103 protein-coding genes (2 of these 103 only partly in view) are annotated in these 113633 nt (G+C 61.3%); 51 read left to right on the top strand and 52 right to left on the bottom strand.

Annotated elements, in window-relative coordinates; all coding sequences use genetic code 11:
* Nucleotides 1-1338: the 3' portion of a catalase gene (locus tag PSH90_RS23625; protein WP_305381627.1), read on the top strand. 117 nt of this gene lie to the left of the window's left edge; the window shows 1338 of its 1455 coding nt (coding positions 118-1455); its start codon lies off the left edge, out of view; it ends in the stop codon at nt 1336-1338.
* A 149-nt stretch (nt 1339-1487) separates the two neighbouring features.
* Nucleotides 1488-1955 (top strand): bacterioferritin, encoded by a 468-nt coding sequence (bfr, locus tag PSH90_RS23620; protein WP_016772947.1) that lies wholly within the window; start codon nt 1488-1490, stop codon nt 1953-1955.
* Between the two features lie 65 nt (nt 1956-2020).
* On the opposite strand, the gene uvrA is transcribed toward bfr, so the two are convergent.
* Nucleotides 2021-4855, bottom strand: coding sequence for an excinuclease ABC subunit UvrA (gene uvrA, locus PSH90_RS23615; RefSeq protein ID WP_041477664.1), 2835 nt, complete (start codon nt 4853-4855; stop codon nt 2021-2023).
* Between the two features lie 191 nt (nt 4856-5046).
* Between uvrA and PSH90_RS23610 the strand changes: the two genes are divergently transcribed.
* On the top strand, nt 5047-6444 hold the full coding sequence (locus PSH90_RS23610) for an MFS transporter (RefSeq protein WP_041477665.1): 1398 nt from the start codon (nt 5047-5049) through the stop codon (nt 6442-6444).
* A gap of 9 nt (nt 6445-6453) precedes the next feature.
* Nucleotides 6454-6975: a single-stranded DNA-binding protein gene (locus PSH90_RS23605; RefSeq protein ID WP_041477666.1), complete on the top strand. Its 522-nt coding sequence runs from the start codon at nt 6454-6456 to the stop codon at nt 6973-6975.
* A 198-nt stretch (nt 6976-7173) separates the two neighbouring features.
* Here PSH90_RS23605 and PSH90_RS23600 read toward each other — a convergent pair whose 3' ends face one another.
* The 7 genes from PSH90_RS23600 to PSH90_RS23570 all read right to left on the bottom strand — a co-directional run bounded on the left by PSH90_RS23600 (nt 7174) and on the right by PSH90_RS23570 (nt 12435).
* The gene (locus tag PSH90_RS23600; RefSeq protein WP_305381626.1) at nt 7174-8331 is read right to left on the bottom strand and encodes a glutathionylspermidine synthase family protein; all 1158 of its coding nucleotides are present in this window, start codon (nt 8329-8331) and stop codon (nt 7174-7176) included.
* Between the two features lies 1 nt (nt 8332).
* Nucleotides 8333-9034, bottom strand: coding sequence for a DUF1190 domain-containing protein (locus PSH90_RS23595; protein WP_305381624.1), 702 nt, complete (start codon nt 9032-9034; stop codon nt 8333-8335).
* 18 nt (nt 9035-9052) lie between these two features.
* Nucleotides 9053-9478: a DUF350 domain-containing protein gene (locus PSH90_RS23590; RefSeq protein ID WP_016772952.1), complete on the bottom strand. Its 426-nt coding sequence runs from the start codon at nt 9476-9478 to the stop codon at nt 9053-9055.
* A gap of 15 nt (nt 9479-9493) precedes the next feature.
* Nucleotides 9494-10144: a DUF2491 family protein gene (locus PSH90_RS23585; RefSeq protein ID WP_125925897.1), complete on the bottom strand. Its 651-nt coding sequence runs from the start codon at nt 10142-10144 to the stop codon at nt 9494-9496.
* A gap of 208 nt (nt 10145-10352) precedes the next feature.
* Nucleotides 10353-11051 (bottom strand): PspA/IM30 family protein, encoded by a 699-nt coding sequence (locus PSH90_RS23580; RefSeq protein ID WP_041477670.1) that lies wholly within the window; start codon nt 11049-11051, stop codon nt 10353-10355.
* A 17-nt stretch (nt 11052-11068) separates the two neighbouring features.
* Nucleotides 11069-11650 (bottom strand): YjfI family protein, encoded by a 582-nt coding sequence (locus tag PSH90_RS23575; RefSeq protein WP_225914461.1) that lies wholly within the window; start codon nt 11648-11650, stop codon nt 11069-11071.
* Nucleotides 11651-11880: 230 nt separating this feature from the next.
* Nucleotides 11881-12435, bottom strand: a complete 555-nt coding sequence (locus PSH90_RS23570; protein ID WP_305381622.1) for a cysteine hydrolase family protein — start codon at nt 12433-12435, stop codon at nt 11881-11883.
* Nucleotides 12436-12536: 101 nt separating this feature from the next.
* On the opposite strand from PSH90_RS23570, the gene PSH90_RS23565 reads away from it, so the two are divergent.
* From PSH90_RS23565 to PSH90_RS23555, 3 genes are all read left to right on the top strand, one after another.
* Nucleotides 12537-13538 carry a GlxA family transcriptional regulator gene (locus PSH90_RS23565; RefSeq protein ID WP_252876984.1) on the top strand — a complete coding sequence of 334 codons (1002 nt, stop codon included), beginning with the start codon at nt 12537-12539 and terminating at the stop codon, nt 13536-13538.
* Between the two features lie 279 nt (nt 13539-13817).
* The gene (locus PSH90_RS23560; protein WP_256810169.1) at nt 13818-14927 is read left to right on the top strand and encodes a DUF3182 family protein; all 1110 of its coding nucleotides are present in this window, start codon (nt 13818-13820) and stop codon (nt 14925-14927) included.
* Nucleotides 14917-15675: a S9 family peptidase gene (locus tag PSH90_RS23555; RefSeq protein WP_042610641.1), complete on the top strand. Its 759-nt coding sequence runs from the start codon at nt 14917-14919 to the stop codon at nt 15673-15675. Before PSH90_RS23560 ends, PSH90_RS23555 begins: the two co-directional genes overlap by 11 nt.
* Nucleotides 15676-15779: 104 nt before the next feature.
* Here PSH90_RS23555 and PSH90_RS23550 read toward each other — a convergent pair whose 3' ends face one another.
* Genes PSH90_RS23550 through PSH90_RS23535 form a run of 4 tightly spaced genes read right to left on the bottom strand, consistent with a single transcriptional unit; the run spans nt 15780 to nt 19757 of the window.
* Nucleotides 15780-16769, bottom strand: coding sequence for a lysylphosphatidylglycerol synthase domain-containing protein (locus PSH90_RS23550; protein ID WP_041477676.1), 990 nt, complete (start codon nt 16767-16769; stop codon nt 15780-15782).
* Nucleotides 16766-18040: a cardiolipin synthase ClsB gene (clsB, locus tag PSH90_RS23545; protein WP_016772961.1), complete on the bottom strand. Its 1275-nt coding sequence runs from the start codon at nt 18038-18040 to the stop codon at nt 16766-16768. Before clsB ends, PSH90_RS23550 begins: the two co-directional genes overlap by 4 nt.
* Nucleotides 18037-18834 (bottom strand): endonuclease/exonuclease/phosphatase family protein, encoded by a 798-nt coding sequence (locus PSH90_RS23540; RefSeq protein WP_056790768.1) that lies wholly within the window; start codon nt 18832-18834, stop codon nt 18037-18039. The genes clsB and PSH90_RS23540 overlap by 4 nt, the downstream gene beginning before the upstream one ends.
* A complete protein-coding gene (locus PSH90_RS23535) occupies nt 18831-19757 on the bottom strand; it encodes a DUF72 domain-containing protein (protein ID WP_252876981.1) in 927 nt (308 codons plus the stop codon). The genes PSH90_RS23540 and PSH90_RS23535 overlap by 4 nt, the downstream gene beginning before the upstream one ends.
* A 387-nt stretch (nt 19758-20144) precedes the next feature.
* Between PSH90_RS23535 and PSH90_RS23530 the strand changes: the two genes are divergently transcribed.
* Nucleotides 20145-22247, top strand: a complete 2103-nt coding sequence (locus PSH90_RS23530; RefSeq protein ID WP_095181940.1) for a mechanosensitive ion channel family protein — start codon at nt 20145-20147, stop codon at nt 22245-22247.
* 116 nt (nt 22248-22363) lie between these two features.
* Here PSH90_RS23530 and PSH90_RS23525 read toward each other — a convergent pair whose 3' ends face one another.
* On the bottom strand, nt 22364-26650 hold the full coding sequence (locus PSH90_RS23525; RefSeq protein WP_305381621.1) for a DEAD/DEAH box helicase: 4287 nt from the start codon (nt 26648-26650) through the stop codon (nt 22364-22366).
* Nucleotides 26651-26926: 276 nt separating this feature from the next.
* Here PSH90_RS23525 and PSH90_RS23520 point away from each other — a divergent pair, with 276 nt between their 5' ends.
* Together PSH90_RS23520 and PSH90_RS23515 are read left to right on the top strand one after the other, a co-directional pair.
* Nucleotides 26927-27811, top strand: coding sequence for a sugar nucleotide-binding protein (locus tag PSH90_RS23520; protein WP_041477681.1), 885 nt, complete (start codon nt 26927-26929; stop codon nt 27809-27811).
* Nucleotides 27804-28736: an NAD-dependent epimerase/dehydratase family protein gene (locus PSH90_RS23515; RefSeq protein WP_095181937.1), complete on the top strand. Its 933-nt coding sequence runs from the start codon at nt 27804-27806 to the stop codon at nt 28734-28736. The genes PSH90_RS23520 and PSH90_RS23515 overlap by 8 nt, the downstream gene beginning before the upstream one ends.
* 358 nt (nt 28737-29094) lie before the next feature.
* Here PSH90_RS23515 and PSH90_RS23510 read toward each other — a convergent pair whose 3' ends face one another.
* The 8 genes from PSH90_RS23510 to PSH90_RS23475 form a co-directional block, all read right to left on the bottom strand.
* Nucleotides 29095-29793, bottom strand: a complete 699-nt coding sequence (locus PSH90_RS23510) for an OmpW family protein (protein ID WP_150638354.1) — start codon at nt 29791-29793, stop codon at nt 29095-29097.
* A 246-nt stretch (nt 29794-30039) separates the two neighbouring features.
* Complete coding sequence (locus PSH90_RS23505; RefSeq protein WP_024014502.1) at nt 30040-30558, bottom strand: DUF3299 domain-containing protein; 519 nt, start codon at nt 30556-30558, stop codon at nt 30040-30042.
* A gap of 11 nt (nt 30559-30569) precedes the next feature.
* The gene (locus tag PSH90_RS23500; protein ID WP_305381620.1) at nt 30570-31835 is read right to left on the bottom strand and encodes an ABC transporter permease; all 1266 of its coding nucleotides are present in this window, start codon (nt 31833-31835) and stop codon (nt 30570-30572) included.
* A gap of 1 nt (nt 31836) precedes the next feature.
* Nucleotides 31837-32547 carry an ABC transporter ATP-binding protein gene (locus PSH90_RS23495; RefSeq protein WP_076567723.1) on the bottom strand — a complete coding sequence of 237 codons (711 nt, stop codon included), beginning with the start codon at nt 32545-32547 and terminating at the stop codon, nt 31837-31839.
* 139 nt (nt 32548-32686) lie between these two features.
* A complete protein-coding gene (locus tag PSH90_RS23490) occupies nt 32687-33280 on the bottom strand; it encodes a DUF2796 domain-containing protein (RefSeq protein WP_056790744.1) in 594 nt (197 codons plus the stop codon).
* Between the two features lie 155 nt (nt 33281-33435).
* Nucleotides 33436-34002: a hypothetical protein gene (locus PSH90_RS23485; RefSeq protein WP_305381619.1), complete on the bottom strand. Its 567-nt coding sequence runs from the start codon at nt 34000-34002 to the stop codon at nt 33436-33438.
* The gene (locus tag PSH90_RS23480; RefSeq protein ID WP_056790741.1) at nt 33999-34946 is read right to left on the bottom strand and encodes a CHAP domain-containing protein; all 948 of its coding nucleotides are present in this window, start codon (nt 34944-34946) and stop codon (nt 33999-34001) included. The genes PSH90_RS23485 and PSH90_RS23480 overlap by 4 nt, the downstream gene beginning before the upstream one ends.
* Nucleotides 34943-35524, bottom strand: a complete 582-nt coding sequence (locus PSH90_RS23475; RefSeq protein WP_225930982.1) for a PAAR domain-containing protein — start codon at nt 35522-35524, stop codon at nt 34943-34945. The genes PSH90_RS23480 and PSH90_RS23475 overlap by 4 nt, the downstream gene beginning before the upstream one ends.
* A 135-nt stretch (nt 35525-35659) precedes the next feature.
* On the opposite strand from PSH90_RS23475, the gene PSH90_RS23470 reads away from it, so the two are divergent.
* On the top strand, nt 35660-36019 hold the full coding sequence (locus PSH90_RS23470) for a hypothetical protein (protein WP_056790738.1): 360 nt from the start codon (nt 35660-35662) through the stop codon (nt 36017-36019).
* Nucleotides 36020-36023: 4 nt separating this feature from the next.
* Here the strand turns inward: PSH90_RS23470 and trxA are convergent, their stop codons facing one another.
* From trxA to PSH90_RS23455, 3 genes are all read right to left on the bottom strand, one after another.
* A complete protein-coding gene (trxA, locus tag PSH90_RS23465; RefSeq protein ID WP_056790736.1) occupies nt 36024-36896 on the bottom strand; it encodes a thioredoxin in 873 nt (290 codons plus the stop codon).
* A gap of 182 nt (nt 36897-37078) precedes the next feature.
* Complete coding sequence (locus tag PSH90_RS23460; protein ID WP_305381617.1) at nt 37079-37732, bottom strand: methyltransferase; 654 nt, start codon at nt 37730-37732, stop codon at nt 37079-37081.
* Entirely contained in the window at nt 37729-38193 is a 465-nt protein-coding gene (locus PSH90_RS23455) for a YbaY family lipoprotein (protein ID WP_024014493.1), read from the bottom strand. Before PSH90_RS23455 ends, PSH90_RS23460 begins: the two co-directional genes overlap by 4 nt.
* Before the next feature lie 128 nt (nt 38194-38321).
* On the opposite strand from PSH90_RS23455, the gene nrdR reads away from it, so the two are divergent.
* From nrdR to PSH90_RS23395, 12 genes are all read left to right on the top strand, one after another.
* Nucleotides 38322-38786, top strand: coding sequence for a transcriptional regulator NrdR (nrdR, locus tag PSH90_RS23450; protein ID WP_007910946.1), 465 nt, complete (start codon nt 38322-38324; stop codon nt 38784-38786).
* On the top strand, nt 38783-39916 hold the full coding sequence (ribD, locus tag PSH90_RS23445; protein ID WP_252868362.1) for a bifunctional diaminohydroxyphosphoribosylaminopyrimidine deaminase/5-amino-6-(5-phosphoribosylamino)uracil reductase RibD: 1134 nt from the start codon (nt 38783-38785) through the stop codon (nt 39914-39916). Before nrdR ends, ribD begins: the two co-directional genes overlap by 4 nt.
* Nucleotides 39917-39963: 47 nt before the next feature.
* Entirely contained in the window at nt 39964-40626 is a 663-nt protein-coding gene (locus PSH90_RS23440; protein WP_095181928.1) for a riboflavin synthase, read from the top strand.
* A 21-nt stretch (nt 40627-40647) separates the two neighbouring features.
* On the top strand, nt 40648-41739 hold the full coding sequence (ribBA, locus tag PSH90_RS23435; protein ID WP_039761895.1) for a bifunctional 3,4-dihydroxy-2-butanone-4-phosphate synthase/GTP cyclohydrolase II: 1092 nt from the start codon (nt 40648-40650) through the stop codon (nt 41737-41739).
* Between the two features lie 90 nt (nt 41740-41829).
* Nucleotides 41830-42306, top strand: coding sequence for a 6,7-dimethyl-8-ribityllumazine synthase (ribE, locus tag PSH90_RS23430; protein ID WP_003228649.1), 477 nt, complete (start codon nt 41830-41832; stop codon nt 42304-42306).
* Complete coding sequence (gene nusB / locus PSH90_RS23425) at nt 42303-42803, top strand: transcription antitermination factor NusB (protein ID WP_024014489.1); 501 nt, start codon at nt 42303-42305, stop codon at nt 42801-42803. The genes ribE and nusB overlap by 4 nt, the downstream gene beginning before the upstream one ends.
* A gap of 27 nt (nt 42804-42830) precedes the next feature.
* Nucleotides 42831-43796, top strand: a complete 966-nt coding sequence (gene thiL / locus PSH90_RS23420; RefSeq protein ID WP_305381616.1) for a thiamine-phosphate kinase — start codon at nt 42831-42833, stop codon at nt 43794-43796.
* The gene (locus PSH90_RS23415; RefSeq protein ID WP_039761886.1) at nt 43793-44296 is read left to right on the top strand and encodes a phosphatidylglycerophosphatase A; all 504 of its coding nucleotides are present in this window, start codon (nt 43793-43795) and stop codon (nt 44294-44296) included. Before thiL ends, PSH90_RS23415 begins: the two co-directional genes overlap by 4 nt.
* Before the next feature lie 25 nt (nt 44297-44321).
* Nucleotides 44322-45059: an ABC transporter substrate-binding protein gene (locus tag PSH90_RS23410; protein WP_305381614.1), complete on the top strand. Its 738-nt coding sequence runs from the start codon at nt 44322-44324 to the stop codon at nt 45057-45059.
* A gap of 245 nt (nt 45060-45304) precedes the next feature.
* Nucleotides 45305-45922 (top strand): GTP cyclohydrolase II, encoded by a 618-nt coding sequence (gene ribA, locus PSH90_RS23405; RefSeq protein WP_041477692.1) that lies wholly within the window; start codon nt 45305-45307, stop codon nt 45920-45922.
* Nucleotides 45919-46338: an MFS transporter gene (locus tag PSH90_RS23400; protein WP_258603821.1), complete on the top strand. Its 420-nt coding sequence runs from the start codon at nt 45919-45921 to the stop codon at nt 46336-46338. Before ribA ends, PSH90_RS23400 begins: the two co-directional genes overlap by 4 nt.
* Nucleotides 46338-47138 (top strand): cobalamin-binding protein, encoded by an 801-nt coding sequence (locus tag PSH90_RS23395; protein ID WP_305381613.1) that lies wholly within the window; start codon nt 46338-46340, stop codon nt 47136-47138. Before PSH90_RS23400 ends, PSH90_RS23395 begins: the two co-directional genes overlap by 1 nt.
* Before the next feature lie 137 nt (nt 47139-47275).
* On the opposite strand, the gene PSH90_RS23390 is transcribed toward PSH90_RS23395, so the two are convergent.
* The 4 genes from PSH90_RS23390 to PSH90_RS23375 form a co-directional block, all read right to left on the bottom strand.
* Nucleotides 47276-49159 carry a TonB-dependent receptor domain-containing protein gene (locus tag PSH90_RS23390; protein ID WP_305381612.1) on the bottom strand — a complete coding sequence of 628 codons (1884 nt, stop codon included), beginning with the start codon at nt 49157-49159 and terminating at the stop codon, nt 47276-47278.
* Nucleotides 49160-49299: 140 nt separating this feature from the next.
* A complete protein-coding gene (gene dxs / locus PSH90_RS23385; RefSeq protein ID WP_150638375.1) occupies nt 49300-51198 on the bottom strand; it encodes a 1-deoxy-D-xylulose-5-phosphate synthase in 1899 nt (632 codons plus the stop codon).
* Nucleotides 51199-51289: 91 nt separating this feature from the next.
* On the bottom strand, nt 51290-52177 hold the full coding sequence (gene ispA, locus PSH90_RS23380) for a (2E,6E)-farnesyl diphosphate synthase (RefSeq protein WP_252886863.1): 888 nt from the start codon (nt 52175-52177) through the stop codon (nt 51290-51292).
* The gene (locus PSH90_RS23375) at nt 52174-52416 is read right to left on the bottom strand and encodes an exodeoxyribonuclease VII small subunit (RefSeq protein WP_016772991.1); all 243 of its coding nucleotides are present in this window, start codon (nt 52414-52416) and stop codon (nt 52174-52176) included. The genes ispA and PSH90_RS23375 overlap by 4 nt, the downstream gene beginning before the upstream one ends.
* A 498-nt stretch (nt 52417-52914) precedes the next feature.
* Between PSH90_RS23375 and PSH90_RS23370 the strand changes: the two genes are divergently transcribed.
* From PSH90_RS23370 to PSH90_RS23345, 6 genes are read left to right on the top strand one after another with little or no spacing between them, the layout of a single operon-like run.
* Nucleotides 52915-53706: a YfaP family protein gene (locus PSH90_RS23370; protein ID WP_252878968.1), complete on the top strand. Its 792-nt coding sequence runs from the start codon at nt 52915-52917 to the stop codon at nt 53704-53706.
* A gap of 35 nt (nt 53707-53741) precedes the next feature.
* The gene (locus PSH90_RS23365; protein WP_305381611.1) at nt 53742-55454 is read left to right on the top strand and encodes a DUF2138 domain-containing protein; all 1713 of its coding nucleotides are present in this window, start codon (nt 53742-53744) and stop codon (nt 55452-55454) included.
* Complete coding sequence (locus tag PSH90_RS23360) at nt 55439-56089, top strand: DUF1175 domain-containing protein (RefSeq protein ID WP_305383149.1); 651 nt, start codon at nt 55439-55441, stop codon at nt 56087-56089. Before PSH90_RS23365 ends, PSH90_RS23360 begins: the two co-directional genes overlap by 16 nt.
* Nucleotides 56086-60660 (top strand): alpha-2-macroglobulin, encoded by a 4575-nt coding sequence (locus tag PSH90_RS23355; RefSeq protein ID WP_305381610.1) that lies wholly within the window; start codon nt 56086-56088, stop codon nt 60658-60660. Before PSH90_RS23360 ends, PSH90_RS23355 begins: the two co-directional genes overlap by 4 nt.
* 1 nt (nt 60661) lies before the next feature.
* The gene (locus tag PSH90_RS23350) at nt 60662-62281 is read left to right on the top strand and encodes a DUF2300 domain-containing protein (RefSeq protein WP_305381608.1); all 1620 of its coding nucleotides are present in this window, start codon (nt 60662-60664) and stop codon (nt 62279-62281) included.
* Nucleotides 62282-62284: 3 nt separating this feature from the next.
* A complete protein-coding gene (locus PSH90_RS23345; protein ID WP_095181917.1) occupies nt 62285-63097 on the top strand; it encodes a YfaP family protein in 813 nt (270 codons plus the stop codon).
* A 62-nt stretch (nt 63098-63159) separates the two neighbouring features.
* Here the strand turns inward: PSH90_RS23345 and PSH90_RS23340 are convergent, their stop codons facing one another.
* From PSH90_RS23340 to PSH90_RS23295, 10 genes are all read right to left on the bottom strand, one after another.
* Complete coding sequence (locus PSH90_RS23340; protein WP_016772997.1) at nt 63160-63330, bottom strand: hypothetical protein; 171 nt, start codon at nt 63328-63330, stop codon at nt 63160-63162.
* Nucleotides 63331-63748: 418 nt separating this feature from the next.
* A complete protein-coding gene (locus PSH90_RS23335; RefSeq protein ID WP_041477707.1) occupies nt 63749-64495 on the bottom strand; it encodes a S24 family peptidase in 747 nt (248 codons plus the stop codon).
* Between the two features lie 320 nt (nt 64496-64815).
* Complete coding sequence (gene ppa / locus PSH90_RS23330) at nt 64816-65343, bottom strand: inorganic diphosphatase (protein WP_003205933.1); 528 nt, start codon at nt 65341-65343, stop codon at nt 64816-64818.
* 112 nt (nt 65344-65455) lie between these two features.
* The gene (locus PSH90_RS23325) at nt 65456-66268 is read right to left on the bottom strand and encodes a zinc-dependent peptidase (RefSeq protein WP_056790687.1); all 813 of its coding nucleotides are present in this window, start codon (nt 66266-66268) and stop codon (nt 65456-65458) included.
* Between the two features lie 4 nt (nt 66269-66272).
* Nucleotides 66273-66923: a DedA family protein gene (locus tag PSH90_RS23320; protein WP_095181915.1), complete on the bottom strand. Its 651-nt coding sequence runs from the start codon at nt 66921-66923 to the stop codon at nt 66273-66275.
* A 228-nt stretch (nt 66924-67151) separates the two neighbouring features.
* Nucleotides 67152-67613: an N-acetyltransferase gene (locus PSH90_RS23315; protein ID WP_016773002.1), complete on the bottom strand. Its 462-nt coding sequence runs from the start codon at nt 67611-67613 to the stop codon at nt 67152-67154.
* A gap of 115 nt (nt 67614-67728) precedes the next feature.
* Complete coding sequence (eutC, locus tag PSH90_RS23310) at nt 67729-68553, bottom strand: ethanolamine ammonia-lyase subunit EutC (protein ID WP_305381606.1); 825 nt, start codon at nt 68551-68553, stop codon at nt 67729-67731.
* Nucleotides 68554-68558: 5 nt separating this feature from the next.
* Nucleotides 68559-69953 (bottom strand): ethanolamine ammonia-lyase subunit EutB, encoded by a 1395-nt coding sequence (locus PSH90_RS23305; RefSeq protein ID WP_252886857.1) that lies wholly within the window; start codon nt 69951-69953, stop codon nt 68559-68561.
* A 52-nt stretch (nt 69954-70005) separates the two neighbouring features.
* On the bottom strand, nt 70006-71457 hold the full coding sequence (eat, locus tag PSH90_RS23300; RefSeq protein WP_305381604.1) for an ethanolamine permease: 1452 nt from the start codon (nt 71455-71457) through the stop codon (nt 70006-70008).
* A 192-nt stretch (nt 71458-71649) separates the two neighbouring features.
* A complete protein-coding gene (locus PSH90_RS23295) occupies nt 71650-73170 on the bottom strand; it encodes an aldehyde dehydrogenase family protein (protein ID WP_024014465.1) in 1521 nt (506 codons plus the stop codon).
* A 383-nt stretch (nt 73171-73553) separates the two neighbouring features.
* Between PSH90_RS23295 and PSH90_RS23290 the strand changes: the two genes are divergently transcribed.
* From PSH90_RS23290 to PSH90_RS23275, 4 genes are all read left to right on the top strand, one after another.
* Entirely contained in the window at nt 73554-75467 is a 1914-nt protein-coding gene (locus PSH90_RS23290) for a sigma-54-dependent Fis family transcriptional regulator (protein WP_305381602.1), read from the top strand.
* A 266-nt stretch (nt 75468-75733) separates the two neighbouring features.
* Nucleotides 75734-77083, top strand: coding sequence for a UDP-N-acetylmuramate:L-alanyl-gamma-D-glutamyl-meso-diaminopimelate ligase (mpl, locus tag PSH90_RS23285; RefSeq protein ID WP_056790674.1), 1350 nt, complete (start codon nt 75734-75736; stop codon nt 77081-77083).
* Nucleotides 77080-77727, top strand: a complete 648-nt coding sequence (gene ubiX / locus PSH90_RS23280) for a flavin prenyltransferase UbiX (RefSeq protein WP_024014462.1) — start codon at nt 77080-77082, stop codon at nt 77725-77727. The genes mpl and ubiX overlap by 4 nt, the downstream gene beginning before the upstream one ends.
* Nucleotides 77720-78004 carry a YceK/YidQ family lipoprotein gene (locus PSH90_RS23275; RefSeq protein ID WP_095181909.1) on the top strand — a complete coding sequence of 95 codons (285 nt, stop codon included), beginning with the start codon at nt 77720-77722 and terminating at the stop codon, nt 78002-78004. The genes ubiX and PSH90_RS23275 overlap by 8 nt, the downstream gene beginning before the upstream one ends.
* Before the next feature lie 130 nt (nt 78005-78134).
* Here PSH90_RS23275 and PSH90_RS23270 read toward each other — a convergent pair whose 3' ends face one another.
* From PSH90_RS23270 to PSH90_RS23260, 3 genes are all read right to left on the bottom strand, one after another.
* Nucleotides 78135-78776, bottom strand: a complete 642-nt coding sequence (locus PSH90_RS23270) for an oxidoreductase (RefSeq protein ID WP_016773010.1) — start codon at nt 78774-78776, stop codon at nt 78135-78137.
* Between the two features lie 27 nt (nt 78777-78803).
* Nucleotides 78804-80531: a C13 family peptidase gene (locus tag PSH90_RS23265; protein ID WP_305381600.1), complete on the bottom strand. Its 1728-nt coding sequence runs from the start codon at nt 80529-80531 to the stop codon at nt 78804-78806.
* Between the two features lie 102 nt (nt 80532-80633).
* Nucleotides 80634-81089: a MaoC family dehydratase gene (locus tag PSH90_RS23260; protein ID WP_016773011.1), complete on the bottom strand. Its 456-nt coding sequence runs from the start codon at nt 81087-81089 to the stop codon at nt 80634-80636.
* Between the two features lie 193 nt (nt 81090-81282).
* Here PSH90_RS23260 and PSH90_RS23255 point away from each other — a divergent pair, with 193 nt between their 5' ends.
* Genes PSH90_RS23255 through PSH90_RS23245 form a run of 3 tightly spaced genes read left to right on the top strand, consistent with a single transcriptional unit; the run spans nt 81283 to nt 82962 of the window.
* Entirely contained in the window at nt 81283-81645 is a 363-nt protein-coding gene (locus PSH90_RS23255; RefSeq protein WP_016773012.1) for a CidA/LrgA family protein, read from the top strand.
* Nucleotides 81645-82361: an LrgB family protein gene (locus PSH90_RS23250; protein WP_016773013.1), complete on the top strand. Its 717-nt coding sequence runs from the start codon at nt 81645-81647 to the stop codon at nt 82359-82361. The genes PSH90_RS23255 and PSH90_RS23250 overlap by 1 nt, the downstream gene beginning before the upstream one ends.
* 10 nt (nt 82362-82371) lie before the next feature.
* Nucleotides 82372-82962, top strand: a complete 591-nt coding sequence (locus PSH90_RS23245; RefSeq protein WP_041477716.1) for an LON peptidase substrate-binding domain-containing protein — start codon at nt 82372-82374, stop codon at nt 82960-82962.
* 87 nt (nt 82963-83049) lie between these two features.
* Here PSH90_RS23245 and PSH90_RS23240 read toward each other — a convergent pair whose 3' ends face one another.
* The 4 genes from PSH90_RS23240 to PSH90_RS23225 form a co-directional block, all read right to left on the bottom strand.
* Nucleotides 83050-86526, bottom strand: a complete 3477-nt coding sequence (locus PSH90_RS23240; RefSeq protein WP_305381599.1) for a calcium-binding protein — start codon at nt 86524-86526, stop codon at nt 83050-83052.
* A 69-nt stretch (nt 86527-86595) separates the two neighbouring features.
* Nucleotides 86596-88548, bottom strand: coding sequence for a hypothetical protein (locus PSH90_RS23235; RefSeq protein WP_305381597.1), 1953 nt, complete (start codon nt 88546-88548; stop codon nt 86596-86598).
* Between the two features lie 321 nt (nt 88549-88869).
* On the bottom strand, nt 88870-90186 hold the full coding sequence (locus PSH90_RS23230; RefSeq protein ID WP_056790660.1) for a bifunctional DedA family/phosphatase PAP2 family protein: 1317 nt from the start codon (nt 90184-90186) through the stop codon (nt 88870-88872).
* A gap of 153 nt (nt 90187-90339) precedes the next feature.
* On the bottom strand, nt 90340-91065 hold the full coding sequence (locus PSH90_RS23225) for a DNA-3-methyladenine glycosylase (RefSeq protein ID WP_305383148.1): 726 nt from the start codon (nt 91063-91065) through the stop codon (nt 90340-90342).
* Nucleotides 91066-91242: 177 nt separating this feature from the next.
* On the opposite strand from PSH90_RS23225, the gene PSH90_RS23220 reads away from it, so the two are divergent.
* The 13 genes from PSH90_RS23220 (at nt 91243) to PSH90_RS23160 (ending at nt 103786) form a co-directional block, all read left to right on the top strand.
* Nucleotides 91243-92514: a glutamate-5-semialdehyde dehydrogenase gene (locus tag PSH90_RS23220; protein WP_305381595.1), complete on the top strand. Its 1272-nt coding sequence runs from the start codon at nt 91243-91245 to the stop codon at nt 92512-92514.
* Nucleotides 92483-93205, top strand: a complete 723-nt coding sequence (gene nadD / locus PSH90_RS23215; RefSeq protein WP_370695109.1) for a nicotinate-nucleotide adenylyltransferase — start codon at nt 92483-92485, stop codon at nt 93203-93205. The genes PSH90_RS23220 and nadD overlap by 32 nt, the downstream gene beginning before the upstream one ends.
* 72 nt (nt 93206-93277) lie before the next feature.
* Nucleotides 93278-93772, top strand: a complete 495-nt coding sequence (rsfS, locus tag PSH90_RS23210) for a ribosome silencing factor (RefSeq protein ID WP_016773024.1) — start codon at nt 93278-93280, stop codon at nt 93770-93772.
* Nucleotides 93773-93781: 9 nt separating this feature from the next.
* Entirely contained in the window at nt 93782-94249 is a 468-nt protein-coding gene (rlmH, locus tag PSH90_RS23205; protein WP_011063671.1) for a 23S rRNA (pseudouridine(1915)-N(3))-methyltransferase RlmH, read from the top strand.
* Nucleotides 94250-94259: 10 nt separating this feature from the next.
* On the top strand, nt 94260-96155 hold the full coding sequence (mrdA, locus tag PSH90_RS23200) for a penicillin-binding protein 2 (protein WP_041477721.1): 1896 nt from the start codon (nt 94260-94262) through the stop codon (nt 96153-96155).
* A 31-nt stretch (nt 96156-96186) separates the two neighbouring features.
* Complete coding sequence (gene rodA, locus PSH90_RS23195) at nt 96187-97290, top strand: rod shape-determining protein RodA (RefSeq protein WP_050977864.1); 1104 nt, start codon at nt 96187-96189, stop codon at nt 97288-97290.
* 17 nt (nt 97291-97307) lie between these two features.
* Complete coding sequence (mltB, locus tag PSH90_RS23190; protein WP_041477722.1) at nt 97308-98318, top strand: lytic murein transglycosylase B; 1011 nt, start codon at nt 97308-97310, stop codon at nt 98316-98318.
* Nucleotides 98318-99328, top strand: coding sequence for a septal ring lytic transglycosylase RlpA family protein (locus PSH90_RS23185; RefSeq protein ID WP_016773027.1), 1011 nt, complete (start codon nt 98318-98320; stop codon nt 99326-99328). Before mltB ends, PSH90_RS23185 begins: the two co-directional genes overlap by 1 nt.
* Before the next feature lie 187 nt (nt 99329-99515).
* Entirely contained in the window at nt 99516-100673 is a 1158-nt protein-coding gene (locus PSH90_RS23180; RefSeq protein WP_016773028.1) for a D-alanyl-D-alanine carboxypeptidase family protein, read from the top strand.
* 86 nt (nt 100674-100759) lie between these two features.
* Nucleotides 100760-101035, top strand: a complete 276-nt coding sequence (locus PSH90_RS23175; RefSeq protein WP_024014446.1) for a DUF493 domain-containing protein — start codon at nt 100760-100762, stop codon at nt 101033-101035.
* The gene (gene lipB / locus PSH90_RS23170; RefSeq protein ID WP_095181901.1) at nt 101035-101682 is read left to right on the top strand and encodes a lipoyl(octanoyl) transferase LipB; all 648 of its coding nucleotides are present in this window, start codon (nt 101035-101037) and stop codon (nt 101680-101682) included. The genes PSH90_RS23175 and lipB overlap by 1 nt, the downstream gene beginning before the upstream one ends.
* 25 nt (nt 101683-101707) lie before the next feature.
* Nucleotides 101708-102706: a lipoyl synthase gene (gene lipA / locus PSH90_RS23165; RefSeq protein ID WP_160768663.1), complete on the top strand. Its 999-nt coding sequence runs from the start codon at nt 101708-101710 to the stop codon at nt 102704-102706.
* 132 nt (nt 102707-102838) lie between these two features.
* On the top strand, nt 102839-103786 hold the full coding sequence (locus tag PSH90_RS23160) for an LD-carboxypeptidase (protein ID WP_256810269.1): 948 nt from the start codon (nt 102839-102841) through the stop codon (nt 103784-103786).
* A 96-nt stretch (nt 103787-103882) separates the two neighbouring features.
* Here the strand turns inward: PSH90_RS23160 and PSH90_RS23155 are convergent, their stop codons facing one another.
* The 5 genes from PSH90_RS23155 to leuS all read right to left on the bottom strand — a co-directional run bounded on the left by PSH90_RS23155 (nt 103883) and on the right by leuS (nt 109990).
* Complete coding sequence (locus PSH90_RS23155) at nt 103883-105205, bottom strand: lytic murein transglycosylase (protein WP_095181899.1); 1323 nt, start codon at nt 105203-105205, stop codon at nt 103883-103885.
* A 61-nt stretch (nt 105206-105266) separates the two neighbouring features.
* Nucleotides 105267-105431, bottom strand: coding sequence for an alternative ribosome rescue factor ArfA (arfA, locus tag PSH90_RS23150; protein ID WP_095181898.1), 165 nt, complete (start codon nt 105429-105431; stop codon nt 105267-105269).
* 181 nt (nt 105432-105612) lie between these two features.
* Nucleotides 105613-106650 (bottom strand): DNA polymerase III subunit delta, encoded by a 1038-nt coding sequence (holA, locus tag PSH90_RS23145; RefSeq protein ID WP_041477726.1) that lies wholly within the window; start codon nt 106648-106650, stop codon nt 105613-105615.
* 39 nt (nt 106651-106689) lie between these two features.
* Entirely contained in the window at nt 106690-107295 is a 606-nt protein-coding gene (gene lptE, locus PSH90_RS23140; protein ID WP_073475660.1) for an LPS assembly lipoprotein LptE, read from the bottom strand.
* An 88-nt stretch (nt 107296-107383) separates the two neighbouring features.
* A complete protein-coding gene (gene leuS, locus PSH90_RS23135; protein WP_305381592.1) occupies nt 107384-109990 on the bottom strand; it encodes a leucine--tRNA ligase in 2607 nt (868 codons plus the stop codon).
* Nucleotides 109991-110245: 255 nt separating this feature from the next.
* On the opposite strand from leuS, the gene PSH90_RS23130 reads away from it, so the two are divergent.
* Nucleotides 110246-110569: a hypothetical protein gene (locus PSH90_RS23130; protein WP_024014441.1), complete on the top strand. Its 324-nt coding sequence runs from the start codon at nt 110246-110248 to the stop codon at nt 110567-110569.
* 104 nt (nt 110570-110673) lie between these two features.
* Complete coding sequence (locus PSH90_RS23125) at nt 110674-111435, top strand: YdcF family protein (RefSeq protein ID WP_150742306.1); 762 nt, start codon at nt 110674-110676, stop codon at nt 111433-111435.
* A 116-nt stretch (nt 111436-111551) separates the two neighbouring features.
* Here PSH90_RS23125 and lnt read toward each other — a convergent pair whose 3' ends face one another.
* Both lnt and PSH90_RS23115 read right to left on the bottom strand, forming a co-directional pair.
* Nucleotides 111552-113075 carry an apolipoprotein N-acyltransferase gene (gene lnt, locus PSH90_RS23120; protein WP_150742305.1) on the bottom strand — a complete coding sequence of 508 codons (1524 nt, stop codon included), beginning with the start codon at nt 113073-113075 and terminating at the stop codon, nt 111552-111554.
* A gap of 14 nt (nt 113076-113089) precedes the next feature.
* Nucleotides 113090-113633 carry the 3' portion of an HlyC/CorC family transporter gene (locus tag PSH90_RS23115; RefSeq protein ID WP_024014438.1) on the bottom strand. The gene runs 296 nt beyond the window's last position, so the window shows 544 of its 840 coding nt (coding positions 297-840); its start codon lies beyond the right edge, outside the window — the gene reads right to left on this strand; the stop codon is at nt 113090-113092.

Here is a 113633-nt window from a genome sequence, read left to right as displayed (position 1 = left end):
AAACTCGCGCACTTCAACCGTGAAAACATTCCTGAGCGCCGTGTCCACGCTAAAGGTTCGGGCGCTTACGGTACGTTCACTGTCACCCGTGACATCACTGAATACACCAGTGCGAAGTTGTTCGAGTCGGTAGGCAAACAAACGCCAGCCTTTCTGCGCTTTTCTACCGTAGGTGGCGAGCGTGGTTCGGCCGACACTGAGCGCGATCCGCGCGGCTTCGCCTTGAAGTTCTACACCGAGGAAGGCAATTGGGACATCGTTGGCAACAACACGCCAGTGTTCTTCATCCGCGATCCGCTGAAGTTTCCGGACTTTATCCATACGCAAAAACGTCTGCCGCAAAGCAACCTGAAAAGCGCGCAGATGATGTGGGATTTCTGGTCGCATTCGCCTGAAGCGTTGCACCAGGTCACCATCCTGTTTTCTGATCGTGGCATCCCTGACGGCTATCGCCATATGCACGGCTTCGGCAGTCACACTTACAGCCTGATCAACGCCAAAGGCGAGCGTCACTGGGTAAAGTGGCACTACAAGACTCAGCAGGGCATCAAGAACCTGACGCCGGCCGACGCCGCCCGTTTGGCGGGTACCGACCCGGACTATGCGCAGCGTGATCTGTTCGAAGCGATCGAGCGCGGTGAATTTCCGAAATGGCGCGTGTGCATTCAGATCATGACCGAAGCGCAGGCGGCGGCTCATTATGAGAATCCGTTTGATGTGACCAAGACCTGGTCGCAGAAAGAGTTTCCGCTGATCGAAGTTGGTGAGCTGGAGTTGAATCGCAACCCGTTGAACTACTTCGCTGAAGTCGAGCAGGCTGCATTTGGCCCGAGCAACATGGTGCCAGGCGTGGGTCTGTCGCCAGACCGCATGCTGCAAGGTCGTGTATTCGCCTACGCTGACGCGCACCGCTACCGTGTGGGCACCAACCACCAGCAATTGCCGGTGAACGCTCCGCGCTGCCCTGTGAATACTTATCAGCGTGACGGCTCTATGGCGTTCGGCAGCAACGGCGGCGCGACGCCTAACTATGAACCGAACAGCTACGTTGAATCGCCGAAGCAAGCGCCGCATTACGCGGAGCCAGCGCTGGCCTTGAGCGGTGCCGCTGATCGTTATGATCATCGCGAAGACACCGACTACTACAGCCATGCCGGTGCCTTGTTCCGCTTGATGAGCGACGAGCAAAAAGCGCTGCTGGTTAGCAACATTGCCGGTGCGATGGCGGGTGTTTCCAGCGACGTCGTCGATCGTCAGTTGCAGCATTTCTACAAAGCCGATCCAGCGTATGGAGAAGCAATCGCAAAGCTGCTCAGCCTACAGCTTAACGAAGTCTAAACGAGAAGCAGAACCGCCCTCATTTGGGCGGTTTTTGCGTTATTTGGCCTGCTTTTCTCAGAATATCTTCGCTTTTATTGCGTGCGGTGAGTGACCTTCCAGTCAGGTTGGTTCAAACTACAGACTTTCAGGAAGGGAGATGTAGGGCGATGCAAGGCCACCCAGATGTAATCGATTACCTCAATACGTTGCTGACCGGCGAACTGGCCGCGCGTGACCAATATTTCGTTCATTCGCGGATGTATGAGGACTGGGGGTTCACCAAGCTCTACGAGCGAATCAACCACGAGATGGAAGAAGAAGCCGGCCACGCCGATGCATTGATGCGGCGGATTCTGATGCTCGAAGGCACGCCGCGCATGCGTCCGGATGATCTGGACGTCGGCACCACGGTGCCTACGATGCTCGAAGCTGATCTGCGCCTCGAGTACAAAGTCCGCGCTGCGCTGTGCAAAGGCATCGAACTTTGCGAGCAACACAAGGACTACGTCAGTCGCGAAATTCTGCGGGTTCAGCTCAACGACACCGAAGAAGATCACACCTACTGGCTGGAAAAGCAGTTGGGCCTGATCAAGCTGATCGGTCTCGAGAACTACCTGCAATCCCACGCGTCCTGATTGCACCAGCTACAAAAAAGCCCCTGGCACCTCAACGGTGACAGGGGCTTTTTCATGCCTGGCAGTTAAGCCCGATCGCGGATCAGCAGTGGCTTGAGGTAATGGCCGGTGTGAGACTGCTTCATCTCGGCGACTTCCTCCGGCGTACCGGTGGCAATGATCTGCCCGCCTTTGGAACCGCCTTCAGGACCGAGGTCCACCAGCCAGTCAGCGGTCTTGATCACATCGAGGTTGTGCTCGATGACCACCACAGTGTTGCCGTGGTCGCGCAGGCGATGCAGGACGTCGAGCAGCTGCTGGATATCCGCAAAGTGCAAACCGGTGGTTGGCTCATCGAGGATATACAGGGTTTTGCCCGTATCGCGTTTGGACAGCTCGCGCGACAACTTGACCCGCTGTGCTTCACCGCCGGACAGGGTCGTCGCCGACTGCCCGAGCTTGATGTAGGACAGGCCGACATCCATCAGCGTTTGCAGCTTGCGCGCCAGTGCCGGCACTGCATCGAAGAACTCCCGAGCTTCCTCGATGGTCATTTCGAGGGTTTCGTGGATGCTCTTGCCCTTGTATTTGATCTCAAGGGTTTCGCGGTTGTAGCGCTTGCTCTTGCACACATCGCAGGGCACGTAGATGTCCGGCAGGAAGTGCATCTCCACCTTGATCAGGCCATCGCCCTGGCACGCTTCGCAGCGACCGCCCTTGACGTTGAACGAGAAACGCCCCGGGCCGTAACCCCGGGAGCGCGACTCGGGCACGCCGGCAAACAGTTCGCGGATCGGCGTGAACAGCCCGGTATAGGTCGCGGGGTTGGAACGCGGCGTACGACCGATCGGGCTCTGGTCGATGTCGACGACTTTGTCGAGATGTTCCAGACCTTTGATGCTGTCATGTGCGGCCGCTTCCAGCGTGGTCGCACCATTGAGCGCCGTGGCGCTCAGCGGGAACAGCGTGTTGTTGATCAGTGTCGATTTGCCCGAACCGGATACGCCAGTCACGCAAGTCAGCAAGCCGATCGGGATGTCCAGATCGACATTGCGCAGATTGTTGCCGCGCGCACCTTTGAGCGACAGGTTGAGCTTCTTGTTGCGCGGCGTGCGTTTGGCCGGCACTTCGATCTTCACCCGGCCGGACAGGTATTTGCCGGTCAGCGAATCAGGGTGTGCCATGACTTCGTCCGGCGTGCCCTCGGCAACGATCTGCCCGCCGTGCACACCGGCGCCCGGGCCGATATCGACGACATAGTCAGCCAGACGAATCGCGTCTTCATCATGCTCGACCACGATCACCGTGTTGCCGATATCGCGCAAATGCTTGAGCGTACCGAGCAGCCGGTCGTTGTCGCGCTGATGCAAGCCAATGGATGGTTCATCGAGGATATACAGAACGCCGACCAGACCGGCGCCAATCTGGCTTGCCAGACGAATCCGTTGCGCCTCGCCACCGGACAATGTGTCGGCACTGCGATCCAGCGACAGATAGTCGAGGCCGACGTTGACCAGAAATTGCAGACGCTCGCGGATTTCCTTGAGGATCTTGTCGGCGATCTCGCCGCGTCGCCCTGTCATCTTCAGCGCACCGAAGTATTCACAGGCATCGCCGATCGGCAGATTAGTCACTGCCGGCAGGGTTTTCTCGCCGACCCAGACGTGCCGGGCTTCGCGGCGCAGACGCGTGCCACGGCAATCCGGGCAGGCCTGATGGCTGAGGAACTTGGCCAGCTCTTCGCGCACGCTCGCCGATTCGGTTTCGCGATAGCGGCGCTCAAGATTCGGCACGATGCCTTCGAACGGGTGCGAGCGTTTGACGATGTCGCCACGGTCGTTCAGGTATTTGAAGTCGACGTTCTGCGAGCCGCTGCCATGCAGGATGAACTTCTGCTGCTCGGCGCTCAGCTCGTTGAAGGGCTTGTCCAGACTGAATTTGTAGTGCGAGGCGAGCGAGCCAAGCATCTGGAAGTAATAGACGTTGCGCCGGTCCCAGCCACGGATCGCGCCCTCGGCCAGGGTCAGCTCGCCATTGACCAGACGCTTGATGTCGAAGAACTGCTTCACACCCAGGCCATCACAGGTCGGGCAGGCGCCGGCCGGGTTGTTGAAGGAAAACAGCTTGGGTTCCAGCTCGCTGATCGCATGGCCGCAGATCGGGCAGGCGAAGCGTGCGGAGAAGATCATTTCTTCGCCGGGCTCGTCGTCCATCGGCGCGACCAGGGCAATGCCGTCGGCGAGTTTCAGCGCAGTCTCGAAAGACTCGGCGAGGCGCTGCTGCAGATCGGCGCGGACCTTGAAGCGGTCAACGATCACATCGATCGAATGCTTCTTCTGTTTATCCAGCTTCGGCAGCTCGTCGAGCTCGCAAATGCGTCCGTTGACCCGAGCGCGGACGAAACCTTGCGCACGCAATTCTTCGAAGACCGACAGGTGTTCGCCTTTGCGTTCGCGGATCACCGGCGCCAGCAGCATGAGTTTGCTGCCTTCCGGCTGCGCCAGCACCAGATCGACCATCTGGCTGACGGTCTGCGCCTCCAGCGGAATGTCGTGATCCGGGCAACGCGGCGTACCCACGCGGGCATAGAGCAAGCGCAGGTAGTCGTAGATTTCGGTGATGGTGCCGACCGTCGAACGCGGGTTGTGCGAGGTCGACTTTTGTTCGATGGAGATCGCCGGCGACAGGCCTTCGATGGTGTCGACGTCGGGTTTTTCCATCATCGACAGGAACTGCCGGGCATAGGCCGACAGCGATTCGACATAGCGGCGCTGACCTTCGGCATACAGCGTGTCGAACGCCAGGGACGACTTGCCGGATCCGGACAGGCCGGTGATGACGATCAGTTTGTCCCGTGGCAGGGTCAGGTCGATGTTCTTCAGGTTGTGGGTACGGGCCCCACGTATCAGGATCTTGTCCAAAGTGGCCTCGCTTGGCGGGCGTCGAAAACGTAGGAGTATACGGGCAAATACTGGATGGATGCACACTATCAAACGAAGGGCGTTTTGCCGTTCATGAAGAGAGTTTCATCTATACGCGTCATAGCGTCGCGATATACCCCGTCTTCCGATGGGACTGGTAGAATCGCCGCCGGTTCACACGAGGTTTTTCCATGCACGATCCCCACAGCGAACGCATGAGTGGCAGCGAGACCCGCGCGGCGAGCGGTCTGGCCCTGGTGTTCGCCTTCCGTATGCTTGGCATGTTCATGGTGTTGCCGGTGCTGGCGACCTATGGCATGGATCTGGCGGGAGCGACCCCGGCCCTGATCGGGCTGGCGATTGGCGCTTACGGTCTGACCCAGGCAATTTTCCAGATTCCGTTCGGGATCATTTCCGACCGCATCGGTCGCCGGCCGGTGATCTACCTCGGCCTGATCGTCTTCGCTCTCGGCAGTGTTCTGGCTTCCCAGGCCGATTCGATCTGGGGCGTGATCGCCGGGCGAATCCTGCAGGGCGCCGGGGCGATTTCCGCAGCGGTGATGGCGCTGCTTTCCGACCTGACCCGCGAGCAGCATCGGACCAAAGCCATGGCGATGATCGGCATGACCATCGGCCTGTCGTTCGCCGTGGCCATGGTGGTCGGGCCGTTACTGACCAGTGCGTTCGGGCTGTCCGGGCTGTTCCTCGCCACTGGCGCCATGGCGCTGGTCGGCATCCTGATCATCATGTTCATGGTGCCGCAATCCACCGGGCCGTTGCAGCACCGTGAGTCCGGCGTCGCCCGGCAGGCACTGATGCCGACGCTCAAGCACCCGGACCTGCTGCGCCTGGATCTGGGCATCTTTGTGTTACATGCCATGTTGATGTCGAGCTTCGTCGCCTTGCCGCTGGCACTGGTGGAAAAAGCCGGTTTGCCCAAGGAACAGCACTGGTGGGTCTACCTCACCGCGCTGCTGATTTCGTTCTTCGCCATGATCCCGTTCATTATCTACGGCGAGAAGAAACGCAAAATGAAACGAGTTTTGCTCGGCGCCGTCATGACATTGATGCTGACTGAACTATTCTTCTGGCAGTTCGGCGACAGCCTGCGTGCTCTGGTGATCGGTACGGTGGTGTTTTTCACCGCGTTCAATCTGCTCGAGGCATCGTTGCCGTCGCTGATCAGCAAGGTTTCACCGGCAGGCGGCAAGGGCACGGCCATGGGCGTGTACTCCACCAGCCAGTTCCTCGGTTCGGCACTCGGCGGGATACTCGGCGGCTGGTTGTTCCAGCATGGCGGTCTGTCGGTTGTGTTCCTCGGATGCGCCGCGCTGGCTGCACTTTGGCTGGCCTTTGCTGTTACCATGCGCGAACCTCCCTACGTGACGAGCCTGCGCTTGCCGTTGTCGCCCGAAGCGATCCGCGAAGCGGGTCTGGTCGAGCGCCTCAAGGCCCTGGTAGGGGTAACAGATGCAGTGATAGTCGCCGAAGAGGCGGCTGTTTACATCAAACTGGACAAAGAATTAGTGGATCGCACCACCCTCGAACGCCTGGTCAACAACCCGGCCGGGGCTGCGTGCGACGCTTAGGAGAACGTTATGGCCCGTGGGGTTAACAAAGTCATATTGGTCGGCACTTGCGGCCAGGATCCCGAAGTTCGCTACCTGCCTAACGGTAATGCCGTGACCAACCTGAGTCTGGCCACCAGCGAACAATGGACCGACAAGCAGACCGGTCAGAAGGTCGAGAAGACCGAATGGCACCGCGTATCGATGTTCGGCAAGGTTGCCGAGATCGCCGGTGAATACCTGCGCAAGGGTTCGCAGGTCTACATCGAAGGCAAGCTGCAGACCCGCGAGTGGGAAAAGGACGGCATCAAGCGTTACACCACTGAAATCGTGGTCGACATGCAAGGCACCATGCAACTGCTCGGCGGCCGTCCACAACAGGGCGACCAGCAAGGCGGCGGCAACAACTACCAGCAGCAGGCGCCACGTCAGCAGGCACCGCGCCCGCAGCAGTCGGCTCCACAGCAGCGTTCGGCTCCGCAAGCACCGCAGCAGGCCGCACCGCAACCGGCTCCGGATTTCGACAGCTTCGATGACGATATTCCGTTCTGATTTGCCGCTGTAACCGTCTTGAATGAAAAAGGCCCGTCGCTTAAACGACGGGCCTTTTTTGTGAGGCTATTTCAGCGCGACCCCTATCACCTGTAGGAGCTGACGAGTGCAACGAGGCTGCGATCTTTTGACGTTGCTTCTGAAGATCAAAAGATCGCAGCCTCGTTGCACTCGTCAGCTCCTACATGAGGAATTGTTTCAGTCGAGGATCAGGTGCGGCAAAAATCGACTTGAATCCTTGGTGATCAGACTATTGTCTTCACGCACACCAATCCCTGCCGCCTCATCACCAATCACCCACGAGCCAATCAGCGTGTAGCTGTCGCCAAAATTCGGCAGCGGTGCGAACTCCTGCAGGATGAACGGCGCATCGGTGTAAGGCCCGTCCTCTTTGACGATCAGACCTTCCGTCGTTTGCAGCTCGATGTTGGCGCCTTCGCGGGAAAAGTACGGCTTGCGCACCCAGCCCTTCGGCACCGCGCTCTGCGGATTCGGATCAAGGTGCGCAGCGAGCAGATTCGGATGGCCTTGGTGCAACTCCCACAGCAAAGGCAGCGCACCTTTGTTCGACAGAATCGCCTTCCACGCCGGTTCGAAAAACTGCGTATCGCATTCGGCGATCACTGCGCCGAACGGCTCGTGGAAGATGAATTCCCAGGCGTGCAGCTTGAACAGGTGCGGGATCCAGCGATCCTGCAGATCGACGAAACGACCTTCAGCCGTCAGGCCAATGTCTTCGATATCGATGTGGCGTGATTCGATGCCGACCTTTTCCGCGATCAGCCGCAGGTAATCGGTGGTGCCTTTGTCCTCGACCGAATCCTTCATCGACGCAAAGTAGAACGGCCGCTTCAACTGCAACTCGGCGAAGGCCTGATGCAGCTTGGTGTCGATGCTGTTGAACTGGTCAGCATGTGGCGGCAGCGTGCCACGCTCGATGCACTGTTCCAGCCAGCCCCATTGAAACGCCGCCGCCTCATAGAGGCTGGTCGGCGTGTCGTAGTTGAGCTCCAACAGTTTCGCCGGCCCGTTGCCGCTGTAGGAAAAGTCCATGCGACCGTACAGATGCGGATGACCCTCGCGCCAGGAGGTGCGGATCATGTCGTAGTACGCCGCCGGGATACTCAGGCGATCGAGCAACTCCTCGCTGTTGACCACGCGATCAACCAGATCCATGCACATCTCGTGCAGTTCGGTAGTCGGGTCTTCCAGATCGTTTTCGATCTGCGCGAGGCTGAACTGGTAGTAGGCGCTTTCGTCCCAGTACGGTTCGTCGTCGATGGTGTGGAACAGGAAACCGAGGCTTTCGGCGGTGTGTTTCCAGTCGGGGCGCTCGGCGCAGTGGATCTTTTTCATGTCAGCTGCTCGAGCGTCCGGAACTGCTGCCCCAGCCACCCCAACCGCTGCGGGCACTCGACTGGCTGCCGAAACCGCCGCGCGAAGTCGACGACGCAACGTTCACCGGTTTGCTCTTGCTGCTCTCGTAATCCGACTGGCTGCGCGAGGTTGTGTCAGCTCGGCGGTACTGCGTTGAGGTGTTGTACGGCTGGCGCGTTTCGCGATCACGGTAAACGGTGCGCTCGGCGTTGTTGCTCATTGCGTTGCCGATCAGCCAGCCGGTCAGCCAGCCATTGCCGCCGCCACCTGAACCACCGGAATAGTGCGAGCCGCCGTGGCTGGCACTGCTGCTGGTGGTGGTGTCGCCCGCCGGCATTTGCGAATTGGCGATGGCATCGAGATCCTGCGGCGTCTCGGCATTGCCCGGCACTTTGAAGCCGCCGAGTTTCGGCACGAAACGGCCATCGGAATTTTTCTGACACCAGCCAGCGGCAAAGTCTGCGTCGCACTTGGCCTTGTCGGTGTAAGCCGGGGCGATGCGCCGGTGCTCGTTCAGGGCGGCGACGTAGGCGCTGGAGCAGAGATCGGCGGCCAATTCGGCGTCGACACACTGTTCAACGCTCTGGAAATTGCGCGGCTGATCCAGCGCCGCTGCTTCACCGGAAATCGCGATCGCCACCGATGCGGCGAGGGACAATTGCACGTATTTGCTGCGTTTCATCGAGAGGCTTCCTGCCGGTCAGTGGGACGGGGTCATGCACGCGGCATTGAGCATGCCGACGCTGATCGCCACGGCAGCCACATAGATGCCGGCCGCCACTTCGCCGTTGGCGATGCGCTGGGAAGTGCCCTTGAGCACCAGCCCGGTAGCGACAAACGCCAGCAATTGCACAACGGCGGCGATGACCGCCCAGAGGACAAAGTCGAGCACGTTGACCGAGTAGGCGATCACGTTGCTCGCCGGAATCGCGAAACCGATGATTGCCCCGGACAGGGCAATGGCGGCGGCAGTGTTGCCGGCGCGGATCAGCTCGAATTCCTTGTGCGCGGTGATGCGCGTGTAGACGAATTGAAACAGCATGAACAGCAACACGGCGCCGATCAGGTAGACGACAAAACCGACCAGCGCGGTTTTGTTCAGAGAAACGGCCAAGACTTCCAGCATGAAAAACTTCCTTTTTTAAATGGCGCTCAAATCAGTCGTGTACAGCGAGATGCCCAGCGAGGTGCTCAGGCTGACGGTGCCTTCTTCGTCCTGTTCGACGGAGAACAGCAGCAGTTCGCGGCGATCGGTCAGGCCGGTGTCGCGGGCATACAGCATGGCGTGGTGCTTGATGGTGTAGGACTCGTCCGGATTGACCACGTGTTCGGTCATTGGCACCAGTTCAGTCTGATGCAGTTCGGTGCCCCATTCGCGGGTGTATTCAACACCGTCGTGGTGGTAGGTCGGCAGACCGATCAGGCTGTTGGGGCCGGCCAGACGCTGCAGTTCGGCGTCACTGTTGACCGTCACATAGCTGATGTAATTGAACAGGGTGACCGACTCGACCTGATCATCGCCGGTGACGTGGATCTGCACCCAGAAATCCTCGTCGTTCATGTAATAGCGGTGCAATTTGTTGGACTGGCCGAGATCGACCCAGCCGGCGCTCCACACCGCTTGATCGAATGGCACCCGCACCGACGTCGAGCCTTCCAGCAGCAACGCCAGGGTCGTGTCGAAGCGCACGCCTTTGCCTTGAGCCATGCCCAGTGGGCCGCTGGCGGCGGTGGTCGTTGGCGCAGCGGTCTGCCAATTGCTGGTGCCGAGCAAGTCTTTAAACCATCCCATGGGTACGTTCCTTGAAGCGGGTGGAGGTGTTCGGGTGAAAAAGTGGCGGTAGTGTAACGGGCGAAGCGGTGAACGAGCAGGGGCAATTACGCCGCAAAACCATGTGGGAGCGAGCCTGCTCGCGAATGGGTTGTGTCAGTCACTCGATTATTTGACTGTCACGACGCTTTCGCGAGCAGGCTCGCTCCCACAAGTTACCGTTCAGTCATTACTGCGCGGACTTCTGCTTCAGGCGCTCAAGGATCGCATTGGCGCTGCCTTCGTTCGGCGTGATGCCGGCGTCGCGCAGTTTGCGTTCCAGGTCGTTGCCGGTGGAGGCATCGGCCAGTTCGTCCGCTGCGCTCAGCTCGGCAGCGCGTTGCTGCTGCTTGGCTTGCAGGCGGTTCAGGGTGCCGACCGCGGTTTCCAGTTTGCCGTTGGCGCCGCCGCTGGCAATCGAGGCGCTGACCTGGGCTTTCTGCACGCTATCGCGGGCCTTGGCCATGTCCACTTGCTGGCGCAGGCTCTTGATCCGCGATTCGGCTTTGCTGATGTCTTTGCGCATGTTGTCGGCGTAGGCGCCGAATTCATCGCTGAGTTTCTTCTCGGCAGCGAGGTCGTTGGTCAGGGTCGAAATCGCTTCGGCCACTTCCAGCGCCAGGTCTTCGCGGCCGGCATTCAACGCGGCCACAGCCTTGGCTTCGAGGTCCTTGATCTTGGCGTCGTATTCGCTGACGCGGTCGGCGGCCAGTTTGTGCTTGGCCATGATCGTCACCAGTTCGCGGCGAGCATTGGACAGCGCGGTGTCGGCGTCGCGAATTTCCTGATCGAGGATGCGCAGGGCCTGCTGGTCGGCGATGGCTTCGCCAACTTCATTGGCGCCGCCGCGCAGTGCGGTGAACAACTTGCTCCAGATGGACTGAGTCATTGGATATTCCCTGTTGATTACTTGAAGAAGTGTTCGAAGGCTTCGCTGGCGCGCTGCACGTTGTCGACCAGGGTTTTCACCTCGGTGACTACGTTGGTCAGGCTCGAATCAGCACTGAGCGCGCCGAACATGTTGTAGACGGTCTGCCCGTTCGGCATCGATTCGATCCCGATCGAAGACAGCGGGAACATCTCGCGGCTGCGCAGCACGGCATCGTTGAACGCCTGGACATTGCTGATCGAATCGATGTCCACCAGCACGGTGTCGACGATGATCTGCTGGCCGGCCAGGGCGATGTGAATCGGCAGGCCGCCGAATTCGTTCATTTCCAGCTTGATGCTCGGCTCGGAGCTCTGGATCAGGGACAGCGAAATCTCTTGGGAAGCCACCTCGTCCAGCGCCTTGAGGGCATTGAAGAGGCTGTCGATGGTCCAGTTGTTGCCTGCGCTCATGTATTTCTCCGACATGAAAGAGCCAGCCAGAATCGGTTGGCGTAGCTGTTGCTCCATTTGCTTGAGCAAGCTTCGGTTTTCCGGAAGCACCCAAGTTTCGTGTTTCACATAACCGGCGGCGGCCAGGCCTGCGCGCATCTGCTTCATGTAGAAGCTCGACGGTTTTTTTGCCGACGCCTTGCCACGCTCGCCCTTGGGGCTGGCTGCGGCAGGCGTCGGAGTGCGGCTTGTCATGGCTGGAATCCGGTTATGAGCGTCTCACGCGTGGGCCACACTACAACCAATGCAAAGTGCCATCAATGACTCACGCGTGAGATTTTCATGACAGACGCAAAAAGGCCCGCAACGCGGCGGGCCAGGGGATTGCGCAGTTGTTGCTAGGCGTTGCTGCTCAGGAACTCTTCAGTGGATACCACGCTGGCATAGGCGAAACCCAGCGCGGCCATGAATGCTGCGTGCACATGGGCGGCCGGCACCGTCAGGCCGTTGAATTCAAGGTCACGGCTGGCGCAGGCATCGTGAATCACGGTCACGCTGTAACCCATGTCCGCCGCCGCGCGGGTGATGCCATCGACGCACATATGGCTCATGCTGCCGACCACCACAAGGTCGGTGATGCCGTGTTCGTCGAGCACCGCTTTCAGTTCGGTTTCGCGGAACGAGTTGACGAAGTGCTTGAGCACCACCGGCTCGTCGGCGCGGTTGAGCACTTTCGGATGCAGTTTCGCGCCTTCGGAGCCGGGAGTGAAAAACGGCGCATCGTCGGAGGTGAATTCATGACGAATGTGTACGACCGAATCGCCCGCCTCGCGAAAAGCTGCGATCAGCCGTCCGGCGTTGTCGGCAGCGGCGTCGGCGCCGACCAGCGGCCACTTGCCTTGGGGGAAGTAGTCGTTCTGGATATCGACTACGATGAGCGCTTGCTTGGCCATGGGATTGTCCTCGAGACGGTGATTGGGTGTGGCCTCAGTATTGACGCTGGCCGAGGATTCGAGGATTGGCCGCACCGACAATAGACGGGGGAAAACTGACAATGGCTGCACAAAGAGCCGCCACCGCTGAACTGGGCGTGCTGATTTACCCCGGCGCGCAACTGGCGGCGGTGCACGGTCTGACCGATCTGTTCGCCGTGGCCAATCGCATCGCTGCCGAGTATCGGGCTGTGCAATTGCCCGTGCTGCGGGTCAGTCACTGGCAGGTCGATGGCGAGCAGTTGCCGGCGCGGGTCTATGACAGTCATCCCGGTGCCGAAGGCGCTTTGCTCGCCGTGCTGATTCCGCCGTCCCTCGGCGGGTTCGATGCGGCGCAGATGACCGTGAGTCTTGCGCAATGGCTGCGCGATCAGCATGCGCGCGGCGCAACCCTTGGTGGTGTTTGTGTGGGCTCGTTGATGCTCGCCGAAAGCGGCTTGCTCGACGGTCGCAGCGCCACCACGCACTGGACCTCGGCCCAGGCTTTTGCCGAGCGTTACCCGAAGATCAAACTCAAGGCCGACACGCCGATTGTCGACGACGGTGACCTGATCACCACGGCCGGGCTGATGGCATGGTCGGAATTGGGGTTGCGCCTGGTCGATCGCTTGCTCGGCCCGAGCATCGCCACCGCGACCGCGCGTTTTCTGGTGATGGAACACAGCGACAGCGCCAGTGAATGCGGAAGCAATTTCGCACCGATCCTCAGCCATGGCGACGCGGCGATTCTCAAGGTCCAGCACTGGCTGCAAAGCACCGGGGCGACGGATGTTTCGCTGACGGCAATGGCCGAGCGTGCGGGACTTGAAGAGCGTACTTTCCTGCGCCGATTCCGCGCCGCGACAGGCTTGAAACCGACCGAGTATTGCCAGCACTTGCGGGTCGGCAAGGCGCGGGAAATGCTCGAGTTCACCAATGGCACGATCGACCACATTGCCTGGACGGTGGGCTATCAGGATCCGGGCGCGTTTCGTGCGATCTTCAAGAAGATTACCGGGCTTGGGCCGAGTGAGTACCGGGGGCGGTTTGGTGTGAATCCCGCTCCCAGAACGACGATGAACTAATGTGGGAGCGAGCCTGCTCGCGAAGGCGCTGGATCTACAGAATTGTAGTCGGCTGACACTACGCTTTCGAGAGCAGGCTCGCTCCCACAATGATCGCGGCGAGGGTGAGAGATCGTGCAATTTGCCGGAGTTTTGCGCGGTGTCGTGCAGTTTGAAACAGGCGTGATGCCAGCACAGTCACGGCAAGCTCCCGATTATCGGGCGGTTCGTGGGGATCGTTGATTGGCCTGATCTCTGCAATTTCCTTTGAGAACCCATCGACTGATAAAAGGGGAACGCATGACCCCGACACCCAGCAACAAAATCGTCGTGGCCCATTCGGTGCGTGCCGAGGCGCCGCAACATGAAGTCGAGACCAACAAGGCCCTGGCGCGTTGGCTGGCGCAGATTCTCGGCTGCAAATTCGGCGGCAGTTTCGATCCGGCCAAACATCAGGGCCGCGAGCTGTATCTGCTGCCAACGCAAACCATCGTCGGCGCCGCCCACGCGCAAGCGCTGGGCATCAAAGGCCCCGATGACTTGTGGGGCGGTTACGTCGAATACGATTTCATCTGCACCAAAGCCATCAGCCACGGTTTGCGCAGTCATCTGGCGCACGCGCCGCAGGGCTGGTCGCCGCTGTTTTCGGAGCGGGTGCGCAACGTTGTGCTCGACGGTCTCAGCGTATTCGCCCTGGAAGATGCGCGGCCCGCCGCCGAGCATCTGTTGTACGCCGGGCCGATTCGCTTGAAGCCGATTCACGCTTGCGCCGGTCGCGGTCAGGAAGTGATCAAAAGCCTCGATGCGTTCGATGAAATCCTCGCTCGTCCCGAAGCGCAAAGCCTGTTCAGCGACGGCGTAGTGCTGGAGCAGGACTTGAGCAACGTCGTCACCCACAGCGTCGGCCAGTCGTTCATCGGCGGCAAAGTGTTGAGCTATTGCGGTGATCAATACTTGACCGAGGACGGTCAGGGCGAAGAGGTCTACGGCGGCTCGAATCTGCTGGTGGTGCAGGGCGGCTATGACCAATTGCTCGCGCTGGATCTGCCTGATGATGTGCGTCTGGCCATCGAGCAGGCGCAGGTCTTCGACAGTGCCGCCAACGAAGCTTACCCGCGCTTCTTCGCCTCGCGGCGCAATTACGATATCGCCCAAGGCCTCGACGCCAGCGGCAACCCGCGCAGCGGCGTGCTCGAACAATCCTGGCGCATGGGCGGTGCCAGCAGCGCCGAAGTGGCGGCGCTGCAAAGCTTCGTCAACGATCCACAGATGCGCGCGATTCGCGTGTCGTCGGTGGAAACCTATACCGATCAGGCGCTGCCGGCGGACGCCATCGAGGTCTATCGCGGTCCGGCTGAAAACAGCGCGTTTCTTCTCAAATATGTGACGGTCCAATCCTATGACGGCTAGAAGCGAAAGCATTCAAATCGACATTGATGATGAACAGATGAGCGGGACCTTTCTCAGTCCCAAATCGAAAGTCCCAGGGGTGTTGTTCGTGCACGGTTGGGGCGGCAGTCAGGAGCGTGATCTCGAGCGGGCCAAAGGCATCGCGGGCCTGGGTTGCGTATGCCTGACCTTCGACCTGCGCGGGCATACCGGCGGCACCGGAATTCCGCTGACCCGGGTGACCCGTGAAGACAATCTGCGTGATTTGCTGGCGGCCTACGATCGCCTGCTGGCGCACCCGGCCCTCGACACTTCGGCGATCGCCGTGGTCGGCACCAGTTATGGCGGTTATCTGGCCTCGATCCTGACGTCACTGCGCCCGGTGCGCTGGCTGGCGCTGCGCGTGCCGGCGCTGTACCGCGACGAGCAATGGCACACGCCCAAACGCGATCTGGACAAGGCCGACCTGCGCGATTATCGCAATACGCTAGTGCGCGCCGACAGCAATCGCGCCCTGCATGCCTGTTCGCAATTCACGGGCGACGTGCTGTTGGTGGAATCGGAAACCGACGACTTCGTGCCCCACGCGACGATCATGAGTTACCGCGCCGCCTGTCAGCAGACTCACTCATTGACCCATCGGATTATTGATGGCGCCGATCATGCATTGAGTGATCCGGTGTCGCAGCAGGCCTACACCTCGATCCTGGTGGACTGGATTACCGAGATGGTGGTGGGGGAGCGGTTGAGCATTATCCAATCCAGATGATTCTGTCGCATGTACCGGCCCCTTCGCGAGCAGGCTCGCTCCCACAGGTTGAACGCATTTCAAATGTAGGAGCTGCCGAAGGCTGCGATCTTTTGATGTTGATTCTAATGTGTGGGTTTCTTCTCGATCCGCAGCGCCTTGGCCTTGGCCTCCACCACCAGATACATCACCACCGTGATCAACAGCGGCAGCAGAAAATAAATCGCCCGATACGCCAGCAATCCCGCGACCAGACTGCCGCGCGATGCCTCATGCTGCAGCAACGCCACGAACACCGCCTCCAGCACACCCAGCCCCGCCGGAATGTGCGTAATGACCCCGGCAATCGCGCTGATCAACAGCACCCCAAGCACCAGCGGATAATCCAGTTTGCTCGGCAGCAGAGTGAAGATCACCGCCGCCATCAGCGACCAGTTCAACGCGCCCAAGAGCAATTGCAGCACCGCCATGCGCAGCGACGGCAGGTTGATTTCCACGCCGCGTATCGACCACTCGCGGCGCTTGGAGAACTGACACGCCGCCAGATAGCCGGCACTGACCAACAGCAATAACACCCCGACCAGTTGCAAGGCCGAACTGCTGAGTTTCCAGCCCGGCGGCATAGTCACCAGACCGCTGCTGAATACTACGCCAGCGATGGTCATGTAGCCGAACCAGTTGGTTGCCAGGCTCAGGCCGAGAATCTTGGCAATGTTGCCTTTGCTCACGCCCAGCCGCGAATACAGGCGATAGCGCATGGCGATGCCGCCGACCCAGGCGCTAAGGTTGAGATTGAAGGCGTAGCTGATGATGCCCACCGGCAGGATCTGCTTCCAGGTCAGGTCTTGCCGAATGTAAGTGCGGCCGATCAGGTCGAAACTGGCGTACACCAGAAAGCTCAGCAACGTCAGGCTGGCGGCGATGATCAGCGTGCGCACCTTGAAATCGGCGAGGGTCTCCAGCACCTCGGCCCATTCGATGCGGGTGGCGAACATCGTCAGGAGGACGATCAGCGCGAGGAAAAACAGGATGGTCAGCGGACGTTTCCAGCGGCTCCATTTCGACGGCGCCGCTTGTGTCGAATGGCTATCGGAGTGCACTTCGGAATGACTCATGGACGCGCACCTCGGAAAGGCTTCAGACGCGGTTTATGCGCCGGCAGCCAACCGGCCATGGCCGGGAAGTGCCGCAGGAAGTGGAACACCAGAAAGCCCACGGTCATGTGCCAGATGCGCCCGCGCGGCAACAGCTTGGCGTCCATGGCTTTGCAGTGGTTCTGGCTGAGATCTTCGAGGCGTTCGTACAGGTGCTGATTGAACGCGCGGTCGCGGATCAGTACGTTGGCTTCCAGATTCAGCGACAGGCTCAGCGGGTCGAGATTGCTTGAGCCCACGGTGCTCCAGTCATCGTCGACCAGCGCGACTTTGCCGTGCAGCGGGCGTTGGCAGTATTCGTGAATCTGCACGCCGGCACGCAGCAGATAATCGTAGGTCATGCGCGCCGCCAGTTTCGCCACGAGCATGTCCGGCTGGCCTTGCAGGATCAGCCGCACCTCGACGCCACGGCGGGCGGCGTTGCGGATTTCACGCAGCAGCCGGTAACCGGGAAAGAAGTAGGCGTTGGCGATGATCACCCGGCGCTTGGCCTTGCGCAGTACTTGCAGATACACGTCTTCGATATCGGTGTTGTGTTGATCGTTATCGCGGAACACCAGGCGCACCTGGCCGTCGTGATCGGTGAAGGCCATTTCCTCCAGGCGCTGGCGCCGGCGCTGCCACCAGAACCGCGCGCGCCCGGGACGACCGCTTTGCAGCAGGGCGAAGTGATGGATATCGGCGACCACCGGGCCTTGGATCTCCACCGAGTAATCCTGCTTGGCTTCAGGGCCGAAGTCGGCCAGGTGATCGCCGGAAAAGTTGATCCCGCCAATGAACGCGATCAAGCCGTCGACCACCACGATCTTGCGGTGCAAGCGGCGGAACCAGTTGGTGCGGATGCCCAAATGCTTCGGCGCCGGATCGAAGATTTGCAGATGCACGCCGGCATCGCTCAAGGCCGACAGATAGCCGGTGCTCAGCTCGCCACAGCCGAAGCCGTCGAGGCTGACCGTGGTGCGCACGCCGCGCTGGGCGGCTTCGATGAGGATTTGCTGCAACTCGGCGCCGACCTTGTCTTCGAAGACGATGAAGGTCTCCAGCAGGATCTCGCTCTTGGCTGCGCGCATCGCTTCGAATACCCGGGGGAAATATTCCTCGCCGTTCTCCAGCAGCTCTACGCGGTTATTGCTGTGCCATTGATACTCGACGTCCACGTGGCCGGGCTCGCGCACCGGCGGGTTCAGCGGGACCGGGTCGACGGCGGATTTTTCCAGTGGCGCACTGTTCATAGTTCAATCTCCACCGATAACGGTGCGTGGTCGGAAAGGTGGGACCAGGGCCGGTTGGTCAAAACTTTCGGCCGGCTGGCCTTGAGGTTGCGTACGTAGATGCGGTCGAGTCGTAGCGCTGGCAGCCGCGCGGGAAAGCTGCGCGCCGGCTTGCCGTACTGCTCGGCGAACACTTCGCGCAGGCCACAGGGCTTGAGCTGCGCGTCGGCGCGCTGGCGCCAGTCATTGAAATCGCCAGCGACGATCACCGGGGCATCAGCGGGCAGTTCGGCGAGACGTTGCATCAGCAGATCCAGTTGCGCATTGCGGTGGCTCTCGCGCAGGCCCAGATGCACGCAGATCGCGTGCACTTCGGTGCCGTCGCCAGGCAGGCGCAGCACGCAATGCAGCAGGCCACGGTTTTCATGGCCGCTGATCGACACGTCGAGGTTGTCGTGGCGGATGATCTGGAATTTCGACAGCAGCGCATTGCCGTGGTCGCCCGCCGGGTACACGGCATTGCGCCCGTAGGCGAATTGCGGCCAGAGGCTGTCGGCGAGGAATTCGTATTGCGGCATCGTCGGCCAGTTGTCGTAGCGTTTCGGATGCTGCTCGTGCGTGCCGTGGACTTCCTGCAGAAACACCACGTCGGCGGCGACGCTGCGCACTGCTTCACGCAGCTCCGGCAGAATGAAACGCCGGTTCAGCGCGGTGAAGCCCTTGTGGGTGTTGACAGTCAGTACGGTGAAGGTGCGCACCGAGGGCGCAACCACGGAGCCTTCGTCGGTGAAACCGACCGGTTCGGGAATGCTCATGACAGAACTCCTTCTGCGGCGACTTGCCCGGGAGTTGTGGCGAGGTCTTTGTCGAGGTCCAAGCGCTGCAACAAGTTGCGTGCGTCGTAGGGCGCGCGGACTTTGATGTCGTTGTCGAAGTAGCAGAACACTTCGCGGGATTTGCGCGCGCGGGGTTTCAGGCGTGGGGCTATCAGGTGGGCGTCCTCTGGCTGTTTACCGTGATGCCAGGCGTCGATGCGCTCTGCCCAGCGCTTGAGCGCTTGTTCGGAATAACCGCTGGCGTAGAGCTCTTCGGCGCCGTGCAGGCGCAGATAGACGAAGTCGCTGGTGAGGTCTTCGCGGTACGGCCATTTGCCGGCGGTGTCGGCAATGACCAGCGCGGTGTTATGGCGCTTGAGCAGGCGCACGAACTCCGGGTCGATAAAGCTCTCGTGACGGATTTCCACGGCATGGCGCAGCGGTTTCTTGCGCCAGGCTTTGACGCTGGCGTTGCCGGGCAGATGCGAGTCGTGCTGGCGGGCGAGGGCGGCTGCGGCTTGGGTATCGTGGGGCAGTTGCGCGAGAAAGTGATCGAAGCGCTCGGCGTCGAATTTGAAATTCGGCGGAAACTGCCAAAGGATCGGCCCGAGTTTTTCCTTCAGTTCCAGAACGCCCGAGGCGAAGAAATTCGCCAGCGGTTTTTCGATTTCGCGCAAGCGGCGCACGTGGGTGATGAAGCGCGGCGCCTTGACGCTGAAGACGAAGTCATCGGGGGTTTCGGCGTACCACTGGGCGTAACGTTCGGGTCGTTGCAGGGCGTAGAACGATCCATTGATTTCAATGCTGTTGACCGCGCGGGAGGCGAACTGCAATTCGCGCTTCTGCGCCAGTCCCTTCGGGTAGAAATCCCCGCGCCACGGGGCGTAGCGCCAGCCTGAAATACCGATGTGAATCGTCGCCATCCCATCCTCCCGTAGAAAGTCCTCGTGTTGCCGATGTTCTGTGATGACTGCGGCGGGGGCGGGAAAGTTTCGGTGGCGTTACGGACGGTCGCGGGTGAAGCGAAGATCAAGAGCTTACCCCCTCACCCCAACCCTCTCCCCCAAGGGGGCGAGGGGGAAGGGAGCAGATCTTCATGCCTCCTGAAATCGCGTACGACTGTGAAGGGAGCAGATTTTCATGGTTTTCAGGACTTGAGTTCGACTCAAGACGTGCAGTTGGTGATTTTGGTCATGCAACTCGGTCGGCTCCCTCTCCTGGGGGAGAGGGCTGGGGTGAGGGGGCTCTTGAACTTGCCGCGCAATTACCGATCAGTTCCTTACCAGGGTCAGCCACGGGAGATCGGAGCTTTGCGCAATTTCAGGATCGCCATTCTGCTGGGAGCGCTGCTGTGCTTGGGCGTCAACACATCGCAAGCCGTCGCGCTACCGGGCGTTCCGGCTGCCGCCGACACGGCAGAGAAACCCGCCGAACCGGAACCGCTGGTGCAGGGTGGTCTGCTCGGGGCGATCAGTACGAGCATCGACGATGTGCAGGAAAAACTCGATCTCAACGAACACCTGGTCGATGCCTGGCGGCTGCGCGCCGACCGCGCGGCGGATGAGGTCGATCGGCTGGTCAAGCAACCGTCGAATCGCTCGGGCTGGAGCGTGGCAGGGGATTTCCTCACGCTGTCGGGAGTCTGGCTGGGCAGTTTCGCCCTGCTCACCGTGCTCGGCAGTCTGTTGGCCAAGCGTCTGCGTGAGGGCCGCTGGTTGCGCACCCGCCAGCGCAGTCAGGATCTGCTCGGCTACGTGCTGCCGTACACCGTGCCGGCGCTGATCTGCCTGCCTTTGACGCTGTATGTCAGCCATTTTCTGCAAGCTTCGGTGGGCCGTGCGCTGGCGCTGTGTCTGGCCTATGCCACCAGCAGCGGTATCTTCTCCACATCGATGTTGTTGTGCGTGGTGGTGATGTTCAACGTCGGGCACAAGCGCGCCGCCGCGCGAATCATCCGTGAATACTGCCCGCGCCCGCTGTTCCTCATCGGCTTTCTCGCCGCGCTCAGCGATGCCCTGACCAGCCCGCAGATCGCCCGGCAACTGGGCGGCAATATCACCAGCAGCATCGCCGTGTTCACCGGGCTGATCGCCTCGGTGATTTTCGGTTTGCTGGTGATTCGCCTGCGCCGGCCCGTGGCGCATCTGATCCGCAATCGCCCGCTCAGTCAGCGTTTGAAACAACCGTCGCTGCAGGAGTCGCTGCGGATATTTTCCGGGCTGTGGTATTGGCCGATCGTGCTGATGGTGCTGGTCTCGGCAGTCAGCCTGATCGGCATCGGCGAGGACAATCAGAAAGCCCTGCGCTGTGCCTTGTTCACCACCGTGCTGCTGATCGCCACGGTGTTTCTCAGCACGGTGTTGCAGCACCTGTTCAAGTCGCGCAAAGCCGAAGCGATCCAGCGCAGCAGTGCCTACAAGGAACGCTTTCTCAGCCTGTTGCATGCGTTGCTGCGCATCGTCATGGCGATTGTGTTCATCGATATTCTCGGGCGGATCTGGGGCGTGTCGTTGCTCGATTTCGCCCAGAGCAGCACCGTCGGTCGAGCGATCAGCAACGCCTTGAGCAGCATCGGCCTGATCTTCCTGGTGACGTGGCTGCTGTGGGTGGTGCTCGACACGGCGATTCAGGAAGCGCTGAAACCGCCGCTGAGCAAACGCGCGGCACGCCAGCCGAGCACGCGGGTGAAAACCATCCTGCCGCTGCTGCGCAACGCGATCAAAATCATCCTCGTGGTGATCTGCGCGATTACCACCATGGCCAACCTCGGCATCAACGTCGCGCCGCTACTAGCCGGTGCGGGCGTGGTCGGTCTGGCGATCGGTTTCGGTTCGCAGCAACTGGTGCAGGACGTCATCACCGGGTTGTTCATCATCATCGAAGACACCCTGTCGATCGGCGACTGGGTGGTGCTCGATTCCGGCCACGCCGGCACCGTGGAAGGTTTGACCATCCGCACCTTGCGCCTGCGGGACGGCAAGGGTTTTGTGCACTCGGTGCCGTTCGGCCAGATCAAGGCTGTGACCAACCAATCACGCCAGTTCGCCTTCGCATTTTTCTCGGTGCAGTTCACCTACGACACCGATGTCGACAAAGCCATTGAGCTGATTCGCGAGGCCGGTGATTCGATCCGCGAAGACCCGTTCCTCAAGTACAACCTGCAAGGGCCGCTGGATGTGTTTGGCGTGGACAAAATGGACTTGAACGGCGTGGTGTTGACGGCGCAATTTCGCACGGTGTCAGGTGGGCAATATGCGGTGAGCCGCGCGTTCAACCAGCGCTTGAAGAAGCTTGTGGATAACACACCCAATGTGCATTTTGCGCAGACTTATCCACAGCAGGTTCTGTTGCCAAAGCGACAGGAGGAGGGGGCGGTGGTTGCGGGTGAGGTGCCGCAGGAGTCGCGGACCTGACGCCTGTTTGTGTAGAGACAGGGCCGGCGCTTTCGCGAGCAGGCTCGCTCCCACAGGGGCAATGGGATTGGACTGTGGGAGCGAGCCTGCTCGCGAAGACGCCGGTGCGAACACTCTCAATGCCGGATCAGCTTGGCATGCAGTTGTCCCATGGCTATCGGATCCAGCTCTACCCAAACCTGCTGCTTGCCGGCAATCACCGCGGCCACCGGCACCCCATCGCGATACACCAGCCGATTGCTCACCAGCGCCGGCACTTTCACCCCGGGCAACAACGTTCCGGCCAGATTCAATGGATCAACCCCACACACCGCCACCAGGCTGCCGTCCTGCGGGCGGCGGCGTACTTCGCGCAGCAAGGGAATGGCTTCGGGCAAGGCAAACTGCTCGCCAGCCAGACCACTGACAAACCGCCCGCCACGAATCTCGCCCCGCGCCTCCAGACGATGAAAGGTGCGCAGCAATTCCCGCCAGCTCGGCAACCAGTCCGCTTCGCGTTCCAGCAGACGCCAGAACACCACGCCGTAGCGGCGCAGCAGGGTCATGGCGACATGTTCGAGTGTCTCGGCGGCATCGGCTGACGAACCCCGTCGCAGCAATGCCCAGCGCCCGGCATCGTCCATGCCACCGATAAAAGCGCCGCGCCCGCGTCGGCTACTGCGCTGCTGGCGCTTGCTTGCAGGAGTGATCAACGCGCGCAGGCCGGCGAAGCTGTCGGCGTTCACCAAACCTGCGGCGACCAGTTCCTGCAGGGCGATTTCCAGTTCGCTGCGCAGCAGGCGCGCTTCATGAATCAACTCATCGAAAAACAGCGCGCCATGCTGACTCAGCGCCTCGAAGACTTTCTGCGTTTTCGGCGATAACTCACTCACTGGCGTCTGCTCAGCCAACGCACTCCACAAACCCACTTGGCTACGCGGCAGCAGCACAATCGGTGTACTGCGCAATGCCGAGCCGCTGACCTTCTGCCGCGCGCTGATGCGCGTCCACACCAGTTTGCCGTTGCGGCACAGTTCATCCAGCCAGCTCGGCGAATAGTCCTTGAGGCGGGCCGGCAGGATGTCGCTGTCCCACGCCGAAGCTGCCGCCGGGTAGCCTTCGAACTGGCCGACAATCGCCGGCAACACCGCACTGCCCTGGCCTTGGGTGGCCGGCGTCAGATGCTGCCAGTCGAACAGAAAACGCATGAAATCCTGCAATGCCACCGGTTCGATTTCCCGGCGCAGGCGCTTGACCGTGTAGCGATGGATACGCGCCAGCAGATGGCGTTCGCACCATTCTTCAATCGTGCTTTTCGGCGTGAACTGGCCGCGCAAGACGTAGCCTTCACGCTCCAGTCGGGCGAGGGCCTGACTCACTTGCGCGGCGGGCAGGGCGAGCGGCTCGGCAATGGCGGGCAACGGGATTGGCCCAAAGGCGCCGAGGCGGGCGCGGATCACTTCGACCAGCGCCTCATCGAATGCCCACGTGTCGTCGAAGCCGGGCAGCACCACCGCCTCAGTCAGCAACGTGGCCTGTGGATAAAGTGCTTGCAGGCAACTCAACCGTTCGCGGGCCAGCCATAACTGATGCTCGGCGTCGATCTGCAACCGGCAGGCGCGGCCGCTGGCCATCAGCGTTTGCAGCCAGTCCGGCCAACCCGCGTTGGCGCGCGCTTCGGCGTCACTGATGCAGGCGAGGCTCATCAGCGCTTCATGCATCTCATCCAGGGAGTTGGGCGACGGCCAGGCTTCTTCGCGCACCGCCGTGATCGCGTCGGCGTCCAGCGCGCCGAGATCATCGGTCGACTGCGGATCGCTCCAGCGTCGATTGATCACCGCTTGCGTGCGGCGTTCCTCCAGCGGCGCATCGTCGAGAAACGTGTACGGCCGGGCGCTGAGGATTTCTGCCGCCAGCGGCGACGGCGCCGGCAAATCCCGGGCGATCAGGCGCACCTCGCCACGCTCCATGCGCCGCAGCAGGGTCAGCCAGCCTTCGCTGTCCATCGCTTCGTGCAGGCAATCGTCGAGGGTCTGTTCCACTAACGGATGTTCGGGGACTTCGCGCTCGCCGGCGAGGTTTTCCAGGCAGGCGATCTGGTCGGGAAACACACTGGCGATGAGGTCTTCGCTTTTCATCCGTTGCAGTTGCGGAGCGACTTTGCGCCCGCCGGTAAAACGCGGCAACGCCAGCGCCACCCCGGCATTCCAGCGCCAGCGCACGCCAAACAAGGGCGCATCGAGCACGGCTTGAATAAGGGTGTGTTCGGCGCTGTTGCTGTGCAGGTAACGCCAGACTTCGTCGAGCTCGAAGCTGTGACTGGTGGACAGCGACAGCACGATCGCGTCTTCGCTGGCGGCGGCCTGCAACTCGAAGTTGAAGGTGCGGCAGAAACGCTTGCGCAAGGCCAGGCCCCAAGCGCGGTTGATGCGGCTGCCGAACGGCGTGTGAATGATCAGTTGGGTGCCGCCGGACTCGTCGAAAAACCGCTCCATCAACAGCGTGTCCTGCGAGGGCAGGGCGCCGAGGGTTTGCCGCGCGCGGGCGAGATATTCGACCAGTTGCTCGGCGCTGGCGAGGTTGAGGCCGAGTGTGGTGGTCAGCCAGTCGAGCGCCGGTTGCAGATTCCCGGGCCTGGCGCTGAGCAATTCGTCCAACTGCGCTTGCAGGCGCGCGACGGCCGCCGACAGTTCATCACTGCGCCCCGGCGCTTCGCCGAGCCAGAACGGAATGGTCGGCGGCATGCCCTGCGCATCCTCGACCCGCACCTTGCCGCTTTCTACCCGCAGGATGCGGTACGAGGTATTGCCGAGCTGGAACACATCGCCGGCGATACTTTCCACGGCGAAATCTTCGTTGACGCTGCCGATGTTCAAGCCCTGGGGTTCTAGCAATACGCTGTAGTCGGCGTTGTCCGGAATGGTGCCGCCGCTGGTCACGGCGGTCAGTTGCGCGCCCCGCCGGCCACGCAAGGTGCGGCTGACGGCGTCGCGGTGCAGGTAGGCGCTGCGGATGCCCTGGCGACCGTTGTAGCCTTCGGCGAGCATGCTCAGCAGGGCCTGATAGTGTTTTTCATCGAGGTCGCGATAGGGCCAGGCTCGGCGGAACATCGCCAGCAACGCGTCCTCCGACCATTCCTGGCAACTGACCTCGGCAATGATCTGCTGCGCCAGCACATCCAGCGGTTTTTCCGGAATGTGCAGCGTATCGAGCTCGCCTCGGCGCACGCAGTCGAGCAGGGCGGCGCACTCGATCAGGTCGTCGCGGGTGGTGGCGAACAAACGACCCTTGGGGGTGCCGCCGACCTGGTGTCCGGAGCGACCGACTCGTTGCAGAAACGCAGCAATCGAACGCGGTGAACTGATCTGGCAGACCAGGTCGACTTCACCGATATCGATGCCCAGCTCCAGTGATGCAGTGGCGATCAGCACTTGCAGCTCGCCGCGTTTGAGGCGCTGTTCCGCATCGAGGCGAAACTCTTTGGCCAGGCTGCCGTGGTGCGCCGCCACGGCCTGCTTGCCGAGGCGCTCGCTCAGATGCCGGCTGAGGCGTTCGGCAAGGCGTCGGGTGTTGACGAAAATCAGCGTGGTGCGATGCTCGCGGGCGAGTTCGGCGAGGCGCTCGTACACCAGTTCCCAGACATCATTGGCCATCACCGCCGACAACGGTACCGGCGGCACCTCGATGCCCAGATCCCGAGGGCGGGCGTGGCCGATGTCGACAATTTCGCAGGGGCGATCGTGACCGACCAGAAACTGCGCCACGGCTTCTACCGGTTTCTGCGTCGCGGACAGGCCGATGCGGGTCAGCGGTTCGGCGCAGAGTGCTTGCAAACGCTCGAGGCTCAAGGACAGATGACTGCCGCGCTTGCCAGCGGCCATGGCGTGGATCTCGTCAATGATCACCGTGCGCGTGGTGCCGAGCATCTTGCGCCCGGATTCCGAGCCGAGCAGCACGTACAGCGATTCCGGGGTGGTCACCAGAATATGCGGCGCGCTCTTGCGCATGGCGGCGCGGTCTTTTTGCGGCGTGTCGCCAGTGCGTACGGCGGTAGTGATGGTCAGCTCCGGCAGGCCCATCTCGCGCAGTTGCGCGGTAATGCCGGCGAGCGGACTCTGCAGGTTGATCTGGATGTCGTTGGACAGTGCCTTCAACGGCGAGACATAGACCACCAGGGTTTCGGCGGGCAGACCGTCGGGGTGTTCCAGACCGCGATGGACAAGCTCATCGAGCACGGCGAGGAACGCGGTCAGGGTTTTCCCCGAGCCAGTGGGCGCGGCGATCAGCGTCGACCGACGCTGGCGAATCAACGGCCACGCACGGGCCTGAGCGGCGGTGACCGCCGGAAAAGTCTTGTTGAACCAGGCGCTGACGGCGGGGTGAAAGCCTGCCAGCGCGCTGTTGGCGGGGAGGGGCAGATTCATGACTGGAGTTATGCGGGCGGGGGCGGGAAGATGCAAGTACCGTTCGGAGCCCTTCGCGAGCAGGCTCGCTCCCACCCTGGAATGCGGTCCCCTGTGGGAGCGAGCCTGCTCGCGAAGGGGCCGGCCAGGACGGCGCAAATTCGCGGATCTACACTTTACGGATGACGGTTGCGCACTAAACCCGCAAAATGCAACGATTCCGGCAATTATCGACGACGGTTCCACAAGAACCGTCGCTAAAGCCATCGTTCCAATCAGACTGGGCCTGCTGACTCTATGCGAATGCGCCTTATGTTACTGGGCGGCGGAAATGCCCTTGGGCAGGCGCTGATTCGCCTCGGTGCGGAAGAAGACATCGGTTTCCTCGCCCCCCGCCCGCCCGAAAACGGCTGGGATGCCGCGAGCCTCACCCAATTGCTCGACGACACCCGTCCCGATGCGTTGATCAACCTCGCCTACTATTTCGACTGGTTCCAGGCCGAGAGCGTCAGCGAAAGCCGCATGACCGGTCAGGAACGCGCCATCGAGCGTCTGGCCGAACTGTGCCAGCACCACAACATTGTCCTCGTGCAGCCGTCGAGCTATCGCGTGTTCGACGGCTCACGTGCTACCGCTTACAGCGAAAAAGACGAGCCGGTGCCGCTGGGCCTGCGCGGTCAGGCCTTGTGGCGCATCGAGCAAAGCGTGCGCGCGACCTGCCCGCAACATGTACTGCTGCGTTTCGGCTGGCTGCTCGACGACAGCCCGGACGGCACCCTCGGACGCTTCCTCGCTCGCGCGGAAAAACCCGAAGAGTTGCTGCTGGCCGATGATCGGCGCGGCAATCCGACTCCGGTCGATGACGCCGCTCGAGTGATCATCTCCGTGCTCAAGCAACTCGACTGCGCCGCGCCGCTGTGGGGCACTTACCATTACGCCGGCCACGAAGCGACCACCCCGCTGGCGCTGGGCCAGGCGATTCTCACCGAAGCACGCAGCCTGCATCCGCTGGCGATCGAAGCACCGACCGCGCAGGCCCACGCCGCGCGCCCGGACGCCGCCGAAGAACCGCAACACGCGGTGCTGGCCTGCAAGAAAATTCTCCACACTTTCGGAATCAAGCCGCGCGCCTGGCGTGCCGCGCTCCCGGGTCTACTGGACAGGTTCTACCGACATGGCTGAAGCAACGGTTTTAATCACTGGCGGAGCCGGATTCATCGGCTCGCACCTGACCGATGCCTTGCTCGCCAAGGGCTATGCGGTACGCGTGCTCGACGACCTGTCGACCGGCAAGCGCAGCAACCTGCCGCTGGACAATCCCAAGGTTGAACTGGTGGTCGGCGATGTCGCCGATGCCGCCCTGGTCGCCCGCGCCATACAAGGTTGCAACGCTGTCGCGCATCTGGCGGCGGTGGCCTCGGTGCAGGCCTCGGTGGACGATCCGGTGAAAACCCATCAGAGCAATTTCATCGGCACCCTGAATGTCTGCGAAGCCATGCGCCTGGCCGGGGTCAAGCGTGTGGTGTACGCCTCCAGCGCGGCGGTGTACGGCAACAATGGCGAGGGCGAGTCGATTGATGAAGACACGCCGAAGGCGCCGCTGACACCCTATGCCTCGGACAAACTGGCCGGTGAGCAGTACTTCGATTTCTACCGTCGCCAGCATGGTCTGGAGCCGGCGATTTTCCGCTTCTTCAACATCTTCGGCCCCCGCCAGGATCCGTCCTCGCCGTATTCCGGGGTGATCAGCATCTTCAGCGAACGTGCGTCGAAAGGTTTGCCGATCACCGTATTTGGCGATGGCGAGCAGACCCGCGATTTTCTTTATGTCGGTGATCTGGTCGATTTGCTGGTGCAGGCGCTGGAAAAGCCTGAAGTGCAGGAGGGCGCGGTCAATGTTGGCTGGAATCAGGCGATGAGCCTGAAGCAGATGCTCGAAGCGTTGAAATCAGTGGTCGGTGAACTGCCGCCCGTGAGCTACGGGCCGGCGCGTTCGGGTGATATCCGCCATTCGCGGGCTGACAACCGACGCTTGCTGCAGCGCTTTGAAATGCCGCCGCAGACGCCGATGAGTGTGGGCCTGGCGCGCTTGCTCGGGCGCTCCTGAGAAGCCCCTCACCCTAGCCCTCTCCCAGGGGGAGAGGGAACTGACTGAGGTGTTTGTGAGAAGTACGCCGACTTGCGATACCCAGTCGAACTCAGGTTTTGAACAACACACAAATCGGCTCCCTCTCCCCCGGGAGAGGGCTGGGGTGAGGGGCCCGGGCCTCCAACGCCCCACATGACTCAGCACCAAATGAAAAAGGCGCCCTGCAACAGGCGCCTTTTTCACGGCCGGAATATCGCTATTCCTGTGGCGAGGGAATGTTATTCCCCGATCGACTGCGTACGGTCGTCGTCAGGTCTGTGCCTGCCCGCCACCAAGCCTCATTCACCACCACGTGAACGTTCAGTAAAAAATCGACTTAGAACTTATAGCCCAAACCGACCATGTAGATGAACGGATCGACATCCACATTCACCCGTGCACGGGTGCCCGGTGCGACGGCGTTGTTCTCGACGGTCGCGCGGGTATCGATATCGATATAGCGCACCTGGGCGTTGAGCATGATGTTGTCGGTGATCATGTAGTCGGCGCCGACCTGCCAGGCCAGGCCCCAGGAGTTTTTCGCCTTGAAGTTGCTGAAGCCGTTGGCGCTGGCTTCGCTGCCGACATGTTCGTCGTAGATCCAGGTGTAGTTGATGCCACCGCCGACATACGGCTGGAAAGCCGATTTCGAATCCAGCGGGTAGTAGACGACGCTGAGGGTCGGCGGCAGGTGTTTCAGGGTGCCGAGCTTGCCGTTGGCGGCGGGCAGGGCGGTGCCCTTGAGCTTGACGTCATGCTCGAACGGCGTGGCTGCCAGCAGCTCGATACCGATGTTGTTGGTGAGCATGTAAGCGAAGTTCAGACCCAGCTGGGTGTCGCTGCTCATGGTCGCCTTGCCGCCCAGGTCAGTGCCGCTCAGCGGACCCTGATCGACCTTGACGCTGGAGCTGTCGGCCTTCGGGTTGACGGTGATCGCGCCGGCGCGCACGAGAATGTCACCGGCTTCGTGGGCGTGGGCGAGCGGGGCTGCGAGCGCGAGGGCAAACAGCGAGGCGCTGAGCAAGGACTTGTTCATGGGGGCTCCGAAAGGACATAAAAATTCGATGTCCTAGGGTACGAAGCCGTCTGATACGGTGTTTTGACTCAGCTCAATGAAACAGTGAAGGCCCGTTTTTTTGTGGCGTTCATCTCGGCCCCATCGCTGGCAAGCCAGCTCCCACAATGATCCAGTTGTTTGTCAGTTTTTTGCTCACCCAGATAACCTGTGGGAGCGGGCTTGCCCGCGATGGGGTCTCTGCGGACAATACAATACTACCGGGACTCACTCCGGCAGTTCATACGCATAAATCTTCTCCGCCTCCATCTGATACCCAGCATCGGCCAGTTCACTGCTCGAGGCTTTCACCTGCAACGGTCCTTCAACCCAATACGGCTGATACAGCTCATCGAGCTTCACGCCCAGTTCGCTTTTCACGTGGACGATCTGGTTTGACGGCGGTGGCGGTACGTGGATGCAGGCGCCGAAATATGGCACCAGCAAGAAGTCCGTGGTGCGCCCCTCTTCGCTGACTTCCAGCGGCACGATGTAACCCGGCAGGCGAATGTTCTGCCCGTCGAGGCTCTTCACTACCGGTGCATTGGGCATGTCCTGCTTGGCCGCCGGAGCGGACTCGGCAGAGAGTGCGTCGCCCATCTTCGACAGGTCGTGCAGCGGGGTCATGTTGGGTACTTCCGGCGCGGCGTCCGGTGGGATCATTTCCGACCAGGTCAGGTCTTTCGGCGCCGCTGCCCACACGGGCAGGGCGACCAGCATCAGCAGCGCAAGCAGGGCGCGGGGCATGGTGAACATCCTCATAAACGGATCGACAGGCCATCGGCCAATGATTGGCGATACGCGCGCCAGGCCGGCACGCTGCCCATCAGCAGCGCGGCCGCCAGAATGCCACCGAGCAGCGTCCATTCATACTCGCTCGGCCATGCCAGCGGCAGATACAAACCGTAATTGGCCTGCACGTACCCTTGCGCAGTGGCGATGCCGACGTACAGCAACGCCAGCCCGGCGATGACTCCAGTCAGCGCCAACGCAAAGGCTTCCAGCACCAGCAGGCTTGCGATGTGCCACGGCCGCGCGCCCACCGAACGCAGAATCGCCATCTCGCGGCGGCGCTCGTTGAGGCTGGTGAGAATCGCCGTGAGCATGCCGATCAGCCCGGTCAGCACAACGAACAGCGAGACCACGAACAGCGCTTTCTCGGCCGTACTCATCAGGCTCCACAATTCCTGCAAGGCCACGCCCGGCAGGATCGCCAGCATCGGTTCGCCACGGTACTCGTTGATCTCGCGCTGCAAGGCAAAGGTGGAAATCTTGCTGTTGAGGCCGAGCATGAACGCGGTGATGGCTTGCGGCGTCAGGTCCATGTTGCGCGCCTGATCAGCGCTGATTCTGCCGTTGCCGCGCGCCGGCACGCCGTTGTGCCAGTCGATGTGGATCGCCTCCATGCCGCCGAGGCTGATGTGCAACGTGCGGTCCACCGGGGTGCCGGTACGCTGGAGGATGCCGACCACGGTGAAGGGTTTGTCGTCATGCTTGACCAGGCTGATCGCCGCCACGCCGTGGGCCAGTACCAGTTTGTCGCCGAGCTTGTAGTGCAGCGCTTCGGCGACTTCGGCACCGAGCACCACTTCGAAAGGATCGGTGGCAAACGCGCGACCGTCGGCCAGCGCCAGGTGTTGCTGGCGCCCGTACTGGTAGTGCTCGAAGTAGGCTTCGGTGGTGCCCATCACGCGATAGCCGCGATGGGAATCGCCTAGGGACATGGGGATTGCCCACTTCACTTTCGGGTTGTTGGCGAAGTGTTCAAAGCTGTCCCAGCGGATGTTGTTGGTAGCGTTGCCGATGCGGAACACCGAATACAGCAGCAGGTTTACCGAGCCGGAGCGGGCACCGACGATCAGGTCAGTGCCGCTGATGGTGCTGGCGAAACTGGCCTTGGCTTCGGTGCGCACGCGCTCGACGGCGAGCAGCAGGCACACCGACAGGGCGATGGCGAAAGCGGTGAGCAATGCGGTGAAACGGCGGTTGGCCAGGCTGGCCATGGCCAGACGAAACAGATACATCTCAGACCTCGGCGGACGTGGCGGCGCGATTGAGTTCGGCCAGGGACAGATGACGGTCGAACAGCGGCGCCAGGCTCTGGTCATGGCTGACGAACAACAGACTCGATCCGGCCTCGCGGCACTCGGCAAACAGCAGGCGAATGAAGTTCTCGCGGGCGTCGTAATCCAGTGCCGAGGTCGGTTCGTCGGCGATCACCAGCTCCGGTTGGCCGATCAACGCGCGGGCGGCAGCGACCCGTTGTTGCTGGCCGATCGACAGCGAGTCGGCGCGGCGGCTGAGGATGCTTTCGTCTTTCAGACCCAAGTGGGCGAGCAGGGTGGCGGCGGCCTGATCGACGCTGCCGTGGCGCTGTTTCGCCCGTTGCGCACGCAGTTTCGAGAAGTGACACGGCAACTCAACGTTCTCGCGCACCGAGAGAAACGGCAGCAGATTGAATTGCTGGAAAATGTAGCCGGTGTGATCGACACGAAACGTATCGCGCTTGCCGGCAGAAAGCTCGGTCAGCTCCTGGCCGAGCAGGCGAATGCTGCCCCGATTGGGCTTCTGCACCCCGCCAAGCAGGCCGAGCAGCGTGGTCTTGCCACTGCCGCTGGGGCCTTTGAGAAACAGGGTTTCGCCGGCTTCCAGACGAAACGCCGGGATGTCCAGCAGCGGCGGGTGACCGGGCCAGTTGAAGCCAAGGTCGGAAAGTTCGATGAGTGCTTGGGTCATGGCACCGATTTTCATGAAGTGAACACATAACCCTGTGGGAGCGAGCCTGCTCGCGAAAGCGCTGGGTCAGACACCCACCTGTCAACTGACACGCCGCCTTCGCGAGCAGGCTCGCTCCCACAGGGGATTTCGGTGGATCCTAGAATTTCAGCGCAGCTGACTTGGCCGTCACTTCGGTACCTTGCTGGCCGGTCGCGCTGATCAGTTGTACCTGAATCTTCTGCGTCGCCGGGAAGGTCTTGAAGATGTTCGTCAGGTTCAGCGTGCTCAGCGCGCCCGGTGTGGCGCAGCTGAATTGGTAATGCGCATGGATTTCGCTGTGGTCGTGGTGATGCTCGTGACCGTCCTTGTCTGCTTCATCTTCGTCGTGATCATCGGCGTCCGGCTTGTCGCCGAACAGCGGGCTTTCCAGTTCCTGGCTGACCACTTTGCACCCTGCAGCTGCCGGCAGGCTGAACAGAGCCAATGGTTTTTCCAGTTGCGCCCGAGCGGCGGCCACTTTGGCCTTGTCGGCATCCGACGTCGCGGCGTGCTCAAAACCCACCAGATTCATCGCTGGACTTTCCAGCTCAAGCTCCAGGGTCTGACCATCGAGCGCGGCATTCAGGCGACCCACGCCATGTTCGTGAGCGCCGAGGCTGCCGTGCTCATGATCGTGATCGTGCTCATCCACCGCATGGGCAGCGGCCAGCGGCAACAGGGCAAACGGCAAAGCGAGCAGCAAACGACGCATGACGGACTCCGAGAAAAATGAAAAGTTTGTTATGTAATCTTATAACGAAAGTGCGCAGAGTGTGCCCGTGCGCTTGAGATTGCGCAAGACATGGCTAAGCACCGCCCGGGATGAGTTCGCGGGCGGTGCTGGGATTGGATGTCATGCTTGCAGAATCAGAAGCCTGCGCCGGGATAGTCGAACCAATAGTGTCCCGAAAGAACATCGTTGATCAGATTTGCGTCGAGCACGCTCGGGGCATCGCGACTGAAACGCTGTCGCCAAGCCGGAAGCCACCAGTAGTTGATGGCTGTTCCGCGCGGAAATACCACCAGAGTCAGCACCTCCTTATCCATTTTGCCCTGCGTGTAGAGTTGATGACTGCGATCCATCAGGGCCATGTACTGGTCGATTGGCAGTCTGAACATAAGTGCCATGGTGAAGATTTTTTCACTCTGACTGAACGCCGGACTCTGCAGTACCCGCAATGCTTCGCAAGTGTGTGAATTCGGTTGACTCGCTATGCTCTGGCCTTCGGGGGTTGAAAGTATGTCGAAACGATCATCCATGTCTCGCCAGTCGGTCCGGCTATTGCGCTCAAAGTAATCACGAATAACAAGGGTCAGTGGACCTGCAGTTTCCCCGTCAGCGAGACAAGCCGAAAGATCGGCAGGCAACCAGATGCGCCATGCCACGATGAGCAAAAACGGAATTATGAGGAGGAGCGAATAAGGGCGTTTCATTGTGGCGTGCTGTGTTTGTAGCGTCGGAAAATAGTGAAGTCATGGTCACTGGGATTTGCATTACCGGTCGCATGGCGAAAACCTGCGTCGTTAACTTCAACTTTTTCCCACCCTGCAGAAATGCATACGCCCTTCGTTAGAACGAAGCCGACATGGCCGCTGGCGTCGGAATAATTCATTGCGTAAGCGCCGACGTCCCCGGGCAACGGCGTGCGCTCGACTTTCCAGCTGTTGAGCAATCGTTGTCCATTCGCCCATTCACCCGCGAGCGGAGGACTAACCTTGGAGAAATATGGCAGGTATTTCGATTTGCCATGTTCAATCAACGCCACGTTGACCCCAATTGCGGTCAGCACGTCGTAGACGAACAGATTGCATTTATTTGTGTTTGGTGGAAATTCCACGCTCTGCCTGAGCGTAGGGTGTGGCAGCGACTTTTTGCTTTTATTCCCTGCCCACTGTGTTGATCCCCGGTGTGACAGCGCCTCCATCAGTATCCTGCGCGGCATGTCCTGAATGACGACTTTCACCGTTCGGGTTTCATTTGTACGTTTCACACCATATTCGACTTCGTAGAACGCGTCGTTCGAGACAGCGCCGCTGGTCGTTAGCGGGACTTTTACCCACGGTGATATCGCTACGATCGAAAGAGACTTCCCTGGATTCAACGTAGCAGTGTGCATACCTTTTTTTGTACCGGAGTTCCCCACAATCTGAACCGTCACTTCGTGGGTGTCTCGGGTTTTGATCGACGGTAGTTCCTTGCCCGCGAGCGTTATAGCGATCTGGCCGTTTTTGGATATCAATGAATAAATGCGAGGCCTGTCATCGTTTTGAACGATGTTGTCATCTACGACCTGACCGTCGATAAGCAGCTGAAATTTTACGCCTGGCGGTGGCTGCATCAGAAAGTCTTTAAAGATGAGTTTGATTTCCGATTTCATGACAAATCCTGTGTCAGGGGCTCTTCATAGGCATAGAAAGTCCATTCGGAATCTTCCCCTACCAACAGGGTGTCGTAATCCGAAGCGTTTTTTACCGGGTGTTCGCAGCCTTCGCCTGTGAGGTTGCAAGTGCTGTCTTGTAAAACGGCAACCTTCGCCTTGTCCTTGAGTTTGTAAGCCAAACCTGGCTTTTCCGTGTCATCAAGGCGTTCGATGATGACCTGCAAGTAGCGATAAGAGGTCAGGGCAGCAATCGGTGGCCCCATGTCAATTGGAGCGGGCCGGCCAATTCCTGCGAAACCACTGTGTTGCTGAGTGAGCAGCTTATTGGTCATGGGCGGACAACCGCAGGCGACGTAGTCACCCTCTAGCGCAGCTGGTCCGGCAGGTAAAATCAGCGTTCTTTCACCCACTGCTACGATGGGGCCTTTGCCAGGCCCACAGACCGGACAACTGGCGAGTTGTCCAATGGAAGCGATTATTCTTCCTTCGATATTGAGGTTCTCATTTCCTTCAAGTATCACGCCACCTGTAGAGGTCGGGCCTCCTTTAGAGGCCAGTTTTCGTCCTGAAGACATTGGGAATCCTTCCCGCAAAAAGAGATTAATTTAGCCGATCAACCGGGAATTACCAGATGTGTTTGGCGCCCTTTACTTGGCGTTGCACAAGTCCCGTGGGAGCATGCAGGTCAGAAAAGTGCAGGAGCGAACTTGATGTTGCGGATACGCGGAACGGTCGGCGAGGTGCCGGTGGATTTGACGGTGGAGCTGGATGACAGCGATTGGGCCAGGCTGGGTTCGGCGCTGAGCGGGCAGGCGCCGGTCGCGCAGTCCGAGGCAGTGGCGTCGGCCCCGGCGGCGAAGCCGGTGAATCAGGACGATGCGCTGTGGCAGGTGGCCAAAGACTTGCTGCGTAAGGCCGGGCAACTCAGTGGACCGGATCTGCTCGATCAACTGGAAGCGCTGACCGGCAGTGCGGTGGCGGGCAAGCGTTTGCTCGTGCGCTTGCGCCACAGTTCCGATGTGAAAGTGGCGAGCGGCGGGGATACGCCGCTCTATAGCTGGATCGGGTAAGGCCTTAATACAGCGCCGCAAACACTTTGCGACGGTAAGCCGTCACCAACGGATGATCATTGCCCAGCAGTTCGAACACCTGCAGCAAGGTCTTGTGCGGCAAGCCTTCGCCGTAGCTGCGGTTGCGGATGAACAGTTTGAGCAAGGCGTCCAGCGCCGCTTCGTATTGCTGGCGCGCCAGTTGCTGGATCGCCAGTTGGTACACCGCTTCATCATCCTGCGGATTTTGCGCCAGGCGGCTTTTCAGGTCGGCGGCGTCCGGCAGGTCGCGGGCGAGGCCGAGGAACTGGATCTGCGCCTTGGCCCCAGCGAGTGCGGCTTTGTGCTCATCGCTCTTGACCGCGTCGAGCACGGTTTGCGCTTCGCCCAGCTCACCGCGTTCGGTCAGGCAGCGTGCGTAAAGGATCAGCGCCCTGGCGTTGGTATTGTCTTCATTGAGCAGGGTCACCAGCGCCGCTTCCGCCTCGGCGAAGTGACCTTCGTCGAACATCGCCTGAGCCTGTTCGAACGGGTCGGCAGCGGCCGGTGGCGGCATCTGCACATGCGGTTCGAGCAGGGCGCGCACGGCGGATTCCGGTTGTGCCCCGGCAAAGCCATCGACCGGCTGACCGTCCTTGAACAGCACCACGGTCGGCAGGCTGCGGATGCCGAAGCGGGCGACGATGTCCTGCTCGATGTCGCAGTTGACCTTGGCCAGCAGCAACTCGCCCTGATAGCTCTCGGCAATGCCTTGCAGCATCGGCATCAACGCCTTGCACGGCGCACACCATTCGGCCCAGAAATCCACCAGCACCGGTTTGTTGAAGGAGGCTTCGATCACCGACTGGTCGAAATCGGCAGTCGTGGCGTCGAAGATGTACGGCGTTTGCTCACTCATGGGGGATCTCGTCAAAGCGTGGATGGGGCAACTATAAGGCTTGGTGGGGGGTGGCCGGAAGCGGGGCGGGTCGAGAGGTGTGTTGCATGGGCGGACGCCTTCGCGAGCAGGCTCGCTCCCACAGGGGATTTATGAACGGCACAGATCCAGTGTGGGAGCGAGCCTGCTCGCGAAGCTTTTAGCTAGCGCCGAGCATGGTAGAGGCTGACATGTCTGAATTCTTCGGGCTCCGCCAGATCGGGGAGGGTCATCGCCTCCAGCATCTCGATCCGTTCATACAACGGATGCCGAAAATCCCGCACCCGTGAATCCGCCACCAGCGCCTCGCGTCCGCGAGTGAGAAACGCGTCGAGCAGCGGCAAGTTCGCCCGGTCGTACAACACGTCGGCGACCAGGATCAGATCGAAGCGATCGGCTTCGGCAAAGAAATCCGTCGAGTAGCTCATCTGCACAGCATTGAGCTCGGCATTTGCCCGGCAAGCGGCGATCGCCAACGGATCGAGATCGCAGGCCACCACTTCCAGCGCCCCGGCCTTCACCGCCGCGATCCCGGCGATCCCGGAACCGGCGCCGAAATCCAGCACGCGCTTGCCGCGCACCCACTCTGGAAACTGTGCCAGATAACGCGCCACGGCCAAGCCGCTGGCCCAGCAAAAGCTCCAATAGGGCGGTTCATGCAGGATGCGCTGGGTTTCTTCCTGGCTGAATTCGCGGGCCATGTTGTCACCGTCGATCAGCCACAGCTGCAAATCGGTGCCGGGCAACGCGCAGGCTTTCAGTCTGGCGTCGCCGAGCAATTCCCCCAAGGCCTGTTGCAGGTCGAGCGGTGCTGTCATGGCGCTTTGACGAATTGCAGCTGGCCCAAAGCCTGAGTGGTCGGTTGAGTGATGGTCTGCGACGGCAGGTGCAGGATCAATTGCCCGGACTGGCTGGCGCGACCGCGCAGCTCGACCCGTGCGCCGGCCGGAAACGCCTCGGGGTTGAACCGCAGGTGGAACGGCAGAATCTGGTTGTTGCCGATCAGGCTGGAACTGGCGAGCAGTTGCTGTGGGCGGTCCTTTTCATCGATCACCAGCAGCGCCAGTTCGACTTCGGCGCCGGCCGGCACCCCTTGCAGGCTGCCGCTCAATTCGCGCTGATGCGCCGGCAGCGGGCCGAGTTCGGCAGCCTCTTTGGCTTTTTTCTGCGCCTGCTGCGGCGCGGGGCCTGGCGTCGGCGGTTGCGGCTTGGGTGCGTCGCTGCCACAGGCCACCAGCAGGCTGAAAAGACTGAGCAGAACGAGCGGACGTAACGGCATTGGAGGCTCCGGCAGAATGAATTCCATGGATCAGACGATCATGCCGTTCTGTATACCGCAAAGCCTATGGCTTGTCTTGCCACGGGGATGCGCTACCATGGCCCTCCCATTTTTTGTTGCCAGCCACCATGCACTGTCCCTTCTGCGGTGCCAACGACACCAAGGTCATCGACTCGCGTCTGGTCGCCGAGGGCGAACAGGTGCGCCGCCGGCGTGAATGCCTGGCCTGCGGCGAACGATTCACGACGTTCGAGACGGCCGAACTGGTGTTGCCGCGCCTGATCAAAACCGACGGCAGCCGCCAACCGTTCGACGAAGAAAAACTCCGCGCCGGCATGCAACGCGCGCTGGAGAAACGTCCGGTCAGCGTCGAGCGTCTCGAATCCTCTCTGGTCCACATCAAGCACAAGCTGCGCGCCACCGGCGAACGCGAGGTCAAGTCCCTCGTGGTCGGCGAACTGGTCATGGCCGAGCTGCAAAAGCTCGATGAAGTCGCCTATATCCGCTTCGCTTCGGTGTACAAGCGCTTCCAGGACCTCAATGAATTCCGCGAAGAGATCGACCGCCTCGCCCGCGAACCGGTGAAAGAATGACCACCGCCGCCGAGCAGGCGATCCTCGACGCGCATTTCATGGCCCGCGCGCTGGAACTGGCGCGCAAGGGCCACTACACCACCCATCCCAATCCGCGGGTCGGTTGCGTGGTGGTGCGTGACGGGCAGATTGTCGGCGAAGGCTGGCATGAGCGCGCCGGCGAACCCCATGCCGAAGTCCACGCCCTGCGCGCCGCCGGCGAGCAGGCCCGGGGCGCCACGGCGTACGTCACCCTCGAACCTTGCAGCCACCACGGGCGCACGCCGCCGTGTGCCGATGCCTTGGTGACCGCTGGCGTTGCCCGGGTCGTGGCGGCGATGCGTGATCCCAATCCACAAGTTGCCGGGCGCGGTTTGCAGCGCCTGGCCGAGGCCGGTATCGCCACTGAAAGTGGGGTGCTGGAAGCGGAAGCACGCAAGCTCAATCAAGGTTTTCTGAAACGCATGGAACATGGCTTGCCATTCGTGCGGGTCAAGTTGGCCATGAGCCTCGACGGGCGCACGGCGATGGAAAGCGGCGAGAGCCAATGGATCACCGGCCCGGCGGCGCGTTCGGCGGTGCAGCGTTTGCGCGCTGAGGCGGCGGTGGTGCTGACCGGCGCCGATACGGTGCTGGCCGACGGCGCGCGGTTGACCGTGCGCGCGGACGAACTCGGTCTCGACAGCGACCAAACTGCGCTGGCCATGAGCCGCCCGCCATTGCGCGTGTTGATCGATGGCCGCCTGCGAGTGCCGCTGGATGCGCCGTTCTTCAAGGCCGGGCCGGCGCTGGTGGCCACCTGTGTCGCAGTGGAAGAGCAATACGCCAATGGCCCGGAATGCCTGATCGTGCCGGGTGCCGACGGCCAGGTCGATCTGCATCAATTGCTTATCGAACTGGCCAATCGAGGCACCAACGAGGTGCTGGTCGAGGCCGGGCCGCGTCTGGCCGGCGCCTTTGCGCAACTGGGGCTGGTCGACGAATTCGTGATCTTCATTGCCGGCAAATTCCTCGGCTCCACGGCGCGTCCGCTGCTCGACTGGCCGCTGGCGCAGATGAAAGATGCGCCGGAACTGAAAATCACTGAAATCCGCGCGGTGGGCGATGACTGGCGAGTCACTGCGATCCCTGTCCCTGCAGCCCGCGTATAATTCCCGGCCATCGCGTTAGCGCTGGCCTCGTTCTCAAGGAGAACCCCATGTTCACCGGCATCATCGAATCCATCGGCAGTATCCGCGCACTGACCCCAAAGGGCGGTGATGTGCGGGTGCACGTCGCAACCGGCAAGCTCGATCTGAGCGACGTCAAACTCGGCGACAGCATCGCGGTCAACGGCGTTTGCCTGACCGCCGTCGAGTTGCCGGGCGACGGCTTTGCCGCCGACGTCAGCCGCGAAACCCTCGATTGCACCGCCATGAATGACCTGAAAGGCGGCAGCCCGGTCAATCTGGAAAAAGCCCTGACCCCGACCACTCGCCTCGGCGGGCATCTGGTCAGCGGACACGTCGACGGCGTCGGTGAAGTGGTATCGCGCAGCGACAATGCCCGTGCCGTGGAATTTCGCATCCGTGCGCCGAAAGAACTGGCCAAGTACATCGCCCATAAAGGCTCGATCACCGTCGACGGCACCAGCCTGACCGTGAACGAAGTCGATGGCGCCGAATTCATGCTGACGATCATTCCGCACACCCTCAGCGAAACCATCATGGCTTCATACAAGCCGGGCCGCCGGGTGAATCTGGAAGTCGACCTGCTGGCGCGTTATCTGGAGCGTCTGCTGCTGGGTGACAAGGCTGCAGAAAAGACTGCCGGCAGCACCATCACCGAAAGCTTTCTGGCCCAAAACGGCTACCTCAAATAATTCAAAAGAAGGGGGTGCCTTGTGGCGCTCAATAGCATCGAAGAACTGGTTGAAGACATCCGCCAAGGCAAGATGGTCATCCTCATGGATGACGAAGACCGCGAGAACGAAGGCGACCTGATCATGGCCGCCGAATGCTGCCAGGCCGAACACATCAACTTCATGGCCAAGCACGCCCGTGGCCTGATCTGCATGCCGATGAGCCGTGAGCGCTGCGAACTGTTGAAGCTGCCGCTGATGGCGCCACGCAACGGTTCCGGTTTCGGCACCAAGTTCACCGTTTCGATCGAAGCCGCCGAAGGCGTGACCACCGGCATCTCCGCCGCCGATCGCGCGCGCACCGTGCAAGCGGCAGCCGCCAAAGACGCCAAGGCTGAAGACATCGTCAGCCCGGGTCACATTTTCCCGCTGATGGCCCAGGCCGGCGGCACCCTCGCTCGCGCCGGCCACACCGAAGCCGCTTGCGACCTGGCGCGCATGGCCGGTTTCGAGCCGAGCGGAGTGATCTGCGAAGTGATGAACGACGACGGCACCATGTCCCGTCGCGCTGAACTCGAAGCATTCGCCGCCGAACACAACATCAAGATCGGCACCATCGCCGACCTGATTCACTACCGGATGATCCACGAACGTACCGTTCAGCGGATTGCCGAGCAGCCGCTGGACAGCGAACTGGGCCAATTCAACCTGGTGACCTATCGTGATTCGGTGGAAGGCGACGTGCACATGGCCCTGACGCTGGGCACTGTCTGCGCTGAGGAGCCGACGCTGGTTCGCGTGCACAACATGGACCCGCTGCGCGACCTGCTGATGGTCAAGCAACCGGGCCGCTGGAGCCTGCGCGCCGCCATGGCTGCGGTCGCCGAGGCCGGCAGCGGTGTGGTGCTGCTGCTCGGTCACCCGCTTGATGGTGACGTGCTGCTGGCGCATATCCGTGAAACCGGCGAGCAGGCAGCGCCGAAAAAACCGACCACCTACAGCATTGTCGGGGCCGGTTCGCAGATCCTGCGTGACCTCGGCGTGCGCAAGATGCGCTTGATGTCGGCACCAATGAAATTCAATGCGATATCCGGTTTTGATCTGGAAGTTGTAGAATACGTGCCCTCCGAATAATGACCGGCTGTTTCCGGACTCCGATTCGCGGCAAATAATCACTGAGGGACGCGTAGCAGACGCGTCCCGGCTCTTTAAGAGAACTGACGAATGACCCTGAAGACCATCGAAGGTACCTTCATCGCCCCCAAAGGCCGCTACGCTCTGGTAGTGGGCCGCTTCAACAGCTTCGTGGTTGAAAGCCTGGTCAGCGGTGCCGTTGATGCCCTGGTTCGCCACGGCGTGAGCGAAAGCGACATCACCATCATCCGCGCACCGGGCGCCTTCGAAATCCCGCTGGTTGCGCAGAAAGTCGCCCAGAAAGGCGAGTTCGCAGCGATCATCGCTCTTGGCGCGGTCATTCGTGGCGGTACTCCGCACTTCGAATACGTGGCTGGCGAGTGCACCAAAGGCCTGGCCCAGGTTTCCATGGAATTCGGCGTACCGGTTGCGTTCGGTGTGCTGACCGTTGATTCCATCGAACAAGCCATCGAACGTTCCGGCACCAAGGCCGGTAACAAAGGTGCCGAAGCTGCCCTGTCCGCTCTGGAAATGGTCAGCCTGCTGGCACAGTTGGAGGCCAAGTGATTAGCGACGAAAGCGATCGTTTCAACCCGCGCGATCCGAAACCTGCGGATGCCGGCAAGCCGTCGAAGAGCGCCAAGCGTCGCGAAGCCCGTCAGCTCGCGACCCAGGCGCTGTACCAGTGGCACATGGCCCGGCAATCGCTGAACGAGATCGAAGCGCAGTTTCGCGTTGATAACGATTTCACCGATGTTGACGGTGCCTACTTCCGTGAAATCCTTCACGGGGTTCCGCAGTTCAAGACCGAAATCGACACCGCCCTGACGCCGTGCCTGGATCTGGCGATCGAAGAGCTGGACCCGGTTGAACTGGCGGTTCTGCGCCTGTCGACCTGGGAACTGCTCAAGCGCGTCGACGTGCCGTACCGCGTTGTGATCAACGAAGGTATCGAACTGGCCAAGGTGTTCGGTTCGACCGACGGCCACAAGTTCGTTAACGGTGTGCTCGACAAGCTGGCCCCGCGCCTGCGTGAAGCTGAAGTGAAGGCGTTCAAGCGCTGATCGGCGCTTGAATACTTTTTCTCGGCCATGGGCGAGTTTGAGCTGATCCGCAATTTCTTCGCCGCCGCGCCTTGTGCGCAGGGCGGCGAGGGCGTTGCTTTGGGGATCGGCGACGACTGCGCCTTGCTGGCAGTTCCCGTTGGGGAACAGCTGGCGGTTTCCACCGATACGCTGGTGGCCGGTGTGCATTTCGCCGACCCCTGCGATCCGTTTCTGCTCGGTCAGCGCTCGCTGGCCGTCGCGGTCAGTGACCTGGCCGCCATGGGCGCTGCCCCCGTTGCCTTTACCCTTGCCCTGACTCTACCGACGGTGACTGCCGATTGGCTGCAAGCCTATGCCCGGGGTTTGAATCGCATGGCGCAAAGCTGCGGCGTCGCCTTGGTCGGCGGCGATACCACGCGCGGGCCGTTGAGCCTGACGGTCACCGTGTTCGGCCGCGTACCCGCTGGCCAGGCCTTGACCCGCAGCGGTGCGCAGGCCGGTGATCTGCTCTGCGTCGGCGGCGAACTGGGCAATGCCGCCGGCGCCTTGCCGCTGGTATTGGCCCAACGTGATGCCGAAGCGCATATCGCCCGGCCGCTGCTCGAGCATTACTGGTCGCCACAGCCGCAACTGGCGCTCGGTCAGGCCCTGCGCGGCAAGGCCACGGCGGCACTGGACATCTCCGACGGCCTGCTCGCCGATTGCGGGCATATCGCGCTGGCGTCGAAGGTGCGACTTGAGATTGAACGCGAGCGTGTACCGTTGTCGGATGCTTTAGTCGCGTTTCTCGGCCAGCGCGGTGCCGAGCGCGCGGCATTGAGCGGTGGTGATGATTACGTACTGGCCTTCACCTTGCCGTCCGCCGAGTTGCCGGCACTGCTGGCCGACGGCTGGCCGATCCATGTGATCGGGCGAGTGCTGCCGGGCCAGGGCGTGGTGCTGCTGGACCGCGACCGACACGACATCACTCCGCAGATTCGCGGCTACCAACATTTTCAGGAGACACCGTGACAGATCACCCGAAACAGGTTCCTGCCGAATTCGTGCCTCCTTCGGTCTGGCGCAATCCGTGGCATTTCCTCGCGTTCGGCTTCGGCTCCGGCACCTTGCCAAAAGCGCCGGGCACGTGGGGCTCGCTGGTGGCGCTGCCGTTCATTCCGCTGTGGCAGATGCTGCCCGACTGGGGCTACTGGCTGATGCTTGGCATCACCATGCTGTTCGGCTTCTGGCTGTGCGGCAAAGTCGCTGACGATTTGCGCGTTCACGACCACGAAGGCATCGTCTGGGACGAAATGGTCGGCATGTGGATCACCCTGTGGCTGGTGCCGGAAGGCTGGTACTGGTTGCTCGCGGGTTTTCTGGTGTTCCGCTTCTTCGATATTCTCAAGCCGTGGCCGATCCGCTGGATCGACAAGCATGTGCATGGCGGCGTCGGCATCATGCTCGACGACGTGCTGGCCGGTGTGTTCGCCTGGCTGGCGATGCAAGGGCTGGTATGGGTATTCGCCTGATTCGACTCACGTGAGGAACCACGCAATGCTGCGACGCGGGTTGGCGCTGCTGCTTCTGGCTCTGCTGGGCACGTTCGCCCACGCGCAGGCCGCCGCGCCTGTGCCTGCGGTCATCCACCTGGCCAGCGAAGACTGGGAGGATTACACCGCCGCCGATGGCCATGGTCTGGCCTGGGACGTGTTGCGCAAAGTGTTCGAGCCGGCCGGGGTCAAGCTGGATATTCGCACGGTGCCGTACACCCGTTCGATCGGGCTGGTGCAGTTGAAGGAAGTCGACGCGCTGGTCGGCTCCTACCGCGACGAAGCCACGCAGGTGCTGTACCCGCAGTGGAAGTTCGATTCCGATCACATCTACGCGCTGGGCCTGGCCAGCAGCCCGCCGCCGACCCTGGCGACCCTGGGCAGATACCGTTTGGCCTGGGTGCGCGGCTACCGTTACGAAAACTACTTGCCGAACATCCAGCGCTTCAACCAGATCGAAAGGCGCACCGGCATTCTGCTGATACTCAAGCAGGGCCGGGCGGATTACTACATCGATGCGCTGACCGAGATTGAAGCGGTCGTGCGCGATGCCGCAGATCCCGCGCAGTTTCGCTATTCGCATCTGGCTGAGTTGCCGCTGTTTCTCGGTTTCGCTGATACCCCGCAGGCTCGCGCGTTGATGGCGCTGTATGACCGGCGCATGGCGGAACTGGTCAAGAGCGGAGAGCTGAAGCCGGTCTTCGAGAGGTGGAAGCAGCCGTATCCGTTCAACCCGAACTGAAGCCCAACGCAAATCCCTGTAGGAGCTGCGGCACGCTGCGATCTTTTGATCTTGATATCAAGCCAGATCAAAAGATCGCAGCCTCGTTGCACTCGACAGCTCCTACAGGGAGCGGCGGTGCTGGCGGCAGCTGTCATCAAACTTTTTGATGTTTATGCCCGATAATTCAGCCTAAGCGTCTACAGGAACCTGCTGTTACAATGCCGGCCTGCGAATTTTCAGTCTTCTAGATCAGGAGCACATCGGTGCCTGTCGTCTTCGTCGCCGCTTCCAAGCTGCCAACGCCTTTTGCGCAATTCACCATGCACGGCTTTCTCGATGAGAGCACCGGGCGTGAGCACGTCGTGCTGAGCCTCGGTGAAATTGCCGATGGCGCCCCGGTACTCGGTCGCCTGCATTCCGAATGCCTGACCGGCGATGCCTTGTTCAGCCAGCGTTGTGACTGCGGCTCGCAACTGGAAGCCGCGTTGCAGGCGATCGCCCGCGAAGGCCGGGGCGTGCTGCTGTATCTGCGTCAGGAAGGGCGCGGCATCGGGCTGCTGAACAAGATCCGTGCCTACGAGTTGCAGGACGGCGGCGCTGACACCGTAGAAGCCAACGAGCGTCTGGGCTTTGCCGCCGATCAGCGCGACTACGCCATGTGCCTGCCGATGCTCGAACACCTGGGCGTGAAATCCCTGCGCTTGATGACCAACAACCCGCGCAAGGTCAAAGCGCTGACCGACATGGGCATCGTCGTCGCCGAACGCGTGCCGCTGCACACCGGGCACAATCCGCACAACAAACTCTACCTGGCCACCAAGGCCAGCAAGCTCGACCACATGATGGGCAACGAGCATCAGGGCGAGGCCGACCGCGCGTGACCCGCGGCCAGGTGCGGCGGCGGTTGTCGGTGGCATGGTGGCAATACCTGGCGCTGGCCCTGTTGCCGCTGTTTGTGCTTAACGCGCTGTTCGGTGAAGGCCAGGGCCTGCTGCCGGTGCTGGCGATGCCCTTGTTCATCGCCGGCGTCGCCTCGATGTTTGTCAGCCTCAAGTATTTCGCCCGCTACAAACACGCCCTGATCGCCACGCAAAAAGCCCTCGATACCGCCGAAGAACCCGCCGCCTGGATTGCCCTTGCGGCGCGTCGGCGTGCAGCGTTGCTGGTGGCGTCTTTGCCGGCGTGGATTGGCGCGCTGGCGGTGTTCGTCGGCCTCGAAGCCGTGCCGTTGATGCTGCTGGCGCTGTCCACCGCCGTGCTGTTCTACCTCTACCGTATTCCGCGTCAACTCGGTTGATGCCTCGCCTGTGGCTGGCGGTTGTGCTGCTCGCCCTGAGCAGTCAGGTTCCGGCCGCATTGCGGGTGGTCAGCCTCGCGCCGTCGCTTTCCGAAATCGTCGTTGAACTGGACTCTGCCGACCTGTTGGTCGGCGTGCTGGATGCGGGCGAGCGGCCGGCAGCCATTGCCGATGTTCCATCAGTGGGCCGCTACGGCCAGCTCGATATGGAGCGCTTGCTAAGCCTGAAACCGGATTTGCTGCTGCTCTGGCCCGGCAGCGTCGGCGCCGGGCAGCGTGATCAGCTCAAGCGCCTGAACATTCCAACCTTCGTCGCCGAGCCGCATACGTTGACGCAACTGGCGACGCAAATTGAAGCGATCAGCAAACAGCTCGGGCGTCCAGAACGTGGGGCGAAACGAGCGGCCGAATTGCGCGAGCAACTGAATGATCTGCGCCAGCGTTATAGCCGTGACGAACCGCTGCGGGTTTTCTATCAAGTCTGGGACAAACCGCTATACACCGTCGGTGGCGGGCAGATCATCAGCGATGCGCTTGAAGTGTGCGGTGCGCGCAATGTGTTTGCCGAGCTGAATCTGCCGGCACCGCAGGTGAGTATCGAGGCGGTATTGCAGCGTGATCCCGAAGTGATTGTCGCCGGTGACCAGGCGCAGCTAGGCGCGTGGAAGGCCTGGCCGCAGGTGGCAGCAGTCAGGCAGGGGAGACTGCTATTGGTCAGTGACAAAGGTCTGGAACGGCCCAGTGGTCAGATGATCAGTGCGACCGCCAAACTCTGCCAATTGATCGCGCCGGATCGGTAGACCGCATCGCCTGTATTCGCGAGCAGGCTCGCTCCCACACTGGATTTGCGGTGAAAACAAACTGTGTGGCCGCACTCAGTCTACTGTGGGAGCGAGCCTGCTCGCGAAGAGGCCAGCCAGCCAATACAAATCTCAGCTCAGAGTTCAGGAGTCCAGGTGACCCCAAACATCCACGCCCGACCTTCCTCGCGATAGCCATACTGCGCGCCGTCATAGCTGTAGTTCGCCCGGCTGTAGCCCTTGTCCAGCAAGTTATCTACCTTCAGATCCAGCTTGATCTCACGGTTCAACGCCCAACTGCTGCGCAGCCCGAGCGTGCCGTAGCCGCCCAGCGACTGGGTGTTGTTCAAATCATCGTAACTGCCACTGACCAACTGCCAACTGGCGCCCACTCCCAAGCGATCGAACTGCCGGTCAAGATCCCAACTGGCCGTGCGCCGCGCCCGTCGCGCCAGCGTATGCCCGGTATCGCGATCTCGCGGGTCAATGATTGCCACGCCGAGATTGCTCTGCCAGCCAAACAGCTCCTGCTTCAGCGCTGCTTCAAAACCGTTGATGCGCGCTGACGCAACGTTCTGCGGGCGTGAGTTGCTACCGAAGATGATCGCGTCTTGCAGATCGGTGCGGTAAATCGAGGCCTCGAGCCGCGCGCTGTCGCTCAATTGGCTGCGCCATTGCAGTTCGTAGCTTTTTGAGGTTTCCGGTTTCAGGTCGGGATTGCTGAAATCCGGGTAGTACAGGTCGTTGAAGGTCGGCGCGCGGAAACCTTCGCTGTAGCTCAGCAGCACGTCGTTATCCGGATTGAGCGGCAGGGTGAAAGTGCCGCTCCAAGTGTTCTGGCTGCCGAACTGCTGGTTGTCGTCGTGGCGCACGCCGATCTCGGTGGAGAAGCTGTCGGCCTGATAGCGATGCTGGATGAACGCTGCGCGATTCCAGCGGCTGTCCTCGTCGAACGCAGTGCTGCTGTTGATCCGGTCTTCGTACCAGTCACCACCGAGGATCAGGCTGTTGCGCGGGTCGAGCGTCAGGTCGTTCTGCCAGTTCACTGAGTCGCGATAGGTGTTGAACACCGTGCGCTCGTCACTGAGCTTGTCGAAAGTCTTCTCGCGGTTTTCGCTGTGGCCGAATTCGACGCGGGTTTTCCAGGTTTCGTTGACCCGCGCATCGACGTAACTGCTCACGCTACTGATATTGAAGTCGCTGTACGGCTGCTGTTGCACCGACTCAAACGTGTCCATGTCGAAGCGGCCGAACGGATTGTCGAATTCGCTCCTGCCACGGTTATCCAGCAGATTGGCGCCGACTTCGATGTCCTCGTTCAGCGCGTGGCTGAGGCTCAGACTCAGGGATTTGTTGCGGTAGGCGTCATGGTCGCTGTCGCTTGGATACGACTCGTGGGTACGGTCGATCCCGGCCGTTTCGTCGAGGCTGGCGCCGAGGTTGAAGCGGGTCTTCTCGTCGCCGCCGGACAAGCCGAGGCTGCGCTCCCATGTCTGCTGACTGCCGAAGCCCAGATGCAGGCGTGGCTGCAAGCCTTGCCCAGTGCCGCGTCGGGTGAAGATCTGGATCACCCCGCCAATCGCGTCGCTGCCATAAATCACCGAGCGCGAGCCGCGCAGCACTTCGACTCGCTCGATCTGCTCGATGTTCAGATGTTGCAGATTACTGTCGCCGGAAGTCGAATTGCCGATGCGCTGGCCATCGACCAGCACCAGGCTCTGCGCCGATTGCGTGCCGCGAATGTAGATCCCCGGCAGACTGCCGCGCCCGCCAGTCTGCGCCACTTGCACGCCGGGCACGCGACGCAGCAGATCGGGCACGTCGCTTGGTTGCAGGCGATCAATGTCTTCGCGGGTGAACACGGTGTTGGCGGCGCTGCTGTCGTTGCGCGCCTCGACCTGACGATTGGCGCTGATCAGCGTGTCCGGCAGCTTCAGCGCCTGATCGCGCTCGAAGGTGTCGGCGACAGCGCTTGCGGTTGGCAGCAGGAGGAAGGGCAGGGCGAGGCGGGAGAGGTTCATGGCAATCTATGGTCTTTGCAAAACCATGTAGGAGCTGCCGAAGGCTGCGATCTTTTGATTTTGCTTTTTAAAGGTTCCGGAGCTGCCGAAGAGCAAGATCAAAAGATCGCAGCCTTCGGCAGCTCCTACAAGGGATTGCGTCAGCTGTTGAGCAAATCCAGTCGCTGGCGAATCGACGCTTCGATCCCGGCCTCATCCAGCCCGCACTCGGCAAGCATCTGCGCCGGTTTCGCATGCTCGACATAGATATCCGGCAAGCCCAGATGCAGCATCGACTTGAGGATGTTCTCGCGGGCGAGGAATTCGCTGACCGCGCCACCGGCGCCGCCCATGATTGCGTTCTCTTCGATAGTCACCAGCAACTCGTGGTTGCCGGCGATCTCGCGCACCAGCGCTTCATCCAGCGGTTTGACGAAACGCATGTCGACCACGGTGGCGTCGAGCTTCTCGGCGACTTTCAAGGCTTCGCTCAGTTGCACGCCGAACACCAGCATGGCGACCTTGCTGCCCTGACGACGGACGATGCCCTTGCCGATTTCGATCGCTTCGAGATCTTTTTCGATGACTGCATTCGGCCCGCTGCCACGCGGGTAACGCACTGCCGCCGGGCCGTTGTAGAGGTGGCCGGTGGTGAGCATTTTGCGCAATTCGTTTTCATCGCTCGGGGTCATGATGAGCATGCCCGGGATGCAGCGCAGGTAGGACAGGTCATAGCTGCCAGCGTGGGTCGGGCCGTCTTCGCCGACCAGACCGGCGCGGTCGATGGCGAACAGCACGTCGAGGTTCTGCACCGCGACGTCGTGTACCAACTGGTCGTAACCGCGTTGCAGGAATGTCGAATAGATCGCCACCACCGGTTTCGCGCCTTCGCAGGCCATGCCGGCGGCGAACGTTACCGCGTGCTGCTCGGCAATCGCCACGTCGAAATAACGCTCCGGGAAACGCTCGCTGAACGCCACCAGATCCGAGCCTTCCTTCATCGCCGGGGTGATCCCGACCAGACGCGCGTCAGCCGCCGCCATGTCGCACAGCCACTCGCCGAACACCGCCGAATACTTCGGCCCGCTGGCGGCTTTCGGCGCGGCGGCCGGGGCGTCCAGTGGTTCGAGTTTGGTGATGGCGTGGTAGCCGATCGGGTCAACTTCCGCCGGGGCGAAGCCTTTGCCTTTTTTGGTGACGATGTGCAGGAACTGCGGGCCTTTGAGATCGCGCATGTTGCGCAGGGTGGCGATCAAGGTTGGCAGATCGTGGCCGTCGATCGGGCCGATGTAATTCCAGCCCAGCTCTTCGAACAGGGTGCCGGGGACCAGCATGCCTTTGGCATATTCTTCGGTACGACGGGCGATTTCCCAGGCGCCGGGCAGGCGCGAAAGGACTTTCTTGCTGCCCTCGCGCATGCTTGCGTAGGTGCGGCTGGAAAGGATCTTCGCCAGATAATTCGACAGCCCGCCGACGTTGCGCGAGATCGACATATCGTTGTCGTTGAGAATCACCAGCATGTTGGCGTTCACTTCCGGCGCATGGTTGAGCGCCTCGAAGGCCATGCCGGCGGTCAGCGCGCCGTCGCCGATCACGGCAATGGCCTTGCGATCGCTGTCCTGCAGGCGGGCAGCAATGGCCATGCCCAGCGCAGCGCTGATCGAGGTGCTGGAGTGGCCGACGCCAAAGGTGTCGTACTCGCTCTCGGAGCGGCGTGGGAACGCGGCAATGCCGTCCTTCTGACGCAGGCTGGCCATGCGCTCGCGGCGACCGGTGAGGATCTTGTGCGGATACGCCTGATGCCCGACGTCCCACAGCAGACGGTCGTCCGGGGTGTCGAAGACGTAATGCAGCGCGATGGTCAGCTCGATCACGCCCAGGCCGGCACCGAAATGCCCACCGGTCTGGCCGACCGTGTAGAGCAATTCCAGGCGCAACTCATCGGCCAGGGTTTCCAGCTCGGCTTCGCCTAACCGGCGCAGGCCGTCCGGCGTGTTCGCGCGGTCGAGCAGGGGCGTGGTCGGGCGCTTGCGGGGAATCTCATGAAACGTCGTGGGCATCAGGCGAATCGTTATAGGTATAAAAGATGCGGCAGTTTACCTGATGCATCGGCCCCTGCCCACGCGTTGGTCTTTTTTGGCCGATACGCCGTCAGTTGCGCCGCTCGACGATATACCGCGCCAGCTCGCGCAGCGGCTCGGCGGCCGCGTCAAACGGTCGCAGCGCCTGCAAGGCCTGATCGCGCAGTTCCAGAGCGTAGGCCTTGGCAGCGTCGAGGCCGAGCAGGGCCGGGTAGGTCGGTTTGTCCCGGGCAATGTCGGCGCCCTGACGTTTGCCGAGGGTAGCGGTATCGCTTTCCACGTCGAGGATGTCGTCCTGCACCTGAAAGGCCAGGCCGATGGCCTGTGCATAAGTCTGCAATGCCTGCAGCTGATCAGGCTGGGCGCGGCCGCTGGCCAGGGCACCAAGCTTGACGCTGACCTCAATCAGCGCGCCGGTCTTGTGTCGGTGCATCTGTTCCAGGGCTGTTTGATCGAGCTTGAGACCGACCGAACCGAGATCAATGGCCTGGCCACCGACCATGCCCGCCGGACCGGCTGCGTGGGCCAGCGCTGTGACCATCTGCAGACGGATTTCGCTGCTGCATTCGCTCAGGCGCGGGTCGAGCAGGGCGCTGAAGGCCAGGCTCTGCAAGCCGTCACCGGCGAGAATCGCACAGGCTTCGTCGAATTTCTTGTGGGTCGTCGGCTGGCCGCGACGCAGATCGTCATCGTCCATCGCCGGCAAATCGTCATGCACCAGCGAGTAGGCGTGGATCAACTCGACCGCACAGGCCGCGCCGCTGGCCTGTTCAGCCTTTGCGCCGAGGGCTTCGCACGCCGCGTAAGCCAGCAACGGGCGCACGCGCTTGCCGCCGTTCATCACGCTGTAGCGCATCGCTTCGTAGAGCCGCGCCAGTTCCGGCAGCGGCGCGTTGAACAGCGTTTCCAGCGCCGCGTTGACCCGGGCCTGACTGCTCGCCGAATACGCCGCGATCATTCTGGCTCATCCGCGTCGAAGGGTTCCTCGGCGAGCTCGCCATCGCGCTCCAGCAGCACCTGCACTTTCTGCTCGGCCTGGGCCAGCGCCGCCTGGCAGTCACGGGTCAGCCCGATGCCCTGCTCGAAAGCGGTCAGCGAGTCTTCCAGCGACAATTCACCGTTTTCCAGACGCTCGACCAGTGTTTGCAGGTCGGCGAGGGATTGTTCGAAATCCAGTGCAGCTTTTTTGCGGGCCATGGCGGCAATTTCCGGTAGACGTTAAACCGGCGCGACACTAGCAGATAGGGGGGGTATGGGCAAATGAGACGCCCCACCCAAAGCCGCGCACATGACCCCGTGGCGAGGGGATTTATCCCCGCTGGGTTGCGTAGCAACCCTAAAACCAGACAACCGATACTCTCAGGAAAATCGAAGTCGCCGGTTTTACGACTGCTGCGCAGCCGAGCTGGGATAAATCCCCTCGTCACAAAGTTAATGTGAAGTTTCGGGGCTGAGGCTTATTCGGCTCATTTTATGAGCCGAATAACTTCGCTATTCGGCTCACGCCCTCTCGAAAGCGAGATTCCTACAGCAATCACACATGTATCCGATTGTTAAAAAACTGCCAAATCGCTAATCTTCGCGGCTTCTACGGCCCCGACAGTTGCGGGGCGTTCAGACGAAACGCAGTTCACCGCTGTGAAGTACCGAGGATCGGGTGCAAGGTTTCGTTCAAGGCATGGCAGGAGGCGTCACATGCGTTCATTTCTTTTGCTGCTGATCGGCTTCGCCTGCGCGCCTGTGCTGTGGGCCGCGCCGGCTGCGCAATTGTCCGAGCCGGTCGGCGGCTGGCGTTATCACGGCCTGCTCGATCGCTCGGAAAATTCGCAGGTCGCCTACCCGACGCCGCCGATCGATCGCGGCATTCAGCGCAATCGCACGATGATCCAGGGCCAGCTCAAAGCCCTCGGCCACATGCGTCCGCCGCACAGCCTCGCCGTCAACGGCAATCCATTGAATCTGTACACCGATGATCAGGGACGTTTTGCCCGGCCCTACGCATTTGGCGCCGGTTCCAACAGCGTCGAAGTGATCAGCGCCGAGGGCCAGTCGCTCAAGCGCGTGCAATTTTATGAAGCAAATAATCTGCGCACGCCGGCGCAGATTCGTCTTGTCTTGGGATGGGACGACCCGAAAGCCGAGCTGGATCTGCATATTGTCACCCCCGACGGTCAGCATGCCTTTTGGGCACGGCCGGCGCTGAGCAATGGCGGCGGTCTCGACCCGGATGGCGTCGACGGCCCCGGCCCGGAAATGTTCACCATGACCGCGCCGCTGCACGGCACGTATCTGGTCTACGTCAACTATTGGGGCAACTACGGCGATGGTGGCTATAACTTCGAGGAGACCAGCAATCAGAACGAGGTGATCACTTCGCAGATCACCCTGGTGCTCAACGAAAACACCGTCGACGAAAAACGCGAAACCTTCATCGTGCCCCTGCGGGCGATCGGTGATCTGCTGCTGGTCAAGACCTTCAACTATTAAGCATCCCGCCACGGATGAACTCGGATGTTGTGAACATGAGCGATAACACTGTGACTCCAGCTGCCGCGACACCGGCGGCCAAACCTTCGCGGCGCTGGCCGCTGGTCGTGCTCGGCCTGTGCCTGGTGGCCGGTGTGGCGGGCGGTTTCGGCTGGCTGCTGCTCAAGCCCAAAGCGCCGCCAGCGGCACTGGCCAGTGACAGGCTCGGCCTCGGCCGTCCGGATGCCTTGCTCGAAACCCGTTCACTGAGCCAGTTGCCCAAGGACCTCCTGACGGTGCCGTTTCTCAAGGCCACGCTCACCGAGGATTTCGTCTTCTATTACGAAACTCACGCCGATCGCCTCGGCCTGATCGGCAGCCTGCGCCGGATTATCTACGAGCATGACCTGAAGTTGCAGGACAGCCTGATCGAGCAGCTTTTCGATCAACCGGCCGATGTTGCGCTGTGGCGTGGCGCCGATGGTCGTTTGAAGGATTTCCTGCTGGTGATGGATCGCGGCGGGTTGGCCAAGCTGCTCGAGCCATTGGCGAAAGTGGCGCTGGATGACACCCAGCTCAGCGTCTTCGGCACTCTCAAAGTCGGCAGCGACGAAGTGCCGCTGTATCAACTCAGCTACAACGCCAGCAAATCGCTGCTGTTCGCGTCGCGCGGCGACAAACTGGTGGTGCTGTCCAATCCAGCCAAGTACTACGATCCGGAAAGCGGCGTCTCGGAAGAATCGGGCCGCGTCTCCGCGCAAGCACTGGCGGCGTTGCTCAACGGTGAAAAACTTTTCCCCGAAGCGTTCGGCTTGCCGGCGAAAAGCCCGGAAACCAGGCAGCGTCTGTCGGTCAATTCCAGCGTGCTCGCGATGGGCTATCAGCGCTTCATCCCGAATTTCGCCGGGCTGCGTTTCGACATGGACGACAAGGGCTGGCACAGCTATCTGGCCATGGATGAGCTGGAAAACCAGCCGGACTTCGATTTCAAACCGGTCTGGCAAGCGATGCCGCTGGGGGCGAGCGCTTGCGTGACCCTGCCAGTGGCGGCCGAACCGCAGAAGCCGATATTGATCAAACTCGGCGCTGAAGAAGCGGTGGCGCAGACCCTCACCGAACACGTCGCTGGCGCGGCTGGCCTGTGCTGGTACGCCGATTCGCGGCTGTACACGCCATTGCTGGTCGCCAGCCTCAAAGACGAGGACACCAGCAAGCTTGATGGTGATCTGGGCAAGTTGTTCGGTTCGATGGTCGGCGCGTTCGAAGCCAATGTCGCCGAAAGCGTATTCCCGGTGATCGACAAGCAGGAAGGCCAGAGCCACGTCTGGCAGCGTCAGGTCAGTTCCAGTTTCGGGCCGTACGCGGCGAAGACCGCCGAGAACCCGGAGGCGATTTCCGGCAAGGCGTTCATGAAAGTCAGCCTCGCCCGTCACGGCTCGACGCTGCTGTTTTCCCTCGACGACAAACTCGTCGACAAAGCCCTCGGCACCCTCGACAAGCGCTTCCCGCCGATGGCCGACGTGCTGCCAAAAGACGTATTGATGCCGATCTACTTCGGCCCGGACGCGATGGCGCAACTGATGCAGCGCGAAACCCTCGACAGCCTGCCGCAGGACATGGAGCCGGTGTTCTACAACGCCGCGCAAACCTACCTGATGCCGAAACTGCGCACCCTCGGCGGCTACGGCAAATATGCTCTGACGCTGCCCGAAGGCAGCGAGCCTGACGGCCACTGGCAATGGCTGCCACTGGAATGGAAAGCGCTGTGAGCGCACTGATCCGCAGCCTTGGCCTGCTCGCGCTGTTGCTGAGCGCAGGTGCCCGCGCAGTTGAGGTGCCGGCACTCGATCCGGCGCAATCACAAGTGTTTCGCGCCTGGTTTGTGCGTATTGCTCAAGAGCAATTGAGCCAAGGCCCAAGCCCGCGCTGGTATCAGCAGGACTGCGCCGGCCTGGTGCGCTTTGCCGCCAACGAAGCGCTGAAAGTCCACGACGACAAATGGCTGCGCAGCAATGGTCTGTCCAATCGCTACCTGCCGCCGGAACTGACGCTGAGCAACGAGCAACGCAAGCTCGCGCAACAGTGGCAGCAGGGCGGCGGCAAGGTCGGGCCGTACGTCAACGCGATCAAACTGATTCAGTTCAACAGCCACCTGGTCGGCCGCGATGTGGCGCAGGCGCGGCCCGGCGACCTGATGTTTTTCGATCAGGGCGACGATCAGCACCTGATGATCTGGATGGGCCGCTACATCGCCTATCACACCGGCACCACCACCCCCACTGACAACGGCATGCGTTCGGCAAGCCTGCAGCAACTCATGACATGGAAGGACACCCGATGGATACCCGACGCAGCCAACCCCAACTTCATCGGCGTCTATCGACTGAACTTTCTCTCCCAATGACCGGTGCCCGCATGTTGCGTATCTGTTCGCGAATTTCTTTGCTGTTAGCGTTGTTGCTGCCGTTTACCTGGGTCAACGCCGAAGACTCGGTGGAGCCGAGCAATTACACGCCGGTGGCCGGTGAGAGTTTCTTCCTGCTCGCCGACAGCAGTTTTGCCAGCGACGAGCCGGCGATGGTCCGCCTCGAAGCCCCGGGTCGTGACTACCGGCGCTTTCGCATGGAACCGTACGGCGGCGCCGACATTCGCGTATATCGCATCGACAAGCCGCTGGATTTCCTCAAGCGCCAGAAGAACCTGCACCGCGTCGTCAGTGACGGCCAGTTCAAGGGCGAAGGTTTGTCCAACACTCTCGCGTATCTGTGGGACAACTGGTATCGCAAATCCCGGCGGGTGATGCAGCGTGCGTTCTCTTACGAATCGCGCAAGCAGGTCACCGAAGAAGTGCCGGAACTGAAAATGGGCGAGGCCATGGCCGCGCCGACGCCGTACGACGCGCAGCCGCAATTTGCGCTGATCCCGGGTCTGCCGGTGGTCAGCCAGTTCCGTTATCCACTGTGGCAGGCCAAGCCGATCCAGCCACCGACCGGGGTCAATCTGGCCGGCTCGTCCAGTGACTTCGTCAGCGTCTCGCCGGGCAACGTTTACATTCCGCTGGGTAATCTGAAACCGGGGCTGTATCTGGTCGAAGCGCTGATCGGCAAGTACCGCGCGACCACCATGGTGTTCGTCTCCAACACCGTCGCGGTGAGCAAGATTGCCGGTGATGAACTGCTGGTCTGGGCCGCGCGCAAGCACGAAGGCAGTTCGGTGCCGAAGGTCAATGTGCTGTGGACCGATGGCCTCGGCGTGATGAGCAGCGGTGCTACCGATGCCGACGGTCTGCTGCGCCTGAAACACGTCAGCCCGGAGCGTTCGTTCGTCATCGGCGAGGACGAAGAGGGCGGCGTGTTCGTCTCGGAAAACTTCTACTACGACAGCGAAATCTACGACACCAAACTGTATGCCTTCACCGATCGGCCGCTGTATCGCCCGGGCGATTGGGTGTCGCTGAAAATCGTCGGTCGCGAGTTCAAGAATGCCCGGGATTCGGTGCTGCCGGGTGCGGCGGATGTCAGTGTCAGCGTGCTCGATGCCACGGGGACCGAACTGCAAACCCTCAATCTGAAGCTTGATTCGAAAGCAGGTACCCAGGGTCGTTTCCAGTTGCCGGATAACGCCGTGGCCGGTGGTTACGAGATCCGTTTCAACTACAAGGATCAGGCCTACAGCAGTGCTTTCCGCGTTGCCGAATACATCAAGCCGCACTTCGAAATCTCGCTGAATCTGGCCAAGCAGGATTACCGCACCGGTGAGCCGGTGAAAGGCAGTCTGGTGCTGCTCTATCCCGACGGCAAACCGGTGGCCAATGCAAAATTGAGCCTGAGCCTGCGCGCCCAGCAATTGTCGATGGTCGACAACGAGCTGCAATACCTCGGGCAATTCCCGGTGGAATTGACCAGCACCGAACTGACCACCGACAGCAAGGGCAACGCGACCCTCGATTTGCCGGCAGCCGATAAACCGAGCCGCTACATGCTCACCGTGTTCGCCAGCGATGGCGCGGCGTATCGGGTCAAGACCACCAAGGAAATCCTCATCGACCGTGGCGCGGCAAGTTTTCGCTTGAGCGCGCCGCAACGCTTCAGTGCAGTCGGTGAAAAGGTTGCGTTCAGCTACGCCAACGAGGGCGGCACCGAGCAAAGCAAAGCGGTGACCCCAAGCACGTATGGTTGGGTGCGTCTGGAAGATCAGAGCACCGGCGAAGGCAAACTCGCCGCAACGGATAAAGGCTTCAGCCTCGCCTTCGAACGTCCGGGCACCTACAACCTGACGCTGAAGGATCAACACGGTCGCGTCCTCGGCGCCACCGGCCATTCGGTCACCGGCGACGGTGTGAAAGCGGTGCCGGGCACGGTGGAAATCGTCCTCGACAAGCCCGAGTACAAGGCGGGCGAAGAAGCGCTGGCGCTGATCACCTTCCCTGAGCCGGTCAGCGACGCGCTGCTGTCGCTGGAGCGCGACAAGGTCGAGGCCACTGCGCTGCTGGCCAAGGGCGGCGACTGGCTGAAACTGGAAAAACTCAGCGACACCCAATACCGCGCGCGCATTGCGGTGAAAGACAGCTTCGCGCCGAACCTGACCTTCTCCGTGCTCTACACCAAGGGCGGTCAGTACAGCTTTCAGAACGCCGGGATCAAAGTGGTCGCGCCGCAAATCGACGTGGCGATCAGCACCGACAAAGCGGTGTACCTGCCGGGCGATACGGTCACGGTCGACCTGACCACGCAGTTCGCCGGCAAAGCGGTTCCGGCACACTTGACGGTCAGCGTGGTCGACGAAATGGTCTACGCGCTGCAACCGGAAGTCGCGCCGAGCATCGACCAGTTCTTCTATCACCCTCGGCGCAACAACGTGCGCACCAGTGCCAGCCTGTCATTCATCAGCTACGACGTGGCATTGCCGGGTAGCCCCGGCGCCCCGGGTAAAGCCAATCGCAGCGAACGCGGCGTGAAGGTGCTTGAGCGTCCGCGCCGTGAAGACGTCGACACTGCTGCGTGGCAGCCGGAGCTGTTGACCGGCGACGACGGCAAAACCCGCTTCACCTTCAAGATGCCGGACTCGCTGACCCGCTGGCGCATCACCGCTCGGGCGATTGCCGATGACGGTCAGGTCGGGCAGAAGAAGCAGTTTGTCCGTTCGGAAAAACCGCTGTACCTGAAGTGGAGCGGGCCGAGCAGATTCCGCAAGGGCGATCAGCCGCAACTGGGTGTGTTCGCTTTCAGTCAGGCGGAGAAACCGGTCAAGGCTGAACTGGTGACTCACTATGCCGGTACCGAACAACGTCTGCCGGTGACTCTGAACAGCGGCATCAATTACCTGCCACTGCCGGCGTTCGCTTTGGCCTCTGGCGAGTGGACGGCGGAGTTGGTGCAGGACGGCAAAGTCGCCGATGCCCTGGCTGTGCGCTTGAGTGCCACCGGTGAAGGCTGGCAAGTCACGCAAACGCAAAGTCTCGATGTGGTCAGCGGCGATACACCCTTGAGTTTGCCGGCGGATGCCACGGATATTCGCCTGCGTCTGGATGACAGTCCGCAAGCGCTGTTCCGTTCCGCCCTCGATGATCTGCTCGGCTACCCGTACGGCGGCGTCGAGCAAACGGCCAGTCGCTTGCTGCCGCTGAGCATCGCTTATCCATCGCTGGCGTCGAACCCGCAGATTCGCGATCGCTTGCGCCTGATCATGCAGAACAGCCGTCTGCGTCTGGTGCAAATGGCCGGGCCGTCGGCGAGCTTCACCTGGTGGGGCTACGACGGCGAGCCGGATGCATTTCTCACCGCCTATGCCTATTACGCTGACTGGAATGCCAGCCGCGTACTCGACCTGACCCTGCCGCCGGAGCACTGGCAGCGCGTACTCGAGGTGTACGCCAAGCAAGCGCCGAATACGCCATTGCTGCAGCGGGCGCTGATTCTGTCGTTCGCTAAACAGATGCAGTTGCCAGTGAACACGCTGCTCAGCGGTTTGATCGACGACCTGGTCAAGGCCGGTGAAGGCGGTGCCGAAACCTTGCTCGACGACGGCCAGGACAGTCTGGTGATGAACGACCCGGATTCGGCACTTGGTCTGGCGACGGCGCGGGTACTCACTGCATCGTTGGCCACGCAGGCGAAAGTTGCTTTGCCGGAGGCGTTCAATCGGCAACTGGGCGCAGCGCAACAACGTCTGGCCGTCAGCTCGCAGCCCTTCGTTGAAGCACTGAACCTGTCGCTGCAACCGTTTGATCAGGCCCGTGCGACGGCGTTGTTGCAACGCCTGTTGCCGCAGCAATCGACGCTGGAACGTGCACTGGCGCTGACCTGGCTGCAACGCAGCATCGCTCAGGCCTCACCGACCATCGCGCTGATGCCGGGTGAGGGCTGGAAGAAAAACTACGGCGCCAGCGGCGAGATGTACTGGACATGGCAAGGCGCGACGCCTTTGCCGAACGTACTGAGCGTGTCCGGCACGCAAGAGCGGCCGTTGCGTGCAGCGCTGAGCTTCCAGACTCAACAGCCGCAGGTCGATCCGATGGCCGTGTCCATCACCCGGCGTCTGTCGCGGCTGGTGCCGGGCGACGAGGCGTTTACCTTCAAACTCGAGCCGGTCGGTACTAAACCGTTGTCCAGCGACAGCCTGTACCTGGACGAGGTGATCCTCACCAGCAAAGCGCCGAAACCGCTGCGCTACGGCATGCTTGAAGTGCCGCTGCCACCGGGCGCGGATGTCGAGCGCACGACGTGGGGCATCAAATTGCAGGGCAAGGACGGCACCGAACCGACCGCGCTGGAGAAGGCGCGCTTCGAACCGGGTCAGTTGGCTTACGCGGTGCCGGTTGATGCGCTGAGTGGCGAATTGCGCCTGCGCCATCTGGTGCGCTTCTCGCAGAAGGGCCAGTTCAACCTGCCGCCGGTACGCTTCAAGCAGGTGTATGCGCCGCAGCATCAGGCCCAGGAGGCGAAAGCCGCCCTCGGTCAGGTCACGGTCAACTGACATGCGCCGGCCGCTGTTGTGGCTGCTGATGGGTGTGATGCCTGCGCTGGCGACAGCGCAGGATGAGCCGTTGCGCGTGGCCTATCAGGGCGAGTTGTTGTCGTTGAGTCAGACGCAACTGATCAAGCGCGAACCGTTGCCAGCGTCGCTGGATGCGCCGCTGGGCAGTCTGTGGAAGTTGTTCGTCTACGCCTGGCTGGTGGATACCGGTGCGCGGGAGCCGGCTTATGAATGTCGCGGGCAGTCCAAAGAAGAAGTTTATTGCTGCTCGGCGGGCGGCAAGATCGAGCGGGATCAGGCACTGGTGAAATCCTGCGGTCTGTATTTCGACCCCGCGCGGTTGGGCATTGCAGAGACGGATTGGCGAGCGTATTGGCAGGCGCGGCAGGCACCGTCGTGGTTGCTGGATTTGCCAGCCGTGCAACCGGCAACAAGGGTTTCGGTTGCCGAGTTATTGAGCGTTCTGGCATTGCTGCCAGCGCAGGATCAGACGCGCCGCGTGCTGCTCGATGTCGTGCTGAACGCGGCGGACGGCAATGTCGTCGGCGAGTTGGGCGGGCGCCTGCGGGTGAAAACCTGGAGTTGGCTCGGCGACCAGGATGCACAATCGCGGCAAGGTGGATTCGCCGGTTGGACCGCCGACGGCACACCGATCTGGGCGGGTGGACGCGGTACCAGTCAAATGGTTCTGCGGCACTACGCTCAGGCGCTGGCCAGCGTGTTGCCGACGGCGTGGCCAGCGGACGCAGGGCGTTGTGTGGAAGTCGGGCTGTTCTCGAAATACCCGGTTTCGAAAGTTCTGGCCGGCGATCGTGTTGCCACGTCCGGGCCATTGCGCGGCGACTATCGCGTCGAATTCGCCAACGGCAACACGCTGGACATCCACAGCGACGGCGAATTGTTTCTGCTCAACGACAAACTCGTCGCAAGGCTTGATCGCGAAGAATATGTCGCCCGCGTTCTTGAGCGCGAAGCCAAACCGCAACCCGCCGAAGCCGCCAAGGCGCTAGCCGTAGCGATCCGCACTTATCTGCTGCAAAACGCCACACGCAACGGCGATTGCCTGAGCATCGACGACAGCAGCAATCGCCAGCGCGTCGCCCCGCGTCCAGCCTCGGCCGAGTCACGCAACATCGCGGCGTGGACGGCGGATCTGGTACTTGCCGGCAGCACCGTCACCTATCACTCCGACCAGCCCGGCCCGGACAAACTCGCTTGGCAGCAAGCCGTCGAGCAAGCGAACGCCCGCCAGCGCTACGACGCGATTCTGCTGCACGCCTATCCACGCGCCAGCCTCAGCCGCTGGGACAACCCGGTCGCCTGCTGCGAAGCATTACCCGCCGCGCAAGACTGGCTGCAAAAGCAGCGACGCGGCTGGCGTCCGAGGCTCGAAAGCGAAACCGGCTACAACGAAGTCAGTACTTTCGCCGTATGCAAACTTGCCTTCGGCCGGCCCTTCGTCGACCGCGAACGCCAGCGCATATACGTGCGCGGCGTGCTGAGCCTGCAGGATCGCCTCGATCTGACCCACGAATATCTGCACCTGGCCTTCGAAGCACACCCCAACGGCCAGGATGAAACCTACATCGAAGGGCTCGCCCGTCACCTTTTGCTGGAATAGACCATGACACTCCGTTATCCACAGGTCTTGCTGCTGCTCTGTGCCCTCAACGTGCTGCCGCAAGCGTTCGCCGCCGATGGCGTCAAACTCGACACCCCGGTGGGCGGCTGGCGCAGCGGCGCACCGCAAGGCGAGGGCGAGAGCTTTCGCCAGACTGTCAACTACCCGGCCTCGTCGGTCAACACACCGCTTGGCCAGGCCAATACCGCCAGAATCAGCGGCCAGATCAAAGCCGTGCCGAAGAACAACGAACCCGGGCGCCTGATCGTCAACGGCGTCAGCATGCCACTGAAAATCGACCCCGCCGGCGGCTTCGATCGCCCGTTCTCCTTCCCCAACGGCAGCAACAGCGTCGAAGTGCGCAGCGCCGACGGCCAGCAACGCCACCGCACGCAATTCCTCAACGCCCGCGGCGGCTCCACCCCGGCCAAACTGCGCGTCCTGCTGGCCTGGGACAGCGACGGCACCGACCTCGACCTGCACCTGATCACCCCCGACGGCGCCCACATCTGGTACGGCAACCGCAGCGCCGCCAACGGCGCCGCCCTCGACGTCGACGTCACCACCGGCTACGGCCCGGAAATCGCCGCCATGGCCGCGCCGATCAAGGGGCAGTATCTGGTGTATGTGAATTATTACGGCGGTGGATATCGCGGAGATGACGAAGGTGGGGATGAAGCGGTTCAGGCGCTGACCACGGCGCAGGTGACGGTGATTACTGAAGAAGGCACGCCGAGCGAGAAGATGGAGACGTTTGTAGTGCCGATGCGGACGGCGGGGGAATTGACGCTGGTGAAGTCGTTCAGTTATCCGTGAGGGGAATTTGTCCAACGGGTTGTTGGACAAATTCAGCAACTGTAGCTGGGCGCTCGAACAGCTTACAGATCAGCCAGACTGACCTGCATTCGCTGAGGAGCGGCGAGGCGCTCGTGAACGATGGCGGCAAGTTCGTCATCTTCTTCACTGGCCAACTTATCTTCGGCAGGCGGCTCGCCTCGTTCGGCGGCGCGCTTCAGCGCGTCCTCAATGGGGAATGAGGTTTTGGGCATTTGGTGTTTCCTGCGATATTTGGCGGGACGGTAACCAGTGCATTGGGCGCTATACAAGCTGGAATGCAATTTCAGCAATGGATATGGTTTGTTGCAGGCATTAAAAAGCCGGCTTGTGGCCGGCTTCTCGGGGACTGGCTTGGTTTATTTTTGGTAAACCGCGCCAGCCTTCAAAACGTACATCCGGATCTGCGTCCGGCTGTGGGACTTGGTCAGACGTTGGTCTGCCGCGTCGGGCGTCATTCGAGCCGCTGGGCGGGTCGATGCGCGAATGTGGGGCGCAGGATACTGAGTTTTGCTTTGGATTCCCAGTCTCAAGTGCGGTTTAGAGCGACTGAAGCGCTACAAACTCCGGATTTGTACCGGTTGTCAGGGCCTTTTCGCGGGCAAGCCCGCTCCCACAGGTTCTGGCAAACAATCACAGAAACGGCACCACCGGCCGGCGCTTGCCCAGTGTTGACCACCAGAACACCCAGCCAAGAATATGAATCCGCTGCTCTTCGATCTGCGCCGGCCGGAAGACCTCGTCGGGGTATTCGGCGCTGTTGTGGCTGCGCATGCGCAGGCCGTTGCCGGGCATGCGGTGCAGGTATTTGATGCGCAGCATGCCGTCGTGCTCTACGGCGTAGATTTCGCCGTCGACGACCTGGGTCAGGCCGCGGTCGATGGCGACGATGGAGCCGTCTTCGATGCGATCGGCCATGCTGTTGCCGATCATGTGCGCGCAGATGGCGTTGGCGTGCTGGATGTCGAGTTGATCGAGGTGGGCGCGGGGCAGGCGCAGGGATTGGTCGGGGTCGAGGATGACGTGGGTTTTACCGTCGCCGTTGGCGATCGGGGTTTCCTTGAAAAATGCCAGGTCGATGTCGCTGGGGTTGATGACGGTGTAGACGCCGCAGATGGCCTGGGCATCGAACGTGTCGCCATTGCTGGCGGGTGGGTGCAGGCGCGCGACCTCCTTGACGCCTTCCCCGGTTTTCAGCCATTCACTATTGACCGACAACAGGCGTGAGACTTCTTCCATGCGATACGCCGGGACGCCCCGGGTGTACCAGTTATGAACGTTTTGGGCTTCCGTGCCCCAGAACCTTGCGAAATCCGTGGTGCTGATGTTCGCTGCTTCCAGGAGTGCCTTGAATCGTGGACCGCTAGTGTTCTTTCTCATAAACACGGAGTCTACGGCCGGACTAGAGCGGTTTGAATAAACCGGGCGTTCAAAAAAAGCCTGTATTTTGCGACGGGATGTAAGACGTACTTGTGGGAAATTAAACAGATTAAAACTGCATGTAGGAATTTAAACGGTTTGTTTAGTCGGGCTTTTTCAAGAGCCCCTCACCCCAACCCTCTCCCGGAGGGAGAGGGGGCCGACCAAGGTGTATTTCGAGTTACATCGACCTGTACAACCGAGTCGATTATGCAGACGCCAATAACAAAAAACCCCGGAAATCCGGGGTTTTTTTCAAGCGTCACGCAAGGCGCAATTGCTTAGCCCTTGTAGGCGGCAACCGACTTGGTGATCGCTTCGCGGGCGGCGTCTGCACCGGCCCAGCCTTCGATCTTGACCCACTTGCCCTTCTCGAGATCCTTGTAGTTCGCGAAGAAGTGCTCGATCTGCTGGATCAGCAGGGGTGGCAGGTCGGTGTATTCCTTCACATCGACGTACAGCTGCGACAGCTTGTCGTGTGGCACGGCGATGACTTTGGCATCGCCGCCGCCGTCGTCGGTCATGTTCAGGATGCCGACCGGACGGGCGCGGATTACCGAGCCTGGAGCAACCGGGTAAGGAGTCACGACCAGCACGTCGAGGGGATCACCGTCGTCAGCCAGGGTGTTCGGGATGTAACCGTAGTTGGCCGGGTAGAACATTGGGGTGGCCATGAAACGGTCAACGAACAGGCAATCGCTGTCTTTGTCGATTTCGTATTTGATCGGCGCGTGGTTGGCCGGGATCTCGATCGCGACGTAGATGTCGTTCGGCAGGTCTTTGCCAGCCGGAATCTTGCTGTAGCTCATTGGGCGTTGCCCCCGTAGTTGACCAAAAACACTTGGCCGGATTGACCAAAAAGTGGCGGCGATTATAGGCACATTCCTACGCCGACGCCACGTACCAGAAGTCGTGCAGAGCTCAGTCGTGCGCCTGATAGACCGGGTCTGTGGCCTGAAGTTGCCGCAGTCTGCCCAACGGATCCTGCCGGTAGAAAAGCTGCAGTTGCAAGTAGACCTGTGGATAAGCCTCGTGCAGCAGATCCGGGGCGCTGAAGAAGTATTCGCTGGCGACGGCGAAGAACTCTGCCGGGTTCTCGGCGGCGTAGGGATCGATGGCGGTTTCGGCGTCTGGATCGTGGTCGAGTTGGCGGTTGAGGTCGTCGTAAGCGGCCTGCATCACTTTGGCCCAGTCGCTGACGCGCATGTCGGCGTGCAGTGGCGGCAGGCCGTTGGCGTCGCCGTTGAGCATATCGAGCTTGTGCGCCAGTTCGTGGATCACCAGGTTGTAGCCTTCCCAGCCACCGCTGGCCTGTACGCCGGGCCAGGCGAGAATCACCGGCCCCTGCTGCCAGGCTTCACCGCTGTGCTCGCCGTCCCACTCATGCTCGACGCCGCTGGCATCGCGATGGCGTTGCGGGCTGAGGAAGTCATCCGGGTACAGCACGATCTCGTGGAAACCCTGGTACCAGTTCAGATCGCCGAGGTGCAGCAACGGCAACTGCGCCTGGGCGGCGAGCAGCAGGCGTTGCTCCTGATGCAGTTCGACACCGGGCAGGGCGGTCAGGTGTTTGTCGTCGAGAAACAGCACGCAGGCTTCGCGCAACCACTGGTCTTCAGCAGCGCTGATGCCATCGAGGAAGGAGAGTTGATGGCGCACCCGTTGCCACAGGTCGTCGGCAATCGGGTGCCTGGCCAAGAGGCGCCGGCGTCGCCAGGCGCTCAGTGACCACATCGGATCAGTGCGATTGCACTTTGGTGCCGCCGAACCGGCTGCGCACCACGCCGATGATCATCGGCACCAGCGACAGCAGAATGATTGCCACCACCAGCAGCGAGAGGTTTTTCTTGATGAACGGCACGTTGCCGAAGAAGTAACCCAGAGTGACCAGACCGCCGACCCAGAGGATGGTGCCGAGCACGCTGAAGCCGAAGAAACGCGGGTACGGCATCCGCGCCACGCCCGCGACGAACGGCGCGAAGGTGCGGATGATCGGCAGGAAACGCGCCATGGTCACGGTCTTGCCGCCGTGCTTGTCGTAGAAGTCGTGGGTTTTTTGCAGGTAATCGCGACGGAAGATTTTCGAGTTCGGGTTGCTGAACAGCTTCTCCCCGGCCGTACGTCCGATCACGTAGTTGGTACTGTCGCCCATGATCGCCGCCAGCATCAGCAGGCCACCGAGCAGCACCGGATCCATGCCGCCGCCGGCCGCCACTGCGCCAGCGATGAACAGCAGCGAGTCACCCGGCAGGAACGGCATCACCACGAGCCCGGTTTCACAGAAGATCACCATAAACAGGATGGCGTAGATCCATGGCCCATAGTTGTTCACCAGCAAATCGAGATACACATCGAGATGCAGGATAAGGTCGAGCGGGTTGAAATCCATGGGGGCACCTGTATGACGGCCCGACTCGGCAGGCCTGTGCGGATGACTTCGTGTAAGCCTACAGCGGGGTGTAGTTTTTCTTACAAGCCGGAAAGATCGGGATTATACGGTCTGAGCGATGAAAAGCGCGTCGGTTTTGTAGCGGGGAGTGTCGCGAAGTGAGCAATTGTCAGGGAAAAGGTGGCCGTGGCGAGGGAGCGAACTCCCTCATCACCGAAGCCGTTGGAGTCAGAGCTCGTCGCTGATCGGCAGTACGTAGTTCTTGAACTCGGTGTCTTCCTTGAAGCCGATCGATTCGTAGGTTTTCTGCGCCACTTCGTTGTTCGCGCTGGTCGAGACGCGCATGCGCACGGCCTGGGTTTCCTTGGCCATTTTCTTTGCGGTGCGGATCAGGTTGTCAGCGACCAGTTGCCGGCGCGCATCTTCGGCAACGTAGATATCGTTGAGAATCCACACGCGTTTGAGCGACAACGAAGAGAAGCTCGGATAGAGCTGGCAGAAACCCATGAGTTTCTTGTCGTCATCGTCGGCCAGGGCCAGATAGATTACCGACTCTTTGCGGCGCAAGCGCTTTTCGAGGAACGCGCGGGAGGAATCCGGGTAAGGCAGGGAGCCGTAGAACTCGCGATATTTGACGAACAAAGGAGTCAGCAAATCCAGATGTTCGAGGGTCGCTTGAATAATCCGCATGATAGGTCTCGTCTTCAAGTGGCTGTCTTCAACTGCTCTGACGGCGATGGGAAACCCGGGCGGCCGTGCGTCGATCCTGCCTGAAAGCAGCGCAGAAAGGCAATGCGGAAACGGTTCAGGCTGGCGGTGGATCGAGCAGGAAGTTGCCTTTCATGTCGACAGCGTCGTCCGCCTCCAATGTGTGCAGCTGAGCTTCATCCTTCAGGTTGACCCCCGACAGCTGGCGCCTACAGGCCTCGCGCATCAGATACAGCAACCGATGCGCCGCCATGCCGTAGCTCAAACCTTCAAGCCGGACATTGGAAATGCAATTACGATAGGCGTCGGTGAGGCCGACCTTCGGCGCGTAGGTGAAATACAGCCCGAGGCTGTCCGGCGAACTCAAACCCGGGCGCTCGCCGATCAGCATCACCACCATTTTCGCCCCGAGCAGCTGGCCGATCTCGTCACCGATGGCGACGCGGCCCTGTTCCACCAGCACCACCGGCGCCACGGACCAGCCGTCGCCGCTCATCTGTTCTTCCAGGCGTGTCAGGAACGGCAGGGTGTGGCGATGCACCGCCAGTGCCGACAGGCCATCCGCGACGACCATCACCAGATCGACGCCGCCCGGGTGTTCGCTGGCGTAGTCGCGCAAGGTCTGCGCCGATTCATCGCTGAGCTTGCGCCCCAGATCCGGGCGTTGCAGATAGGTGTGTCGGTCCGGCGCGGCGCTTTGCAGCGCCAGGGTTTCCCGCCCGCGGTCGCTCAGTTGTGCGCTGATTTCGCTGTGATCGAAGGCCAGATGCACGGCATCACGGGCTTGGGCGTGGGCAAACTGAAAATCCAGCTGCGCCCGCGTCGGCAGACTGGTGCCGGTTCGGCCCAGGGCAATCCGCGCCGGGGTCAGGCGGCGCAGTTCCAGCCAGGGGTTTTGCGGATCGACCGGTGGTTTTTCCATAAGACTCATCCCAAGTGCGCCAAGGCCTGGCGGAAGGCCGGCGGCAGGTTGTTGCCGAAGCGAACCTTGCCGTCCGCCTGGGTGAAGATGCCCATGTTGGCCAGCCATTGCTCGAACTCCGGCGCCGGTTTCAGGCCCAGGGTCTGGCGGGCGTACAAGGCGTCGTGAAACGAAGTGGTCTGGTAATTGAGCATGATGTCGTCGGAGCCGGGGATGCCCATGATGAAGTTGATCCCGGCGACGCCGAGCAACGTCAGCAGGGTGTCCATGTCGTCCTGATCGGCTTCGGCGTGGTTGGTGTAGCAGATGTCGCAGCCCATCGGCACGCCGAGCAGCTTGCCGCAGAAGTGATCTTCAAGGCCGGCGCGGATGATCTGCTTGCCGTTGTAGAGGTACTCCGGGCCGATAAATCCTACGACGGTGTTCACCAGGAACGGCTTGAAATGTCGCGCCACGGCGTAGGCCCGTGTCTCGCAAGTCTGTTGATCTATGCCGTGGTGGGCGTTGGCCGACAGCGCGCTGCCCTGACCGGTTTCGAAATACATCAGGTTCTGCCCGAGTGTGCCGCGCTTGAGACTCAGGCCGGCGTCGTAGCCTTCCTGCAACACGTTGAGGTTGATGCCGAAACTGGCGTTGGCCGCCTCAGTGCCGGCAATCGACTGGAACACCAGATCCAGCGGCACGCCACGGTTGATCGCCTCGATCGAGGTGGTGACGTGGGTCAGCACGCAGGCTTGAGTCGGGATGTCGTAGCGCTGGATGATTGCGTCGAGCATTTCTAGCATCGCGCAGATCGAAGCGATGCTGTCGGTGGCCGGGTTGACCCCGATCATTGCGTCACCGTTGCCGTAGAGCAGGCCGTCGAGAATGCTCGCGGCGATGCCGGACGGCTCGTCGGTAGGGTGGTTGGGTTGCAGGCGGGTCGACAGGCGCCCGCGTAAACCGAGGGTGCCGCGAAATTGGGTGACCACGCGGATTTTCTGCGCGACCAGCACCAGATCCTGTACACGCATGATCTTCGACACGGCGGCGACCATTTCCGGGGTCAAACCGGGGGCGAGGGCGCGCAGGCTGGTTTCGTCCGCCGCGTCACTCAGCAGCCAGTCGCGAAAGCCGCCAACGGTGAGGTGACTGACCACGGCGAAGGCTTGTTTGTCGTGGGTGTCGATGATCAGCCGGGTGACTTCGTCGACTTCGTAGGGGATCAGCGCTTCCTGCAGGAAGTGGGTGAGCGGGATGTCCGCCAGGGCCATTTGCGCGGCCACCCGTTCGCCGTCGTTGAGCGCGGCGATCTCGGCGAGAAAATCCCCCGAGCGGGCGGGGCTGGCCTTGGCCATGACGTCTTTGAGGCTGTCGAAGCGGTAAGTCTGCGCGCCGACCGTGTGAGCAAAACTGGCCATTCAGCGTTCTCCGTGACGGCGCAGAATGCGTCTGCGCCGTGGTTTTCGACAATCAGTGCAAGGCTTGTTCAGCTTTTTGAATCGCCGCGAATTCTTCTTCCGGCGTGCCTGCTACCAAGTGATGCCGACTGTAGAAAGCAAAGTAAGCAATTAACACTCCATAGATGATCGCTGCGCCGATCACCACCCGTGGATCGACGAGGAAACCCGCCACCACGGCGATGCAGGCCAGCACCAGCGCCACACCCGAGGTGAAAATGCCACCCGGCGTGCGATACGGCCGGTCCATTTTGGGGCGACGGATGCGCAGGGTGATGTGCGCGGCCATCATCAGCACATAAGAAATGGTCGCGCCGAACACCGCGACCAGAATCAGCAAATCGCCCTGGCCGGTCAGCGACAGACCAAAGCCGATGATGCCGGGAATCACCAGAGCCAGCACCGGTGCCTTGCTCTTGTTGGTCTGCGACAGTTTGCGCGGCAGGTAACCGGCCCGCGACAGCGCGAAGATCTGCCGCGAGTAGGCGTAGATGATCGAGAAGAAACTGGCAATCAGCCCAGCCAGACCGACAAGGTTGACGAAGCTGCCCATCCAGGTCGAGCCACCGTAGGCTTTGCTCAGCGCTTCGACCAGTGGATTACCGGAGGTCAGCAGCGAATTCGCACCGGCACCGCCGGGACCGACGACCAGAATCAGCAGGGCAAACATCAGCAGCACCAGCATTGCCCCGATCAGGCCACGCGGCAGATCGCGCTTGGGGTTTTTGGTTTCTTCAGCGGCCAGCGGCACACCTTCGACGGCGAGGAAAAACCAGATCGCATAGGGAATCGCCGCCCAGACGCCGACATAGCCGAACGGCAGAAACGGGCTGGCACCGACCGCAGTGGTCACCGGGATGTCGAGCAGGTTGGCAACGTCGAAGTGCGGCACCATCGCCACCAGAAACACCCCCAGCGCCAGCGCGGCGACGGCGGTAATGATGAACATCAGCTTGAGCGCTTCGCCGACCCCGAAAATGTGGATGGCGATGAAGATGATGTAGAACGCCAGATAGATCATCCAGCCGCCAATACCGAACAGCGACTCGCAGTAGGCACCGATGAACACCGCGATGGCGGCGGGGGCGATGGCGTATTCGATGAGGATCGCGGTGCCGGTAAGAAACCCGCCCCACGGCCCGAACGCACTGCGGGCGAAACCGTAGCCGCCGCCAGCGGTGGGAATCATCGACGACAATTCGGCCAGGGAAAAACACATGCACAGGTACATGGTCGCCATCAGCAGCGTGGCGAGAAACATCCCGCCCCAGCCACCCTGGGCGAGGCCGAAGTTCCAGCCGGCGTAATCGCCGGAAATCACATAGGCGACGCCGAGGCCCACCAGCAGGACCCAGCCGGCGGCGCCTTTTTTCAGTTCGCGTTGTTGGAAGTAATCGGTGCCGACTTTTTCGAAGTCGACGGAGGAGCCGGTCGCCGGAGTGCCGGCCGGGGATTCGCTTGGCATAGGGTTCACCATTTTTATTGTTTTATTGGCCCGGCTACAGCCAAGCCATTGGGTTGAATGGCACAACGCTTTCGCGAGCAGGCTCGCTCCCACAGGGGATTGCGTACGACCATAAATCACCTGTGGGAGCGAGCCTGCTCGCGAAGACAATCCAGAGGGCGAAGCAGGAACAACTGCCTCACCCCGTCTGATTCAGAAGAACCCCAACGGATTGATGTCGTAGCTCACCAGCAGGTTCTTGGTCTGCTGATAATGGTCGAGCATCATTTTGTGGGTTTCACGCCCGACGCCGGACTTCTTGTAACCGCCGAACGCGGCATGCGCCGGGTACAGGTGGTAGCAGTTGGTCCATACGCGACCGGCCTTGATCGCCCGGCCCATCCGGTAGGCGCGGTTGATGTCGCGGGTCCACAGGCCGGCGCCGAGGCCGAACTCGGTGTCGTTGGCAATCGCCAGGGCTTCGGCTTCGTCCTTGAAGGTGGTGATGCTCACCACCGGGCCGAAGATTTCTTCCTGGAACACGCGCATCTTGTTGGTGCCCTTGAGCAGGGTTGGCTGGATGTAATAACCGGTGGCCAGGCTGCCCTCGAGTTTTTCCACCTTGCCGCCGGTCAGCAGCTCCGCACCTTCGCCCTTGGCGATTTCCAGGTACGAGAGGATCTTGTCGAATTGCTGCTCCGATGCCTGGGCGCCGACCATGGTGTCGGTGTCCAGCGGGTCGCCACGTTTGATCTGGCTGACTTTCTTCATCACTGCCTGCATGAATTCGTCGTAGATCGATTCCTGCACCAGCGCGCGGGAAGGGCAGGTGCACACTTCGCCCTGGTTGAAGAACGCCAGCACCAGACCTTCAGCGGCTTTCTCGATGAAGCTCGGCTCAGCCTGCATGATGTCTTCGAAGAAGATGTTCGGCGACTTGCCGCCCAGTTCCACGGTCGACGGAATGATGTTTTCCGCTGCGCATTTCATGATGTGCGAGCCGACCGGGGTCGAGCCGGTGAAAGCGATCTTGGCGATGCGCTTGCTGGTTGCCAGTGCTTCGCCGGCCTCTTTACCGAAGCCTTGCACGACGTTGAGCACGCCCGGCGGCAGCAGGTCGCCGATCAGCTCCATCAGCACGCAGATGCCCAGCGGGGTTTGCTCAGCGGGCTTGAGCACCACGCAGTTACCGGCGGCCAGCGCTGGCGCGAGCTTCCACGCGGCCATCAGCAGCGGGAAGTTCCACGGGATGATCTGGCCGACCACGCCCAGCGGTTCATGAATGTGGTAAGCCACGGTGTTGCCGTCGATTTCCGCAGCGCTGCCTTCCTGGGCGCGCAGGCAACCGGCGAAATAACGGAAATGGTCAGCGGCGAGCGGGATGTCGGCGTTGAGGGTTTCGCGGATGGCTTTACCGTTGTCCCAGGTTTCGGTGATCGCCAGCAGTTCGAGATTCTCTTCGATGCGATCGGCGATTTTCAGCAGGATCAGCGATCGCGCCTGCACGGAAGTGGCGCCCCACGCATCGGCGGCGGCGTGGGCAGCGTCCAGCGCCTTGTCGATGTCTTCGGCGGTGGAGCGGGGGAATTCGGCGATTGGCTGGCCATTGACTGGCGAGGTATTGGTGAAGTACTGACCTTTGACCGGCGCGACGAATTCGCCGCCGATGTAGTTACCGTACTTGCTCTTGAACGAGACTTTGGCGCCGTCGGTACCGGGATGGGCGTAACGCATGATGATGTTCTCCTTGGCTTTGTACTTATTAGAGAAACGCGCAAGTGCGCTTGCTATAAGCGTAGAGCAAGGGCCGGGCCACTGCCGTGCAGGTCAGGCAAATCAAGGGCTTGGCCGGTTTGTCTCGGACGAATGGAGTGGCGCTGTGACGGTTTCGGTACAGCGCGGGTGACAGTTTGTACCGCTTGCGGCACAGCCCGTGACCGGGCGGTCTTGCCAGCATTGCAATGCGCGGGTGGCTGAGGGATCCTCAGCCAACAGCAATCCGGTAGGAGCTGCCGAAGGCTGCGATCTTTTGATTTTGTTTTTGAAGATCAAAAGATCGCAGCCTGCGGCAGCTCCTACACGGGATTGCGTCGACCTCTCGGGGAGAACAATAAGAAATGCACGACAACCATTTGAGTCGCCATGCCCGCCAGGTTCTCACCGTCACCCAGGGCAAACCGCACCTGCACGGCCCCGGCGCCGATCCATCGATCGCCCGTTCGTGGCTGCGTTGCCTTGAGGACTACCACCTCGATCCTTCTGTGACCATGGCGCCGACCGTGCTCGAGCATGGCCGAGTGCTGGAAAGTCGCGAACGTCTGCAACAAGTGCTGCAAATCGCCGGCACCGAGATGAGCAGCCTGCATCAGCAACTCTCCGGTGCTGGCCATGCGGTGCTGCTGACTGACGCGCGCGGTGTGATCCTCAATTGCGTCACCGCGCCGGCCGAACGGAAGATTTTCGAGCGCGCCGGGCTCTGGCTCGGCGCCGACTGGAGCGAAGCCTGCGAAGGCACCAACGGCATCGGCACCTGCCTGGTCGAGCGTCAGGCGCTGACCATTCACCAGGACGAACACTTTCGCGGCCGCCACACCGGGCTGACCTGTTCGGCGAGCCCGGTGTTCGATCCCCATGGTGAATTGCTGGCGGTACTCGATGTGTCTTCGGCGCGGCCGGACGTCTCGCGGCAGAGCCAGTTCCACACCATGGCGCTGGTCAATCTGTCGGCGAAGATGATTGAGAGCTGCTACTTCCTGCGCTGTTTCGACAATCAATGGTTGCTGCGTTTTCATCTGCAGGCCGAGTCCGTCGGCCTGTTCAGTGAAGGGCTGCTGGCGTTTGACGGCCAAGGGCGGATCAGTGCGGTCAACCAGAGCGCGCTGAACCTGCTCGGGCATATTCGCGGGGGTTTACTCGGTAAATCGGTGGAAGCGTTTTTCGATTGTTCGCTGGATGACCTGCTCGGTCGCGCGAGTGCCAACGCCAGCGCCAGTTGGCCGCTGCGCACCCGTGATGGCCGGCATCTGTTTGCCGTGTTGCGCGGCGAATCGCGCAAGCCGACAGCCATCGTTCCAGCGCCAATCGCTGCTCCAGCGCCACGCCTGTCCGGCATCTGCCTCGGCGATGAAGCGTTGCAGGCGGAATTTCGCAAAGCCCTGCGCGTGTTCGAGCGCGACGTGCCGCTGTTGATCAACGGCGAAACCGGCTCGGGCAAAGAGGCGTTCGCCAAGGCTGTGCACCAGGCCAGCCAGCGCTGCGGCAATGCTTTCGTCGCACTCAATTGCGCGGCCATTCCGGAAAGCCTGATCGAGAGCGAACTGTTCGGCTATCGCGGCGGCAGCTTCACCGGCGCGCGCAAGGACGGCATGCGCGGCAAGCTGCAACAGGCCGATGGCGGCACCTTGTTCCTCGACGAAATCGGCGACATGCCACTGGCGTTGCAGACGCGTTTGCTGCGGGTGCTGGAAGATCGGCAAGTGGTGCCGATTGGCGGTGAACCGCAAGCGGTGGACGTGCGCATCATCAGTGCGACGCACCGCAATTTGCTCGAACGAGTCGAGGGCGGCAGTTTCCGTGAAGACCTGTATTACCGCTTGAACGGGCTGGAAGTGGCGTTGCCGGCATTGCGCGAGCGCAGTGATAAATCGCAGTTGCTGGATTTTCTGCTGGCCGAGGAGGCCGGAGGCGAAACGATTCTGATCGACGAAGCGGCGCGGCAAGCGTTGTTGGCATTCAACTGGCCGGGCAATGTGCGGCAGTTGCGCAATGTCCTGCGTACCCTGGCGGCGTTGTGTGATGGCGGGCGGGTCGGCGTTGAGGATTTACCGGTGATGATTCGGCAGGCGCGACCGGCGGTTGTGGCGGCGCAGATCGCCGCCCAGCCACTGGACGACGCCGAGCGTCTTGCATTGCTCAATGCGCTGGAGCAGACGCGCTGGCACATGACCCATACAGCGCAGCAACTGGGCGTAAGCCGCAACACCCTTTATAGAAAACTGCGTAAACACGGAATTGAGCGGCGTGTCAGCTGAAAGCCCTCACCCTAACCCTCTCCCAGAGGGAGAGGGGACTGACCGAGGTGTTTTGGCGATTTACGCCGACCTGAAATATCGAGCCGAACTAAAAATTTGAAAGCGACCGAGATCGGCTCCCTCTCCCTCGGGAGAGGGCTGGGGTGAGGGGCTGCGGTCTGAAGCCGTGCGCAGATGTAGCCGCCAACCCGTCTCCATCCTTCAGCTAAAGAGTGCCATTTCCCCCTCCCTACGCTAACCTGCGGCCATGTTTTACGAGGTCGACTATGCACATTCATATTCTGGGTATCTGCGGGACTTTCATGGGCTCGATGGCGGTGTTGGCCAAAGAGCTGGGCCATCACGTCACCGGCTCCGACGCCAACGTCTATCCGCCGATGAGCACGCAGCTCGAGGCCCAGGGCATTCAGCTGACGCAGGGTTATGACCCGGCGCAGCTCGATCCGGCGCCGGATCTGGTGGTGATCGGCAATGCCATGTCCCGTGGTAACCCGGCGGTGGAGTATGTGTTGAACAAAGGCCTGCCGTACGTCTCCGGCCCGCAGTGGCTGGCTGACCACGTGCTGCAAGGTCGCTGGGTATTGGCCGTGGCCGGTACGCATGGCAAAACCACCACCAGCAGCATGCTCGCCTGGGTGCTGGAGCACGCCGGGATGAGCCCGGGTTTCCTCATCGGCGGCGTGCCGCAGAATTTCTCGGTGTCGGCGCGCCTGGGCGGTACGCCGTTCTTTGTCATTGAGGCTGACGAATACGACAGCGCCTTCTTCGACAAACGCTCGAAATTCGTCCACTACCGTCCGCGCACTGCGATCCTCAACAACCTTGAGTTCGATCACGCCGACATCTTCCCTGATCTGCCAGCAATCGAGCGTCAGTTCCACCACTTGGTGCGCACCATTCCGAGCGAAGGGCTGGTTATCTATCCGACCACCGAGCCGGCCTTGCAGCGCGTGATCGAGATGGGTTGCTGGACCCCGGTGCAAACCACCGGCGCCGGCGGTCAGTGGCAGGTAAAACTACTGAGCGAGGACGGCTCGGCGTTCGAAGTGATGTTCGAAGGCGTGTCCCAGGGCACAGTCGAGTGGGAATTGACCGGTCAACACAACGTCGCCAATGCCTTGGCCGCGCTGGCTGCGGCGCGTCATGTTGGCGTGGTGCCATCGATGGGCATCGCCGGTTTGAGCGCGTTCAAGAACGTCAAACGACGCATGGAGAAAGTCGCCGAGGTGCGCGGCATCACCATTTACGACGACTTCGCTCACCACCCGACCGCTATCGCCACCACGCTTGATGGCCTGCGCAAACGCATCGGCGACGCGCCACTGATTGCGATCATCGAACCGCGCTCCAATTCGATGAAGCTCGGCGCCCACCGGGACGGTTTGCCGGACAGTGTGGTCGATGCCGATCAAGTGATCTGGTATGCCCCGGCCAATCTCGGTTGGGATCTCGGCGCCACCGCCGCATTGTGCACCGTGCCGTCGATTGTCAGCGATTCCCTGGAAGGCATCATCGAGCGCGTGAAGAGCCAGGCGCAGCCCGGCACTCACGTGGTGATCATGAGCAACGGCGGCTTCGGCGGCCTGCACGGCAAGCTCGCCGAGGCACTGCAATGAACACTTTTTCCCAGGCCGGCGGCCCGGAACGCATCACCCTGGCGATGACCGGCGCATCGGGCGCGCAGTACGGTTTGCGCCTGCTCGATTGCCTGGTGCGCGAGGATCGCGAAGTGCACTTCCTGATCTCCAAGGCGGCGCAACTGGTAATGGCCACCGAGACCGATGTGTCCCTGCCGAACAAGCCGCAGATGATGCAGGCGTTTCTGACCGAATACACCGGCGCCGCTGCCGGGCAGATTCGGGTGTATGGCAAGGAAGACTGGATGTCGCCGGTGGCTTCGGGCTCCGGCGCGCCGGCAGCCATGGTAGTGGTGCCGTGTTCGACCGGCACGCTGTCGGCGATTGCCACCGGCGCCTGCAACAACCTGATCGAACGCGCGGCGGACGTTACGCTGAAAGAGCGCCGCCAGTTGATTCTGGTGCCGCGCGAGGCGCCGTACTCGAGCATTCATCTGGAGCACATGCTCAAGCTGTCGAATCTGGGCGTGACGATACTGCCGGCCTCGCCGGGCTTCTATCACCAGCCGCAGACCATCGATGATCTGATCGACTTCGTTGTGGCGCGGATTCTCAATCTGCTCGGCATCCCGCAGGACATGCTGCCGCGTTGGGGCGAGCATCACTTGAGCAGTGATGAATAAGCTGCTGGTGCTTGTGCTGGCCCTGCAATTGGGTGGATGCGCTACCGTGCGCACGCTGGATGCGGCCAAACCCGGCGCGCCGGTGGTGTATGCCGGGACGCGGCTGGATTTGTATGCGTTGAACGGCGGGTGTTGTGCGATGGACCGGTTCGGTGCAGAGGCGCCGAGCTATCCGGGAGTGGACCTGCCGGCCAGCGCGTTGCTCGATACGCTGTTGTTGCCGTTGTCGTTGCTCACCGTGATTGGCGTAGGTTTTCAAGCGACTGGTGGATTGTAGCGACTGATCGTTCCCACGCTCTGCGTGGTAACGCATCCTGTGACGCTCCGCGTCACGCTTTTTAGGGCGCAGAGCGTCCATGGCTGCATTCCCACGCAGAGCGTGGGAATGATCATCATGGGTGGATGGATTATTTGCCTAACTTGCGCAGCTCATCCGATTCGATCACCCGCACCCCATCTTGTTCTTCCAGCGCCAGGCGCCACATCGCTCGCGCCAACTGGCACGCTTCGATGCCGTGATATTTCCCCGGAATCAGCTTCGATAACGGCCCGGCCAGTTGCTCGACCAGGCGTGGTTCGGTGCGTTCGCCAAGCAACAGCGAGGGTCGGCAAATGGTCAGCTGCGGCCAGTTCTGCGCGCGCAGGGCCTGTTCCATTTCACCTTTGACCCGGTTGTAGAACACCGAGGAATTCGGATCGGCGCCAATCGCACTGATCACGATCAGGTGCCGCGCGCCCATTTCCCGCGCGCGCTTGGCGAACGCCACGACCATGTCCAGATCGACTGCGCGAAAGGCTTCTTCGGAGCCGGCCTGTTTGATCGTCGTGCCGAGGCAGCAGTAGGCGATATCGACCCGGCCACTGAGCTGCGGCAGAAACGCTTGCGGGTCGCCGACCGGGTTTTCCAGATGGGGATGCTCGGCCAGCGGCCGGCGCGAAGGGGCGAGGACACGGGTAATGGTTGGTTCGTTGAGCAAACGGTCGAGCAGATGTTCACCGGTCAGTCCGGTGGCTCCGGCAAGCAATACGTGCTGAGGCGTCAAGTACATAGTGTCTCTCCCTTGATACTGTTCAGCTTAGTTGCCTTTTTTCGCCGCGTCGTTCAATGCGCTGCTTTGCAACGCTTTGCGCGCCTGCTGTTTTCGCAGCAGCTGCCAATGCGACAGCACGGTTTTCGGCGCCCAGATCTGCGGCTCCGAGGCTTCGAAGCCGTCGGCCAGCTCACGTTCGGCGACGGTGGCCTTGGCCAGTTTGAATGCCTGCTCAAGGTCGTCGGTCTGGTTCAGTGCCTGGGCAAACAGCGCATCGCCGAAATAAGTGAAGTTGGCTTCTTCCGAGCAACCGAACGACACCCGATCGGCGCGCGAGGCAGTCATGATCAGCGTGCGTTCGTCCTTCAGCGCCGGGATAAATCCACCGGAATAGCACGAGGAAATCACGATGACCTTGTCGCGATGCTTCAGCGGCGCGAGCACGGCGGCGAGTTCATCGGCGGGCAGGTCGGCCAGCTCCATGCGCGGCTGATCGAGCACCAGTTCATGTTCGGCGGTGCCGTGGCTGGTCAGATAAATGAACAGCAGGTCTTCCGGCCCGCTGCGTTCGGCAAGGGCTTGCGCGGCGCGGCGCAGGTTTTCGCGAGTGGCCATCGGCCGGTCGCCGAGATGATCGCGATGATTGACCAGACGGATCTGGCCGAAGGCGCCGAAGCGCGTGTTGAGCATGTTGGCGACGTAGTCGGATTCACGCAGGAACACGCTTTGCTTGCCGTCGCCGCCGAGGGTCAGGGTGTACAACTCGACTGCCGGAGTCGAAGCGGGGATCGCCGCCAGTGCGTCGTCCAGCAACCGACCTTGGGCGAGCAAACCGAGTTCGAGGGTGTCGGGCAGCAACTTGCCGTCGGCGTCGCGCACGCGCTGGCCATTGATCCAGGTGCCGCTGAGTACGCTGCCATCGGTCAGCACCAGAGTGCCGCGTCCTGAATAGCTGTCGTTGTCGAAGCCGCCGATGTAGAAGCTGCCATCGGCCAGGTTCAAGCGGCCCTGACCGGTGAAGCGCCAGTCATTGAACACACCGATGTAATGGCTGCCATCAGCGCCGATCAGTTCGCCCTTGCCGGTCAGCGCGCCTTCCTTGAACTGGCCGAGCCAGACGTCGCCGTCGGCGTTCTCGTAGCGGCCTTTGCCGTGCAATTGATTGTTCTTGAAGCCGCCGACGTAGATATCGCCGTCGGCGCTGGTGTAAGTGCCGTTGCCTTCCAGTTGACCGTTGACGAAATGGCCCGTGAACGAATTGCCGCTGGCATCGCCGCGCTGGCCTTCGCCGTTGGGTTTGCCGTGGGCGAACTGGCCTTGATAGGAGCTGCCGTCGTCCATTTCCAGACGGCCGAGGCCGGAATACTGGTCAGCCTTGAACTCGCCGCGATAGGTCATGCCGTTTTCTTTCAGCGTACCTTCGCCATCGCGCCGGCCCTGCTTGAAACCACCGGTATAACTGCTGGCATTGGTGCTCAGGCTGCCCTGTCCATCAAACAGACCTTGCTGGAACTGGCCGCGATAGACCTCGCCGTTGCTGCCATGCCATTCGCCTTGCCCGTGCCACTGACCCTTGTCGAACTCTCCGGCGTACCAGCTGCCGTTGGGGTAGTCGACGCGGCCCTGACCTTGCAGCAAGCCGTCGACCAGTTCACCGCGATAGCGTCCGCCATCGGGCAGGCGCGCATCCGGCGGCAACAGCGATTCGCCGTCGCCGCAAGCGGTGAGCATCAGGGTCAGGGCAAGGGGTGCAAGTCGAGCGATTGAGCGCATAGCGGGATCCGGGCAATTAGGCGACCGAGTATGCCGCAGCTATGCGTCGCATATATACAGACGTGACGCGAAACAGCGTGCGCTGCTTCGCATCCGGGATGATCAGACGAAGCAGAGTGACAGCGGCTCGGCGATGTAGGCCGGTTTGTCCGAGCCTTCTATCTCCAGTGTCGCGGTAGCCTTGAGCAACCACTGGCCGGGTTTTTTCTCGGTGACCTCGACCATGTCGACCTTCAGTCGGACTTTCGAATTGACCTTGACCGGCTGGATGAAACGCACGCTGTCCAGGCCATAGTTGACGACCATCTTCACGCCTTCGGGCAGCACGAGGATGTCTTCCATCAGTTTCGGCATCAGCGACAGCGACAGGAAACCATGGGCAATCGTGCTGCCAAACGGCGTTTGCGCAGCCTTGACCGGATCGACGTGAATGAACTGAAAATCACCGGTGGCTTCGGCGAACAGGTTGATGCGCTCCTGATCGATGGTGAGCCATTCGGAACGTCCAAGTTCCTTGCCGACATAATCTTTGAGCTCTGCAACGGGAACATAGGGCATTGAGACTCTCCTTGGGTTCATCGGTTTTATAGTTTTTCAGGGGGCGGATTTGACCGGCCTGCGAACCACTGTAGATCATCATGGCGATTTGCTCAGGTCAACCGACCATGCTTTTGGCGAATGCCGGTCCATAGCGCCGGCATGCTTATAATGCCGAGCCCCTGCTGGGTGAAATAGAAGACGGAGATGTCAGATGTTGTTACGTGGCCTGACCCTGCTGGTGCTGTTCCAACTGCTCGGCACGGCGCTCAATCATTTGCTGTTGCCGATATTGCCGGGGCCGATCATCGGGCTGCTGCTGTTGCTGGTGTTCCTGATCATTCGCGGTGAAGTCGGCGAGCCGCTGAATCAGGCGGCGGGCAGCCTGCTGCGTTATCTGCCGTTGCTGCTGGTGCCGCCAGCGGTGGGCGTGATGGTGTATGCCACGGCGATTGCCGCCGATTTCTGGGCGATCGTCGGCGCGCTGGTGGTCTCGCTGATCCTGTCGATGGCCTTTGCCGGCGTGCTCATGCAACGGCTGGTCAAACGTCATGCGCCGCCGGCGGAGGAATCCTGATGCTGTTCGACTGGCAAGGCGCGTGGGCGTCGGTGATTCACCATCCGCTGTTCGGCATTGGCATCACCCTCGGTGCCTATCAACTGGTGCTGGCGGCGTTCGAGAAAACCCGCTGGATCTTTCTGCAACCGGTGCTGGTCTCCATGTTGTTGGTGATCGGTGTGCTGGTCGGCTGCGGCCTGACCTACGCGGAGTACCGCAAGAGCACCGAAATCCTCAGCATTCTGCTGGGGCCGGCCACGGTGGCGCTGGCGGTGCCGCTCTACCTGAATCTGCGCCGCATCCGGCAATTGTTCTGGCCGATTTTTACTACTCTGGTGATAGGCGGGGTGGTCGCAACGGGCATGGGCGTGGCGCTGGGCTGGTGGTTCGGTGCCGATCACATGATCCTGATGACCATGGCGCCTAAATCGGTGACGTCGCCGATCGCCATGCTGGTTGCCGAGCAGATCGGCGGTGTGGCGGCGCTGGCAGCGGTGTTTGTATTGATCACCGGGGTCATCGGCGCGATCTTCGGCCCGGCGCTGCTGACCCGCCTCGGCGTGCACAGCCCCGAAGCGCGCGGCATGGCGCTGGGCATGACCGCTCATGCGGTCGGCACGGCGGTGGCGATGCAGGAAAACGATGAGTGCGGCGCGTTCGCCGCGCTGGCAATGAGTCTGATGGGTGTGGCCACGGCGGTGTTCCTGCCGTTGGCGGTGTCGATGGTGGTGTAAGGAAATGTCTATGAGTCTGCCGCTTTTTCCGCTGAACACGGTGCTGTTCCCCGGCTGCAACCTCGATCTGCAGATCTTCGAGGCGCGCTACCTCGACATGATCGGCCGCTGCATGAAGCAGGGCGTCGGTTTCGGTGTGGTGTGCATTCTGGAGGGCAACGAAGTCGGTGTGGCACCAGAAGGTTTCGCAATGGTTGGCTGCGAGGCGCGGATCACCGATTTCCAGCAACAGGACAACGGCCTGCTCGGCATTCGCGTCCAGGGCGGGCGGCGTTTCACGGTGTTGCGCACCGAAGTGCAGCGCGATCAGTTGATCGTCGCCGACGTCGAATGGCTGGACGATGAGCCCGAGCAACCGTTGCAGGACGAGGACGCCGATCTGGTCGCGCTGCTCAAGGCGCTGGCCGAACACCCGATGGTCGAAGCGTTGGACATGGGCACTGAAGCCGCCGGTCAACAGTCACTGGCCAATCAGCTTGCCTACCTGTTGCCGTTCGCCGAAGAAGACAAGATCGATCTGCTGCAACTCGACGACCCTCAGCAACGGCTGGATGCGATCCAGGCATTACTCGACGAGTTGCAGGGCGAACTGTTCGCCTAGTTTCACTTGCAAAACGCATGACTCAAGGCGCAAACGAAGATCAGCGCAGGCCCACCCTGGCACGATGTTGAAACCGGCAGCGCACCGTCAGCTCATGTTGACCGGGATGAACAGACCTTCGCGGTCGACGCGCTCTTGCAGATCATTGAGCAGGCGCCATTGATTGCTCACCGAGTTGTAAACCAGCGTGCCCGCTGTCTCGGGTTTGTAGCCGATGTGGGTGACGTAGACCCGCGCGGCCAGTTCGTGGCGCTGTTTGTGCTTGTCGATATCCGTCAGCAATGCCTCGACACTGTCGTAGCCACGAGCATCGATCACATACAGCTGCAACACCTCAAACAGCAGCGAGACTTCATAAATGTTGCCGGCTGACGTCACCACACAAATGCACTCCACCGGAGTGTCATCCAAGATGTCCGGCAACTCTACCGTGACGCTGGCAATGCGCAGGCGGTTGCCCTGGAGCTGAATGTCGGCGCGCGTGACGGTTTCTGTCAGGGTACGGGTGAACAGATTCCATCTCGATGCATTGGCCGTTTTTGCCGCAGCGCCCGGTGTGGCCAGACGCAGGATGCTGTTGCTGGCGAGATAGACGTCGTAAGTCGCGCTTTTGCCTTCGAGCAGATAAATCCCGGTGTGCGGCCGCGATTCGATGACCACTTTGCTGTTCTGGGCGCCCAGTGATGGTTTCTCGCTGACCAGCGGACGGATGAATGGATATTTTCCGTTGCGCCGCTTCAACCAGCTCCGCGAGCTGAGCACACGGATGCCGGGGTTTCTGGCGTCGTCCCGGTAATCGAACGCGGGCACCTGCACGCGGTATGAAACGTCATCCTGCATGACCAGCACGATGTCCCGGGCCAGAAGCGGTGTCGTGACCTTCAGGCTGTTTTGGCCACTGTAGCCCGTCGCGGCGGCAATCGTCTGGATCACGCCTTTGAAGGCCAGCACTCTGGATGGCAGCAGAATCGACAGGCTGATGTTGTTGTAGGTCAGGTGCGTATTGCCCGAAACACCCTGGCGCAATTCCACGCCATAGCTGACCACCACGTCGACGATCTCGCTGTCCTGGTAATCCAGGTAAATGGTACGGGCGCCGGTAGCGTCGCCTGTGGCGACGAATTCGACCCTGTGCTCGGTACGTGCGACGAAGTGGCGCCGCACGCCCTGACCGTCCAGCGCCACCGTGCCACCGTTGACGATTGCCGGGGCGGGTGCCGGCCGTCCGCTGACAGTGACGGCAACCTCGATGTCCTGACTCAACGCTTCTCCAGGTCGAGTGGGCAGTTGCGCGCGCAGTTCATAGCCATCGAGAGTGCGGAACACCCACCGAGCATTGTTCAATTGGCGCTGACCGTTGACTGTCCGATAGACGTTTTCAAGGGTCAGCACATGGTCGGGGTCGCTGCCGTCCCTGCCGCGCAAGGAGTTGACCACCAGTGAGGTGCCGATGATTTGCCAGCGTTGAATGACCGCCATCGGCCAGCCGAATTCGATCAGGCTCGAATGGTCGCCACACTCGATGATCGTTGTACGTGCATTGGTGTCGGCGATGTAATAGCGATCTTCGCCGCCGCCGCCCTCCACCGTGCACTCGGTACCAGAGATTGCGATCGTGTCGTTGCCGTCGCCGGCGCTGATGCGGTCGTAACCGTTGGCGGAAATCTGGTTGGGCTGGTCATTGCCCGTGATAGTGCTCGTGCCTTTGCGCAAGGTCGCAACGTTTTCAATAGAGGTCAGATGGGCGACTTCGAGGGTGTCGTTCGCAGAGTCCGGGCCGCAAAGTGAGACCTTGCCGGTCTGCAGATTGACGTCGTGACCGATGTAACGCGTGTCGGTAATCGGGCGGACGCCTTCGAACGCAACCAGGTCGTTGCCCGAGCCGCCATCCAGCACATTGATGTGCGGCGGTTTGCTCGATCGATCCAGTTCCTGATCAGAGACTTCCTGGTAGAACGCATCATTTGTGTCGCCGCCCGTCAGTGCCTTATGGCCGTCGCGGTAAGTGAAGAGGTTGGGCCGCGCCTTGACGCCAACCACGCGGTCGTTGCCATCACCCAGACGCCAGAACACGCCTTTGCCTTTGCCTTCGCCTGGGCTGCCACTGACCATGCCCTTGAGGTTGTCGGGTAATCCGAGGCTCGCGTCGACTGCATCGTCGCCGCCGACGATCACCGCCTGGCTGTCGAGTTTGAACGGCAACTGCCCGGCGCTTTCGTCCCACTGGTAACGCCACAGTTCGACAGGGCGCAGTTCAGCGCGAAACGCGCCATTGACGACCTGTGCGATGGAGTCCTTGTAAGCACCGGCCAGCATGTCTTGCGCCGACAGTTCGAGCTGTTTTCCATAGTCACTGTAAAGCCTGGACAGTTTGAAGCGATCCATCACCTCGGTGTCCAGTTCCTTGCCGGTGAAGGCGAACCATCCCGAGCGCAGACGCTCGAGTGTCGTCAGTTCGATGTAGTCGTCGATATCGTCGACGACCCTGGCGGCCTGATAAATCATCGATCCGCCGATGAGCAGCGCAGCGGCCGCAAGGCCGAGCGGGCCGGCAACGCTGCCGAAGCCGGCCAGCGCGGCGACGCCCAGCACCAGGCTGATACCCGCGCCCGCTACACTCAGGGCACCGCTGAAATAATGATCCTGAGCTTGTTTGCCCGATGTTGCGGCGGCGGCGTTGAAGGATTTGATCGCGTCAACGATGTCGAACGGCAAGGTAATCGCGCTGGCGAACAGTCCCGCACCACGGCTCATGTATTTGCCGATTGAGGTCAGCGCAAAACCCCTCAGCACGTTGCTGCCCTGAGTCAGCATCGCCTGGCCTGTTCTGGTCAGGCCCTGCTCGATGATCAGCGAGCCGAGTTCTGCAGCGATGGATCCGCCGTAGTACAGCATTTCCAGTGCCTCGCCTTTCTTGATCGCATCGGTCAGCGCCATGTAGCTGCTGTAGATGCCGAAGGCTTGCATGCCGACTCCTGCGCCGCTCATCAAATAGCTTTTGCTCTTGTTGATCCAGCCCGGTGCGTTTTCAAACGCGTCCGCACGGTGGATTTCCAGCTTTTGCGCAGCCTTGCCCAGCTTGTTGAGACGATCCATGGCGCTGCCGGAAACCAGTGGTGTATCACTGATGAACAGTGGGCCGGCATCAATCGAGCGCTTGCAGGCAATTTCGTAGAACAGCATTGCCGCTATGTCATTGGCGGGGAAATCCACGGCCTGCAAGCGCGACTGCACCTGCGCCGATTGAAAATTGAGTCCGTCGAGAAATGCCTGATCCACGCTCTTGATGTGGGCGTTCGCCGCACTGACCGGTTGACCGTCAATGGTCGCCCCCAGCGCTTGCAATTCGACCCGACTGATCATGATCTCACCGATGCGTAGCAGGCCCAGATGCTTGTCCAGGGCTTTGAGGGTTTTGCGAAGCGACGGATCAATGTCAGGCGCCTGCGTCTGATTGCGCATATGGGTGGGCGGCGCATGGGGATTCGCCGAGACGTCGATGGGGGTAACTTCAAGTGCGCGAACGTGGGCGATATGGGTCGCAGGGACGATGAGTTTCGACACGTATTAATCCTTTAATGGTGTGCATGAGGGGGCCGGTCTCCTCTCCGGCGTTGTATGGGCGTGCCCGGTTCAGGGCCAGGCGATGTCGTATGCAAACTCGTTCTTGTTGCCCGACAGCCTGAGGATTGGCAGTCCCGCCGCTTCCACTTTGTCGATCAGTCGGTCGTATTGGAATTTGTTGGCATGCCCGGCATGGGTCGCCGCCTCGATACGCTCAGCGTCCGCGCCGGCCTGTTCCTTGATGTCTGCGATCCTGGCGCCTTTGCTCAGGTCTGTGTTCAGTAACCAGATACGCTCGGCTGGAACTCCGCTGCGGGTGACTGAAATCAGCCCCTCGAAATCGTCGGAGGGAAACCAGGTCGGCGGGTTCTCACGCGCAGCGGAATTGAACGCCATGTTCTCTTCGTGCGGGACGACTTCCAGATTGCGCGTGTCGAGGGCGTACATGAACATTTCTGTCTGCCGCGTGCGTGAGGACCGATAACCCCGCTCGTGATCCCAGGCGACGGGACTCTCAGGATCAGACCAGTCGGATGAGGAACTGCTTGAATCATCGGCGTCGCTTGCGCCGCTGTCTGAGCTGCTGTCACCCGCGTCGCGTCCCGGATATTTATGGGTCTGGCTGTTGAAACGCAGGTATGCGGGATCGGGGGCGCTGGCATACATCTGGCCCTGCTCGAGACTGAACGTCGCGCTGATCGGCTTGTGCGTGGTGGCGCCGGGTTTGTGGTGGTAGCGGGGCAGCATGGTGCCGTCATTCGCCAGCTCGAACGGCGTGCGCTCGTCACCGCGAAACAGCGCCGGGACGTCCGTGCGATACAGGCAATTGTGTTTGTTGCGCAGGTAACCGAGCTGTTTCAACAGCGCCTCGCGGACCTCGGGGGTCAGGCCTTGTTCGGCGTCGTACCAGTCGTGGCGGGCATTGTGCTTGAGGTTGAGCTGCTCGACCGCATCCTTGGCCAATTGCTCAAAGCGTTGCGGGTGGGTGATGTCATTCAACAGGCGCTTGTGCGCCAGTGCCCAGGCTGGAATCGCCAGATGGTTGCTCATCTCCTGCTGCAAGCGGGTCAACTGCCTGGGCAGCAGATTGAACGATTGCAGAAAGGCTTCGCGCTCTGCACGGCTCATCTGCGGATGCAGCCAGCGCAGTGAGTCGCGCAGCAGATCGGTCAGCGGATTTCCGGTGGTTGTGGGATGTGCCCACTGTGGCGGCATGCCGCTGGCCTGAGCTTCGACACGAAAGCGCGCGATGTCTTGGCCCTGCAAGCCATATAGCTGCCAAATCTCATGATCGGTCCACTGTTTGAGGTGGGGCGGCGACGCCGCGAATCCCCCCGACGGAGGATCTACCGGAATGAAATTGCCAAATGAATCCCTGAAGGCGAACAGGGGGGCGTCTGTGCGCGCTGCAAAAAGCGGATGCATTTCGTAGTAACCCTGAGCATCCGGCGAACGCCCCGATGGACTGTAACGGCTTTGATTGATGGACGTTGTCGCAGGGGCGAGCCGTGCTCGCTTCGGCGCTGGATGTTCGGTCAGGCGCCAGGTGGGGCTGTCTGCGTTTTTATACAAAAGCGGTCCGGAGGGCACGCGCTCGGTCAGCAACTTGCTGCGCCATGCGCCGGTTTCATCCACGCCGACGTGAGTGGTTTGCAAAGCGCCCTGATATTCGACGTCGACGAACTTTCTGCCAACGACCCAGCGAAATCCATCGGGGTCAGCGGGCTTCATCCCACGCAGAAAAGCCTCTGACAACCAGTAATCGTTTATTGAAGTGGAATGTTCCGAACGATAAGCGCCGTGTGTCGGTAACTGAAAGATTTCGATCGCCGGAAGTCTCGGGTTTGCATCGGCGAGGGGGCTGCCGGAAGTTGTTGGGGGCAGCGTCTGATCGTGGCTACCGATCCTTCTCGATATTTCAACGGCGCTGGCATCGATCAAGGGGCGATGTGGTGCCGGTGCGTGCGGATCAGTTTGATGCGGCGTTGTAACAGGCGTCTTGCGGGGTATCTTTGGACTCATGAATAACTCGACAAAGAATGAATTGATAAATACCTCGGCAGAACTTCAATGCCGGGTCCGGATAAATATTGATTGTTGGCAAGTGCTCAAGCCGGGCAGATTGAACTGACGGATTTTCTATTGCGCGAAAGACTTCGCTACCGTGATCCGGCTGGACTATGTAACGCTAGTTTGGCGTCAATTGGGAATGCGGAAATGTCGGTTTTATAACCAGGAAAGTTAACCGGGAGAGAGGAAGTTTGCGTAGGTAATCAACGCCGCTCTTGTCGGAATATTCCAAAAGAGCGGCGTATAAAAAATCCGGCTTGTGAGTTGTCTGTTTTAGTAGGCGTAACGCAACAATGTATGTGGCAAGTGGCGCAGTACGAAGAAGCCGAACAGAGCAACCATCGATGGCAGGATCAGCCACCAGATCTTGAACGGCATTGCATTAAGGGACGCCTGACGTTGGCTCAACCACAGCATCGCAGCACACACGCAACTGGCGAGCATCGCCCCGGCCAATATGTCGGTTGGCCAGTGCGCGCCCAGATACACCCGCGACAGGGCGATAGAGAGGGCCGGGATGCAGGCAATCAGCAGCCAGGTCAGGCGCATGCGCGGCGGCTGACCGCGCCCGGCCAGCACGCCCAGCGTCAGGAACAGAGCGAACGCGCCAGAAGCGTGGCCGCTGGGCATGCTGTAGGTGGTCAATGGATCGCTGAGCACTTCCGGGCGCACCCGGGCGAAAAAATACTTGGTTCCGGTATTGGCCATTGCGGTGACCAACATGGTGGCGCCCGCGAACATTGCCTGGCGCCACTGCTTGCACAGCACCAGCAGAATGACGAGCAGGGCACTGAACAGCAGCATGTTGCGGAATTCGCCGATCAGGGTCAGCGTCACGGCGATTTCGTCCAGCGCTGGCTGGCGGTGCTCCTGCACCAGGGTCATCACGCCGTTGTCGAGCGCGGTGAGGTATGGATAGCCGATGAACAGACCGATCAGGATCAGCAGGCTCATGCCGCCGATCCAGATCGTCGCGCGACGATGGCGGCGCACGCTGCTGTTGACGCTCAGGCCGACCATCACCGCGATGCTGGCGGCGACAATCCCGGCCTCCAGCCAGAACCCTTCAGGCAATGGCAGACGGAACGCCGCGCCGGTGGCCCAGCCCGGCAGCAGATAAGCCAGGCTCCAGCCAGCAGCGGCCAACAGGCTGACGGCGAAAAAACGCGGGAAGGGCATGTCGCACATCCCGGCGACCATTGGCAGCATTGGTCGTAGCGGGCCGATGAAACGCCCGACCAGCAAGCTGGCGATGCCATAGCGCTGGAAGTACGACTCGGCGCCGGCCATCCATTCGGGGTGATGGCGCAGCCCGGGAAGGCGGCGGATGTTCTGGTGGAAATGGCGGCCAAGGAAATACGACATCAGATCGCCAAGAATGCCGCCAAGAAAGCCCAGCAACAGTGTTTCGCTCAATGACAGCGCGCCACTGCCGGCCAGTACCGCCACGCCGAACAACAGCACCGTGCCCGGCACGATCAGCCCGGCGATCGCCAGACATTCCACGCACGCGACGATGAACACCGCTGCGGCCAACCACTGCGGATTGGCGCCGAGCCATCCAGTGATGCTATCGAGCCATGGGCCCATACAGAAAAACTCCATTCATTCTTTAAGTAATTGTTACGCGGTTGACTGCTGACCTGTGGGAGCGAGCCTGCTCGCGAATACGCTGTGTCAGACGATAGAAGCGTTGGCTGGCACGACCCCTTCGCGAGCAGGCTCGCTCCCACAGGAGGGACATCATTCATTGACGGATGCGGCGTCGGTTACGGGAAGCAAAATATAATCCCGGCCTTCGACCTGACCCCGTCGCAGCGGGTTCCGCGTGCACCATTGCGCATACCCAGCGTCAACGAAGCGATACATCAAGTGTTCATCACGGCCCAGCGGAATGCCCAACCGGGTGGTTTGAATGATCTGCGCGGGTGGCGGTCCCGGGTCCTCGACCAGCAACAGTTCATGATCGAAACGCTTGGCGTCCCACATCGGCACTTTCAAACCCAGCGCCTTGCACAGCAGGGTCTGTCCGGCGCAGAGCTTCTGTGTCGGACGCGGTCGGCCCTGGGCATCGGGATTGTTCAGCAGCATCTGCGCCAGACTCGCCGGACCGCTCACTTCATCGACCCACGGATAGGCGGATTTGATCAGCACCGCATTGCCCGGTCCCTGCGCACTGAAGTTCAGCGAATCACCGCCGCGTGCGTAGTACATATAGATGTGGCCGCCATCCAGAAACAAAGCCTTACGCTTTTCTGTATAGCCGAGCGAGGCGTGGCTGCCTTTTTCCGCGCAGTAATAGGCTTCGGTTTCGATGATTCGCGCACTCAGCCACAGATCGCCGACGCGATGGCGGATGACTTTGCCGAGCAGCGCCTGCGCCAGCACCTGGGCGTCGCGGTCGAAAAAACTGTCCGGCAGGCCCACGGGCAGGCGCGCGGACTCGGGGCAAAGGGGCACGTTGGTCATGATGGGCAAGGTTTATCCAGGCTCAAGAGGTCGTGATGATAACAACGCTGAGCTTAATTACGTCTGAACGCCGGCCAAACGCAGCTCATTTCGACCATCCGCCCGTCACCGCTGTTAGTCCCGGGACGCGGCAGCTATAATCTGCCGCTTTCCTCTTTGCCAAGACCCCAGCAGACCATGACTGAGTCCGTTCTTGACTACATGACCCGATTGGGTCGCGCCGCCCGCGCTGCCTCCAAGGTCATCGGTCGCGCCAGCACCGCGCAGAAAAACCGCGCCTTGCAGGCTGCCGCCAATGCTCTGGACGCTGCGCGCGCCGAGCTGGCCGCCGCCAATGAGCTGGATCTGGCTGCCGGTCGCGCCAACGGTCTGGAGCCGGCGCTGCTGGAGCGTCTGGAACTGACCCCGGCACGCATCGACGGCATGATCGTCGGCTTGCGCCAGGTCGCTGCACTGGCGGATCCGGTCGGCGCGATCCGCGACATGAGCTTCCGTCCGTCGGGTATTCAGGTCGGCAAGATGCGCGTACCGCTGGGCGTGATCGGGATCATTTACGAATCCCGCCCGAACGTGACCATCGATGCCGCCAGTCTGTGCCTGAAGTCCGGCAACGCGACCATCCTGCGCGGTGGCTCCGAGGCCATTCATTCCAATCGCGCGATTGCCGCGTGCATTCAGCGCGGTCTGGCCGAGGCCGAACTGCCCGCCGCCGTGGTGCAAGTGGTGGAAACCACCGACCGTGCCGCCGTCGGCGCGCTGATCAGCATGCCGGAATACGTCGACGTCATCGTGCCCCGTGGCGGTCGTGGCCTGATCGAACGCATCAGCCGCGATGCCCGCGTGCCGGTGATCAAGCACCTGGACGGCATCTGCCACGTTTATGTCAGCGAACACGCCGATCTGGCCAAAGCCCAAAGCATTGCCTTCAACGCCAAGACCTACCGTTATGGCATCTGCGGCGCGATGGAAACCCTGCTGGTCGATCAGGCCGTTGCCAGGGATTTCCTGCCTTCGATGGCTACGCAGTTCCGCGACAAAGGCGTCGAGCTGCGCGGTTGCGAGCGCAGCCGGGCGATCATCGAAGCGGTCGCGGCCAGTGAAGACGACTGGCACACCGAGTACCTGGCGCCGATTCTGTCGATCCGCGTGGTCGACGGTCTGGAGCAGGCGATCGAACACATCAACCATTACGGCTCCCATCACACCGACTCGATCGTCAGCGAAAACCTCGCTGACACCCGCCGGTTCGTGGCGGAAGTCGACTCGGCCTCGGTGATGATCAACACGCCGACCTGCTTTGCCGATGGATTTGAATACGGATTGGGTGCCGAGATAGGCATTTCTACTGATAAGCTGCACGCCCGCGGCCCGGTCGGGCTTGAGGGGCTGACCTGCGAGAAGTACATCGTGGTCGGCGATGGCCAGTTGCGCGGCCAGGCGACGGTCTGACTTGACCGACCTCGACCTGACAGCGCCGCACACCGGCAGCGAGTCGCGCCCGCAACGCATTGGCGTGCTGGGCGGTACGTTCGACCCGGTGCATATCGGCCATTTGCGTGGCGCGCTGGAAGTTGTCGAAGCGCTGGCGCTGGATGAGTTGCGCCTGATGCCGAACGCGCGGCCGCCACATCGCGGTACGCCGCAGGTGTCGGCGCAGGACCGGCTGGCGATGGTCGAGTGCGCGGTGGCCGGATTGCCGCCGCTGGTGGTGGACGCCCGCGAATTGCAGCGGGACAAACCGTCCTGGACCATCGATACCCTGGAGTCGCTGCGCGCAGAGATGCCCGCCGATACCCAGGTTTTTCTGCTTTTGGGCTGGGACGCATTTTGCGGCCTGCCCACTTGGCACCGCTGGGAAGAGTTGCTCCAGCATTGCCACATCCTGGTGCTACAGCGCCCGGACGCCGACAGCGAACCGCCGGATGCCTTGCGCAACCTGCTGGCAGCGCGTTCGGTGAGCGACCCGCTGGCCCTGAAAGGGCCGAGCGGACAGATTGCATTCGTCTGGCAGACACCGCTCGCGGTTTCCGCCACCCAGATCCGTCAACTGCTGGCCAGCGGTAAGTCGGTACGTTTCCTGGTGCCCGACGCGGTCCTGGCCTACATCGATGCGCACGGTCTGTACCGTGCGTCGAACTGAACAAGGCGTGCTTCACCGATACGGATCACCGTATCCCCAAGCCGCCGAATACATGAGCAAAACGAGTTTCATATGACTGATAAAGATCTACCGAAAGTAAAGCGCAAAGGCACGTTCAAGAGCGCACCACTGCCGGAAGCCGTCAACACCAACGAGCCGCTCAAGGGCGACGAACTGGTCAAGATTGCCGTCGCCGCGCTGGAAGACGTCAAGGCCCAGGACATCCAGATCATCGATGTGCGCGACAAGCAGAGCATCACGGACTACATGATCATCGCCACCGGTACCTCCAATCGCCAGATCAACGCGATGCTGGACAAGGTCCGTGAGGAAGTGAAAAAGCAGGGCGCCAAGCCGCTGGGCGAAGAAGGCAAGGGCGACAGCGACTGGGTACTGCTCGACCTCGATCTGGTGATCGTGCACATGATGACTGCCTCGGCGCGTCAGTTCTACGACCTGGAGCGCCTGTGGGCCGGTGCCGAGCAAAGCCGTGCGGCCGATGCCAAGCACCACAGCCCGGAAAACACCCACGAGCATTTCACCAAGCTCAACAAAGACCAGTTCTAAGGGATTGCTGTGCGACTGCGCCTGATCGCCGTCGGTTCACGCATGCCCAAGTGGGTGGAAGAAGGCTGGCATGAATATGCCAAGCGTCTTCCGTCCGAGCTGGCGCTGGAACTGGTGGAAATTCCGCTCAACACCCGTGGCAAGAATGCCGACGTGGCCCGTTTCATCCGCCAGGAAGGCGAAGCCATGCTGGCCAAGGTCGGGCACAACGAGCGGATCGTCACGCTGGAGGTTCACGGCAAGCCGTGGAGCACCGAGCAACTGGCGGTCGAACTCGATCGCTGGCGCCTGGATTCGCGCACGGTCAACTTCATGGTCGGCGGTCCGGAAGGGCTGGCACCGGAAGTCTGTGCCCGCGCTGACCAGCGCTGGTCGTTGTCGCCGCTGACCTTGCCGCACCCGCTGGTGCGGATCCTGATCGGCGAACAGTTGTACCGTGCCTGGACCGTGTTGTCCGGCCACCCTTACCACAAGTAAGCCTGCCCTCATGTCTCAGCCGATCCGCATCAAGGACCACGAAAAGGACGCCCGTCTGGTGCGCAGCCGTGTCGTGTTCGGTGCGATCGTGATCGTGGCGCTGATCTGTGTGCTGATCGCGCGTCTGTATTACCTGCAGGTGATCCAGTACGAGTACCACTCGACCCTGTCGGAAAACAACCGCGTCCACGTGCAGCCGATTCCGCCGACGCGCGGGCTGATTTTCGACCGTAACGGCGTAGTTGTGGCCGACAACCGGCCGAGCTTCAGCCTGAGCATGACCCGCGAGCGCTCCGGCGACTGGCAACAGGTGCTCGACGTCATCGTCGAGGTGCTGGAGCTGACGCCCGAGGACCGGGTGATCTTCGAGAAACGCATGCGTCAGGGCCGTCGGCCGTTCGAGCCGGTGCCGATCCTGTTCGAGCTGACCGAAGAGCAGATCGCCCGCATTGCGGTGAACCAGTTCCGCCTGCCCGGGGTGGAAGTGGTCGCGCAACTGGTCCGGCATTACCCGCAGGGCGCGCATTTTGCCCACTCGGTGGGCTACATGGGGCGGATCAACGAGAAAGAACTGAAGTCGCTGGATCCGGTCAACTACAGCGGCACCCACCACATCGGCAAGACCGGCATCGAGCGTTTCTACGAGCCGGAATTGCACGGTCAGGTCGGTTACGAGGAAGTCGAGACCAACGCCCGTGGCCGCGTATTGCGCGTGCTCAAACGCACCGATCCGATTCCCGGCAAGGACATCGTCCTGAGCCTCGACATCAAGTTGCAGGAAGCCGCCGAGGCCGCGCTGGGCGGGCGCCGTGGCGCGGTGGTGGCGCTCGATCCGAAAACCGGCGAAGTGCTGGCGATGGTCAGTCAGCCGAGTTTCGACCCCAACCTGTTCGTCACCGGTATCAGCTTCAAGGCCTACGCCGAGTTGCGCGATTCCATCGACCGGCCGTTGTTCAACCGCGTGCTGCGCGGTCTGTACCCGCCGGGCTCGACGATCAAACCGGCGGTGGCAATTGCCGGTCTCGACGCTGGCGTAGTCACGGCTTCGAGCCGGGTGTTCGACCCGGGCTATTACATGCTGCCCAACTACGACCACAAGTATCGCAACTGGAATCGCACTGGTGACGGCTTCGTCGACCTCGACACGGCGATCATGCGTTCCAACGACACCTACTTCTATGACCTGGCGCACAAGCTCGGCATTGATCGGCTGTCGACCTACATGAACAAGTTCGGCATCGGCCAGAAGGTCTCGCTGGACATGTTCGAAGAGTCCCCGGGCCTGATGCCGTCCCGCGAATGGAAACGGGCGACGCGCAAACAGGCGTGGTTCCCCGGCGAAACCCTGATTCTCGGGATCGGCCAGGGCTACATGCAGTCGACGCCGCTGCAACTGGCCCAGGCCACGGCGCTGGTGGCCAACAAGGGCATCTGGAACCGTCCGCATCTGGCCAAGTCCCTCGACGGGGTTAAGCCGGTGGATGAAAACCCGATGCCGAACATCATCCTGCGCGACCCGTCCGACTGGAACAAGGTCAACCACGGCATGCAGCAGGTGATGCACGGTGCCCGTGGTACCGCGCGCAAAGCGGCGATCGGCGCGCAATACCGCATCGCCGGCAAGTCCGGTACCGCGCAGGTGGTGGCGATCAAGCAGGGCGAGAAATACGACCGCTCCAAGGTCCAGGAACGCCACCGCGACCACGCGTTGTTTGTCGGCTTCGCCCCGGCCGATGATCCGAAAATCGTCGTGTCGGTGATGGTCGAGAATGGTGAGTCCGGTTCCGGCGTTGCCGCGCCGGTGGTGCGCCAGGTCATGGACGCCTGGTTGCTCGACCAGGACGGCCACCTGAAAGCCGAGTACGCCAGCCCTATCACTGCGGAGGCCCCGGCCCGTGATGAATAACTTCGATCGCATGCTCTCCAGCGAGGATGTGATGCGTCGCCGCGCGACGTTGCTGCAAAGACTGCATATCGATGGCCCGCTGTTGATCCTGTTGCTGATCCTCGCCGCCGGCAGCCTGTTCGTGCTGTATTCGGCCAGCGGCAAGAGCTGGGACCTGCTCGGCAAGCAGGCCACGTCGTTCGGCATCGGCCTGGTGGCGATGATTGTCATCGCCCAGTTCGAGCCGCGTTTCATGGCGCGTTGGGTGCCGCTCGGTTACGTGATCGGCGTGATATTGCTGATCGTCGTCGACATCATGGGCCACAACGCCATGGGCGCCACGCGCTGGATCAACATCCCCGGGGTGATCCGCTTCCAGCCCTCGGAGTTCATGAAGATCCTGATGCCGGCGACCATCGCCTGGTATCTGTCCAAACGCACCTTGCCGCCGCAGCTCAAGCACGTCGGCATCAGCCTGATGCTGATCGGCGTGCCGTTCATTCTGATCGTGCGCCAGCCGGATCTCGGTACCTCGTTGCTGATTCTTGCCGGTGGCGCCTTCGTGCTGTTCATGGGCGGCCTGCGCTGGCGCTGGATTCTCAGCGTGCTGGCGGCTGCAGTGCCGGTGTCGGTGGCGATGTGGTTCTTCGTCATGCACGACTATCAGAAGCAGCGTGTCCTGACTTTCCTCGACCCGGAAAGCGATCCGCTGGGCACCGGCTGGAACATCATCCAGTCGAAAGCCGCGATCGGTTCCGGTGGCGTATTCGGCAAAGGCTGGCTGCTCGGCACCCAGTCACACCTGGACTTTCTCCCGGAAAGCCACACCGACTTCATCATTGCCGTGCTTGGCGAAGAGTTCGGTCTGGTGGGGATTTGCGCGCTGCTGCTGATCTATCTGTTGTTGATCGGTCGCGGGCTGGTGATCACCGCTCAGGCGCAAACGCTGTTCGGCAAATTGCTCGCCGGCGCGTTGACCATGACTTTTTTTGTTTACGTTTTCGTCAACATCGGTATGGTCAGTGGCCTGTTGCCGGTCGTGGGGGTGCCGTTGCCGTTCATTAGCTACGGAGGAACTTCGCTGGTGACGCTGCTGTCAGCGTTTGGGGTTTTGATGTCGATCCATACCCATCGCAAGTGGATCGCACAGGTTTGAATAAGGTGAAGAGTGCAATGCAAGTAATGCGTGGCTGGGCGACTCGATGCGCGCCGCTGGTTGGCCTGGTGGGCCTGCTGGGGAGCGTGCAGGAAGCGCTGGCCGGCGACTATGAAGGCTCGCCGCAGGTGGCCGAATTCGTCGGCGAAATGACCCGCGACTACGGTTTCGCCGGTGAACAACTGATGGGTGTGTTCCGCGAGGCGCAACGCAAGCAGTCGATTCTCGACGCCATCTCCAGACCCGCCGAACGGGTCAAGCAGTGGAACGAATATCGTCCGATGTTCATCACCGACGCGCGCATCGCCCGTGGTGTCGACTTCTGGCGTCAGCACGAGGCGACCCTGGCCCGTGCCGAGCAGGAATACGGCGTGCCGGCACAAGTGATCGTGTCGATCATCGGCGTCGAGACCTTTTTCGGACGTAATACCGGTAATTTCCGCGTGATCGATGCTTTATCGACCCTCGGCTTCGACTATCCTCCCCGTGCCGAATTTTTCCGCAAGGAACTGCGTGAGTTCCTGCTGCTGGCCCGCGAAGAGCAGGTCGACCCGCTGACCCTGAAAGGCTCGTACGCCGGGGCCATGGGCCTGCCGCAGTTCATGCCGAGCAGCTTTCGTGCCTACGCGGTGGATTTCGACGGTGACGGCCACATCAATATCTGGAACAACCCGGACGATGCCATTGGCAGCGTCGCCAGCTACTTCAAGCGTCACGGCTGGGTCGCCGGTGAGCCGGTGGTCAGCCGCGCCGATGTACGCGGCGAGCAGGTTGATGAAGGCCTGACCACTGGTATCGAACCGGTGAAAACGGTCGCAGAGTTGCGGGCGCTGGGCTGGTCAAGTCATGATGCGCTGCGCGATGATATGCCGGTTACCGCATTTCGCCTCGAAGGCGACAACGGCCCTGAATACTGGATGGGCCTGCAGAATTTCTACGCGATCACGCGTTATAACCGCAGCGTGATGTACGCCATGGCCGTACATCAACTGTCTGAACAGCTGGTACAAGCACGGGGCGTCAAGTAATGCAGGCATTGCCTAACAATAAACCCCTGAAGCTGGTGGCTTTCGCTGCGTTGGCAGTCCTGGTCGCCAGTTGCACGACCAGCCGCACGCCGACGCAGAAAACCCCGTCCACCGCTGTCCGCGCCCAACCGGGCCTGGACATCAACCGCGCGCACAAAGACGGCGCGCCGTGGTGGGATGTCGATGTTTCGCGCATCCCGGATGCGACACCGACCCTGCACACCGGCCCGTACAAGGCCAACCCGTACACCGTGCTGGGCAAGACCTACTTTCCATTGCAGGAATCCAAGACCTACGTGGCTTCGGGCACGGCGTCCTGGTACGGCACCAAGTTCCATGGCCAGAACACCGCCAACGGCGAAGTGTATGACCTGTACGGCATGAGTGCCGCGCACAAGACCTTGCCGCTGCCAAGTTACGTTCGGGTGACCAACCTGGACAACAACAAGACCGTGATCCTGCGCGTCAACGACCGTGGGCCGTTCTATTCCGATCGAATCATTGACTTGTCTTATGCTGCGGCGAAGAAGCTCGGCTATGCCGAAACCGGCACCGCACGGGTCAAGGTCGAAGGCATCGATCCGCAGCAGTGGTGGGCGGCCAAGGGCCGTCCGGCGCCGCTGATGCTCAATGAGCCGCAAGTGGCGCAGAATAGCGCCCCGGTCATCACCGCGTCGGCCGGTACCGTCGAGCAATGGACGCCGCCGCCGCAGCAACACGCCGCGGCCGTGGTGCCCGTGCAGATCGATGCAAAAAAAAACGCTTCTGCACCAGCGTCTGGCCAGTATCTGCAGGTGGGCGCGTTCGCCAACCCGGACGCTGCCGAGCTGCTGAGGTCGAAGCTCAGCGGGATGGTGAGCGCGCCGGTGTTCATCAGCTCGATCGTGCGCAATCAGCAGACCCTGCACCGGGTACGCCTGGGGCCGATCGGCTCGCCGGGTGAGATCGCCCAGGTGCAGAACAGTGTGCGGCTGGCCAATCTGGGTTCGCCCAGCGTGGTCACCGAGTAACACGTAGACCTTGATTGACGGTTCACTTGCGGTATTCGGGCGGTGAACCAGGTTGTTGGCTCGTCGAAGAACAAAAGCCCGGCAAGGGTGACTGGAGTGAGCAACTGAACACGCGATGGCCCGTTAGAAGGCTGTCTGAATAAGTTTTGCCTTCGGGCAAGTTTCCATTAGCGATTTCGAGAGACGGATGAACATCACCACCTTTGCCAAACGCCTGTGTCTGCTAGTCCCGCTGCTCCTCTCGCCAGCCGCCTTCGCGGCCGAGATGATGCCGTCGCCACCACAACTGGCCGCCAAGGCCTACGTTCTGATGGACGCCAGCAGCGGCAACGTGCTGGTCGAAAACAACGGCGACCAGCGTCTGCCACCGGCCAGCCTGACCAAGCTGATGACCGCGTACATCGCAACCCTGGAAATCCGTCGCGGTCAGATCGGTGAAAACGATCCGGTGACCGTCAGCGAAAACGCCTGGCGCACCGGCGGTTCGCGGATGTTCATCAAAGTCGGTTCGCAGGTGACTGTCAGCGACCTGCTGCACGGCATCATCATCCAGTCCGGTAACGACGCCAGCGTCGCCCTGGCCGAGCACATCGCCGGCAGCGAAGACGCGTTCGCCGATCTGATGAACAAGACCGTCACCGAACTGGGCATGACCAATACCCACTTCATGAACCCGACCGGTCTGCCAAACCCTGAGCACTACTCGTCGGCGCACGACATGGCGATCCTGGCCCGTGCGATCATCCACGAAGACCCGGCTCACTATGCGATCTACTCGCAGAAAGAGTTCTTCTGGAACGGCATCAAGCAGCCTAACCGCAACCTGCTGCTGTGGCGCGACAAGACCGTTGACGGTCTGAAAACCGGCCACACCGATGAAGCCGGCTACTGCATGGTGTCCTCGGCGGTACGTGATGGCCAGCGCCTGATCGCCGTGGTGTTCGGTACCAACAGCGAAGTGGCTCGCGCCGCTGAAACCCAGAAGTTGCTGACCTATGGTTTCCGCTTCTTCGAAACCCAGACCTTCTACCAGAAGGGCACTGAACTGGCGCAGGCGCCGGTATGGAAAGGCACCACCAGCCAGGTCAAGGCCGGTCTGGCGCAAGACCTGACCATGACTCTGCCAAAAGGCCAGCTGAAGAAACTCGCTGCCAGCATGACCATGAACCCGCAACTGGTTGCGCCAATCGCCAAGGGCGACGTGATCGGTAAAGTCGAAGTCAAACTGGAAGACAAGGTGGTGCACAGCGCTGACCTGATCGCTCTGGACGGCGTCGAGGAGGGTGGTATCTTCCGCCGCATGTGGGATAGCATCCGTCTATTCTTCTACGGCTTGTTCAACTGATTTTGTGTTGACCTGCATGGCCCCGCCCCGATCCGGTGCGGGGCCATGTGCGTTACCACGGCTTGCGCTATAGAGGCCGTTACGCCATGACCGATACCGAAGTAAAGGCGCCAAAGATCGAATTTCCCCAGACCGATTATCCGATCAAGGTGATCAGTGATACGGGTGTTGGCAACAAAGACAAGATCATCGCGATCGTCCTGAAACACGCGACCATCAATGATGAGCGCATCGACGAGCGTCAAAGCAGCAACGGCAAATACACCACCATCCAGTTGCACATCGTCGCCACCGACCAGGATCAGCTGTACAACATCAACAGCGAACTGCGGGCTTCCGGCATCGTGCACATGGTGTTGTGATGCACGGCACGCTGGGCTTTCGCGAGCTGGGCCAGATGCCTTACGAGCCGGTCTGGCATGCCATGCAGCGCTTTACCAACGAACGCGGCAGCGATGCCGCCGACGAAATCTGGCTCGTCGAACACCCGCCGGTGTTCACCCAGGGCCAGGCCGGCAAGGCCGAGCATCTGTTGCTGCCGGGAGATATTCCGGTGGTGCAGGTCGATCGTGGCGGCCAAGTGACTTATCATGGCCCCGGGCAACTGGTGGCCTATCTGTTACTGGATGTGCGCAAGCTGGGTTTCGGCGTGCGCGATCTGGTCAGCCGCATGGAAGCCTGCCTCATCGAACTGCTGGCCAGCTACGGCGTTAGCGCCGCCGCCAAGCCAGATGCTCCCGGCGTGTACGTCGATGGAGCGAAAATCGCTTCTCTGGGTTTGCGCATTCGCCACGGTTGTTCCTTTCATGGCCTGGCCCTGAACGTGGATATGAACCTGGAACCGTTTCGACGGATTAATCCCTGCGGCTACGCCGGGCTGGCCATGACCCAGCTGAGCGATCACGCAGGATCGATTGAATTTGCCGAGGTAAGTGCCCGGCTGCGCGCGCAGCTCGTCAAACACCTCGACTATGCTGAGCAGACGACCCTTACGGGCGGAATCGACTGATATGACTACTGATGCAGTGCAAACCATGATCCCGACGCTCGACGTGACCGAGCGCCCGGCCCCGCGTCCCAAGGTTGAAGCCGGCGTCAAGCTGCGCGGCGCCGAGAAGGTTGCACGCATCCCGGTCAAGATCATCCCGACTACCGAACTGCCGAAGAAACCCGACTGGATCCGCGTGCGCATCCCGGTTTCGCCGGAAGTCGACCGCATCAAGAGCCTGCTGCGCAAGCACAAGCTGCACAGTGTCTGCGAAGAAGCGTCCTGCCCGAACCTCGGCGAATGCTTCTCCGGCGGTACTGCGACCTTCATGATCATGGGCGACATCTGCACCCGTCGTTGCCCGTTCTGCGACGTTGGCCACGGTCGTCCGAAGCCACTGGACGTCAACGAGCCGGAAAGCCTGGCCATCGCCATCGCCGACCTCAAGCTCAAGTACGTGGTGATCACTTCGGTGGACCGCGACGACCTGCGTGATGGCGGTGCCCAGCACTTCGCCGACTGCATCCGCGAAATCCGCAAGCTGTCGCCGAACGTGCAGCTCGAGACCCTGGTCCCGGACTACCGTGGGCGCATGGACATCGCCTTGGAAATCACCGCCGCCGAGCCGCCGGATGTGTTCAACCACAACCTGGAAACCGTGCCGCGCCTGTACAAGGCTGCGCGTCCGGGTTCGGACTATCAGTGGTCGCTGACCCTGCTGCAACGCTTCAAGCAGATGATGCCGCATATCCCGACCAAATCGGGCCTGATGCTGGGTCTGGGCGAGACTGACGAGGAAGTCATCGAAGTCATGAAGCGCATGCGCGAACACGACATCGACATGCTGACCCTCGGTCAATACCTGCAACCGTCGCGCAGCCACTTGCCGGTGCAGCGTTTCGTGCACCCGGACACCTTCGCCTGGTTCGCCGAAGAAGGTTACAAGATGGGCTTCAAGAACGTTGCGTCTGGCCCGCTGGTACGTTCCTCGTACCACGCCGACGAGCAGGCGAAGCTGGTCAAGGCCGAGCTGCTGGGTTCCTGATTCACTGCTGATGTAAAAACGCCCGCCGAGGACGGTTCCTCGGCGGGCATTTTTTTGCCTGAGACAAGGGGCTTTTGTTTGCCTCTTGAGCTGTCTACTGTGTGTGCATGACTTTACCGCTGGAGCCCAAGGATGACCGTTCGACCGAGCCACACCCTCGTTGCCCACCGAGCCGTACCGGCGCTGCCCTCCGAAGGGACGATCGGCGTCATCGCGCCTGCCGGCCCCGGCGCCCTCGACACTGAAAAAGCGCTGCAATGGATGCGCGCGCGCGGCTATGGGCTGAAGGTGTTTCCCGGTGTCTATGAGAAGGACGGCTATCTGGCGGGCAGTGACGACGTACGCCTGCGCGATCTGCACGCGGCATTCGCTGACCCTGAAGTCGACGCGATCATTTGCCTGCGCGGCGGCTACGGCACGCCGCGCCTGCTGGACCGAATCGATTACGACCTGCTCAGCCGGCACGCCAAACCCTTTATCGGCTACAGCGATATCACCGCGCTGCACCTGGCCATCAGTCGCTACGCCGGGTTTGTGACCTTTCACGGGCCGCTGCTCAATGCCGACCTGCTGGGCGACAAGGAACCGCCTACCGTCACCTCATTCTTCGCCATGCTGCGCGGGCAAATGAAGTCAGGGAGTGTGCTCAGCCATCCGGCGGCTTATCCGTTATCAACCGTCGAACCGGGCATCGCTCACGGGCGGTTGCTTGGCGGCAATCTGGCGATGATTGCTGCAACCCTCGGCACGCCCTACGAGATTGATGTCGAAGGGGTGATTCTGTTTATCGAAGACATCAACGAGCCGCTGTATCGGATTGATCGGTTGCTGACCCAGATGCGTCTGGCCGGCAAGCTGGCCAGACTGCGCGGTGTGCTGGTCGGTGATATCGCCGGAGTGGAGGTCAACGCGCTGAATCGCCTGCTCAAGCAAACCTTTGAGCCGTTGCGGATTCCGGTGCTGTCGGGCTGGCGCAGTGGTCATTGCGACCCGAACCTGACGCTGCCGTTGGGCGCGCTGGTGCGCCTGGATGCAGGGAAGCAGGAGTTGCTGCTGGAGCAGGATGTGGTCATCCGATAATTCGGGAGGCAAAAGATCGCAGCCTTCGGCAGCTCCTACATGGGATTGATGATCGTCCTGTAGGAGCTGCCGAAGGCTGCGATCTTTTGATTTGCTCTATTGGTTGCGCAGGCTCTCAAGCAACTTGTGCGTCGGATAACCATCCGCCGGCCAGCCCAGCGCCTGCTGGGCACTGCGAATCGCTTTGCGCGTATTGGCGCCGATAATCCCGTCCGCCGTGCCAGCGTCGTAATTACGCGCGCTCAATAGCGTCTGCAGTTCGATGCGTTCGGTGCGGCTTAGCGGCAGATCATCTTTGGGCCAACTGCCATTGATCAGGCCCGCTCCTTCGAAACGCTCGGACAACAGGCTCACCGCCAGCGCATACGACGACGAATTGTTGTACTTGAGAATCGCCCGGAAGTTGTCGAGGATCAGGAACGCCGGGCCGCGATAACCGGCTGGCAGCAGCAGGGCAGCGGACAGTTGTTCGGAACCGGCTGGCACCTGCGCACCATTGGGCAGGTTTACACCCAGTTGCCGCCATTCGGCGACGCTTTTGCGAATCGCGCCATCGGCCAGGGTGTAGTTGAAGCCGCTCGGCAATTGCACTTCGAAACCCCACGGCTGGCCACGCTGCCAGCCCGAGCTTTGCAGGTAATGGGCGGTCGAGGCCAGCGCATCGGCCGGGCTGCCCCAGATGTCGCGGCGGCCGTCACCGTCAAAGTCCACGGCGTGGGTGTTGTAAGTGGTCGGAATGAACTGGGTCTGGCCCATCGCGCCGGCCCAGGAACCGAGCATCTTCTCCGGGGTGATATCGCCCTGTTGCAGAATCTGCAGGGCGGCGATCAGTTGCGCGTGAGCAAAGCCCGGACGACGCCCCTCGTAGGCGAGTGTGGCCAGCGAATTGATCACCGACTTGCTGCCCTGGAACTGGCCGAAATTGCTTTCCATGCCCCACACCGACACCAGCGCCTGGCGATCAACGCCATAACGCTGCTCGATGCTTTGCAGAATGTCGGCGTACTGATTGATCAGCGCCTGGCCCTTGCGGACGCGCAGTGGCGACAGCGCACCGTCGAGGTATTCCCACACCGGGCGGGAAAACTCCGGCTGACTGCGATCGGCGCGAATCACGCTGGCGTCGAAGCTGATATTGGCAAATGCCTGATCGAACAGCTCGGGGCGAATCCCGGCGGCGAGGGCGTCCTTGCGGAAACCCGCCTGCCATTCGGCAAAGGTCTGGGTCGGTTGAATATCGAGCGGGTCGGCGGACGGCACTACCGGCGGAATGATCGCTGGGGCCGTGGTGACCGGGGCGGCTTGAAGCGGTTGTGCATCGGCGGCGGTGGGTTTTTCCGCGCAGGCGACAAGCAGAATGAAGCTGGAGGCAGCGATCAATTGGCGCACGGGCCAACGACGGGAAAGACTTGTGGGCATGCACAGTTCCAGGGGAAACGAATCAGGTGCAGACCTTAACATGAGCGAGGGGTAGTGCGCTTCAGGCAGCCAGAAAGTAAAAAGCCTCCCGGTTGTCAGACCGGAAGGCTTCGCGGCGGTAGCTGCCTTTGCCCTTGGAAGGTCGTTCCTGGCGGCTGCGGAACAAGGGCTGGGCGACGATGGATTTGGCCTTGTTGGGGCCATGCTTTGCTGGCTTTTTGCTCATGAGGGTTATCTCGGTGTGGTGGTTTTGCGCCGGGAATAATCTGCCGATGTGGCGCATCTGTCCAGTAGCTCATGCGTAGGAATATTCTGGCGCTTTCGCGAGCAGGCTCGCTCCCACATTGGTACGCGGTCAGCTGTGGGAGCGAGCCTGCTCGCGAATGGACGCTACGCGGTCGACTGCCTTATTCGGCAGGCAAAGACAATCGCTGGCCAGCCATCAACAGCGCCAACCGACTCAGGCTCATCCACGGTGAACCCGCCGCCTGGCCCTTGATCTGCGCATCGATGCGCTGCGCTTCAAGTAGTAACTGCGCCCAGCGTTGCGCCGAGTAACGTTGCAGCGCCTTGCTCATCAGCGGCTTGCGCTTGTCCCAGACGGGCGGTTTCGACTGGCTGAAGCATTTGTCCAGTGGCGTGCCCTGACTGTATTGCAGGGAGATGTTGGCCAGCAGGCGCAACTCCCGCGCCAATGCCCAGAGAATCACTGGCGGCTCGACGCCTTCGCCGCGCAGGCCCTCAAGCATGCGCAACGCGTGCGCCGGTTCGCCGTTGAGCACCGCGTCGGTCAGGCCGAACACGTCAAACCGGGCACTGTCGGCCACGGCGGCCTGCACGGTTTCGACGGTGATCTGCCCACCTTCGGCCATCAACTTGAGCTTTTCGATTTCCTGGGCGGCGGCGAGCAGGTTGCCTTCGACACGCGCGGCAATCAATTCGACCGCGTCCTGACTGGCCGACAGGCCTGCCTGGGACAGGCGCTGACGAATCCAGCTCGGCAGCTGATTGGCATCCACCGGCCAAATCTGCACGAACTGGGTCTGTTGGCCTTCGACCAGTGCCTTGCCCCACTTGGTTTTCTGCGCGCTGCCATCGAGCTTCGGCAAGCTGATCAGCAGAACCGTGTCTTCCGCAGGACGTGAGCAATATTCGATCAGCGCGGCGGCGCCTTTGTCGCCAGGCTTACCGGACGGCAGGCGCAGTTCCAACAGGCGTTTTTCGGCGAACAGCGACATGCTTGCGCCGGCCTGCAGCAACGTACCCCAATCGAAATTGGCGTCGGCGGCGAAGACCTGACGTTCGTCGAAACCTTGCTGGCGAGCAGCGGTGCGGATGGCGTCGGCGGCTTCCTGACACAGCAACGGATCATCGCCGCTGATGATGTAGACCGGCGCAAGTGCGCCTTGCAGGTGTTTGCCGAGTTGCGCGGGAGCGAGCTTCATAAGAAAGGGCGAGCGGGGCGCCTGAGCGCCCCGGCCGTCTTACTGCTGCGGGATTTCGAGCGGCGACTGACGCGGAGTTTCCGCCTCAGCCTTCTGCGCCGCTTCCAGCGCATCGGCTTCAGCCTTGGCGCGGTCGTTGGCGGTTTGCTGCAGTTGCTGCAACTGGCCCGGGGTCAGCTGCGACAGGCGCAGCATCATGCGCTGCACCAGCTCGCGACGGATTTCATGACGGGCGTCGTTGGCTTCCTGATCGGAGCCGACGAGGTTGTTGCCGTCGTGAATGAACACCTTCTGCACTTCGAGCTTATCGCTAAGCAGGGACAGGTCTTTGTCGCCGCGGATGTCATAGCTCAGCACAGTGTTGACCTGATACTCGCCTGTGCGCCCGGCACCGGCATAGCTGAGGATGCGCTGGCTTTCCTGCTCGTCAGCCAGATACAGCTTGTACGGCGCGCCGCTGTAAACCTTGACGCCGCTGGACTCCAGCGTCTGACGCAGCTGTCTTACGGTTTCGCCATAAGCGTTACGCGCGCTCAGGTCGATTTCCTTGATCGACAGTTCGTTGGTGCCGGTACCACGCAACTGGAAACCGCAGGCGCTCAGCAGAACGGCGAGGCCCATCACCAGCAGATTGCGTTTGATCATTGTGTTGCTCCCCTTGAAACCAGGTGAGCCGACTCTGCGGCCCGAAAGGTTTTACTGGGTGCCAGGCGAGCCCGGCACCCGATCCAATTTAGCTGGCGACGATGTTGACCAGTTTGCCCGGCACCACGATCACTTTGCGAATGGTCAGGCCATCGACGAAACGCAGCACGTTCTCGTTGATGCGCGCGGCGGCTTCGATCTCTTCGCGAGTGGCACTGGCCGGCATTTCGATCTGCCCGCGCAGCTTGCCGTTGACCTGAATGACCAGGGTCAGGTTGTCCTGCACCAAGGCACTTTCGTCCACGGCCGGCCAGCCTGCATCGATCACCGCATCGGCGTGACCCAACTGCTTCCACAGTTCATGGCTGATGTGCGGGGTGATCGGCGCCAGCAGCAGGGTCACCGCTTCCAGACCTTCGTGCAGCAGCGCGCGGTCCTGTTCGGTGCCTTGGGCGGCTTTTTCCAGCACGTTCATCAGCGTCATTACCTGGGCGATGGCGGTGTTGAATTTGTGGTTCTGGCCGACGTCATGGCTGGCCTGCTTGATCGCCAGGTGAATCGCACGACGCACGGTTTTCTGCTCGTCGCTCAGTGCGGCGATATCCAGTTTGCCCGGCAAGCCCTGGGTGACGTGGGCTTGCGCCAGACGCCAGACGCGCTTGAGGAAGCGGTGCGAGCCTTCTACGCCGGAATCGGACCATTCCGCGCTCATGTCAGGCGGCGAGGCGAACATCATGAACAGACGGCAGGTGTCGGCACCGAACTGGTCGATCATCGACTGCGGGTCGACGCCGTTGTTCTTCGACTTGGCCATCTTCTCGGTACCGCCGATTTCCACCGGCAGGCCGTCGGATTTCAGCTTGGCGCTAATCACCTTGGCTTTGCTGTCACGCTCCAGTTCCACGTCCGCCGGGTTGAACCAGGTGTAAGCGCCATTGGCTTCGCGACGATAGTAAGTCTCGGCGATCACCATGCCCTGGGTCAGCAGGTTCTTGAACGGCTCGTTGGAGCTGACCAGACCTTCGTCACGCATCAGCTTGTGGAAAAAGCGCGCGTAAAGCAGGTGGAGAATGGCGTGTTCGATACCACCGATGTACTGATCCACCGGCAGCCAGTGATCGGCTGCGGATTTCTCCACCAGGCCACCTTCAAAGTGCGGCGAGGCGTAGCGGGCGTAGTACCACGACGACTCGACGAAGGTATCCATGGTGTCGGTTTCGCGCTTGGCCGGCGCGCCGCATTTCGGGCAGCTGCATTCGTAGAACTCGGGCATGCGCGCCAGCGGCGAACCGGCGCCGTCCGGCACCACGTCTTCCGGCAGAACGACAGGCAGTTGATCTTCCGGCACCGGCACGTCGCCGCACGTGGCGCAGTGGATGATCGGGATCGGGCAGCCCCAGTAGCGCTGGCGGCTGATGCCCCAGTCGCGCAGGCGGAACTGGGTGCGCGAGGCGCCCAGTTGTTTCTTGATCAGGGCCACTTCCATGGCGTCGAACGCGCCGGCGAAGTCGAGGCCGTCAAAGTCGCCGGAGTTGATCAGCGTGCCGTGCTCGCCATAGGCGTCCTGCCACGGCGCCGGGTTGGTGTCACCGGAGCTGGTGCGTACCACCGATTTCACCGGCAGGTTGTACTTGTGCGCGAACTCGAAATCGCGCTCGTCGTGCGCCGGAACCGCCATGACCGCGCCGTCGCCGTAATGCATCAGCACGTAGTTGGCGACCCATACCGGGAGCTTTTCGCCGGTCAGCGGGTGCTCGACGAACAGGCCGGTCGGCAGGCCTTTCTTTTCCTGGGTGGCGACATCGGCTTCAGCGACGCTGCCGCCCTTGCATTCAGCGATGAACGCTTGCAGCTCGGGATTGTTCTGCGCGGCCAGGGTGGCCAGCGGGTGCTCGGCAGCGACGGCGACGTAGGTCGCGCCCATCAGGGTGTCCGGACGGGTGGTGAAGACTTTCAGGGTGCCGGCTTCGCCGATCGAATCGACGTTGTACGGGAACTGCACTTCCATGCCACGGGACTTGCCGATCCAGTTGCGCTGCATGGTCTTGACCTGTTCCGGCCAGCCAGTCAGTTCGTCGAGGCTTTCCAGCAGCTCGTCGGCGTAAGCGGTGATCTTGAAGTAGTACATCGGGATTTCGCGCTTTTCGATCAGCGCCCCGGATCGCCAGCCACGGCCGTCGATGACTTGCTCGTTGGCCAGAACGGTCTGGTCGACCGGGTCCCAGTTCACGGTGCCGTTTTTACGGTAGATCACGCCTTTCTCGAACAGGCGCGTGAACAGCCATTGTTCCCAGCGGTAGTAGTCCGGCTTGCAGGTGGTCACTTCACGGGACCAGTCCACCGCGAGGCCGAGGCTGCGCAGCTGCGACTTCATGTAGGCGATGTTCTCGTAGGTCCACTTGGCGGGCGCTACGTTGTTTTTCATTGCGGCGTTTTCCGCCGGCATGCCGAACGCATCCCAACCCATTGGCTGCAGAACATTCTTGCCCTGCATGCGCTGGTAGCGCGAGATCACATCGCCAATGGTGTAGTTGCGCACGTGGCCCATGTGCAGCTTGCCGCTGGGGTAAGGGAACATCGACAGGCAGTAGTAGGTTTCCTTGCCTGGCTGTTCACTGACTTCAAAGGACTTTTGCTCATCCCAGAACGACTGGGCGGCGGCTTCGATCTCACGTGGCTGATATTGTTCGTGCATGGCTACTTTTGTACTGGATAGGGGTGGCCTAATCCTCTTCGACGGCAGCATCCGGGATGGCCCGGGTGCGCTGGAAGTGGAATGACAGGAAGCGCCGTAGCATACATGACCGCGCTTGGCCGAGGGAAACCCTGATTACAGCTGTTTGCCCGACCTTTTGGACGACGAGGGCCGTTGGTCGCGGCGTGTAGCCGGTTCGTGCAGCGAAGCTAAGCTCTAATTGGGGAGTGAGTCTTATCTTCAATGAGGTGAGGGATGGTGGAGCAACGGAAAAAGAACGTAACGAAACCCGAGTTGTATGAAAGGTTGATCGATCGTCTGGGCATGGCGCTGGACGCCGTGAAAACCGCTGACCGGCTGCGCGACGAGCGCCCCCTGGAACTGGAATTGCGTGGCTTGAGCCCCGCCGAGTTCAAACTGGTCAAGGCCTATCTGGATCGCAGTGAACGTGAAACGCAGGGATGCCTGTCTCAAGCAGTGAAGCAACTCGATGCAGCACATTCGGCCAAGGTCATCTGGCTCAAGGACAAGGCGCCGCGCAGAGACACCGGCAAGGTGCGCTCTGTACAGGCCAAGTAAGCGCATGGCAGGTCATGAAACGGATCTTTTGCAACCGGATCCGGCCTACTGGTTGTAACTCGTAATCAACACTCTTAGGCTTCGGGCATCTTTGGAGATGCCCGATGCCCTTTCGCTATTTCATCAAACAACTTTTATTGCCGCCCGGCATTCTTTTGCTGCTGTTGCTGGTCGCCTGGTGGCTGCGCCGCTCGCGGCCACGCCTGGCTGGCGTGTGTTTTGCCGTCGGTTTTGGTGGCCTGCTGCTGATGAGCCTGCCGGTGGTCGTGCAGTGGAGCGCCAAGGCGCTGGAGCGTGAGCCGCCGCTGGCGCGGTCAGAGTGGACGACCCTGGCGCAACGTGCCGATGCGATTGTGGTGCTGGGCTCGGGACGCGAGCGCGGTGACATCGCCTGGGGCGAAGACCAGCCGACCGGCATCGGACTGGAGCGGCAGCGTTACGCGGCGCGCCTGGCCAAAGCCTCGGGCCTGCCGATTCTGACCAGCGGTGGCCTGCACTACGGCACGCCCCCGACCGAAGCGAAGTTGATGGCAGATTCGTTGCGTGATGATTTCGCCGTGACGGTGCGCTGGCAGGAAGGCGAGAGTCGTACCACATGGGAGAACGCGAAGATGACGGCAGATATCCTCTTGCCGCAGGGGATCAAGCGGGTCGTCGTGGTGACGCAGGCGTGGCACATGCCGCGCGCGGTGTGGAGCTTTGAGCAGGCGGGTTTCGAGGTGGTGCCGGCGCCGGTGGGTTTCCTCGGTACCGATAACGCCCGGCCGTTTGGCGGCTGGTTGCCGGAATTCAAGTCGATCTGGCAGAGCGGGCAATTGCTCAATGAAGCGGTGGGGCAGGTGGGGTATTCGTTGTTTTACCGCTGAAGATCATTGTGGCGAGGGGATTTATCCCCGATGGGGCGCGTAGCGGCCCTTCTCTTACCTTCAGAAGAGGGGACTGCTGCGCACTCCAGCGGGGATAGATCCCCTTGTCACATTTCTCAGAGGGTCTTCGACATCCGGCTGGCCATCAGCGCCCAGCCAAACAGCAGCAGGCACAACGCGATCAACGGCCACGAGCGCCATTGCAGATAAGGCGTCAGATCGTGCATCGGTACCACTTCGCCGTACAGCACGCCTTGTTCGAACTGCGGAATCTGTTCGGTGATCTGCCCAAACGGGTTGATCAGGCCGGTGACGCCATTGTTGGTCGCGCGGATCATCCAGCGTCCGGCTTCCAGCGCGCGCATCTGCGCCATCTGTAAATGCTGCAGCGGGCCGATCGACGTGCCGAACCAGGTGTCGTTGCTGATCGTCAGCAGCAGGTCGCTGCGTGCCGACAGCCCGGCGGCGAATTCCGGATAGACCACCTCGTAGCAGATGAACGGTGCAATCTGGTAACCCTTGGCTTGCAAGAGCGCTTGATCCGACGGGCCGCGGGCGAAGTCCGACATCGGCAGGTCGAAGAACGCGATCAAGCCGCGCAACACGTCCTGCAACGGCACGTACTCGCCGAACGGCACCAGTTTCTGCTTCAGGTAAGTACCGTCGCCTTCGCCGACCACGGTGATGCCGTTGAAGAAGCGCCGCTCGTGATGCACGGTCTGGCGGATCGGCACGCCGGTGATCAACGCCGACTTACGCTCGGCGGCGAAGTTGCCCATCATCGTCAGGTAGCCCTCGGCGGACTCCTTCAACACCGGCACGGCGGTTTCCGGCCAGATCAGCAGATCGACCGGTTTGGAGCGGAAGCTCAGATCACGGTACAGCGCCAGTTGCGCGTTGAGTTCGGCCGGGTCCCATTTCATGCTTTGCGCGACATTGCCCTGAATCGCGGCGACCGTCAGCGGTGCGCCGGACGGGCTGGTCCACGCGTGGCCCTTGAGGGCAATGCCCGCCACCCAAGGCCCCGCCAGAAGTACCAGACCGGCCGCGATGAAACCCTTGCGGCGCGCCTGCAACAAGCGCGGCGCGTTGTAGATCAGCGCTGCGGTCAGTGCCAGAACAAACGAGACCAGCCACATGCCGCCCACCGGCGCGAGCCCGGCCAGCGGGCCGTCGAGCTGGCTGTAACCGGAATAAAGCCATGGGAAACCGGTGAGGAACCAGCCGCGAAAGGCTTCCTGGCCGACCCACAACGCCGCAAACGCCAAGGCATCCGCCAGCGGTGCTTCGTTACGCCGCAACCAGCGCGCCCACAGCCACGCGGGCAGGGCGAAGAACCAGGCAATCGCCGCGGTGAACAGCAGCATCAGGAACCCGGCGAGCAACACCGAAGCGCCGCCGAAATGATGAATGCTGTAATAGATCCAACTGGTGCCGGCACCGAACAGGCCGAAGCCGAAGCACCAGCCACGGCCGAGCGCCTGACGCGGGCTCAGCTCACGCAAACCGGCATAGAACAGACCAACCGCCAGCAATGCCAGCGGCCAGATGTCGAACGGTGCGAGAGCGAATGTGGTGATTGCACCGGCCGCCACGGCCAGCAGGTTACCGGGCCAGCCGGGGCGGGTTGTCCAGCGCATTTCAGTCCTTAGAATTAACGAGCGATAGGCGTCAGTCGCAGCAAATGAATCCGACGGCTGTCGGCGTTCAGGATGCGGAAACGATAAGCGCCGATTTCAGTGGTTTCGTTGCGTTTTGGCAAGTGCCCGAACGCGCTCATCACCAGGCCGCCGACGGTGTCGAATTCGTCGTCGGAGAACTCGCTGTCGAAGAACTCATTGAAGTTCTCGATCGGCGTCAGCGCCTTGATCAGGAAATCACCGCTGGGCAGCGGCTTGATGTAGCTGTCTTCTTCGACGTCGTGCTCGTCCTCGATGTCGCCGACGATCTGCTCGAGCACGTCTTCGATGGTCACCAGACCGGCCACGCCGCCGTATTCGTCGATGACGATGGCCATGTGGTTGTGATTGGCGCGGAATTCACGCAGCAACACGTTCAGACGCTTGGACTCCGGCACGAAGGTGGCCGGGCGCAGCAGGTCCTTGATGTTGAAGCTGTCGCCGTTCTCCTTGAGGATCAGCGGCAGCAGATCCTTGGCCAGCAGTACGCCCATCACGTCGTCATGGCTTTCGCCGATG

The sequence above is a fragment of the Pseudomonas sp. FP1762 genome (assembly GCF_030687105.1).
In the GTDB taxonomy this organism is placed as follows: Bacteria; Pseudomonadota; Gammaproteobacteria; order Pseudomonadales; family Pseudomonadaceae; genus Aquipseudomonas; species Aquipseudomonas siliginis.
The sequence above is the reverse complement of the archived record's forward strand: the minus strand, read 5'-3'. Positions and strand labels throughout refer to the sequence as shown.

What these genes read in the sequence shown, in the direction of transcription:
- lipB (WP_095181901.1), top strand. Translation starts at nt 101,035, where the DNA reads ATGCACGGCACGCTGGGCTTTCGCGAGCTGGGCCAGATGCCTTACGAG.
- PSH90_RS23230 (WP_056790660.1), bottom strand. Translation starts at nt 90,186, where the DNA reads ATGGGCCCATGGCTCGATAGCATCACTGGATGGCTCGGCGCCAATCCG.
- dxs (WP_150638375.1), bottom strand. Translation starts at nt 51,198, where the DNA reads ATGCCCACGACGTTTCATGAGATTCCCCGCAAGCGCCCGACCACGCCC.
- PSH90_RS23125 (WP_150742306.1), top strand. Translation starts at nt 110,674, where the DNA reads ATGCCCTTTCGCTATTTCATCAAACAACTTTTATTGCCGCCCGGCATT.
- clsB (WP_016772961.1), bottom strand. Translation starts at nt 18,040, where the DNA reads ATGAACAGTGCGCCACTGGAAAAATCCGCCGTCGACCCGGTCCCGCTG.
- PSH90_RS23490 (WP_056790744.1), bottom strand. Translation starts at nt 33,280, where the DNA reads ATGCGTCGTTTGCTGCTCGCTTTGCCGTTTGCCCTGTTGCCGCTGGCC.
- PSH90_RS23295 (WP_024014465.1), bottom strand. Translation starts at nt 73,170, where the DNA reads ATGCGTTACGCCCATCCCGGTACCGACGGCGCCAAAGTCTCGTTCAAG.
- PSH90_RS23500 (WP_305381620.1), bottom strand. Translation starts at nt 31,835, where the DNA reads ATGTATCTGTTTCGTCTGGCCATGGCCAGCCTGGCCAACCGCCGTTTC.
- PSH90_RS23475 (WP_225930982.1), bottom strand. Translation starts at nt 35,524, where the DNA reads ATGTCTTCAGGACGAAAACTGGCCTCTAAAGGAGGCCCGACCTCTACA.
- rsfS (WP_016773024.1), top strand. Translation starts at nt 93,278, where the DNA reads ATGACTGATAAAGATCTACCGAAAGTAAAGCGCAAAGGCACGTTCAAG.
- PSH90_RS23550 (WP_041477676.1), bottom strand. Translation starts at nt 16,769, where the DNA reads ATGAGTCATTCCGAAGTGCACTCCGATAGCCATTCGACACAAGCGGCG.
- PSH90_RS23155 (WP_095181899.1), bottom strand. Translation starts at nt 105,205, where the DNA reads ATGCCCACAAGTCTTTCCCGTCGTTGGCCCGTGCGCCAATTGATCGCT.
- PSH90_RS23175 (WP_024014446.1), top strand. Translation starts at nt 100,760, where the DNA reads ATGACCGATACCGAAGTAAAGGCGCCAAAGATCGAATTTCCCCAGACC.
- PSH90_RS23390 (WP_305381612.1), bottom strand. Translation starts at nt 49,159, where the DNA reads ATGAACCTCTCCCGCCTCGCCCTGCCCTTCCTCCTGCTGCCAACCGCA.
- PSH90_RS23245 (WP_041477716.1), top strand. Translation starts at nt 82,372, where the DNA reads ATGAGTCTGCCGCTTTTTCCGCTGAACACGGTGCTGTTCCCCGGCTGC.
- PSH90_RS23470 (WP_056790738.1), top strand. Translation starts at nt 35,660, where the DNA reads ATGTTGCGGATACGCGGAACGGTCGGCGAGGTGCCGGTGGATTTGACG.
- PSH90_RS23555 (WP_042610641.1), top strand. Translation starts at nt 14,917, where the DNA reads ATGACGGCTAGAAGCGAAAGCATTCAAATCGACATTGATGATGAACAG.
- ubiX (WP_024014462.1), top strand. Translation starts at nt 77,080, where the DNA reads ATGAACACTTTTTCCCAGGCCGGCGGCCCGGAACGCATCACCCTGGCG.
- PSH90_RS23335 (WP_041477707.1), bottom strand. Translation starts at nt 64,495, where the DNA reads ATGAGAAAGAACACTAGCGGTCCACGATTCAAGGCACTCCTGGAAGCA.
- ispA (WP_252886863.1), bottom strand. Translation starts at nt 52,177, where the DNA reads ATGATCGCGGCGTATTCGGCGAGCAGTCAGGCCCGGGTCAACGCGGCG.
- PSH90_RS23560 (WP_256810169.1), top strand. Translation starts at nt 13,818, where the DNA reads ATGACCCCGACACCCAGCAACAAAATCGTCGTGGCCCATTCGGTGCGT.
- ppa (WP_003205933.1), bottom strand. Translation starts at nt 65,343, where the DNA reads ATGAGCTACAGCAAGATTCCGGCTGGCAAAGACCTGCCGAACGACATC.
- nadD (WP_370695109.1), top strand. Translation starts at nt 92,483, where the DNA reads ATGGCCAGTTGCGCGGCCAGGCGACGGTCTGACTTGACCGACCTCGAC.
- lipA (WP_160768663.1), top strand. Translation starts at nt 101,708, where the DNA reads ATGATCCCGACGCTCGACGTGACCGAGCGCCCGGCCCCGCGTCCCAAG.
- PSH90_RS23365 (WP_305381611.1), top strand. Translation starts at nt 53,742, where the DNA reads ATGAGCGATAACACTGTGACTCCAGCTGCCGCGACACCGGCGGCCAAA.
- PSH90_RS23185 (WP_016773027.1), top strand. Translation starts at nt 98,318, where the DNA reads ATGCAGGCATTGCCTAACAATAAACCCCTGAAGCTGGTGGCTTTCGCT.
- PSH90_RS23440 (WP_095181928.1), top strand. Translation starts at nt 39,964, where the DNA reads ATGTTCACCGGCATCATCGAATCCATCGGCAGTATCCGCGCACTGACC.
- PSH90_RS23585 (WP_125925897.1), bottom strand. Translation starts at nt 10,144, where the DNA reads ATGGGATGGTTTAAAGACTTGCTCGGCACCAGCAATTGGCAGACCGCT.
- PSH90_RS23160 (WP_256810269.1), top strand. Translation starts at nt 102,839, where the DNA reads ATGACCGTTCGACCGAGCCACACCCTCGTTGCCCACCGAGCCGTACCG.
- arfA (WP_095181898.1), bottom strand. Translation starts at nt 105,431, where the DNA reads ATGAGCAAAAAGCCAGCAAAGCATGGCCCCAACAAGGCCAAATCCATC.
- PSH90_RS23575 (WP_225914461.1), bottom strand. Translation starts at nt 11,650, where the DNA reads ATGAAGCAGATGCGCGCAGGCCTGGCCGCCGCCGGTTATGTGAAACAC.
- trxA (WP_056790736.1), bottom strand. Translation starts at nt 36,896, where the DNA reads ATGAGTGAGCAAACGCCGTACATCTTCGACGCCACGACTGCCGATTTC.
- PSH90_RS23360 (WP_305383149.1), top strand. Translation starts at nt 55,439, where the DNA reads ATGGAAAGCGCTGTGAGCGCACTGATCCGCAGCCTTGGCCTGCTCGCG.
- PSH90_RS23320 (WP_095181915.1), bottom strand. Translation starts at nt 66,923, where the DNA reads ATGGATTTCAACCCGCTCGACCTTATCCTGCATCTCGATGTGTATCTC.
- PSH90_RS23350 (WP_305381608.1), top strand. Translation starts at nt 60,662, where the DNA reads ATGCGCCGGCCGCTGTTGTGGCTGCTGATGGGTGTGATGCCTGCGCTG.
- PSH90_RS23260 (WP_016773011.1), bottom strand. Translation starts at nt 81,089, where the DNA reads ATGCCCTATGTTCCCGTTGCAGAGCTCAAAGATTATGTCGGCAAGGAA.
- ribD (WP_252868362.1), top strand. Translation starts at nt 38,783, where the DNA reads ATGACCACCGCCGCCGAGCAGGCGATCCTCGACGCGCATTTCATGGCC.
- lnt (WP_150742305.1), bottom strand. Translation starts at nt 113,075, where the DNA reads ATGCGCTGGACAACCCGCCCCGGCTGGCCCGGTAACCTGCTGGCCGTG.
- PSH90_RS23535 (WP_252876981.1), bottom strand. Translation starts at nt 19,757, where the DNA reads ATGGCGACGATTCACATCGGTATTTCAGGCTGGCGCTACGCCCCGTGG.
- bfr (WP_016772947.1), top strand. Translation starts at nt 1,488, where the DNA reads ATGCAAGGCCACCCAGATGTAATCGATTACCTCAATACGTTGCTGACC.
- PSH90_RS23395 (WP_305381613.1), top strand. Translation starts at nt 46,338, where the DNA reads ATGCCTCGCCTGTGGCTGGCGGTTGTGCTGCTCGCCCTGAGCAGTCAG.
- PSH90_RS23220 (WP_305381595.1), top strand. Translation starts at nt 91,243, where the DNA reads ATGACTGAGTCCGTTCTTGACTACATGACCCGATTGGGTCGCGCCGCC.
- PSH90_RS23275 (WP_095181909.1), top strand. Translation starts at nt 77,720, where the DNA reads ATGAATAAGCTGCTGGTGCTTGTGCTGGCCCTGCAATTGGGTGGATGC.
- PSH90_RS23250 (WP_016773013.1), top strand. Translation starts at nt 81,645, where the DNA reads ATGCTGTTCGACTGGCAAGGCGCGTGGGCGTCGGTGATTCACCATCCG.
- lptE (WP_073475660.1), bottom strand. Translation starts at nt 107,295, where the DNA reads ATGATCAAACGCAATCTGCTGGTGATGGGCCTCGCCGTTCTGCTGAGC.
- PSH90_RS23460 (WP_305381617.1), bottom strand. Translation starts at nt 37,732, where the DNA reads ATGACAGCACCGCTCGACCTGCAACAGGCCTTGGGGGAATTGCTCGGC.
- PSH90_RS23225 (WP_305383148.1), bottom strand. Translation starts at nt 91,065, where the DNA reads ATGACCAACGTGCCCCTTTGCCCCGAGTCCGCGCGCCTGCCCGTGGGC.
- PSH90_RS23605 (WP_041477666.1), top strand. Translation starts at nt 6,454, where the DNA reads ATGGCCCGTGGGGTTAACAAAGTCATATTGGTCGGCACTTGCGGCCAG.
- PSH90_RS23270 (WP_016773010.1), bottom strand. Translation starts at nt 78,776, where the DNA reads ATGTACTTGACGCCTCAGCACGTATTGCTTGCCGGAGCCACCGGACTG.
- PSH90_RS23525 (WP_305381621.1), bottom strand. Translation starts at nt 26,650, where the DNA reads ATGAATCTGCCCCTCCCCGCCAACAGCGCGCTGGCAGGCTTTCACCCC.
- PSH90_RS23375 (WP_016772991.1), bottom strand. Translation starts at nt 52,416, where the DNA reads ATGGCCCGCAAAAAAGCTGCACTGGATTTCGAACAATCCCTCGCCGAC.
- mpl (WP_056790674.1), top strand. Translation starts at nt 75,734, where the DNA reads ATGCACATTCATATTCTGGGTATCTGCGGGACTTTCATGGGCTCGATG.
- PSH90_RS23130 (WP_024014441.1), top strand. Translation starts at nt 110,246, where the DNA reads ATGGTGGAGCAACGGAAAAAGAACGTAACGAAACCCGAGTTGTATGAA.
- PSH90_RS23505 (WP_024014502.1), bottom strand. Translation starts at nt 30,558, where the DNA reads ATGCCCCGCGCCCTGCTTGCGCTGCTGATGCTGGTCGCCCTGCCCGTG.
- leuS (WP_305381592.1), bottom strand. Translation starts at nt 109,990, where the DNA reads ATGCACGAACAATATCAGCCACGTGAGATCGAAGCCGCCGCCCAGTCG.
- PSH90_RS23540 (WP_056790768.1), bottom strand. Translation starts at nt 18,834, where the DNA reads ATGAGCATTCCCGAACCGGTCGGTTTCACCGACGAAGGCTCCGTGGTT.
- PSH90_RS23580 (WP_041477670.1), bottom strand. Translation starts at nt 11,051, where the DNA reads ATGACTCAGTCCATCTGGAGCAAGTTGTTCACCGCACTGCGCGGCGGC.
- nrdR (WP_007910946.1), top strand. Translation starts at nt 38,322, where the DNA reads ATGCACTGTCCCTTCTGCGGTGCCAACGACACCAAGGTCATCGACTCG.
- PSH90_RS23325 (WP_056790687.1), bottom strand. Translation starts at nt 66,268, where the DNA reads ATGTGGTCACTGAGCGCCTGGCGACGCCGGCGCCTCTTGGCCAGGCAC.
- PSH90_RS23610 (WP_041477665.1), top strand. Translation starts at nt 5,047, where the DNA reads ATGCACGATCCCCACAGCGAACGCATGAGTGGCAGCGAGACCCGCGCG.
- PSH90_RS23570 (WP_305381622.1), bottom strand. Translation starts at nt 12,435, where the DNA reads ATGGCCAAGCAAGCGCTCATCGTAGTCGATATCCAGAACGACTACTTC.
- PSH90_RS23290 (WP_305381602.1), top strand. Translation starts at nt 73,554, where the DNA reads ATGCACGACAACCATTTGAGTCGCCATGCCCGCCAGGTTCTCACCGTC.
- PSH90_RS23345 (WP_095181917.1), top strand. Translation starts at nt 62,285, where the DNA reads ATGACACTCCGTTATCCACAGGTCTTGCTGCTGCTCTGTGCCCTCAAC.
- holA (WP_041477726.1), bottom strand. Translation starts at nt 106,650, where the DNA reads ATGAAGCTCGCTCCCGCGCAACTCGGCAAACACCTGCAAGGCGCACTT.
- PSH90_RS23520 (WP_041477681.1), top strand. Translation starts at nt 26,927, where the DNA reads ATGCGAATGCGCCTTATGTTACTGGGCGGCGGAAATGCCCTTGGGCAG.
- mrdA (WP_041477721.1), top strand. Translation starts at nt 94,260, where the DNA reads ATGTCTCAGCCGATCCGCATCAAGGACCACGAAAAGGACGCCCGTCTG.
- PSH90_RS23370 (WP_252878968.1), top strand. Translation starts at nt 52,915, where the DNA reads ATGCGTTCATTTCTTTTGCTGCTGATCGGCTTCGCCTGCGCGCCTGTG.
- rodA (WP_050977864.1), top strand. Translation starts at nt 96,187, where the DNA reads ATGCGTCGCCGCGCGACGTTGCTGCAAAGACTGCATATCGATGGCCCG.
- PSH90_RS23455 (WP_024014493.1), bottom strand. Translation starts at nt 38,193, where the DNA reads ATGCCGTTACGTCCGCTCGTTCTGCTCAGTCTTTTCAGCCTGCTGGTG.
- PSH90_RS23235 (WP_305381597.1), bottom strand. Translation starts at nt 88,548, where the DNA reads ATGAGTCCAAAGATACCCCGCAAGACGCCTGTTACAACGCCGCATCAA.
- PSH90_RS23340 (WP_016772997.1), bottom strand. Translation starts at nt 63,330, where the DNA reads ATGCCCAAAACCTCATTCCCCATTGAGGACGCGCTGAAGCGCGCCGCC.
- eutC (WP_305381606.1), bottom strand. Translation starts at nt 68,553, where the DNA reads ATGGAAAAACCACCGGTCGATCCGCAAAACCCCTGGCTGGAACTGCGC.
- PSH90_RS23480 (WP_056790741.1), bottom strand. Translation starts at nt 34,946, where the DNA reads ATGAAATCGGAAATCAAACTCATCTTTAAAGACTTTCTGATGCAGCCA.
- PSH90_RS23495 (WP_076567723.1), bottom strand. Translation starts at nt 32,547, where the DNA reads ATGACCCAAGCACTCATCGAACTTTCCGACCTTGGCTTCAACTGGCCC.
- PSH90_RS23590 (WP_016772952.1), bottom strand. Translation starts at nt 9,478, where the DNA reads ATGCTGGAAGTCTTGGCCGTTTCTCTGAACAAAACCGCGCTGGTCGGT.
- PSH90_RS23180 (WP_016773028.1), top strand. Translation starts at nt 99,516, where the DNA reads ATGAACATCACCACCTTTGCCAAACGCCTGTGTCTGCTAGTCCCGCTG.
- eat (WP_305381604.1), bottom strand. Translation starts at nt 71,457, where the DNA reads ATGCCAAGCGAATCCCCGGCCGGCACTCCGGCGACCGGCTCCTCCGTC.
- PSH90_RS23410 (WP_305381614.1), top strand. Translation starts at nt 44,322, where the DNA reads ATGCTGCGACGCGGGTTGGCGCTGCTGCTTCTGGCTCTGCTGGGCACG.
- PSH90_RS23510 (WP_150638354.1), bottom strand. Translation starts at nt 29,793, where the DNA reads ATGAACAAGTCCTTGCTCAGCGCCTCGCTGTTTGCCCTCGCGCTCGCA.
- mltB (WP_041477722.1), top strand. Translation starts at nt 97,308, where the DNA reads ATGCAAGTAATGCGTGGCTGGGCGACTCGATGCGCGCCGCTGGTTGGC.
- PSH90_RS23565 (WP_252876984.1), top strand. Translation starts at nt 12,537, where the DNA reads ATGGCTGCACAAAGAGCCGCCACCGCTGAACTGGGCGTGCTGATTTAC.
- ribE (WP_003228649.1), top strand. Translation starts at nt 41,830, where the DNA reads ATGACCCTGAAGACCATCGAAGGTACCTTCATCGCCCCCAAAGGCCGC.
- PSH90_RS23265 (WP_305381600.1), bottom strand. Translation starts at nt 80,531, where the DNA reads ATGCGCTCAATCGCTCGACTTGCACCCCTTGCCCTGACCCTGATGCTC.
- PSH90_RS23515 (WP_095181937.1), top strand. Translation starts at nt 27,804, where the DNA reads ATGGCTGAAGCAACGGTTTTAATCACTGGCGGAGCCGGATTCATCGGC.
- thiL (WP_305381616.1), top strand. Translation starts at nt 42,831, where the DNA reads ATGGGCGAGTTTGAGCTGATCCGCAATTTCTTCGCCGCCGCGCCTTGT.
- PSH90_RS23355 (WP_305381610.1), top strand. Translation starts at nt 56,086, where the DNA reads ATGACCGGTGCCCGCATGTTGCGTATCTGTTCGCGAATTTCTTTGCTG.
- PSH90_RS23485 (WP_305381619.1), bottom strand. Translation starts at nt 34,002, where the DNA reads ATGAAACGCCCTTATTCGCTCCTCCTCATAATTCCGTTTTTGCTCATC.
- PSH90_RS23255 (WP_016773012.1), top strand. Translation starts at nt 81,283, where the DNA reads ATGTTGTTACGTGGCCTGACCCTGCTGGTGCTGTTCCAACTGCTCGGC.
- PSH90_RS23305 (WP_252886857.1), bottom strand. Translation starts at nt 69,953, where the DNA reads ATGGCCAGTTTTGCTCACACGGTCGGCGCGCAGACTTACCGCTTCGAC.
- PSH90_RS23595 (WP_305381624.1), bottom strand. Translation starts at nt 9,034, where the DNA reads ATGAAACGCAGCAAATACGTGCAATTGTCCCTCGCCGCATCGGTGGCG.
- PSH90_RS23600 (WP_305381626.1), bottom strand. Translation starts at nt 8,331, where the DNA reads ATGAAAAAGATCCACTGCGCCGAGCGCCCCGACTGGAAACACACCGCC.
- PSH90_RS23315 (WP_016773002.1), bottom strand. Translation starts at nt 67,613, where the DNA reads ATGCGGATTATTCAAGCGACCCTCGAACATCTGGATTTGCTGACTCCT.